The following is a 115,343-nucleotide window of genomic DNA, read 5'->3' on the forward strand; positions in this document are numbered from 1 at the left end:
ATATCATTGGGTCCGAGTGCATGCGAGAATGGTTGTTCGATGGATTGTTTACGGATCCTTCTTTTGGGAGGTTTGATAAGGTTGTTTTGTTTGAGAATACGACCTACAGTACTTGGATGTGGCCATTTTCTAATCATATGAAACCGAGCTGAGAGTGATGCTAGGAGTTTTCTTGCTCCCCACCTGGGATGGTCTTTTCTCTCTTGTAAAATTAGTTCAATGATTTTCTTTCGAGTTTGGTGTGGATGGTATTTCGGTCTTCGGCTTTTGTCTTTTAACCCATCGATCCCATATAGTTTGTATTGCTTTAAATATTTATACCCCGTCACTCTACTGATATTGAATTCATGACAAAGGTCAGTGAGAGACCACCCACCACGTTTCCAAGCGACAACAAATTTCATTCTTTCTTCAAACACGTTTGTCTCCTTCCAAGCCATGACACACTCCTGGTGTGTACATCGTGTTCTGAATCGAAGAATTAAATTCTTGTTTGTAAAGGATGTTGTGAGATCAATTTGTAAGGGATGAAACTAGTACAGACCCACCGTTGCTTTATGTTTGGTTCCATCCCAAAGCAAAACTAAGGTTAGAACTTCATAAACAATTTGAACTTCTAGTTTGGATCATATTAGTCTATATTTCGGGATCCATTGCATTTAGCGACGAGTGGCCCTTACTTTTTTTACCCATTCCCTTTGTGATTGTCACAAGCATTCGATTTCGACAATTTGGTGCCACTCTGGCCACAGTAGTCCTCGCCTTTACCGCTGTTACGCTGACCATTGAAGGAAAAGGTGTTTTTGCAAGACGTGATGCGAGTGGACTTTCTATCAATGATTCTCTTATCTTCTTAGATGCCTTTTTATTTTGTATCAGTGGAATTGCTTACTTTTTAGTGACTGCGACTAGAGAAAGAGAAAGAGCACAACTTGCCTCTTTAAAATCCTTACAGTTCTTAAATGAACTCAAAGAAAAAGCCAATGAAGAATTAGAACAAAAGGTTTTGGAAAGAACTGCAGTCATCGAAGAACAAAGAGCGGAAATCGAAAAACAATTGGATATGGCCAAACGAATCCAAGAGTCTCTTTTTCCTCAAAAGGAAGTTTCTCCCGAAGGTGTAGAAATTCTATTTAAAAACATACCTATGATGAAAGTAGGTGGTGATTTGTATGACATAGTTTGGAAACCCGAAAAACTCGAGTTAGGTGTCTTTATTTGTGATGTTTCAGGTCATGGAATTCCCGCGGCCCTTCTCAGTGCCCTGGTCAAAACCTCCCTTGACAAATGGAAAGAAGACCCTTCCGACTTAAAAGAAAATTTAGAATCCATTCGGAACCAAATCATTCCGAACCTTCGCGAACATTTTGTGACTGCCAGTTTACTCCTTCTGCATACTGATACGGGAGCACTTACTTTTGCAAGGGCTGGACATTTCCCACTCTTTATCATACGCAAGTCAGGTGCCCTTGTCAGTTTAAAACCTATGGGAAGGATCATCACACCGATTTTTCCCATCCTTGCAGAAGAAGAAAAATTCCAATTGGAAACAGGCGATTTGATTGTGATGTTAACCGATGGGTTAACCGAAGCGAGGGCTCCCGAATCTTTTCAAATGTTTGGAGAAGAACGGCTTTTGCATTTAATTCGGGACATGAGAAACCTTCCTTTAAAAGAAATTCGTGACCAAGTCTTTCAATCTGTCATCCAACTATCAGGAGGAATTGCTGCCATCCAGGATGATTTGACCTTTGGTCTCATTCGTTATACGGGTGTTTGACAAAAGAAACAAATTCAAAATCTCACTCTGTCTCCAAAGTTTGTTTGGGTAATTCCAAATAAATCTCATCAATTGCTTCTTGAAATCCATATAAATACATTGTAGTATATACGCTTGGTTCGTTGAATAAATTTCCATAATCTCGCATTTGGAATAAAAAAGGAAAGGGAAGATACCAGGGACTCAAATAACGAGTTCCGGAATGATGACTTACTTTTTCAGATACCAAACTATTTTTATGGTATAATTTCACCGTAACATCCAACGTTATGTTTTGTTTGCAAGGAATGATACAGAAAGTAATCATTTGCAATAATTGTGTGATATTACCTTGGTCCCAATTACTTCTGGGTCGTCCTGCCGAAACAAAGAATACAAAATCAGTTTTAATATTTGTCAGTTGGAATTCTTTATCATCGATATTGTGTATGGAAATTTCTTTCCATTGATAACGATTCTTACCAATCTCTTCTTGTTTTTTTGCAAAGTATTTTGCGGGAGAATCTCCTAATAGAGGGTGAGATTCCACTAAACCTAGGTTACTTGGTCGAAAATACATTCTATTTTGATTCAGAATAGTTACGGTATCGCTGATTTTCCCTTTCTTCGAATCTTTGGGAAATTTTTTAAGTCTACGATCTAAATTGGCAAAAGAACAGTGAGAATAAAAAATGATAAAACAAAAATAGATATACTTCACAGATGAATTTTACCTTGGGCTGGTTCTAAAAATTCTTCCATACAAGGAAGTAGTATCTCTTTCATTTCCTTTTCATTCATGGGACCTAAGTCCCCACCTCTTGGAATGATCGATTTTTCATAATCCGCATAGTTGACATTCGAAACCATTTCTATGATTTCTATTGCATTTTGGTTTATTTGGCGAAAGTAGGCACCACAAGAGATAAATGACCCGATGGGAGTATATACCTTTCGATAAAACAAAATCTTATATGCATTCGAATAGGGAGAATAACTTCGCAGTCGATTTGGGAATTGTTGCTTTTTAGTTTCCATCCACTTATGGATGTCCATCCCTTCAGGAAGAGTCACAGGATTTTTCGGATACACTCGCCGCTCCGGTGGCAAGAGGCTCGCACATCCTACCAAAAGAAAAGTGGAGAGAATCCATTGTCCAAGTTTATCCCCTCCCATTGCTCGGACGGCCTATGTTATGGTTTCGATCGGATGGACCATGTTGTGAATTATGACCGCCGCCTTGGTGGGGAGAGTGAAAACTGGGACCTCCTCCTGGATGAGAATTGCCATTCCTCGGGTGGTGGTAATTACCTCCTCCATTGTGGTTAGGAGAATGGTGAAAGTCCCTTCCTCGTCCTTCATGACCACCGCGAGCTAAATACTCACCGGAATCACTAGTTTCGACACAGCCACCTGCGAAAACGGCAAGACCACTCACCAAAAATAAAGAACAAACAAACCTAACAAGCCTTTGTCGGTTTAGCTTTTCAACGGATTCAAAATTGATTCTGTTCATCATGCCTCCATTATAGGAGCCAGGAACCCATTCTCCAATGGAGGGTTTCCGCATTTGCGGGTAACACCTATGCCGATGTTTTTTGTTCGAACCAAATATCTTTCCAAAGGAAAAAAATATTATGTCGCTATGCGCCCTTGATGCGGAGGAGGCGTTAGCCGTCCGAAGGACCGAAGCGAACGCGAAGTCCGGAGCAAGCAAGGAAAGGCGCCCTAATTCGTTCTTGTTTCCCTCCTTATAGTTAAAAATGATGGAAAAATAAGTTAAATTTTCCGCAGGAAGTGTGCCCATCCATGGCAAATATCTATTACGACGACAGTTGCGATCTAAATCTCCTTAAAGGTAAAACCATTGCAGTGATTGGCTACGGAAGCCAAGGTCACGCCCAAGCTCAAAACATGAAAGATTCTGGTTTGAAAGTCATCATTGGACTTCGCGACGGATCCAAATCAGTAAAAGAAGCAAAAGAAGCTGGTTTTGAAGTTTTCAGTGTTGCGGAAGCCGCAAAAAAAGCAGACATCATTCAGATCCTTGCACCTGATACTATCCAAGCTGACATGTATAAGGCGGACATTGAACCGAACCTTAGTGAAGGAAAGGCCCTTGTTTTCTCTCATGGATTTAACATCCATTATGATCTCATCACTCCTCCAAAAAACGTAGACGTATATATGGTAGCTCCCAAAGGTCCAGGACATTTGGTTCGCCGTGTTTATACGGAAGGTGGTGGAGTTCCTTGCCTTATCGCGATCTACCAAGATGCGACTGGCCAAGCAAAAGCTCGTGCCCTTGCTCACGCAAGTGGAGTGGGTGGAGGAAGAGCTGGAATTTTAGAAACATCTTTCCGTGAAGAAACAGAAACTGACCTCTTCGGAGAACAAGCGGTTCTTTGTGGTGGTGTTGCCAACCTCATTATGAGTGGATTTGAAACTTTAACAGAAGCTGGATACGATCCAGAGATTGCTTATTTTGAATGTTTGCATGAAGTAAAACTCATTACTGATTTGATTTACGAAGGTGGACTTGCTCGTATGCGTTATTCCATTTCTGATACTGCAGAGTATGGAGATTATATCAGCGGACCACGAATCATTGATGCAGGAGTAAAGGCTCGTATGAAGGATGTTCTCACTGATATCCAAAAAGATAAAGGGGCAGCGTTCGCTAAACGTTGGATGGCTGATACAAAAGCTGGATACCCTGAATACAAAAAACTCAAAGAAAAAAATGCAGCCCACCCCATCGAGGATGTAGGTAGAAAACTACGTTCTATGATGAAGTGGCTTGCGAAGTAATTTTAAAGGTAACTAAAAGTTTTAGTCTAAAGAAAGGAAGAAGGGATTTTATATGAAAGTAACACAAAAGATAGTACTCGCAGCACCTGCACGAACTCCTTTTGCTCAAATTGGCAAGGCGCTCTCACAGTACTCAGGCCACCACCTAGGAAAAATCGTAGGTGAAGAAGTAATGAAACGCAGTGGTTTGAAACCTACTGATATTGATGGTGTGATCGTTGGAGAAGGTTTTTCTAACGCACCGAACTCTGCACGTGTGATTGCAAACTTACTTGGACTTCCCATGGAAATTCCTTGTCTTACTGTTGCGAACAACTGTGTATCCGGTTTGGAAGCAGTTGCAGAAGCAACTCGCCGAATTATGTTAGGTGAAGGAAAAGTATTTCTCGTGATTGGGGAAGAATCGCAAACTTCTATGCCATTCGTAGTAAAAAACGCACGCCTTAACAAAAAAACAAACAGCTTAGATTCACTTGTAAAACTTCTTCCAAACGACCTTCCTGAAGGTGTGGAACTTCGTGATACATTGGAAGACGGACTTGGTGACGGCGAAACTTCTTTTGGTATGCAAGTAACAGCAGAAATCCTCGCACAAAACTATGCACTTCCACGCGAAACTCAAGACAAAGTAGCTTACGAATCTTTCAAACGTGCCTTTGATGCTACGCAAGAAGGTCGTTACAAACCATACATTATGGAAGTGAAAGACGATGAAGGAAACATGTTGCAAGCTGACGAAGCAGTTCTTCTTCGTGAAGGTCTTGTAAAAAACCCTACTCGTATGGGTCGCGCGATGTTACTCTTTGACAACCCTCAAATGAAATTTGACCAATTCAAAGATAAATACAGCAAATACTTAAAGAAATCACACGGACCTACTCTTTCTATCTTCAATGCAAGTCCACGTTCTGATGGAGCGGCTGGTATCATTGTAGCTTCTGAAGATGCAGCGAAAAAATTAGGTTTAGTAGCAAAAGCTTATGTAAACGGTTTTAACATGCGCGGTGTGGATCCAAACCTTATGGGTCTTGGCCAAGCAGAAGCAACAGTTGCACTTCTCGGAGAAACTGGTGATAAAATCGAAAACATCGACATCATCGAAATTCACGAAGCATTTGCTGCCACAGCTGTTGCAGCTCTTGAAGAAATCAAAACTAGAACTGGTCTTGACTGGGAAAAGAAATTTGATGAGAAAAAAATCAACCCGAATGGTGGATCTATTTCCATTGGACACCCGTTTGGTGCTACCGGTGTGAGACTCCTTCACAACGCAATCATGGACTTTGATGAAAACAAAGACGTGAAAAAAGTGCTCGTGACTGCATGTGCACACGGTGGGATCGCAGGATCAATGATCGTAGAAAGAGCGTAATCGAATTTAAAATTCGTTCGCGTTCGGTCGAAAGATTGAAGGAAAAAGCCAAGGGAAACCTTGGCTTTTTTTTTTGGGATCGGGACTTACGATTGAGAGAGAAAGAAAACCAAAAGATGAACTCTTTTGAAAAGAAAATCGGGTTTTGCGAAAGGGACTTGTAAAAAGAAAGAAGTAGTGGTAAAGAGAGCGTATTGGGTGGCGGGTCTAGTTCCCCACCCTATTCAGGGCGGGGATACAAGATTCACAATCCACAATACCTTTCCCAAACAGGTTTTAAACCATGAAAATTCAAGAAGAATGCAAAAGCAGGTTTGAATCCTTAATCGCCAACTTCATTGACACAAATTCTTACTTCGCAAATTCTCTCTGGGAAGAAATTGAAACCAGGTATTCAGAACCCCAACGCACTTACCACAACCTAAACCATCTTTATCAAATGTTAGGGGAATATGATTTGGTATCTAAGGAGCTAAAAGATCCTGAGATCACACTTTTTGCGTTATATTATCATGATTTAATATATGATGTCACCTCCAAAACGAACGAAGATGAAAGTGCAAATATTGCCAAAGAAAGATTATCCGTATTAAAAATCGAAAACGAACGGATCAAAACTTGTATGGAACATATTTTGGCGACCAAATCACATAGATTAGGTGACAGGTGCCATCCAGATACATCTTATTTTTTAGATATCGATATATCGATTCTTGGAAGTGAAGAAACAAAATACTACGAATATGCAAATAACATTCGCAAGGAGTATTCGATATTTTCGGATGCAGACTATCAAACTGGACGTGTCCAAGTCCTGCATCATTTTATAGAAAACATTCGACTCTTTCATACGGATATCTTCTTTGATCGATATGAAATGAGAAGCCGCCACAATGTGAAATTAGAGATCCATAGCTTTCTAAAAGGTGAACTTATTTAAAAAGAATTTTGAGTTTTGGTTAATAGGTTTGAAATCGGATGAGGTTGTGGTAAATGGTGTGCATTGGGTGGCGGGTCTAGTTCCCCACCCTATTCAGGGCGGGGATACAAGATTCACACCCCTACCTACCCCCCAAACCTCGCAAGCATCGGAACAAGGCCTTCTTTCGTCTGACCCGCCGTATCATATCCAGGAAAAATCTTAAACAACTTCAAATAAAAATGTTTTTCAATTCGTTTGTTCCCGTTAGCCGTTTTTTCAAATACATCTTTGGTAAACAAATGAAACTCAAAGTATCCTACTTTAAACTTCCCATCTGCATTCAGTCGACGTCCAATACGAAATCGTAATGGATGATTAGAATCTAAAGATTCAAAATGAGGGCCTTCATCAAAATGCGATGACTTTGAAATATGAATTTTTTCTTTCACACCCATTTCTCGAAAGTCCCTTACACCAGGAAGTTGTATTAAAACTTTTCCTTCTCTTCTAAATTCTAAGTCATAGGAGAGGATTTCTAAATTGGATGTATCCAACGCACTTATATCAATCGTTAGATGGTGATCTAATACCTCAGTGGATCTGGTGACAACACTTCCTTCTCTTTGCCCAATCGTAATGACTTTACCTACCGTGAGCGGAATCATGTATTTAAATACTAATCCTGGATCTGGAAGGTCCTTACCGTGAATGGTCATTGCCGAATGGATCGGAGTTTGTGTAATGGTATGGATGTCAGCTATAGGAACTTCGGCTAAACTTGATTGGTTTTGATTCGATGCAGATGTTGTCACTTTGGAAAACGATTTTGATTTGAATGCTTCTAACGATTTTAATTTAGCAATCGTCAGTCTTTGCATGACAGAAACTAGGATAAGTACGGCAACTAATAGGATGAGCACAAACACCCATGTTTCATAAGCATTCATTTTCTCTTCTAACGTTCGTATTTGTTCCATCGAATACGGTTTCATTACTTGTGCGAATATCATCCAACAACCTTTAAGAGGAAAAAGCCTACTCTACTATTGTCGACCTATCATTCAGAGAAAAATACCATTCCTTTGGAAAAGAGATCGACTCACGACAGTACGTTCCCTATTTTTTGCACTATGTCGGGTTACAAAACTTTACTCTACATTCTACTTTTCATCTTTGTTTTTCCCATCTTCGCAGAAAATCATTGGGACGATTATATTCATGAAAAAATAGTTGGCTCCACCTATCGCATCTTTGGTGACAATGTCAATTTACGAGAGACGGATAATATAAAATCTAAAGTCAAAAAGAAACTCTCAATAGGAACATCAGTCACCATTCTTACAAAAACGAACCAAATTTTGGAACAAGATTCAGTGAAAGAATATTGGTATCAGGTTCAATCAGAGAATGAATCCGGATACATCTGGGGAGGACTAATTGCTGACTATTCCTTCCCTTTGGAAGGATATGCGATCTTATGCAGAAATTTGGGTGTCAAACAAAGTAAAATTGAATTAAAACTGATCCAAGGTGACAAACTTCTCTCCCAATCAAAATGGGAAGTAGGTCCTGTTAGCAATGAAAGTTGGAATCATAAAATCTACCCTGCTTCACAATTTTCACCCAACCCCAAATTTCTTTTTGGATTAACTTATCTTGTTTTTTCAGAAATTGAGTATGGATATACAAACGAACAATTGATTACTATTTCACCTGATACAAAACTAGTTTCACATTTTTCATGGAACCCTGGATCTTGTGATCCTCCCTCTTGCGCTGAGTCTTGGTTAGTGTTTCCCAATGAAACCTTACCAGAAGATACAAAAACCAAAAGAAAAATTACCAAAGGAAAACCAAATACAATCCAGGAACTAACCCATAGTTTCGACATTGAAGACTCAAGTTCTCACGAATACTACAAATCTGAATACAAATGGAATGGAACCAAGTTCCAAAAAAAGGAAAACCAATTAAATCAATGAAACAGTTCATCACAACCATAGTCATTTTAACTTTTACACTTCCTCTATTTGCTTGGAACAACCATGCCGGTATTACCTATCTAATTTTAAAGGATCATTGGAAGAGCAAAGACTCTCCGAAAGTCAAAGTAGAATCTTTAAAAACCTTTTTGGCAAAAGAAAAATCATCCATCCAAGACAGTTTGACTATTTCTGAGGAATGGGCTCTGAAACGTCTCCCCCACCTAACACCAACTAGTGAAAGTTTGAAGTTTTCTAACACCACAAAAGAGGCAGACCTTGTAGTCAGTTTTTATAAAGCACTTCGGGTCAATCCAAACCATAAAGCAGCCTTGTACATCCAGTCAGTTCCCAAAAGAAATGGAACCAAACTTCCTTTGAACCAACTCACGACTCTCAATGAAAAAGGAAAATTGGTAAATGAAACCTTTTTATCCTTACAAGAAGGGCAAATGATCGGTGCAGATGAAGTTTTGATATCGGCAACAGATGAACCTGATTATGATTTAGATTTGTATTTATTTGAAGATAGTGGAAGTGAAGTGGGAAAAATTTATGGATTTGGAAACCAACCATTTGGAAATCCTGCAGTAGAATTTTCTTCACAAGCACCTTTCCACATGGGTTTTTATTATGAACCTGGTATCATCTTCGCCCTTGCAGGATTCTTAAAAAAAACCTACCCAGAATACCGAATCCACCAGTTTACAGAGCTTTCAAATTTAGCTTTCCGAACAGGCCATCCTTATTGGGGATATCGGTTTGCCGGTTGGGCCTTGCATTACATCCAAGACCTCACTCAACCGTACCACTCGTCTGTATTACCAAGAGTCAGTGCAGCAAAACAAATTGGCGTACAACTTGTATCCTTTGTAGGTTACCAATCGCCAAAAGAGAATATGATTCGGTTTGTGTCAGGAAGGCATACGTTAATCGAGGAATACCAATACTATTTGATTCGAAACTTAATTGAAACAAAAAATTGGAACCATCCCGTAGCAAGTTCCATCACTGGATTTTCACCAAATGATCGGATCGAATGGCAGGGGATGGATGTTTTGCGAGAAAATGTTTGTAAAGAAGCTTATAATGCCGGCGAACCTATGGATGAACAACTGGAACATTTAGAGATTCCCAAATATGAAACCTTATATGAACCAAACCATCCAATTCATAATATTCTTGGATCCCTACTACACAACACATCCAAACATACAAGAGCTTATTTGGATGCACTAAAAACTAACTAATCGAAATCGTCAGCCGCAAATCTTTCGAGTAACTCTAAAGGAATAATTTCTAACGCACGTTTGTGGGTAGATTCTAAAAAAACCTTTGGAGGAACTCCATTGCGGTAGGCTTCTAACCACCTAGAGGCACAAAGACACCAACGTTCTCCTGGTTTCACACCAGGAAAGGCGTATTGTGGCCAAGGTGTGATTAGGTCATTGCCACTTTGTTTTTGGGATTCTAAAAATTCCTCAGTAGCCAGAACACAGACCGTATGAGAACCAACGTCATCATCGGATGTATTACAACATCCATCCCGAAAAAAACCAGTCAGAGGATGAGTGGAGCAGGGTGCCAAAGGTCCGCCGAGTACATTCAGAGATTCATCCATTTCCATAGGAATCTCAAACTAGACAGGCAATCAAAATTGGGAAGATGTTTCTGTAATTAACTGCGAAAAAAGATGGGGGTTTGCACCCCCAGTAGAACGACCAAAAGGTCTTGGAAAGCCCATAGCCAATCTACTATACATACATTTACTTGTCAAACGATTATGCTTTTACATCAAAAAAAAGAATCTTTTTTTCCTCTCCATTGACCCGCACTCGGACCTTCCAACGACCAACAAATTTGGGATTGTTTGCAATCGAAAGGTATCTACCCTCAAAGGCCAAATTCTTTTGAGCAATCCAATCCAGTTTCATAGGCTCAAAACCCTTTCCATCAATGGATATATCCACCTCAATTCGTTGGTTTCCAGGCCGCGCAAATTCTAAAGAAACCAAAAAGTTTTCTCCCAATTGGAAAGAGTTTTCTCCGCATTGTACCTTTTCTCGTTTCGCAGTTAACTTACAAATTTGAATGTCTTCTACTAGTATATCTGTCTTTGAGTCGATTCCAGAACGCGGATGCCAATACAAATAATATTCATTTAGAGTGTCTCTCTCTGAATATTGAGTTCGAAAGACAGTAGGAATTGTTGTTACTTCTAATTGACGATTTGGTTTGTGTACTTCAAAATGCAAATGCGGACCTTGCGTATAACCAGTATTACCCGAGTATCCGATCAATTGACCGGCTTCTACCACATCCCCTAGTTTTACAACAACACCATTTTTCATTAGGTGAGCATAATTTCCCAAGGTTCCATCTTCATGTTGGATAATGATAAAATTTGCCTTTGATAATAGATCCCTTCGGAATCCACCTTCCGAATAACGAGCCTCAGTTGCCATTACATAACCTTTTCTTGCTGCATGTACGGGAGTGCCAACTGGAATTCCAAAATCAATAGAATAGGCAAAGTTACCAAAATGGGTCACAGATCCATTATAACCTTGTACAACCTTAGCTCGAATTTCTGGACCGAATGGTAAGAGGTAACTGACTGAATCATCATGAATGCTATCCCAATCTCCTGGCCGAACACGAAAGGAAAAAGAATGAAATGCATTTTTGGATTTGTCTTCCAAAAGAAATTTTGTAATAAAAACAGGAGCCGGTCCCTTCACAACCACAAAGTAAGGGAATACTAAATCAGTCTTAAAATTAACAAGAGTGGCATTGAGTAAAACTGAATTTGTAATTTTAGGATTTGGGTTGTGGTTACGGATAGATAACTCAATTCCATCCTCATCCTTAGTTTGGATGAGACAAATCCATTCTTGGTTGCATTCTTCAGTAACATTTGTTTCCGCAGACAATCCAAAGGAAAAACCAAAAAACAATATAATAAATAAAAACCTAATCACTTGGTACTCGTTAATTGAAATTGAAGTTCTTTTTGGACCACTCCATCAATAGAGACGGTTGCAGTCCAATCACCCTCGGGAGATTCCAAAGAATCCTCAAAAGGAACATCCAAATAAGTATCCCACCACTCTGGATTTGTCTCCCAATTATACAATTTCATAATAGAGGTTCCATTTTTACGAACTGAAATTTGTATCTTATATCGAGATGGTTTCAAAAGAGGAATATAAAAGTAAAGTGGGGAACTGCTTGGAAAAGAAGTCACATTACAACCCAATCTTTCCAAATTTTGAACCGATTCACAAATTTGGATTTCTTCTACGTCGGATACCAATTTCACCGCAGGTTCGTTTGCCTCCCGGCGCCAGTGCAGTTGTCCTTCGGCAATGATCTCCGCATCAGAGGATTCCGTCCGAAACATAGTAGGTATTGTTTTTTTTCGTAAGTAAGATGTGGGTTTGTACACTTCAAAATGCAAATGAGGACCATCACTAAATCCAGTGCTTCCGGCATAACCTACGGGAGTTCCAGCGGTTACCCTTTGGCCACGTTTGACAAGAACACCCATATAACGGAGGTGAGCATATTGTCCAATGGTTCCGTCATCATGAAGTATTTTTACATAATTTGCCGAGTGAATGTACTTCATTTCAAATCCACCCTCATTATTTTTTTGTTCTGTATCTATTACAATACCATCTCTAGAAGCTGTTACCAAATCCCCTTCTTTCAATCCAAAATCGATCGAATAACGATTGTCACCTTGATGGCTTTTGACTCCTTTATAACCTTGATAAATACGGACTTTTTTATCTTTTTCAAAGGGCAATTCATAAACAACTTTAGGATCATGTGATACAGAATGATTACCAAGGATCCATTTGTATTTGATTTGGTAGACCCATCGTTTTTTCGGTTTGATTACATTCAAACGAAACATTTTTTTACGTTTGGGGCCTTTTATCACAGTAACCAAAGGAAGTTTTACACTGCTTTTCATATTCTTGGAAGTTGCATTGACTGAGACTGTTGTGTAGGTTTCATCGATAGCAATTTTATTCTGAAAGTAAATATCGACTCCTGTTTTGTCCTGAACATAAATGACACAGAGTCTGTCCATGGAACAAAATTCGGAATGTTCTTTGGCAATTAAAAATCCAAAAGGACAAACTAAAAATAGGATGAAAAAACCAAATCTCATAAAACAGGAATCATCTTAACGATAAGAACACTTAAAAGACAATCCATTTTCCATCATAAAAACTTGATTGCCTAATGATTTCTGATCCATAAACTTCGACACATGAGTTCAACCTTATACACATTCCCCATCTCACATTTTTCTGAAAAAGCTAGATGGGCACTCGATCTTGCAAACTATCCCTACCAACTTAACCCAATGGTTCCCGGACAACATATCCAAATATTAAAACCACTAGTAAATGATTTATATGTACCAGTTTTAGAGACAGAGACAGAAGTCGTCCAAGGTTCAGGGCATATTCTAGATTTAGTCGAAGAAAAAGCATTTGGTCACAAAGCATCTCCGGAAGAAAAACAAATGGAAGAGAAAGTAGATAGCCAAATTGGAAAAAGTCTACAAACTCTTTTATATCACTTTATCCTAGATTATCCAGATATCGTAGGGAAATTGTTTTTATTAAAACCAATTTCCCTTAGTGATACGGTAGGACCTCCAGAACATTTTGATTTGATTGCCTTATCTCTCAAAAGAAGATACAAAATCACTCCCAAAAATCTAGAAGTCGTAAAACAATCATTAGATGAATGTTCCAAAGAATTAAAGGAAATTTACAATAGCCGTAAATTTTTTAATGGGAATTCCTTTGGACGAGTGGATTTGACTGTGGCAAGTCTTATGGGAATGCTTGCAGAACCAAAAGAATCGCCCGCCTATCCTTGGTTTTCCTCAGTACAAATGCCTGAATCCTTTCTTACCTGGCGTAAAGAGTTAGGATTGGAATTGTTATTCGATAGAATCGGAGAATTTTATAAAGAATTCCGAACCCAATCCAAATAATCAGAATTTCCTGAAACAATAGGCAATAAAACGATGCAGGGAATTTCATAAGAATGTAATTCTTTGATTCTCTGCATAAGAAGTTCCGACTTTCCTCTTGTTGTTTTGAATAAACAAACAACTTCCGTTGACTCTTCCAAAACATCTTTCCATAGGTAAAGGGAATCCATTCCTTTGACAATGTTGGCACAGGCAGCCAACTGTTCTGTAATTACAATTTTTGCGATTTTTTTGGCCTCATCGTCTGAGGTAAAAGTGACATAGACTGTGCCGATTTCCCATGGTTCTTTCATTTAATTTATTTCCTACTTGCTCAAAATTTTAGATACTTATGATTTTACTTATGCAGTTTTCTTTTTCCAAAACATCCCTATTCATCGCAGCACTCTGCCTACCGATCTTTGCAGAACCACTCAATCCTCCGAGTATCACTTCCTCCAGTCAATTGTTACCTAAGTCAAAAAAATACACGCCCATCCTTGCAATGGACGGAAAACTCAAAACTAGTTGGGTAGAAGGTGTGGAAGGCGAAGGGATTGGTGAGTCCTTACAAATCAAATACAAGTCACCTATCAACTTTCGTTCCCTTTCCATCTACAATGGATTTGGCGATCCGAAACTTTGGGCCGCAAACAATCGAATCAAAAAACTAAAAATTTCGACAGAAGAGGGAATTGAAGAAATCGTTTCGCTAAAAGATAGTTTGTCACTCCAAATGATAGAATTCAAATCCGAACTTAGGGCCAAAGAAATATCACTTACGATTCAAGAAGTATATAAAGGTACTAATACAGAAAATACAGCTATCGCAGAAGTGGTATTCAATTCAGAACAAGCAGGATCCGCACTCATTCCTCCTAAAAATACTTGGGCGATTGGAAAATGGAAAACAAAATCCAATATTGCAAGGATCCAACTTCATAATGACGGAACTTGTGAGATGGGTTACGAAACTGCTAAGATGTTATGTACTTGGACAGAAAAAGGAGACAGAGTCATCGTAAGTTTAGAAGCTACCCTTCCCCTTACCAATACCGATATTTTGGAAATCAAACGTAGAGGAAATCCATCCGATCCTACTCTTGAGATCAATGGAAAACATGAATTTATCTCCAATCGGGACGGAGTTTAAAGTTAGGTTTTAATCCAGACTTTAATCCATCCAGGATTGCCAAATGGATTCCACCACGGAAGGTTCTTTTTCTTCCGTGGTTTCAAAATACAATACTGTGTTTTGGTATGGTTTCCCACTCAGGTCTCTAACAGGCGTTAAGAGAATCATTGTGATTCCTAATTCCTTTTCTAGTCGCTTGAGAGTCGACCATTCCTCTAAAGAACCTTGTTTGGGATATGGCAAAATCAAAATCCCACTCACCACTTCTTTGATTGGATTTCTTTTTTTACGAACTTCCCAAAGTATACGACCAATCGAATAACGAAAGTTAAACTCAGATACCGGTTGGATTTGGACCTTTCCCTCTTCGCGAAACAAAAATCCGTCAATGGCACAAGGGCCTGAATATTCTTTGGGGACAAGGCCTTTGACATCACGAACCAAATCCATCACTGGAGGCAGAAAGGAAGCGGAATAAGGAAGTTCTGAGCCTCCAATCCGAATCCCTCGAAACACTCCTTCCTTATCAATGAGCATTGCAGTCGCTGTGAGATAATAAAATTCTCCATCCCTTACGTCCCAAAGAGTAGAAAAATCAAAGAACCGATCGTCTCCTACCCAAAACTCAGCAAGGATGGGAAAACCAAAAAGTCTTTTGTTAACTTGCGACATCTTCCAGGAATCAGAAGCCGATTTGAAGATTATATGATTTCTACCTGCTAAACCAAATTCACTTTTGAGTACAATCGGAAGTTTTGCCTCTTCTAGTTCAGCAAACAAATGTTCTTCGGAAGTGATTACCTTTGCTGGTAAAGGGGAATGGTTTTTACGAAAATCTAGTTGAGTGATTTTGGAATTGAGATAACGAGAGGTTTCTATGCGGATGGGATCTTCGACAAGTCTACCTTCATACCATTCGTTTCGATTTCCCCATTCCACGAAAGTTACATCTCCCAGTAGAGCTCCGTCTTGGACTGGTGTGCCAGGATTAAGGCCCACTTCTTTCCAATGGGAAAAGAGTTCCTCACTTGGCAATTCATCCACGAGCACAAAGTCTTCCGCGCGCGAAATAGGAAAGAACATCTTCTCTAAACAACGATTCCTCCGTTTGAGGGAGGTATCTAAGTTCAGCGGTGTCTGAGGTAATCTATACTCAAAAAGTGAGTCTAGATAATAGAGAATCTGTGCCAATCAATAGATGCGTCGGATGGCAGTGGCAATCCGCTGTACGTTATCTTTGGTTAGGTTAGGATAAATAGGAATACAATGTCCTCTTTGGTAGAGACGTTCTGCATTTGGAAATTCTAAAGGATTTACTTCTAGTACTCGATGAAGAGGTTCGTCTACAGTTCTTTGGGTTCCAATATGGATGGATTTAAAATAACGTTGGATCTCTTCATAGTTTTGTCCCGAAACAACAATTGGAAATCTTTGGAAAGTATCTTCTGTTGGATTTTGAAAGTAAGTTTCCAATCTTGAGTTTTGCACCGCTTGTAAATAAGCAGAAGCAATTTTTTTCTTTCGCTCTAAGATCACACCTAGTTTGGAAAGTTGTTCTATCCCAAGGGCTGCTTGGTAATCTACCAAATTGTAATCATACTTTGGTTCACCAAAGTTACGTTTTGCGGAAGGACCCGATTTGTATGATTTGACTGCCGTGGCAAGAGAACTTTCGGAAGTGATGATCATAGCACCATTCCCAGTGGTAATGATGTTTTCCGCACTGAGTCCACAAATGGCGATTTTGGATTGTTTTCCCACTGTGATGGTTTCGGAAGTAGCACCAATGGCTTCAGTAAAATCTTCTAAAACTTCCAATCCTTCGATAGAATAATCGCTCAAACGAATGAGTGATCCAAATCCATGATCAAAAAGTGCAAAACGAGCGCCCGATTCATTTTTTTTACGAAGGAATTCTTCTGGGCATGGATGAAAAGAGTTTCGTTTTAAATCCACAAGCACTGGTTTTGCTTGCAAAAGAAAAATGGCATCCAATGCAGAAATAGGAGCATAACTAGAAAGAAGAACGGAGTCCCCCGCTTTCACACCTAATGCAAGTAATGCCAAGTGATATGCGGAAGTAAGAGAATTGGAGGAGATGGCATGTTTGATTTTAAAAGTGTGACAGAACGTTTTTTCAAATCTTTCTACGATTTCGCCAGTAGAAAGGTGTTCGTCCACGAGGCATTCCAAAACACCTTTCAGGTCTTCCCTAGAAAGGGTTGGTTTAAAAAATTCGATGTCTTTTTCTTTTCGAATAGGTCTTTGTATTGTTTCGGTGCTCATCCAACAGCACTCCTCTATATTATGTCACTTAAATACCTTGTTTCCGAATTATGTCACTTCATTTTTCGAAATGCGAACATAATTTTAGAATTCCCTTGGAAAAAGGGTTCTGGATGAGGAAAGTTTGGTGAATATGACCCCCATGACGGATTCTTTTTCTTCTCTTTGGGCTACTCGCCTCCGCCAAAACCAGGGAATTCGATCCCTAATGGAAGACCTGGGCCAAGTCACTGGTCATCCGGATGAAATCTTACTCGGGGGAGGAAATCCTGCCCATATTGCAGAAGCCGAAGAAATTTTTGCGGAAACCTTTCTTACCCTAGCAAAAGACAAAAACCTCACGGCACTTCTTGGTGATTACCAAGCGCCAATTGGCAATGACAGGTTTCGGTCCCTTGCTGCCGAATATTTATCACCATATTTGGGTGCAAAACTCACAAAACACAATATCGCTTTTTTTAATGGCAGTCAAAATGCTTATTCTTACTTACTCAACGTTCATTCCGGTAAAATGACTGATGGAAGTTTTAAAAAAATCCTTCTTCCTATTGTCCCAGAATACATTGGTTATGCGGACCAGTCCATAGAAAAAGACGCATTTGTAGCAACCAAACCGGAAGTGATTCCCACAGGAAGTCATAGATTTCGCTATGGACTCAACCAAACGGAATTTGATCTGTCGAATGTAGGTTGTGTGGCTCTATCGCGTCCAACAAATCCCACGGGAAATATTTTGTCTCTAAAAGACATCCACTGGATAGAAGAAAGAACAGAAAAAAAAACAATTCCCCTTCTCATAGATTTAGCCTATGGAAATCCATTTCCCAATTTAATTGGAGAGGAAGAACCTGTCGCCTACAAGGAGGGAAGAACTCTTTCCTTAAGTTTTTCTAAAATTGGACTTCCTGGGGTTCGTTTGGGGATCATCATATCCAATCCAGACACTATCGAAACCCTTTCTTCTTATGCTGCCGTTGGTAATTTAGCTGTGGGAAACCTTGGTGTGTATATGATGGATCTACTCTTTCGTAAGGACATTCTTCCCGTTCTTGCAAAAAACATCTTACGTCCGTTTTATGATCAAAAAAGAGAAGTTGCCATTTCTATCTTGGAATCGGAATTTCAAAAACAGGGAGTGGAATATGAAATCCATGATCCTTTGGGTGGATTTTTTCTTTGGATTCGTTTTCCAAATCTATCTGTATCCAATCATAAACTTTACCACCTTTGTAAAGATAAACGGCTCTTTATCGTATCAGGACATTATTTCTTTCCGGGATTAAACTCAGATTTTTCCCACACCCAAGATTGCATACGTTTGACATATTGCCGTAAGGAAGAAGAATTAGCCAGGGGAGCCTATATCTTGGCAGAGATAGTGGCCTCTCACCAGGCGAAATCCAAATGAGTGAAGACAGCATTGATCTATCAGACACAGTCGTAGAGAACCCCTCATCCAAAGAGGAAAGTTCATCCGATAGACCATCTGCACAATCTTACATTTTTTTATCAGATTCCGTGGGAAGTCTTACCCCCACTGCCCGTTGTATTTTAGATGAACTGAAAGACTGGCACAAACGTGTAGAAAAACACGGCAGTAAAGAAAAACACGCATCCTACTTGATGACAGTGGATAAACTTCCTGAAGCACTGGGAAAATATACGAACCTCGGAGCCCAAGGCCGTTCCGAAAATTCCATCCACCATGCACTCCGTCAGATTTTAGACATTGACCATAGAGGCCAAAACAGAGCTGCATATGCCTACCCTTACCTAATTCGTACTGGCAGTAAAATCTCTTCTAAAATTGCCCTCATAGCACCGCAGAACGAAAATAAAACGGACACCCAACCTTACAGACAGGCGTGTTTTCGATTTTCACAAGATCTTATCAAAGTCCTTTTAGAGAACCGCGCCAAAAAAGGAAGGAACTGGGACGAAGACAATCCAGGATCACTCCTCTTGCAGAAAAACAAAGAAGGAAACACTTGGTTGTATCCTAAACTCGGTTCCTTGGAAGCAGAAATCTCTTCCCTAGTGCGAAAAGGATTTGGGAATTTACCATACATTCCAATGCCAGACTTTCTCCAAGACTTCACGGACTTTGCGAGAGAACAAAACTTAGCACTTTCAGTTCTCACTGATTATCACATCGTCATTGATGAATTAAACATTCTACCCGATGGAAGTTTCAAACGTTTGCCAGAAGTTGTGAACCAAATCCTTGCACATATGAATGGGTTGGAACATTTCACAAAAGAACAACTCACAAAACTTGCCAAAGATGCAAAATATGTATCTTTTCTTTCTTCTTTTAGTGATTATATTTCTACACCAAAGTTTCCTTCTTTAGAATCCAAAATGAATCCAGAAGAAGAAGTGAAAAAGTTTTTATCCATCATTGAAAATTTTCCTTACCCTGTGGAAAAAGGGAACAGAGCTTTATCTGTCAAAGAGACCATTGAACTCAGTGTAAAAATACTAAAAAGACTTTCAGAAGAAAAAGGATCTGTTTTAACACGGAAGGATGATAGTATTTATGGAACTGTTAAGAATGCGGTAATCAGTCGAATTCCTGAACATACAAAAAATCATAATACACTCCTCCGCATCGACTTTGAAGAAGAAGTGGCCAAAGCCGGTATCACATCGGAAGAAAAAGCAAACGAATACATCAAACGATTGAAAGATGATGTGTTTTCAGACCATTCTTATTACGAAGAAAAACAACCAGATGGAAAATCTATTTATTATGTAGTCGATCATGGTTATATGGCAGCGGTCATCCACAAACTTGCGTTTGAGGGGAGAACCAACCCTGAATATAAAAAACAATTAGGTTATGCTAAAATCATTAATCATAAACTTTCCAATCCCAAACATCCGGAACTTAACAACAAACTAAAACCAGAGCTAATTTCCAAACTCAATGCCGATGTAAAAAACATGGAAGTGGAAGAATTGGAAAAAGAACGTTCCAATGAAATTCGTTCCCGCTTCAATGCTGTTCCGGGTATTTTGACCTTTGTAGTAAGCACTCTCATATTTATCACTGCTGCATATTATCTCCGTTCTGCGATGCCGATATTTTTTGGAGTACCTTTTTCTGTGGTACTTGGATTTATGGCGGCCATCTACTTCCGCGAAAAATCCACAGAGGAAATCCGAGATGATATCAAAAACTCTGGAAAGTTTTCGGGAATCGGTGACTGGGGAAAACCAACTTACAATTCCAGTTCCTCCTCTTCTTCCTATGAAGATGACGCGGAAACGAGTAAAAAAGAAGAGAAACTTTCTCATATCTATAAAGCCGCAGATAACTTCGTATTTCCCAAACGATTCAACAAAATCACTGACAAAGTATTGGATCCTAAGTCGTTGCGGTCTCGTATCTACGAAAACTTGGACAATATCAAAAGAAACAATATGACTCTCGGCAAAGAAAAGGATGATGATAAAGTTGCTTCTACTGTCGAATATGCTGTCTTACAATCCGTTTCTACCATCCTCATTCCTGACGATGTCGCCATCAGAGACCTTCCGAACACCATTCTCATCAACCGCAACGATATGAAGTCTGCACTCTTTCGTGGCCAACTTGCGGACCACTACCGAGAGGAAATGAACAAAAAGAAGTTCGATAAAAAATTAGTAAAATACTACACTTACCTCATCAACACGGTAGAGATGGAGTATTATAAATACCTTCCGAAAAAACGAGTTTAGATACTAAAATCATTTGATTCTGAGGGGGTCGCACCTCCTATGGAGTTGATGTATCAAAACGGTATCGTACAATTTCCTATCATCATCATCGATGAAGATTTTCGTTCCGAAAATGCCAGTGGTCTTGGCATTCGAGCTATTGCAAAGGCCTTAGAAGGAGAAGGGATTGAAGTGCTGGGAGTCACCAGCTACGGAGATTTAACCAGTTTTGTACAACAACAAAGCCGGGCTTGTGGATTCATCCTTTCCATTGACGATGAAGAATTCACCCCGGAAACAGAAGGTGAAGTTCCCGATGCTTTACGCCAACTAAAAGATTTTGTTACCCAAGTTAGACATAGAAACGCCGACATACCACTGTTCCTCTATGGTGAGACAAGAACTAGTCGCCACATACCCAATAGTATTTTAAAAGAATTACACGGCTTCATCCATATGTTTGAAGACACACCTGAGTTTATGGCAAGGGCCATTCATAGGGAAGTAAAATCCTACTTAGATAGTTTACCACCTCCCTTCTTTCGTGCCTTAACTCAATACGCACATGACGGAAGTTATAGTTGGCATTGCCCAGGGCATTCGGGCGGAGTTGCCTTTTTGAAAAGTCCTGTAGGCCAAATGTTCCACCAATTTTTTGGTGAGAATATGCTTCGAGCTGACGTTTGTAATGCGGTGGATGAACTTGGCCAGCTCCTCGACCACACAGGTCCTATTTCTGCCAGCGAAAGAAACGCAGCGCGAATTTTTCAATGTGATAGTTTGTATTTTGTTACCAATGGAACTTCGACTTCCAACAAAATTGTTTGGCATAGTACAGTAGCACCGGGTGATGTTGTAATTGTAGATCGTAACTGTCACAAAAGTATTTTACATGCAATCACTATGACAGGTGCCATCCCAGTGTTCCTTATGCCTACAAGAAACCATTTTGGAATCATTGGGCCAATTCCTAAATCGGAATTTACTTGGGAAAATATTCAGAAAAAGATCGCAGAACATCCGTTTGCAAAACATGTCAAAGGAAATCCGAGAATCCTTACCATCACACAAAGTACTTATGATGGAATTCTCTATAATGTCGAAGACATCAAATCAGAGTTAGATGGTAAAATCTCAACCCTCCACTTTGATGAAGCATGGCTTCCTCACGCATCCTTTCACAGATTCTATACAGGAATGCATGCCATTGGATCGGACAGACCTCGACCTAAAGAAAGTATGATTTTTGCCACGCAGTCCACTCACAAACTTCTTGCCGGTCTTTCACAAGCAAGTCAGATCCTGGTGCAAAACAGTGAAAAAGAAACTTTAGATAGAAATCTTTTTAATGAAGCATTTTTGATGCACACAAGTACAAGTCCACAGTATGCCATCATTGCATCGTGCGATGTGGCTGCGGCCATGATGGAGTCTCCCGGTGGAAATGCCCTTGTGGAAGAGTCCATTGAGGAAGCACTCGATTTCCGTCGTGCTATGCGCAAAGTCGGATTGGAGTTAGAAGAAGATTGGTGGTTTAGTGTTTGGGGTCCAGAAGCTCTTGCCGATGAAGGGGCAGGAGAACGAGATGAATGGATCCTCAAAGCCAATGACCGTTGGCATGGGTTTGGGGACATTGCTGAAGGATTCAATATGTTGGATCCAATCAAAGCAACAGTCATCACTCCTGGAATGAGCGTGGAAGGTGAATTTGCTGATTGGGGAATCCCAGCCCTCATCCTCACCAAATACTTAGCAGAACACGGGATCATTGTAGAAAAGACCGGTCTCTATAGTTTCTTTATCATGTTTACCATTGGAATTACGAAAGGACGATGGAACACAATGGTGACCGAATTACAGCAGTTCAAAGATGATTATGATTCGAACCAACCACTCTGGCGTGTGATGCCAAAATTTGCAACTGCCCATCCAAAGTATGATCGGATTGGTCTACGAGACCTATGCCAGTCAATGCATGAAGTTTATAGAGCAAACAATATTTCCCACCTAACAACGGAGATGTATTTAAGCCCGATGATTCCTGCGATGAAACCTTCAGAAGCATTTGCAAAAATGGCTCACCGTGACATTGAACGAGTTCCCATTGATGAATTGGAAGGTAGGATTACTTCTGTGTTGTTGACACCATATCCTCCAGGAATTCCACTCCTCATCCCAGGAGAAAAATTCAACATGACGATCATTCGGTATTTACAGTTTGCTCGCGAGTTTAATGCAAAGTTTCCAGGTTTTGAAACGGACATCCATGGACTTGTAGAAGAAAAATCAGAATCGGGACATGTCACTTACTTCATAGACTGTGTATCTGAATAATCATCTAAGCTTATAATCATCCGATGATAAGCTTAGAGAATCGTATTGACTAAAAAAAGGGGATGAATCCCATCCCTTTGTTTTCTCATCCGTTCGAATGGAATCATTCCCACTCAATCATTTTTACAACATCTTTCAAACAATCCTCTCTCGTTCCTTGGTCCTGTTTTAGAACCGGAAGACCAGAATACCATTTCCCATCAGGATACTTTAAATCCACCCAATAGGAGAAAAGAGTCGTTTCGCCGTTGTTGTTTTTGATTTCAATGTTTAGAAGTTTTAGATCAGATACACCCGTCTCTTTATAAAACACTTCTCCATTACGAGTCCTAATCCGAATTTTTTTGGGAACTACCTCAAAGGTGATTCCTTTTTTTTCTTCTCGTTTTTGTTTGAGTTCCCAAGAATCGATACGGACTGAGTCCAGTTCACTGACTGTTAATTTTTTTTTGTAAAGGATTCCATCTTTTGTATGTTCGAAAGCCATCGACTGACTGCCGCTAGATGATTCACCGCGGACGGTCCGTCCATCGCAGAGAGTTAAGTTGATTACTTTAGGCTCAGAAGGATCTTTGTCTCCGCGAGCATTTCGTGGTTCCTTGGATTCTTCCATAGGAAGGGAGGGAAGGTTAGGTTCTTTAGGCAATCGTGGTTCTCCGAGTACCGGAGAAAAAAATCCGAGAGTTCCAACATAAAGAAAGAGTCGCAGTCGGATGAAGTTTTCCATATTCTGACCTTTATCCATGGATGCATTTCTTACTGCAACTTTTCAAACCCTTCCCTTGCCAGTTCTTTTACTCGTCATCATTGGCTCCATCCTTGTTTTAGGCAAAGCCGCTGACGTTCTTGTAGACGAAGCTGTCTCTCTTTCCACACGATGGGGAGTTCCCAAAATGATCATTGGGGCTACGATCGTGAGTTTGGGCACAACCCTTCCTGAAGTTTCCGTATCGGTGCTTTCCGCCCTCGAAGGGAATCCCGGGATTGCTCTTGGAAATGCGGTTGGTTCCATCATTTGTGATACCGGTCTTATTTTAGGAATCGCCATCTTAATCTCTCCACCAGATATCGACAAACGACTTGTGAATCGCCAAGGTTGGATCCAAGTCCTTTCTGGATTTTTGTTAGTGTTTGCGGCCCTTCCCTGGTCCAACCTAACTTCCGTTTTCTCTACGGGCGGACGGATTGACCAAGGAACTGGATTTGTATTTTTACTCCTACTTGCCGTTTACATTTATTTGAGTATCCGTTGGTCCAGATCCAAACCTGGTGAATTGGAAGCCGGAATTGACGATACAACGGAGTATGATTCCGCTCCCTTTTGGATTGTATTTTTAAAATTAGTGGCAGCCATTACCTTTGTGATCCTATCTTCAAAAGTGCTCATCCCGTCTGTACAAGAAACAGCAGTTAGGCTCTCAATTCCAGATTCCATCATTGGAGCAACACTAGTGGCTTTTGGAACTTCCCTACCAGAACTTGTCACAGCCATCCAAGCATCCAGAAGAGGACATTCGGAACTAGCTGTGGGTAACATCATCGGTGCCGATATTTTGAATGTTCTTTTTGTATCAGGTGCCGCCGCTGCTGTCACAAAAAATGGACTCGAAGCCCCAGTTAGTTTTTTTACATTCTACTTTCCATCTATGTTGATTGTCCTAATTCTATTTCGTTTAGGAATAGTTCTCTCCAAAGACAAAATCAAACGACCGTTTGGTGTATTTTTACTTTTCATTTACATCCTTGCCACTGCCGCAGGATTTGTATTTAAAGGGTAATCTTTAGATCCCATCCACCATCTCTTCCAAGTTCAAAAGGGATGGTTCGATTTTTTCTCCATTCATCATAACTCATCTCAAGAACATTCCCTTCTTCTTTTGTGGTCTCGATTTCACAAAACAATCGTTGTGCCCCTTGCCTTATCAATAACTTCCCTCCTTCATTATCAAACTGTTTGGGATGATCGAATACATAAATTTCTCGGTTCTGTTCCATCGCACTATAGGCTGTAGAGATGGTTCCCGACTTTCGTCCCGATTCCATAATGTATACTTTGTCCGCAAGTCCAGAGATGACACGGTTCCGTTTGGGAAATGTCCACTTGGCTGGTTCTGTTTTTAACAAAAATTCCGTTAGGAGGAGTTGGTTTGGATCTTCTTTGATCCTTTTGTATAGATCTCTGTTTCCGGGAGGATATTCCATTCCCAATGTGGTTCCAAGGACACCAACGACAGGAATTCCAAACTCCAAAGCCGAAAGAAAGGCTTGTCTATCAATTCCAAGTGCCATACCGGACACGACCACCAAACTTTTATTTGTTGATAGTAATCGAACAAGTTCTTTCGTCGCAGTAAGGGATACTGGAGAAGACTTTCTTGTTCCTACAATGGCAACCAGAGGAGATTGTAACAAGCCGAGATTTCCCATGTAAGCAAAAACCAATGGAGGGTCATAAATTTCTTTTAGATTTTTGGGGTATGTGGAGTCATAAAAACTCACAAGTTTCCAAAGTGGATTTTTATCCGTTTCCCACTGAAAACATTCTTTTAAACATTGGTTCCAAAAGTCCTCCTCAAAATAATTAGGAAGAACTTGGTAAAGATCTTCAAAGTTAGTGAATTTACACCAAAGTCTTGTTTTACGAAGAAAAGACGAGATCCGAGGATGTCCAAGAATCGAAAGAACCACAATTTAAGAGGTCAATTGGATTTGTTTTGGGCCCCTAATTGGTTTAAGTTTTTGATCACATTGCGATACGAAGTATTTTCTTCTAAAGATTCTCGAATTGTACCTTTTTCTTTCATCTCTTCCAAAATAGATTTGATACGAGTGTATTCATCATAGGCTAAGTTCGATTTTCCCACCTGGTATAAAAAATTGGCTTTGGCAAACCTTGTGGGAACATTATAAGGTTCTTTACGTAAAATTTGATCCAAAAGAGAAAATGCAGTTTCTACTTCATCATAGCCAATTCCAAGTTTTCCATTCCAAACCTCATCCTTCAATGAGGAGTCAAAATATATAAGAGCTAGCTGAAAAGGAAAACGAGAATCCTCTTTGTCTAATTTCGAAAGTTGTTTGAATAAATTAATGGCCCGACTTCGCCTTTTAGGTTCCCAACCCATATCTTTGGATGCATTGGCATAGGCAACTGCAGTCTCATATAACAATTGTTTATCTAACTTTCCTGATTGAATTGCTTTATCAAAATAAGGTAATGCAGATTCATAGGAATGGATTTCAAACCCACCTTGTTTTGCATTGGGGATGGATTCTGCCAAAGCCTCGTCATAATAACGAGCACCCAAATCCGCAGAACCAGCTCGCATATAGGCCCGAGCAATCTTCCAAGAAAGGGCAGCCGATTGGTTGGATTTTTGGACCATTTTTCGGATCCTCTTGTCCATCTCTTCGATTTCCGCTTCTTCTAAGGCCAACTTCTCTTTCCAATTGACGATGTCTTTTTCAGAAGCGGGTTCACCGCCAATGCGCTTGCGGTATCTAGATTCGGTAAGTGACTTTAGATAGTCACAACTTGTAAAACTAAAGCCAAAGAGGACAAGTAGGATGCCCATTGGCAATGAAACCAAAGAAAACCTGCTGTTTTTTGTGCCCATCAGTTCGATTTTAGTTTCTTTCTTTTGGATGAAAAGAAAAAAATGTGATTATGTCTCATAGTTTTCGAAGGTTGGGTGAATCAGATCTATCTCTCCTCCTCCAATGGGAATCGCTATGTTTTCCCAGTGAGGAATGGACAGAGAAAATGATCCAAACCCATCTAGAATTCCATGTAGCTTTTGGTTTGGGAAATCCAGAAACGAAGTGTTATGCTCTCGTTTGTGAAACTCCTTGGGAAATTGAAATCTTTCGGATTGCAACACTACCCAACTATCGAAAGTTAGGTTTGGCAAAAGAACTTTTAATGGCTCTCTTCAAAGAATTCCCAAAAAAAGAATTCTTTTTGGAAGTTAAGGAATCAAACGAACCAGCCATCAGACTTTACCAGTCCGTTGGTTTTATAGAATTAGAGAGACGTAAAAAATACTATCCAGACGGTTCTACTGCCGTTCTGATGAAAAGGAATCCCATCGAATGAAAAATGCATATGTTACTGGCGCATCCCAAGGAATTGGAAAAGAATTTGTTCGATCACTCAGTAAAGACTATAATGTCTTTTTGATTTCGCGCACGGAATCCGATTTAAAAAAAGTAATCTTAGAATTAGAACCTAAGTCCAGAGGGATCTTAAAATACTTTGCACTTGATCTTACCAAAAAGAAAGATGTGGAAGAACTATCTGAAATCATAGCAAAAGATAAAGATGCAGAACTAGTAGTGAACAATGCTGGTTTTGGAACTGTGGGTGAGTTTGCAGCATTACCTCTAGATAAAGAACTAGATGAAGTAAACTTAAATGTAAAAACATTAGTTCACTTAAGCCACACAGCTCTGAATCGATTCAAAAAAAATAAAAAAGGTTATTTGATTAATGTGGCGTCTATTGCTGGTTATTTGCCAGCACCAGGTAGTGCCATTTATGCCGCTACAAAAGCCTTTGTAAAATCCTTTACGGAATCCATCCATGAAGAAGCCAAACTTCACGACATATATGTACAAGCACTTTGTCCAGGACTTACTCATTCCGACTTTCACCAAAGAGCAGGAATCAGTAAATCAAAGTATCCTTCGTTTATGTGGCAAAATGCAGATGTAGTGGTAGAAGAATCACTCAGCGCCCTTCGTAATAATCAAGCAGTATGTATCACAGGTTCCTTTAATCAAGGTGCGATCACTATTTCCGAACTCATCCCACGAGGTTTTTTGCGAAGGTTGAGTGGGAAATACTTAAAACTAGAAGAGGAATAGAATCGGATGGATGTTGCAAAATTAGATGCCTGGTATCGTAGATTACTTGTAATCTTTTCTATTCTCGCCGGAGGATTTCAAGTATACTATGAAGGTAATATTTGGATCAATGCTGTCTTTGTAGTTCTCATGGCAGGGGTTGTGGGTTACTTCACTAATTTCCTTGCTATCAAAATGTTATTCCAACCTAAACATGGAAAGGTGCTTGGTTGGTCAGGGCTTGTTCCTAAAAACAAATCCAAAATTGCGAAGTCACTTGGCGAAAGTATCCAAAGTAACTTACTCCATCCAGATATTATTTTATCTTATATCTATGAACGTAATCTTGTAGAAACGGGAATCCAGAAAATAGTCAAAGAAATTGATGAAGCCATCCACAATGTCGAAATTCGAACGATGCTTGTGACAAAAATCATTTCTATGTTAAAAGAAAGAGGACCAGAGATATTAGAAGTTATCTTTGATTTTTCCGAAGAAACAATGAAAAAGATGGCGGAACGTCCAGAAGAAATTCAAAAACTTTGGGACTACGCTAAGGATCGCCTAACGTATTATCTAACAGAAGAAGCCAATCGGGAAGATTTAGGAAAACAACTCAGAGTGGTTCTTTTGGAAGAAATGCCAAAACTAGCAAACCTACTCAACGAAGGATTAGAAGAGTATCTAAAAACCAGAAGTACACTTGGAAAAATTGGGATTGGTGTAAAAAAGATTTTTTCCTTCAACGAAGAAGCCATCCGTGAACTATTGGAGCGATTTGTAAAAGACCCAGAAACATCTGACCAGTTCATGAAGATGATGGATGAAATGATGGCCGGTCTCCAAGAAAGATTGAACTCCAAAGAAACACAAGAATTCATTACAGGGAAAATTTCCAATTGGTTGGAAGCCAGTGGCGACTATGCAAGGCAAAACTTATTACCTTCTGGAATTGAAAGATTACAATCCTACTTAGATGATCCTAACAACTGGGAAGAAATCGAAAAAAACTTCTTCCGGGCCGTGGATTGGGTAAAAAAACGTCTTCTTGAATTTATGAATAGTGAAGAGGGAAAAGTTTATCTCAAAACCAATATTGAGAAATTTGTACATAATATCAACGTAACCGCACTGGTTGAAGAGCGAGTGATGGCACTTGACACTGACGATTTAGAAAAAATGATCTTGGACAATACTGGCGGGAACTTAGTCGTTATACAGTTCTTAGGTGGGATTTTAGGAATGATTGCAGGTCTTATCCAAGTCCATATCTATTTTGCAGTCCCAGTGGGTGCCCTTGTCCTCATTACCTACATTGCACATTATCGAAATCAAAAACGATTTCCCACGGAATCACAAAATTCAACATGAACTTCCTAATTAAAATTCCCTTTTTGATTTTCTTTATTATCCTGTTCGGTTTCACATTGCAATGTGCTGAAAAAAAAAGTTTTGTTAAATTGGTTTCAAAGGAAAACGATTCTGGGCTTTTGTATTTGGTTCGGCCGGATCATCCGGCACTTTCACTCTGGGACTACGAATGTTTATTATCGCGTTATCCAGATAAATTTTCATCTCGAATCCAACCGATTCCTATTTATAAATTAGAACTCGAAAATTCATCTCTCGGTTATTTAAGATTGCAAGAAGGAACTTACCGATTAGATGTCGTTGGTAAATCAGACGCCACCAAAGTATTTCAAATCAAAAAAGGTGAAGAAAAATATATAGAACTAAAAATCTTTAGTGAAACAAAACTTAGCAGAAGTGAATTAACATTTCGAGAAATTGATAGAGAGACTACTTTATCAGAAATCCTTTCTGTTCCTGTTTTTGCCGAACACCAGTTTCAATCAGTACAAATGCCTATTGAGTAAAACTAAAAACTCTTTTGCAAACTTGGACTGGCCTAGGTTCATCCAGTCCACATGCCCTCCACCTCGTATTTCCCAAAAAACCTTCGGTTCCCCTGCCAACCCAAAAATCTGTTTTCCATTTTCAAAAAATACAACTGTATCTTCGGTTCCATGAATGATGAGAAGTGGGATAGGAGAAAGTTTGGCAATCGAATCACGAGGACTTGTGCGATCATGAAAAAGCCAAGCAAACATGTTTCCGATTGGAGGAAACAGCACTTGGTTCATTGTCTGTTTGGCAACTTCTCTATAAGATGGAAACGATCCATCGATACAAAATAATACCACTTCATTTTTATCTTTCCAATCAGAGAGTGACTTCATCGCTATCGCACCGCCTAGACTCTGGCCGTAAACAATCAACTTTGTACTTTTGTCTCTAGCCTCTTGCAATGCGAAGTCTAAAATAAGATTACTATCTTCCAATATGTCGTCAGGGTCTGGTTCTCCTTCTGAATCTCCATAACCCCTGTAGTCAAAAACAATCAGTTCATAACCATGATTCACAAGCCAAACAAGAGATATAAAATGTGCACTCATGTTTTGACCGTTTCCATGAAATTGAAGGATGACTGCTTTCGGTGTTTCAAACTTTTTAGAGTAAATTCGCCAAACATTTAACTTCACACCATCTTTCGTGGTTAGTAAGGAAGGATCATAAGAAAAACCCATTTGTTTTGGAGTGAAATAAGTTTCCTTTGTCGGATGATAATACAATACCGAACAATTTATCAATACTAAACTAAAACAAATAATGATATGATATAAGTGCTTCTTCATAAAACCTCTCCCCATTCACTTCTACTCGTAATTCATGCGTATTTGAAAATGCATATCTAATTTTAAACGTAGCATAATAAGAATTCAAATTATGGCTTAGCTGGTAATTTTGAGCAGTGGCTCCAGTATAAATCTTCCAGGCACCCCATTCTTTTTGGTAAAGTAAACTTAAGTTTCCCCCATAACGGACTCCATTTTCAAACATCCTTCCATTTTGTACTTTAACACCAGCAAGAACACTGAGTACTCCCATACTCATTGGTGTTTTTCCAAATTCATTCGAAAATGAATATCCTAATCGTAAATCAAAGTTACCGACTTGTTTTCGCAACGTTTCATCATTATTTCGATAAACAGCTGTTTGGATACCAGTATCAAAAATATATGAAAAATCTTTTGAAATTGAATTATATGGATTTAAGGATGCTACCTTCACTGCACTCATCGCAGTTAGTTCCGGTTTTTTATTTTCGTATGTGCGCACTGTCGTATCAAAAAAAGCCAACTCTGAATTAGGTGCATGGCCCTTACTCACATTCATTAAATCATGATAAGCAATTCTATATTGAAACTCAGCAAAATTCCCCAAAGAAGAAGCACCAAAGGAAGTGGCAGCTCTGCTCACTGGATGGGAAGATTCAGGGGGTGTGGACAGCGGAATTTGTTCATTCGCTGTATATTCGTCATTTTGTTTACTTCGAAATATTAAAAGTTTATCATAATAATCTTTATGTTGTTTCGGAATTGTTTTTTTTTCTGAATAACGGTATCGAAAAGTATCCAAAACTGCATCAGTAACAAGTGACATTCGGAAATTATCTTTTGGTTCAGGAAGAAAGGCATTTTCAAAACGTATCATTTCAAAGTATGTTGTTCTTTCCTCTTCGGACATATCAAAAATTTTATATTTAATTTTGGAATAGAGGGATGGACGATATTTTTTGGAAATTACAAGTCCATCTTCAGCTAAGTAAAGTTTTATGGTGTCTCCCGGAGCAACAATCCAACCGGTTTTTTTGCTAATGTCTAACTCAGGCATCGCAACTTCCAGAATCTCCATCAAATGATACGAACAATTCTCATTGATAAAGAAGTAATCAAAGTCGGCCCTTCCCATTTCCCAAAGATGCCGCAAAAACCTTTCTCTTTCCTCTGGTTTTAGTTTTAGTTTGTACTCCCAAAGATCACGACTTTCCATGTCATTGTATTCGTTTACTTTTAAATAGTAAGGGAAAATGGCAAAACTGCCTGGATACCCTCCAGTCAAACCTCTGTAAGCGTAAGAAAATGGATCCATTTCTCCTGGAGTCGCTGCATAATTCACACCATAATCTAACAACTCTGCATTTTCATTTACTTTGTTATTCAGTTTGATTAGTGTATGTCCAAACATCGATGCAGGTGCTTGCATATAATAAGAGGAAAAAACTACAGAGAGAGATTCTGGATTTAGTGCCTCTTTCCATACTTCAAACCTTTCGCAGGGAACTTGTACTAACCGAGTAGGATCAAACCTTAACTTTTCTTTTAGCCAATGGTATCGTTCGGGATAACCACATTGTGGATGCTGTAATCCTTCCGGAATTGGTTCTTCAGTAAAAAAACTATGGAGTGTTGCAATTAATTCTTTTTCGGGATTATGTTTTCCATCTTCAGCAAGAAAATAACGTTTATTATCTACTTCACTTTCCCAATAACCCCATCTCGTTTTATTAAAACGCAAAAGTCGGTACCAATGGGTTTCTTCCGATAAATGTTTTTCCTTTGCTTCGTTTATCAGCTCTTGGAGATATTGCTGAGACTTAAGTGATTTGGGAATTTCTTTTCCCTGGTTTCTAGCCGTTAAAAAATCCAGTTCTAGTATATTGATGCTTCCGGGAGGTTCAATCGCCCCAAGCGAAGTAGTAAAGAGGATAAAAAGAAGAGTAAGTAAGTACAGAGGAAACACCAGAGTATCCAAATGATCGGATACTCTGATTTTTTACAAAGGTTTAGATTTTACAGTAATTTTTTACTGTTTGGTCTTTTTCCAAAGTTTCGTGAAGGTTTGACAACATCAAACTTGGGTTTGCTTTAGATTCTTCTGTGAAGATTCTAGAGTAGTTTTCTTTTACTACTTCATTGAAGCGAACACCAGACTTGCACTCAAAAAGAGTTGCTAGGTTGGAAAGTTTTTCCCCTTTCCCAGCAGCCATTTCTTGCTCTAAGCTGTCAAAATTCATATGCACATAAATTTCACGTGCATGTTCTTTTTGAGCAACGCCATCAGCTTTACAGTTTGACGTTCCAGTAGTGATTCCGAAAGTTTGGCTTCCTGAAGTTCCGTTTGTAGTGGCAACAAAGATTTGGTTGCCAGCAGGCATTACCAATGTTCCAAGACCACATCCCGCCATACCATATTTAGGTGCAGCAGACATTTGCGAAGCAAGGAGAACCATGGAGATTCCGATTGTGGAGATGAGTGTTAACTTTTTCATTTTATTTCATATCTCCTTAGATTTGTGAACAAGACTTAGCGAGGATTTTATCGCTTTTTACTTCTGATTTAACAGCTGAAAGTACACTTGCAGGTGTAGAATCCTCAGTGATGAGTTTAGCATAGTTTTCTTTCGTTACTTGGCCAAATCTGGATAAAGAATCACTAGAACAACCAAGAAGGTTTCCAAGAGACTCTAATTTTTCCCCTTTCCCTGATGCCATTTCTTGGCCTAGAGAATCATAGTTCATAGTGATGAACAATTCTTGTACTTTGTCTTGTTTTACAACACCGTCAGCTGTGCAATTGGAAGTTCCAGAGGTAATACCAAAAGTTTGGTTTCCGTAAATCCCATTTAATGTCGCAGCAAAAATTTGTGTAATATCATTAGATGTAATCGCTAATGATCCTAAACCGCAACCAGCCATACCATATTTTTTTGCTTCCACAGATGTAGATGTCATAGTGACAGCTACAAAGGCAGCAGACAAAAATAGGACTGAAGTAAATCTTTTTCCCATTTCGAATTCTCCTTTTGAAACTTTCGAATCAAATTCGGACGAACTCTAATCGATCTTTTTCAATAGTCAAAAACTTTTTTGAAAGGGCTTATAATTTCTTTCCTAGGGGCTTCGATAATGAAAAGGAATTAGAACCAAAATAAATCTGGGTTATGTAGCGTATAACACTTGCTTTTTCGGGGTTTCGGGGCCAAAAATTTATCTGAATGTGATTCAGAATTTGAAACCTTATTCTTATTTTTCCAAAAATTCAATCCCCGAATAAACCAACACTGGTTTGCCATTGACTGTTTTTAGTTCCATGGGCTCTCCTAGATTCCTACCAAACCCCAAAATCCGAAGGGTTGTTGGTGATTCCATTTTACAAGGCAAACTGATTTTATTTTCCATACCACCTAGCGAGTAGGTAACGATGGCAAAAAGAAAACCACGTTTGTCTTTTTTTAGTTCCACACTTGGGATTAAAGAATAGGGGTCATTTGTTTGATAGGCGGTAAAGTAAGACTTGTCCGGCAATGGTTGGTCCGGTTGAAAGTGAAGGGCAAAACCGATACTTCCTTTTGCAAGATCACGAGAATACAGAGTGAATATTTTTTCCCCTTCCCAAGTTTCAAATTCGATACGAAAACTTTCGATGGTTTTATCTTTCACTGGAATCAGACCGAAAAACAAACGCAAGTTGGTACCAAAACGGTTTTCTCGTTCGATTAAATCAAAGTCGAATCCCATAATTTCTAATTGGGGAGTATTGCCTTCCTTTAATTCATGAACCCCAAAAGGGGATACATAAAGTCCGAAAAAACCATCCAATTTGTTTTGGTCTTTTCTATCTGCTATTGGTGGGGATTCCAATGTTAATCCTGTTTTGTATTCATAAATTAAATGTAAAATTTCTTTGTTCGTTGGCTGGATGGAACCTGTGGCTAAGCCCAAAGTATTTCCTGCAAGAAAACTGGCTGTTTCTGTTTCAGGATCGTATACTAAATCGGCAAAATAAGGTGGCAATGAACCCGAATGTCCAAAGGTCAAAACTGTTTTTCCGCCACCCACCAATTCCTGAATTAAAACAGGGAGACCTAGTTTCATTTGAAAATTGGAGATAGGACCTTTTTGGATGCGGTGGAATTCTGCAAAACTTTCTTTGGAAAGCAGACCTTTGTCTTTTTTACTCAAGAAGAAAGATTTCATAAAGAAACCCATATCCTCACTAGTTGTAGAAATTGATCCCGCCGTTAGGTCACGAATGAGAGGTCGGCTTGTTTTTGTTTTCCAAAAGATTCCTTGGTATCCAGGAACTAATTCCGAACCTTCATGAAACTCGAGTAAGGTGGAATTTTTCATTCCTGCTTTCAAAAAAATTTCTTTTTGGAAGTAATCCTCAATTCCCAATCCTGAGGTGCGTTCGATCACTGTGCCCAAAAGACTAAAGCCAAAATTAGAATAGGAATGTGCTTTCTTTGGTTCTATTCTTTCAATTTTGGATAACCTTTTAGAAAGGCCACGAAACGAATCTAGAACTTCCATATCACTTGCGTCAGGTGAAAGAAAAAACCCAGAAGCTAAGTCAGAAGGAAGTCCCGATTGGTGTGTCAGGATATCCCGGATTGTGATCTCACTTAAGTTTGGTTTACTCTTTAGCATTTCCTTGATTTCAGGAAGGAACTTCGAAACAGGGTCATCTAACTTCAGTTTGCCTTTTTCTTGTAACTGCAAAAGAGCTATCCCTGTAAAAAGTTTTGTGATGCTCCCAATTTTAAACCTTTGGATCGAGTTTTTGTTATCCCCCCCTAGTTTTCCTGATTGGATCTTTCCATCACCTAACAAATACATATAAGATAAAGATTGGATTCCAGAGTTTTGTAATGCTTCAATTTTGGATTGAACTACTTTCTCTGTGGTTACTGTGTTATTATGGTAACCCTCTGTTGGTTTTTCTTGTAAACTTGTACATTGGAGGAGGAAGAGGAATATATTTAAAAATAGGAAAAAGGATTTTCGTTTGTGATTTGTAAAAGGTGGCTTAGGAAAAAATAAGGGCAATGGTTGGAAAGGAAGAATGGATTCTTCTTTGACCTTTGGTATGGACTGAGCGGAAGACTTAGGTTTTTTAGAGGACCGGGGTGTCATTCCCCTTAAAAAATAGAATCACTAATCTACCGCAAGCCCATAAAACAAAGAACTCCTCAAACCTATGGAATGAGGAGTGATCGCTATGCCAAAAGGAAAGAACTACAATTGGATCCTTGCCTTTGGGTTTTGTTTGTTAGTTTAGGTATTAGCCTACCAACCACAAAATCTTAGTCTTGGATCACACTCATTGAATATTCAGAAATTGCTTCACGGCGTTTCTCTGCATAGTCTTTATGGAACCAAAGGTCTTGGGTATTTTTGGCCGTCTTTTTGTTTCCGACAGTAATGGTAGTCATACAATGATCCACCGCATACTTCATGGCTTCTTTACCAGTTTCTCCAAGTCCCTTATTTCGTTTTTTACGAGTGATCTCAGCACCTTGTTTGTTGACCCTAACAACTAACTTATCGTAGTCAGAGTCATCAATACAGAAAACAGTTTCTTTTTTGGCATCCTTCCACTTGACATCCACTTCGTAGAGTGGTGCTGCTGAAATATTGATAAAACCTAAGTCAAAAAGTTCAGGCCAATACTCATAGAAAAAAGACAACATTAGAGAACGAATGGCATACCCATCAAAATCCGCATCCGTGATTATACTGATACGGTCATAATGCAATTCATCAATGGACTTCACTTTTTGATCTAGAGGAAGGCCCACAATGGCTACAATGTTTTTCATCTCTTCATTTTGTAAGGCCTTGGCCAGTGACATTCCCTTACAGTTGAGTGGTTTTCCTCTTAAAGGAAAAAGACCATGGAGTTTTGGATTTCTTGCTGGACGTAACCCCGCAATCGCTGAGTCCCCTTCCGCTACAAAGAGAATTCGGCCTGGATCGTTTGGTTTGCCCGTTGGAGGCATAAGCTTAGGGATGTTGTTCCGAGACGCCTTACGGAGGCCTTTCTGCGCGTCCTCAAGCTGTTTTAGCTGGGTTCTACGCTCCATCACCATCTTGATTTCTTCAATGAGACCCGTTTTCTTTAAAAGTTTGTCCAAATGTTTGTCGACTGACTTTCGGATGTCATCATTCAAATCATTGATGAGATAAGATTTATCTTGGGATTTAAAACGGGGATTGAGGATACGAAGGTTTACATACATGTGAAAACAACTTCTAACATCGTTTCTCGTACATTGTGTATTGAGTTTCTTTTCTAAACTCACAATTTGCGATTTTTTACGAATCTCATCACAAAGTCTGTTTTCCAAATACTCAATGGCCGAACCACCTTGTGGACAGAAAATCGAATTCACCCATGTGAGAGTTTTATTTTGGCCCACAACTACATATGTGTCCATATTGATTTGGGAAGAAGAAGCCTTATCAGTGTAATCTAACTTATAGTAAACCATCTCTGAGTTACTAAAAATCTCATCAAAACCTTTTTTGAATTTATACTTTTCCTTTCCTGTTTTATGGATGAAAACTACTTCCAAACCAGGGTTAGACATCGCAATGTCTTGTAAGTATTGTTTCACCAAATTGATGTTAAAAGAAGTGTCTAGGTTGTTAAAGTAAACAGAATTGAGCTCGAATTCAACTGTAGTTCCATGGTCTTCTTTTTTAGCGGCTTCTACAACGGCAGTCATTCCTGTTTTGTCACAAGGTGCTTTTAGTTGTTTGATTTGGTCTGCAGATAAAAGCGGACAATCAGCAAAAGATCCATGTTCGTCAAAATATAAAAACACACGTTCCGTATCTTCTTTGGAAAGTTTAAAGCTACGAACTACTTTTTTTACATCATCGTGGATGCTAAACATCTTCTTGTATGCTTTGCCACCGTTGATGGTTTTCACACGAAAGAAAGAAGAGACCATACGAACAAGCGAGATCCCCACACCATTTTGTCCTGCCACATGATCTTCTTTGGCTAAATCATCAAAGTTTTCACCATACATCAAATGAAGGTAAACACCTTCTGCATTGTCCGCAGGAATTCCGCGACCGTTGTCTTGGATGGTGACTCGTTTGCGATCTGTAGACAATTGAACAATGAGTTTGTTCATTTTGTCTTTTTCAGGGATGGCTTTATCGTTTAAGTTTTTTCTATACTCATCCACGCAGTTCATACATGCTTCATCCAAACATTTGAGTTTGGCGGGGATGTCAGAAAGTTCTTCGTGAAGAATGTCGTATGTACCGGCACTATCTTTTGTGAAAAAATGTTGTTCAAATGTGGACAAAGAGTTTTGGCCAAGCCACATTCCTGTCCGCATACGAACGTGTTCTACGTGAGATAATTTCTTAAAATTTCGCGAATTTCCTGAGGTTTTTTCAGTTTTTTGAGCCATAATTGATTATTTCGGATCCCATTTTTTCTTCAGTTCATCGAGTTCATCGGTCATAAAACCGGTGAGTTTTTTATCATCTTTTTGAAGCGCTGTGTATTCTGTGAATTTAGTTTTTGCTTCTACAATGGCATCTTCACATTTACGAACTTCTTCCAAAGTCATTCGATACACGGGGATTGAAGACAACCATTCAAAGTAAATGAACTTAGCTGCTTTCAATTTATCTTCAAATTCTTTTTTGGATTTAATCCCTGTTACTTTTTCGTTCCATTTTTCTTTAATGAATCGAATGAGTTCTGAGTTCCGATCAATCTTTTCTTTTTCTAAACCTGCCAACCGTTTGAAACGACGGATAAGATGGGTTTTTCTGAAATCACAGAATCGTTTGATAATTTCTTCGGGATTAAAGTTACGAAGTTTTCCTTCGTGAGTGATTACGTTAATTGTAAGGACTTCATTGTTTTCTTTCGTAAAAAGTTCTTTGATTTCTTTTTCGGAAGGTTCTTCGCCTTTTTTAGCGATAAGTTCAATTTTGAAAGTTTGGCTGGAATGGTCTACATAGTCTTTGAGCCAGTTATCTTTTCTCTCAATCAAATCATCTAAGTAGTTCACCACTTTTTCGCGGTTCCAGTTCATTGGAGAATCCACGAGGAATAACTTCCCATCTTCCTTTTTGAATCCAAAGGTAGTGGACATCACTGTGCTACCATTGTCATTTTTGGACAACTTCACTTCTCCGCCGTACCCTTTGTACCATGGAGTTACTTTTTTTGGTTTTCCTGTTTTGAGATAAGTAACTTGGGAATCGATTACATCACTTAGTTTGTGAGCAGGAATGAAACAACGAAACCCTGTGGCAATCCCTTGGATGTTGTTTAAGAGTACAACAGGAACTTTTCCCACAAAGTGAATGGGTTCGTCTTCTGTTTCATCATAGTTTTTGACATAATCAATGTCAGGTAGACTTTCAAAGAATCCTAAATCCTTCGCAAAGTCAGATAGTTTTACTTCTGTATAACGAGGAGAGGCAATTGCATTCGGATCCAAAACATCACCGAAGGTTCCTTCCCCATGCACTAACGGATAATTGTTAGCAAAGGCAAAGTCTTGTGCCATTTGGGAAAGGGCATCTTGGATAGAACGATCTCCATGCGGATGATATCCCATGGCAAGACCCGCCACTTTTACCGTTTTCGTGTGACGGTTACGAGCATCCGAGTTCCACATCGCCCAAAGGATCCTTCGTTGAACAGGCTTTAGACCATCAATTTCTTGCGGAATGGCTCTTGAATCGCATACATAGCGAGAGTATTTCCTTTGGTCATCATTCACTTGGTCTTCAAAGGGGCGTTTCGGATACTGTTCTTCGTTCTTCATGGTTCCAAATGACACAGGGATGGGGTGAATTGACTTGTCAAGCGGTTTTCCCTTTTTAGACTGGCGATACGCACTGATCTATGTCCCCAGAAACTCAAGAATACTCCCGATTCTATTGGCTTTTTTGTATCTTGATTTTTTTTTCTGGAACCAACTGCCAGAACCTGAAATCACTCATCACAAGAGATACCATTTCAGAAATTCCCGCTTCTGTTTTATACATTAAATCTCCCCGAAAAATGAATCTTTCCTTCTTCAAAGAAGGTTCTTCTCACTTCCGATTCATCGAATGGGAACCTGGGAAATCTACCGGATATGCAGAGAAAATTGAGCTTAGTTTCCTTGCTTACGACAGTAATTTTTTATCAAAAATTAAGTCTGAATATGGGAACGAACCATTTGAATCTTATAAAATCATTTGGAACAAAAAGGTTGGAAAATTTAAAAAGGAAGAGTCCGAAAAACGAATCCTTTTTGTTTATACAAACGCATATTTTTCAGAAACAAAAGGATCCACACTCACTTCACTACTAGAAAACAAATCAAACACTGTGGAAATCAAATCACAAATTGAAGAGTTCGATATATTTGAATTAGGTGGTGATTCTGGACTCCTTACAGAAGAAGGAATTCGATCTGAAATTGGCGGTGATAGTCGTTGGTCTCATAGTTTAGGAAGTATGGAATTTTTTTCCCCATCTAGTGTATTCACAAAACAAGAAAACGGTACTATTAAAACAGAACATGTTTCTAGTTATTACGACTATTTACAACTTCGTTATGAATGGAACGAAACCGAATCCGACAAACTATTTTTTAAACCGATCTATAAAGAAAATGATACACAGGTTTTCTTTGTCCCACCTTACACCAATGGGCTCACCACTAAAACAAAAGAACCTTTTGGTTATAAGCGTATCGGAGATTTTTTACTCAAAGAGGAAATGAAATGACAGAAGTTCGTACTCGCTTTGCCCCTTCCCCATCGGGATTTCTCCATGTAGGAGGAGCAAGAACTGCCCTATTCAATTATTTATACGCGAAAGCAAAAAAAGGAAAGTTTTTACTTCGTATCGAAGACACCGACCAAGACAGATCTACCGAAGCTTCTTTCAAAATCATCTTAGAATCTTTAAAGTGGTTGGGAATGGAATGGGATGAAGGTCCTGGTGTAGGTGGTCCGAACGGTCCGTACACTCAGTCCGAAAGAATTCATATCTATAATGAATACACAGACAAACTAATTTCTGAAAAGAAGGCCTATCGTTGTTTTTGTTCTGCAGAAGAATTGGAAGGCAAAAAAAAACAAGCCGATGCCATGGGAATTCCTTATATCTATGATGGGAAATGTTCTGGTTTAACAGAATCTGAAATTCAATCCCAAATTGAGAAAAAAATTCCTTATACCGTACGTTTCAAAACTCCTCATAAAATTGTGATCGTAGATGATATGATCCAAGGAAAAGTAAAGTTTGAATCCAAACTCATTGGTGACTTTATCATTGTGAAATCGGACGGATTCCCTTCGTATAACTATGCCGTGGTGATTGACGATGCCCTCATGAAAATCACTCACGTAATCCGGGGAGTGGGACATCTTTCCAACACACCACGTCAAATTTTGATCTTTGAAGCGTTTGGATTTCCATTGCCTCGATTTGCTCATGCCAGTGAAATCGTAGGAACCGATGGGAAAAAACTTTCCAAACGTGCCGGTGCCACCTCTGTACTTGCCTTTCGCGACTTAGGTTATTCTAGTGATACCATGCGAAATTACATGGCTTTACTTGGTTGGACTTCACCTGATGGGAAGGAATACATGAGTGACGATGAACTTTGTTCCGTCTTTGATGTGGAACGTTGCTCCAAATCTCCTGCTACCTTCGATGTTTTTAAAAAACTAAAAGAAGAAGAAAAGGAAACGGTTGATTTTAATAAACTATCACTCCTTGGACTTGCAGAATACCTGAACCCAAAATCAAAACTCAATTGGATGTCGAATAAGTACATTCGTGATGTGAAAATTGAAACTTTGGGAAAGGAACTCGAACCATTCTTGAAAGATTGTCAAATCCCGGATGCCTACAAACAAGGAACCAATCCACAACTCCTCTCCATTTTAGATTCCGTTCGTGTGTATTTGGACCGCCTCATCCAAGCACCACCCTACATTGAAGAATTCTTTTTAGAAAATCTCCAATTTGAAAATGAAGAGGCCAAACAACTGGTTTTGGAAGGAAACGGCAAAGCAGTAGTATCTGCATTTTACCAATATGTCAAGGCCCATGCCTTAGTGACTCCCGATGAATACAAAGAAGCTATGGCAAAGGCAGGGGAAAGTACAGGCGAAAAAGGAAGGACCCTTTTTATGCCGATCCGAGCCATTACCACGGGGAAATCCCACGGGTTAGAACTACCAATTCTCTTTAGCCTCCTCGGCCAAGAGAAGTTAGTCAAACGGATGGAACAGCTCGCAATGGCCTTGGGGATCACGGTTTAGGAAATTTTTTCCCCTACCGTTCCCATTTAAAGGATTTTTGACTTTTTTTCTGCCTATCTTTCGTGTAATATAAGTAGAAGCGGGGGACAAGGCGGCCATTGACAGCACCATCTGAAGTTTTACCTTATTTGTTATGCCCCTCCGTAGGATCGTATGCTATGTTCCTACCTCCGGATATGTCCTCTGTCAGACATTTCCGAACTGAGCTCAAACGAACCCTGGAAGACAATGGCTTTAGCCCCGACAATATCATGCATATTGAACTGGCTGCTGATGAAGCACTCACCAATGCGGTGGCAGCCAATGTTTCTTGCCATTGTGATGAAACCATCATTTGCCGTTGGCGGATTGATTCCTCAAAATTTACACTGTATATCTTGGATTATGGATCTGGACTTTCGGAAGAAGGTTCTCTTCCCGACACAGACAAAGAACTACTTCGATCTAACCAATCCCAATGTTTTAGTACCTTCCTTGACCATATCAAAAACCACCAAAGTAAAAAACCGGAGACCCTTCCTTATAATGGTTCCGGCCAAAAACATAAGAACATGGGAAAAGGATTGAAAATTATCAATGCCATGATGGACTCCGTTAAAGTAATGTTTCACGGAGAAGGAATGGTAGACGAAGCTCCGGCGGGGTTCAAAGTTATGGGCTCCATCATCGCTCTCGAATACGACCGTTCCAAACACTTATAATTTGATCCTTCATATCAATACTTCTCGCGAATGGCGCGGTGGAGAACAACAGCTTTATTATTTAGTCCAAGGACTGACCACTTTCAAAATCCCTCAAATCGTTGTAGGCCAACCCGGTTCTCCTTTAGAAACAAAATGCAAAGAGAACGGATACGAATTTGTTCCCATCGAAATGCGCGGAGAATGGGATAGGAGTGCTTATAAGAATATTCGATCTCTCTGTATCTCTAAAAAAATAAAACTAATTCATACACATACAGCTCATGCGCATACACTCGCCCTACTTGCAAAACGGAAACACTTAAATATTCCTTTGATAGTATCTCGAAGAGTAGACTTTAAACCTAAAACCAGTTTTTTTTCAAGATGGAAGTACCAACATCTAGCTAACGATTGTTATTTGCCGGTTTCTCAAAAAATCAAAGAAGTGATGATGGAAAGTAAAATTGCTCCAGAAAGAATCATTACTGTTTATTCAGGGATTGATTTAAAACGATTTTCGAAATCTGTCCCTCATGAATACTTAAGAGAAGAATTTCATATTCCTAAAAAATGTATAGTGATTGGAAATGTGGCAGCTCTTGTCGATCACAAAGACCAAGAAACTTTACTCAATGCCATAGCGAAGATGAGAACAAACACAGACTTTCGCCTTATGATTGTAGGTGATGGGAAACTGGAAAACAAACTCAAAACCCAAGCAGAACAATTAGGAATAACTGACAAAGTGATATTTACCGGTTATCGTAAAGATATCCCTGCTTTACTTTCTTTATTTAATATCTTTACACTCACATCCAAAGAAGAAGGACTTGGCACCTCTGTTTTAGATGCTATGGCCTCAGCACTTCCGATTGTTGCTACCAATGGTGGTGGAATTGGCGAAATGTTAGATCATAACGAAGGGGCTTATGTTTGTTCGGTGGGAGATGCAGAGAACATTGCAATAGGTTTAGACAAACTGGTTGGTTCCGAAGAATTGCGATCCAAGTTCGGATCTTTTAACAAAACTTCAGTCAAACGATTTTCTGTCACCAAAACAGTTGAAAAAACAAAACTAATCTATTATTCCTTTTTAGGAGATGCTTTGTACGGAGAAGGAACATGAGTGGAAGACTACTGATCATTGATGGCCATGCTTTGGCTTTCCGAGCTTATTTTGCTTTTGCTGCATCCAACCTCACCAACTCCAAAACAGGACTTCCTAGTGGTGCCATCTTTGGTTTTTGGAGGATGTTATTCAAACTCCTGCAAGATGAAAAAGTAACTCATATCGCGTTCACATTCGATCCAGGCACAAGACTCGAAAGAAATGATTTATATGAAGATTACAAAGCCCATAGAAAACCAATGCCTGAGGACCTCAAACCTCAGATTCATAAAATCTATGAAATGTTAAAGGCTTTGGAATTTCCCATGTACAAATTGGATGGAATTGAAGCTGATGATATCATTGGATCTTTATGTAAAAAATTTGCAAAAGATTTTGAAGAGATCGTCATTTTATCCAGTGATAAAGACTTATACCAAGTTTTAGATAAAAACATACATATGTTACGCGGGAAACGTGGAGTTTCCGAATTTGAAAAAATCGACCCTAAATGGGTGGAAGAAAATATAGGAATCACCAAAGAACAAGTGACCGATTACATGGCACTACTCGGTGATGCATCAGACAACATTCCTGGAGTCAAAGGTGTAGGGGAAAAGGGTGCAGCCAAACTCATTCAAGAATTTGGAAACCTAGAGACCATTTATAAAAAACTAGACCAAGTGAAAAACAAATCCCTTATCGATAAACTAGCAGCTGATAAAGAGAATGCATTTTTATCCAGGAAACTAGCTACCATTGTCACCAATCTCAAACTCGATATTAAAAAGAATGATTTAAAGATCCCAAATTATTACGACCCAGCCAAGGTGCAATATTTCAAAGACGAAGGATTCAATGTCCTCCACCGTGACCTTGCCAAACAAGCGGGAATCCCAATTATAAGCGACGGGGATACTAAAGAAGTAAACCCAGAACCAACTGGAAAAAAGGGAAAAAAATCACAAGAAGGATCAACAGAGAACACTGGGACCGACGGAAAACCAAACAAAGGTTCAGCGGTAACAAAAAAAAGTTACAAACGAATTCAAAACCTAGAGGATCTGAAAAAAATAGTCGCAAAACTAGATCCGAAAAAACCAATTGCGGTTGATACAGAAACCACTTCCCAAGACCCTATGCTTGCGGAACTATTGGGAGTTTCATTCTCCCAGGAACCAGGTGTTGGTTATTATATTGCTTTTTCACACCCTGAGTCCATCTATAGCCACCTCCTCCCTACCCCAGAAGAAGGTCTTGCAGTTTTAAAACCAATGTTAACTGACCCCAAGTGGAAAAAAATTGGGCAAAACATCAAATACGATTTATTAGTGCTTCGTAATTACGGTTTAGAACTTGTCGGTATTTATTTTGATACTATGCTTGCTTCCTATCTTTTGAATCCAGGGGAACGTCGTCATAATATGGACGATATGGCCGTTGACTATTTGGATTACAAAACTATCACATACGAAGAGTTAGTTGGTACAGGAAAGAAAAAACAAAACCTATACGACATAGATCCTGAAAAAGTTTCAGAATATGCCTGCGAAGATGCAGACATAACTTTACAACTTCACAATGTCCTTTCTCCCAAAATGGAAGAAGGAATCCATAAAAAACTATTTTTTGATATTGAAATGCCTGTGTTACTCACTTTGGCAGATATGGAATTTGAAGGGATCGCGGTTGAGCCAGGTTATTTTGAATCACTCTCAAAAGTTTTTGATGCCAAAATCAAAGAACAGGAAAAAAACATTCATTTTTTTGCTGGTAGACCATTTAACATCAACTCAACGAAAGAATTACAAACTGTTTTATTCGAAGACTTAAGGCTTCCCTCAGATAAAAAAACAAAAACAGGATATTCCACAGACCATTCAGTTTTGGAATCCCTTCAAGGCACCCACCCCATCATCGATCATTTGTTAGAGATTCGAAAATTTTCCAAACTCAAATCCACGTATACGGACACTTTGCCAACGCTCATTAATCCAAAAACGGGTCGGATCCATACAAGTTACAACCAAACCATCGCTGCCACAGGAAGATTGTCTTCCACAAACCCCAACTTACAAAACATTCCGATCAAAGATGAGGAAGGAAGGTTACTCAGAAAAGGGTTCATTGCAAAAAAAGGATTTGAAATCCTTTCTCTGGATTATAGCCAAATTGAACTCCGAATTATGGCCCACTTTGCCAATGACCCACAAATGATGGATGCCTACAAGTCAGGAGCCGATATCCATAAAAGAACGGCAGCAGGACTCTTCGGCATTCCAGAAGACCAAGTAACCTCCGATATGCGAAACAAAGCAAAAGTAGTAAACTTTTCAGTGATTTATGGAGTTACTTCTTTTGGGCTTTCCAACAACCTAAGGATCAGTCGCAAAGAAGCAAAAGAATTTATAGAAAAGTATTTTGCTACTTACACAGGTGTAGGCACTTATATGGAAGAAATCGTTGAGTTCTGCAAAGAACATGGCTATGTAGAAACCCTACTTGGTCGTAGGCGTTATCTTCCCGATATCAATTCCAAACATAAAATGGCCAGTGAAGCCGCAAAACGCGTAGCCATCAATTCTCCGATCCAGGGAACTTCTGCGGATATGATCAAACTAGCAATGATTCAAATCCAAAACAAAATTAAAAAAGAATCATTTCGATCCAAACTCATCTTGCAAGTCCATGACGAACTTGTTTTTGAAGTGGATCCCAAGGAAAAAAAAGAATTCTACCAAATGGCCAAAGAAGAAATGGAATCTGCGATGAAATTAAAAGTTCCCATTGTCGCCCAAGGGAAGTTTGGCGGTAACTGGGATGAAGCGCATTAGGCCATTTGCCTTACTTCTTTTCTTTTTTATATTTTATCTTTGGAATACTAAGGATTTATTTTTAAACGATCACCTTTATGGTCGGTTCGACTGGGACATGTATAGTTTCCATGTGGAATTCTTAAGAAAGTCTTTTTTAGAATTTGGAACCACCTTCCCATTATGGAATCCATATTATGGAGCTGGGTTTCCTGTTTGGGAAAATCCAACGAGTAAAGTCGGAAGTTTCACTCATTTATTCGCCGTATTATTCCCCACACTTACTGCTCTAAAGATTAGTTTTCTTTTTTACTTTATTCTCTCTGGAATTCTTAATTTTCTTTCCTTTCGGTTGTATACAAAATCAAATACTTTAGCTTCCTTATTATTCGTTTTTGTATTTCAATTTTCAGGATTTGTATTTCAAAAATTCTATGCAGGCCACTTAAACCAAATCCCTGGATTATTTTTACCTGCTCTTGTATTTTACATTTTGTATTTTGTTAAAAACGGAAATTGGGGAATTGCGATCACAGCCACCGCAATCACCTATATTTTGTTATCTGAAGGAAGCATCTACCCACTGTCTCAAACATTACTTTTAGTTTTCTTTTTAGGAATAAGGGAAGTGTATATATCCGATTCTCCGAAAGAATCCATCTATCGTTTTACGAAATTAAGCGTATTTGTTTTGTTTGTACTTTCTTTCAAATGGATTCCCCTATACCAATTCATCCACTCTGTGGGTCGGTATTTTGTTGGAGATCAATTCCCGTTACATGGGAAAGATTATTATTCAATTTTTTTTGGATCTTCCCAACACCCATTACTTGCTCAGTCCCTTTCGCAAATGCAATATCGGTATTGGGAATATGGGAACTACCTAGGTCAAATCCCTCTCTATATTTTCCCCCTTCTATTTTTCATAAAGAAGCGGATGGTTTTAGTTTTATTTCTACTAGCGCTTGTTTTGTGGGTTATGGCAGGAAATACTTCCGCCTACTCACCTGCGACCCTCCTAAAACACTTACCAATTTATTCCTGGGAGAGAGTGTATCCTAGATGGAGCCTTAGCGTTGTATTTTTATATGCTTGGTGTTTGGCAGTGGGATTCCAAAATCTCTGGGATCTTATTCCGGAAAAATACCAGAGTATCATGGGATCCTTCATCATCCTTTGTTTTCTCATTCACACCCAAGATACAAGAAAAATGAATACCAAGTTTCTTTCGGAAATCTTTGTACTTTCCTTACCTAAGGTATCCGTTCAAAATCCAAATCCATTTCCCATCACAGTTCTTTCAGTTCCCGACTATGGATCTGATTCACGAATGTTGCCTGCATTGAAAGCAGATTTATCGATCAATGATATTTACGAAAATTTAACTTTCTATTTTACTAACAAAACCATTACAGAGAAAGACTATAAGGGAGAATTCTATCTTTTTTCTACGAAGGAAGCAGTGAAACCTATTTCTTGGAAACCTGACCATTACTCATTTGGTTTTTTAAAGAAAGGTGAAACTTTGGTTTTCAATCAAAAGTACCACCCTTCCTTTACGACTTCGGTTCCCGGCATAGATCCATGTTCACTTAATGGATCTTTGGCGGTTAATTCTCCAAAAGATATTAAAGAATTTTCCATATACTACTCGCCCTTAAAGAGTTTCTCCTCAATGGCAAAACCACAACCAAGCTGTAATCTAAAAACCGGAAATTAAACAATAGAATGACAGTCGCAAGATTGGAAATAAATTGCATTTGACAAAAACCAAAACAAGTTCAATATTTTTTTAGTCATGTGTAACCTGCTTTCTTGGCGATTGATTTTAGAAGAGGAAAAAAAGGCAGACTGGTTTCTTAGGTTGCCTCGAGAAACAATCAATCAATTTCTAAAACAATCAACTCCACTCTATGAAATCAAACACCCAAAAAGTCAGATCCAATCATTCCAATTAATCGGTGAATCCATCACAACTGCGACTTGCACTTGGGGCACAAAACCATCTTGGTGTCCCGACTTGCTAACAAACACAAAATCAGAAAAATTATTCTCATCTCCCTTTTGGAGTTTATATGTTAACAATCGAGTTCTAGTTCCAGTGCATTCATTTTATGAATGGCAAACTCAGAATACCGGAAAAAAGCATAAATACGAAATCACATTCAAAAATCCTTATACTTATTTTGCGGGTCTTTGGGGAGAAGAAGATGGAATCCGTTGGATTACTATTCTCACTGGGGATGCGAATGAAAAAATGAAATCCATTCATAATAGTGGTGATAACAAACATCGCCAACCTATCATTATGCCAGAGCAAAACCAAAATCATTGGATGGATCATTCGGTGACAAACCCGAAAGATATAACAGACCTCTTATACCAATTCACTCCAGAGGAAACTACAGAACTTGATCTCAACAAAGAGGCCACTTTGTTTGATTGAATTACAATGGATCTTAAATTTTCGTTTCACAGCTTAGTGTCACAAAAATGTAACATAACAACTAATGGTCCATTCAACTGATTTTCACCTTATTGTCACATTGTCGTAACCGACCCATTTTACCTTATAGGCAAGATAAACCAAGAGGATAGAATCCAATGAAACCAAATACAATAAACAAAACAGAACGAATTTTAGAAGTTCGTTTAGCTGAAAACCAATTGGAAATTGAAAGAGCACTGGCACTACGTTATGAAGTGTTTAACTTAGAAATGGGAGAAGGTTTGCCACAATCTTCTGCTACTCGTAAAGATCGTGATGAATACGATTTGTATTGCCACCACCTCATTGTTATCGATAAATCCACCGATGACAAAAAAATTGTAGGAACCTACCGTATTTTAACTCGTCAAAATGCAAAAAACGGAATTGGTTTCTATAGCGAAAACGAATTTGATATCACATCTATTTATAACCTACCAGATGAAATTGCAGAAGTAGGACGTTCTTGTGTCCACCCTGAATACCGCGATGGTTCTGTGATTTCCCTTCTCTGGCAAGGCCTTGCTGAATTCATGAACAAACATAATGTTCGTTACCTTATGGGTTGCGGATCCATTCACTCAACGGATGCGGGAGTTGCTTCCCAATCATACGGGTTTTTAAAAGCGAAAGAAGCGATTGCCCCTGAGGAATTTCGAGTGTATCCAAATCCTGATTTTGTCCTTCCTGGGTTTGACGCCAATTTTCATGTCGAAGATCCGAAAACTATCTCCAAAAATATCCCTCCACTTTTGAAAGGATACCTCCGAGTGGGTGCTAAAATCTGTGGAATTCCTGCACTGGATTCTGTTTTTGGTACTACAGATGTGTTTATTCTTTTCGACCGCAAGGAAATTACGGAGAGATACGCGAAACACTATATGAATGCATGAGCCTTAACCAGGAAATAGACTACCAGCACCCGACAAAAAAGGACCAAGTTCGATTCTTTGCTTTTACCTTTTTTTTAGTCCTTACGATTTGTGCCGGTTATTTCCTGGGCATTCCTCGGTATTATCTTGGATGGTTTTCATTTGCGATTGCATCGTTCTCTGTGGCCGGAAACGATGCAGTCCAAACCATCGGAACCTTTATCGAGAGTAAAAAATCAGTTCACTGGCTCCAGAAGATTCTCGTTTTCGGTGGCCTTCTATTTTTAGTCCATTTGGCTGCATGGTTTTTGCATGGTGGAGAAATCCATTTTCATAGACTCGATTCTATCCCAGAAACCAAAGACTTCAACCTACTCCAACTCCTGGCACCTGTTCTTCTTGTTGTTATCACAAGGTTACGTGCCCCCGTATCCACAACTTTTCTCGTCTTAGGTCTGTTTGGTGGCAAAAGCATCGACCAAATGTTAACCAAATCCTTCTTTGGTTATGGTCTCGCTTTCCTTGTGGCGATTTTTGTTTGGGCCATCCTTGTCAAAGTTGACCCACATGAATACCATGAAGTCCATACTCCCGATCCTGTAACGGAACGAAGATGGTCACAGTTACAATGGCTTTCCACTATGTACTTATGGGTAGCATGGTTACTCCAAGACACAGCCAATATTGCTGTGTTTTTACCACGCCAATTGGGAATCATCGAATTTTTAACCGCAGTTTTTATATTAATTACAGCTCTACTGATTATCATCCGAACCAATGGAGGCACCATCCAAAGAGTGGTTTCTGAAAAGTCCGATATCCAATGGGCCAAAGCTGCTACCATTGTGGATTTGGTTTATGGGAGTTTGTTATTCTTTTTCCAATCCATAAGCAATGTTCCCATGTCGACTACATGGGCCTTTCTCGGACTCCTTGCAGGTCGGGAAATCATTTTGAACGTCATCACTTACAAGGACCTTCCTTACCTCGACACCTTTCGCAAAGTGGGAAAGGATGTAGTTCTTGCCACCATTGGAATTGTGGTTTCCATTCTTGTATTTTTTCTCTCTTACTTTCTCTACCCAGAACAAAGGGCAAACACCCCTCTAGAATTTTGGAATTCACCCACCCAGGAAGATTCTCTATAATTTTCTTTGACAGTACCCGCAATTGTCAGGGTAGTGTCATATATGAGATTGATTCTCACATAGAGAACAAGGAGCCATTATGTCCATAGCAATGATGTTACGAGAAGGAACTGCCGACAAACACCAGGAAACTGAAAAGGTTCCTTATATCCGGGCAATTTTTAGAGGGGGACTTGATACCCAAACTTATACTTACCAATTAGAAAGCCTACTTGCAGTTTATACTGTTATGGAAGAACTCTACCGCCAAAACAAAGACAACCCTATCCTATCCAAACTTTACTTCCCTGCTCTCTTTCGGGAAAACTCTTTGAAAGAAGACATCGCCACTTTCCAAAAAAAATTTGGAACAAAACTTCGTGGTTCTATATCCAAAGCTACGCAAAACTACATTGACCATATTCAAAACATTGCAAAAACAAAACCGGAACTACTCGTTGCACAAGCTTACGTCCGTTACTTGGGAGATCTTTCTGGTGGTCAGTCTATTAAAAAAGTAGTAGCAAAAACTTTCGAATTGGAAGGAAATGAAGGAACTGCTTTTTATGAATTTCCTGAAATCGAAGACCTTATGGCTTTCAAAGGCATCTACCGCCAAAATTTGGACACACTTCCTCTGAACGATACACAAAAAGCAGAACTATTAGCTGAGGCAAACGCCACTTTTGATTTGAACAAATTTTTGTTTATTGAACTCGATTCCGATCTAAAAGAAAATATCGGAATGGATCGTTACCAGACTCTTTTACCAGCAGGTTAATTTTTGGGATTCCCGTATACTTTAGTAACTTTAGTTTTTTTATCCATGTTGCCGGTGACAATGATTGTACCGGTAGTAAAGGATGTAGTTAAGGATCGGTTGCTTGGATCCAACTGGGAAGTAGCATACTTTACAAGTATCCCTATGCTCGGTTCCTTTCTCTTTGCACCGATTGCGGGAATCATATCCGATCGTTTTAAAAACAGAAAGTATTTCATTAGTTTTTTCTGTTTTTTAGACGCAGGACTTTTTTATCTACTCACCATAGTCACCGATATGGGGCTCTTTCTTTTTTTAAGATTCCTTGAGGGAGCTGCCCATATCTTTATCATAGGTCTCCTACTGAGTTCCGCAGCCGATCGTGAAAATGATCCGGAGAACAAACGTTACTATGGGAAAGGAATTCTTATGGGGATCACGGGAATGTTTTTATCCCTGGGTGGTGCGTTTGGAATGCCACTTGGAATTCTCGGAAGAAAAAATCCGTTATTACCCTTTTATGTAGGTTCTGGGATTCTTATCTTTGTTGGATTATTTAGTTTACTCATGTTAAAAGACAGAGGAATTCATAAAGTCAAAGATTTTAAGTTAAGCGATTTAAAAGTCGCCATATTCGAAAATCCATTTTTATTCGTACCATTTTTATTCAACTTCATCGATCGTTTTACTGTTGGATTTATCATCTCATCTTTCAATATCCATTTAAGAGAAACATTAGCATTTCATCCAGGAATGCTTGGAGTGTTTTTAGGACTGGTTCTTTTCCCAATGAGTTTGTTATCCTATCCATCCGCCCTCCTGTCTCGCAAAACAGGCGTTCTGCCCCTAGTTCTTGTTGGATCAACCATTTACGGAATCTTTCTTGGGCTTTCAGGCACTACCAATGAATTTTGGTATCTATTTACCTTTTTACTTATCTGTGGAATTGGGGCGGGTGTAATGTTTGTTCCTTCCATGATGCTTGCCAGTAAAATGTCAAAACCTGGTCTTACAGCGACTACCATGTCAGCTTTTACCGGTGTGGGTTCGCTTGGGTTTATGTTAGGGCCAGTGGTTTCTGTGCAAATGCAAACGGTCTTTGAATCCATTTTACCTCCGGCTTATAGTTTTTCTGCCTTATCTTTCTTTTTTGGATTTTTGGAGATTGGTCTCGTATTTTTAACCATTCCATTTTTCAAAAAGATTTTGGGAAAAATGGGCAGAATCGATGAGGAAAGAGAAAAGATATCACTTGCCAACCCTGATCCTATCCTGTAGAATCTTTGTTTAGTCCATCTCAAGGTAAGGGTTTATGATCAAAAAACTTTTGATACTCAGCACACTCGCTTCGGTTCTTTTCTTAGTTTCTTGTACTTCCGGAAACAAAGTTCAAGCAGGAAGCACTAAAGTTCATCCACACACAGCACTTCGTAAATTAGAAATCGATATGATTAAAGTGGGGGATGGTTTGGTAAAAACAGAAGCTGTTCTTGGCAAATCTACAGAAAAATCATCCGATCCTAGCGGAACTGTGATGGTATGGTATTTTGCAGAAGATCGTGATGTTCCAGAACAGTATTACACTCTAAAAGAAAAACCAGATGTAGTCGAAAAGTTTTTGAAACTCACTTTTGATCCTAAAAACAAAATCACGGCCAAAGACTTCAAACTATAAAATCATTCTGCCGATTCGGATTCTGTTTCCGCATCTGTAGGACCAGGAAAAGGAAAACCAGGGAAACTTGGTTTGACTTTTCCTTCCACATCATCATCTAACAAATCAACGGTGGCAAATCCTAATAAAAAGTCAAAGGCTTCTGCTACATTGAATCCAAGTCTTGCACCACCGTAGACTCCAGCTGCCAGTTCGAAGTTCCAAGAATAACCTGGTGGATAACCAAAAGGTTTTTGGTCTTCTTGCGGAAGATACACTAAAAATTCCTTCTGACCAGTGGCAGCTACCAAGTCCTTTGTAAGTTCCCGACGGAAATGTTCTTTTTTTCTTTTTTTCCGATCTTTCACAGGATCATACCAATAGGAATAATACCGCATCTTATAACTTTTTACATTGGCCCTTTCGTCAGTTGTGAGAGGGATTCCCTTTTTATCCACGAGCCAATTTCCTTTGGCATCCAATGTTGGTAGTCCGGAATGAAAACTCTCCCCACCTAATACACCAAAGACGAGCTGTTGGGAGTGATAAGTGCCGAACTGCCCACCCCGGAGTCCAACTCCTCGGCCCAAATCTTTTTTACCCATCTCCGATTCTCCTCCTTGGAAAAGAACACCAATGGGAAGTGGTCCTACTTTAACTGCTGCTCCATACATAGGAGTTTCTGCCCCAACAGTCACAATGTCTTGAAAATCATTTTTACGATTTTTCCAATAAGTGGCACATTGTAGAAAAAAAGAAAGGGTAAGGAGAAGTCCGATAGATCGCATTCTTTTCCAGTTTTTTTCATTTTCTACTTTTCGGAATCAAAAAAACACACAGTTTGGAGAGATATGACTTCTTTTGAAGACTTCCCCATGATTGAAGTGAAAAAAATGAATGAGACGGAAGTTCGTCTCTTTGCCCTTCTTTTCAATCTCCTTCGTGAACCGAAAGGGATTAGCTTCCAAAAATTTCGCAACATCATGCCTCGTTTCTATAAAAATGAAGATAGGGAATCAGATCGCAAAAAACTTTACCGCGACCTAAACCAACTCAAAAGCCTTGGATTCAATATCAAAGTGGCACAATTTGGTTACCAATCAGAAGATTATTTTCCTTATTATTTAGAAAAAGAATCCATAGACCGTACTCTTAAATTCACCAAAGAAGAGTTAGAATATCTTTCTCAAGTTTTGTTTGCCACAGATCCTACGATGGAAGGTTTTAGCCTTTCGCAAAAACTATTCTCTCATCATTTGGATCTCATTCCGAAATTTGCCAAACAACCCAAAGAAGAATCTGAAATGGAAGAAATCCCAGATACTTCTAACACAGAAAAAATCCTCCAAGCCATCAAAGACAAAAGAGCACTCACCATTCAATATGGATTTGATTCAAACGAAAGAATCATAGAACCATATCGACTCGTGCGTAAGAACACAACGGACTTCTATTTACTCGCTTATGACCGTGGGAAAAAATCCTTACGTAGGTTTATCCTTCCTAAAATCACTGTGAAAAAAGAATCCAAAGAAGAATTCCAATCCAATCTTAAAATTACAAACCAAGACCTCAACTTCCACCCTTTGTTACTTGCAAAACATCCTGAATTAGAAATTCCATTTCAAATCCATCCTGATTATGAAGACCGTTGGAAATTGTTTTTAGAAGGTGCGCAGTTTGAAAAGTTGGGAGACGAATACCGAGTAAAAACCACAAACCAAAATGCACTTTTCCAATTTTTTGTCTTATCTCCGGAAGCTCTTGTCTCCACTTCCGATCGTTGGAAAGAGACATTCCAATCCTATACAAAACATTGGGAAAATTTGTATCAATTTGTTTGATCCTCAAATCACACCTGTTACCAAGTCGCAGTATTTACAATACTTAAGATGTAAAAATGCCTTCCATTTGGTTAGAGAAGGGATCATCCCGAAACCTTTATCCTCATCTTACGGTGGTTATTTGGAATGGGGAGATTTTTTACAATTGTGCAGAAGCCAATTTAAAGACTCGGCCTCCATAGATAAAACATTAGAAAGAGAAGAAAGCATTCAAAAAACCCAGGAATGGATTTTGGAAAAAAAGTCTATCTTTCATGCCCACCTTCGCTCAAAACCATTTGTTTCCACTGTAGAATATTTGGAATACGATCCTGACCGTGAAGGATGGATCCTTTGGGACTTTCGCCCGATTGGTTCTGTCAAACAAGACATTCTCCGATCCTTTTACTTTCATAAAAAAGTGGCAGAAGGGATGTCACTGAATGTCATTGGATACAAACTCATTCGCATCCAAACGAAATACATTTTCCCTGGTGGGCCAATTTACCCCGAAGACTACTTACTCATAGAAGACATAACTCCGAGAATGGAATCGGAATGGGGAACTCGTGAGGAAGAATGGAAACCATTCCTGTCCGAAATTGAGAGAACAAACGAACAAACTGTACAGTTTTCTTTCCTTGATTCCAAACCCAGTTGCCGGTCTCTAAAATCCTGTTGGTCACCGAGCCACTGCGCGGAAGGGAAAGAAAATGCCAAAGAAATTTTTGACTTCCGAGATAGTTCTGAATTAGCAAAACAGTGGTTTGCCTTGGGGTACAATTCGTACGAATCTGTTCCTGATTCAGAGCTTACCCCCATCCAAAAGATACAAAAACAGGCGCATATCTCGGGTAAAACTTACTTTGACCGAAATGCTTTTGAAAGTTACCTAACAAATGTTACAAAAACTGTAGCATTTCTAGATTTTGAGTCTATCAATCCATACCTCCCCCTTTACCCGAGTACAAGACCTTTCCAACACGTACCTTACCTCTATTCTTTACATATTTGGGATACGGAAACCGATACACTAACGCACAAAACGTACTTACATGAAGATGTGGGCACAGATCCCCGACTTGCAGTCATTACCCAATTGCAAAAAGACCTTCCTGAAGGAATCACCATCTTCTCATTTAATGATTTCTTTGAAAAACTGATCATCCAAGAGACGGCCACAGCCTTTCCTGAGTTTTTAGAGTTTTGGGAAAGAATCAAATCGATGTTTATCGACCTGGCGATGCCGTTCAAAAAATTATGGATCTACCATCCTGGCCAAAATGGCAAAGCATCTTTAAAGGAAATACTGCCTTGTTTTAGTACAGAAAGCCATGGCGGTCTATCCATTCGCGAAGGACAAGATGCAAACTACCAATATTTAAGATTAATAAAAAAGCAGGTGACAGCCGAAGAAAAAAAACGTGTTCTGGAGGATTTGAAAGCTTACTGCAAACTTGATAGTTACGGTTTGTTTTTAATCTATAGAATGTTATTAGAACGATTATCGGTTATTTAATGTTAGGTATCAAAAAATCAGTCGCACAACTTGTCTTTTCGTTACCAGAACATTGGATTTCCACTTTGGTTCGAAAAAATAACCAACCGGAAACTAGCGCTTTGGATCCTCGCTGTGCACTTGCATGTAACATTGCGCGGTTCCTCCCCAAAATGGAACAAATGAGTCCAGAAAAGGCACGCCGGCACTACCGCGATCAAATGCGGATCTTCGATGAACCGGAATTTCCCATTCCTCACATCGAAGACAAACTCATTCCCACACCTAGCGCCTCTTTCATTCCCATCCGTGTCTACAACGCAAACCCACAAAAAAGAAACCTACCCACCATCCTATTCTTTCATGGTGGCGGACTCACGATAGGTAATTTAGACACTCATGATAATTTCTGCCGTAAAATGTCTCATTACACAAAAAGCATTGTGATTGCCGTGGATTATCGTTTGGCTCCAGAACATCCTTATCCTGCTGCCCATGATGATGTTTGGCTTGCTTACCAATATGTTCGTAACACCGCCTACCTCTTTGGTGGATCACCAAACGCAATTGCTGTTTGTGGAGATAGTGCAGGTGCTTTACTTGCCACTACCCTTTGTCTCAGAGCCAAAAAAGATAAGGTCCAAGTTCCTGTATTCCAAGCTCTACTCTACCCAATGCTTGATACGGCAAAAGAATCGGAAACCTACGAACTCTTTGGGGAGGGTTATGTCCTCACAAAGTCAATTATGCGGTGGTTCATCCAAAACTACCTTCCAAACAAAAAAGACAGACTCCTCCACAACAACTCGCCAGTTCTTGCTGACTCCAAGGAACTCAAAGGTATGCCTCCCACTTACATCGGAATCGCAGGTTATGATCCACTCCGCGAAGAAGGCGAAACCTATGCCAAACACTTACAATCGGCCGGCGTGAAGGTAGAAGAACGCCTTTTTCCTTCTCTCGTTCATGGTTACATCCAGCTCACAGGTCTCATTCCCAAAGCCAAAGAAGCAGAATTGGATCTATTCCAGTCCTTTGTGCGTTTTTTTTCTGGGCGAAAAATCTGAGTAAGTCCATTCAAGAATCGACAAGGAAGGATTCGATACTATAAAGGACAGAATTCCCTGAGGTACGTCATGATTCTAAGATTCTCCATCTCTCTCTTTTTCCTACTTGGGATTTCGGCACAGTACGCTGAAAAACCGGCTTCCGCTACCTTGAAGGAACGTGAGACCCAAAAACAAATCGACCTGCAAAGAAAAAATGGGTTTGGTGATAACGAAATTGATACCTTACATGCTAGTATCAGTGGAAACCTGAAGAAAATCAAAAAACTCCAAGATTTAGGAGTGGATAAAACTGCCGCACAATATCTTGCTCATACTCCCGAAGACCACAAAGAACTTTATAAAAAAGACAAAGATGGTAAACCTTACTTAGAAATCAAACTCCCACAAGGACAGTCTTACATTGATTATCCGACTGTTTTTTTGTATGATGGAATTGCTTATATCTACCCTAAGGAAGACTTTAGTGACCTAGATAAAATCATCCTTGCTTTCCGACGAGTGAACGCAGATGGAACTGTCCATGTAAAGGAAATGAGAAGACTTGTAAATCCTTCGCCAAAATCAGAAAGTCCAGACAAAGACGAAAAAGGGGATGCGAAGTTAGATACAAATTCTGATATTCGATTGGAATACTATAGATCCTTAACTTCAGATACTATTTGGCCCAATGATCCGGTACAACCAGCAGAACCGGATATTGCTATGGTGTTAAACGATGAAAAAGACCCACTACCTTATGATAAACAAAAACATATCATGAGGTCTTACAAAAAGATGTTACGTAAAATCTCAAAACAAACTGCATTCAAACTTAGAAGTATTGAATTAGATCAAAAACAAATGATCACAAAAATTTTGGACTATAACACAAACTAAATTAGAAAAACCTTTCTTTAAGTTTGTTGTTTTTCCCTCCGACTGATGAGGAGCTGCGAAATCGTTTGCTCCTCGGTCACATATTTCCTCTTTAAATACGAAAGTGCATTGTTGATAAAACGAGGCACTTTTTTTTCCGCATCAAGTAAATCCATCTTCGTTAACATTAATTCATCGATGGTTGCGAGAGCCAAATTTCTTTGGCTCTGGTGTAATTCAAAATCATCCTCATCTTCTACTATCATGTTTTTTCTTGGAAACGGTTTGCCGCCTCAACTCCCCTTTCTTCGTTCACAAACAAGTTTATGAGTAGTGATAGAAAATAAAAGAAGGCAACCACAAGGAATGCATTCCGAAGGGTTACGAGTGTTTGGATGTATCCAAAAAGAAAGAGACCGGCTGCCGCAGCAATTTTTCCTGAAAGTCCCCACATTCCAAAAAATTCTCCGGATTTGGATTCAGGACTAAAGATACCCACAAGAGCTCTAGAAGCAGACTGAGTAGATCCGAGTCCCATTCCCGCAAGTGATGAAATAAAAACAAATACCCACTGCACAGTCCAAGATTTACCGAGAGTGGCGTTGGCAAAGTTTGTAATGTCGTATACAAAGTAAATTAAGGCACAAGTGACCAACCAGAGAACAAGCGTAAGGTTAAAAGTTTTTTTCGCACCAATACTATCTTGGATGACTCCAAAAGCTAGAGCACCCACAGCAGCAAAAATTTGAATGAAGATAAACATGGCTTGTTTGTGTTCGGCTTCAATATGAATTTCTTGTGATCCATAAATGAAAGCAAAAGAAATCACAATGGCAAGAGCTGCCATAGTAAAAAACAATGAAACCAAATAAATCATTAAGTCTTTGAAGTGGCTTGCATCCTTTAAGGTTTGAATCACACGGTCCTTTCCAATCTTAAAATAATTTACATGATGGGAAACACCTAGCGGAAGATGAGGTTCTTTCAAAAAAAGAAATGTAGGGATTGCAGCGATTAAAAAGAAAATAGCAGTGTAAGGCCCCACTAACTTTAAGTTTTGAAAATTGTCTAAGGTATAATCCCCGAGGGTAGTAGCTAGGGCCACAGATCCAATCCCACCGAAGTAACCAATCCCCCAAGCATAACCTGAAATTTTACCTAGGTCCTCTTTAGAACCAAGAAAGGGCAAAAAGCTGGAAGCAAAGTTTTCTCCTGAAGCAAAGAAAAAATTGGAAAGGGCAACAAGAACCATCCCAAGCCAAACCATTCCTGGTTCTACGTAGTAGAGTAAAAAGGTAGCGATGACACAACCTACATAACTAAGAAAAAGAAAGAGTTTTTTCTTGGAGCTATAGTCCGTAATGGCACCAAATATAGGACCCGTGGCGACAACAAACAAATAGGAGGCAGCAAGAGCCCAAGCCCAAAGGGAATTTCCCATTCGGTACGGATTGTCCGAGGCCATATCTGCCGGGACAACAAGTCTTGTAAAAATCTCACAATAAACAACACTGATGATGACGGTGGTGTAGGAGGAGTTCGCAAAATCGAACATACACCATCCAAAAATTTCACGGTTTTTTTTCTTTTTGGCTTCCGGGGTTCTGTCTTGGGACATAGAGGGTGTTTGAATTTTCCTTGGTTGAAAGTAATTAAAGAGTTTCCCTCCCTTTCGTAAATCTGTCAAATGAATAGTTCAGGTATGGATCCTTTCGATTTAAATTCCCTCATGAGACCCAAGCGGGTCTGTTTATGTCGAATGGTGACTGAAGATGAATTAGTCCGTGCCATCCATGCGGGCGCCGTGACAATGGAACAAATCAGAGAAACCACAAGGGCCTCTACCGGCTGCGGCACCTGCTCCATGCAGGTGTACCACATCCTCCAGCGCGAATTGCAGAATCTCTCACGGAGGAAAATTTCATGAAATTATCGATCAATATGGCCATGACCTTGGACGGAAAGGTCGTTCGACCGGATGGTCGTTGGTATGGCCTTACTTCCAGCGAGGACAAAACCCAAATGGATGTCTACCGTTCGCAATCCGATGCGATCCTTGTAGGAAAAAACTCTATATTAAACGACAATCCTATCGTTAAAATCCGAGCCATACCCAATGCCCTAAACCCAAGGCCAGTCATTTTGGTTCGCAAAGGAACCCTGCCTCCAGACAAACATGTCTTTGAAGAATCCGACCATATCCCTCTCATCATTTGTACAAAATCGAATCTTAAAGAAATCAAAACCAGTCTCGAAAACAAAGCCGAAATTTTTGCATTGGATTCTGATGACATCGATCCCAAAAAAGTTACGGGGATTCTAAAACGAAAAGGATACAAAAATGTTCTTTTGGAAGGTGGGCCCAAACTCAATTTTTCCTTTTTAGAAGCAGACCTTGTGGATCGAATCTATGTCACGGTAGTTCCTTTTATCATCGGAAAAACCGGACTTGCGGGCATTGCCGATCGTAATTCTGAACTTCCAGGTTTTGATAAAAACAGTTGGACCCTCAAAGACCATTTTGCCAAAGGAAACGAAATTTTCCTCGTTTATGAAAAAGGCTAATTTTTTTTAAAATTAGGATTGACGGGTTCCATCAGCATCAAATAGTTTGATATTAAACTATTTAGCAATAAGAGGTTCTATGTTTTACAAATTACTCGCAACAAACAAAGACATTACACTCACCATCCTCCGTGTCACTCTCGGAGTTGTCATTCTTCCCCACGGAGCTCAAAAAGTTCTAGGTGCATTCGGTGGATACGGATTCGAAGGAACTATGGGTTTCTTTACAGGACAATTGGGCATTCCGTACATCTTAGCACTTCTTGCGATCATCGCTGAATTTTTTGGAGCTATTGGTCTAATCCTTGGACTATTGACTAGAGTTGCTGCTTTTGGAATTTTTGCAACGATGGTAGGAGCTACTCTACTCGTTCATTTGCCAAACGGATTCTTTGCTGACAAAGGTGGTTACGAATACCAACTTTTAACTTTTGGTTTGGCAATCCCACTGATCATTAAAGGTGCTGGTTCGTTTTCACTTGATGATATCATTGCCCATAAAATAGAAGGATAATCATCTATAAAATCTTGACTAAGACTATCTAATAGTGTTAGCCAAACTTTGACCTCTCTGATTCCTTGTCTTAAACCAACGATAAGGAATCGGAGATGCACTCAATCAACCTATCTACTCTCCAGTCACTACTACCAGAAGCAAAATTTCAAAATACAAATAGTATTGATTCTGTTTCTTTTACTGGACTCACCTCACTTTCATTAGCTTCTACAAACGAAATTTCTTTTGTAGCATCCAAAACATTTGTAAATGAAGCAAAAGCTTCTAAAGCACGCCTTCTCGTTGTTTCTGAAGATATGGTAGACTCTCTTTCTGAAAAAGCTTTAATCATTGTACCCAAAGTAGAACTGGCTACGGCAAAAATCATACGTCAGTTTTTTCCAGAAAAACAACCTACAGGAAAACATAGTACGCAAGTTGCAATTGATCCTACTGCAAAAATTGGATCCAATACAGACATCGGACATTTTGTAACTATTGGTAAGGATTCTGTCATTGGTAATGACTGTATCATTGAAGATGGAGTAAAAATTGGAGACCGTGTTCATATTGGCGATGGTTCTCGAATTGGAAAAAACTGTGTTTTCTTTGATGATACGATTGTAGGAAAACGTTTTATCGTATTTGGTAATTCTAGTTTCGGTGGCGATGGGTTTGGTTTTGTTTTTGCAGAAGGAAAACACAACAAAATTCCCCAAGTTGGTCGTGTTGTGATTGGTGACGATGTAGAAGTCGGAAGCAATTGTACCATTGACCGCGGTGCTCTTACGGATACAACAGTCGGGAACGGATGTAAATTTGATAATATGGTTCATATTGCTCACAACTGTAAGGTAGGAGATCATGTCATCATTGCAGGTCAATCTGGTTTGGCTGGAAGTGTCACACTAGGAAACTATGTAATCATTGGTGGTGCTTGTGCTATTAGTGACCATATAACACTCGTTGAAGGAACCATCATTGCAGGTGGGTCTAGCCTCCGAACTTCTCCAAAAACAAAAGATGTTTATGTGGGCTGGGACTTAGGTCTTACTTTCCCAGAGTTCCAAAAGTATCGAGTGAATATCAAAAACATTGTGAACTTAAACAAATGGCTCAAACGCATTGAAAACATTGAAAAAAAAGTGGGAATCGAAACGAAAGAATCTTAAATCAAATTTTGGATTCATTCATCCTTTTCATTTAAGAAACCGAATCAACATACAGTTGGATTCGGTTTTGGATTTCTTTTCGAATAGAAGGATCAGGAAAAAGAATTGGATTTCCTTCCGGATCGGTCCAAAAAAATTTCCCTTCATCCGTTTTCCTAAGACTCAAATAAAAAATGGGGGAAGGGTTTCTCCGGTTCCCTTCCAAACCACCTAACCTAAGTGTCACGGAACCCATATCTGATACTACCCATTCGAAAATTTTCCCCATTTGTTCCGTTTTCCATCGGATAGGAAATGTAGGAAGCTCTATTGTTTCCAATTGATCCTCGGATTGAGTTTCTAAGTTTTCTTTAGAATGTACATTGGAACTTTCTTCTTTGGAACTCTTTTGTACCCCTACCTTTGGATATTCTGCAAGTAACCAATGAAAGACACGAAGTGATTCCTCTTTTAAAAATGGTAAATCGTTTAAATCAAGTGAATTCATATTGGGACTAAGGTTGGGAACCTTGGTTCACTGAACCTGCATTTTTTTGAGATTTCGTATCTGTTGTGGATGTAATGGGAGACTTTGCCTTTAATTGCAACTTCGCTTGGTCCCAAAACAAATCTAGCTCTTCCAAAGAATGGTCTTTCAAAGTTTTTCCTGTTTGTGTTACCAAGTCTTCTACGATTCGAAATCTAGATTCAAACTTTTCATTGGCCCTACGTAAACAAGTTTCTGGATCAATTGAAAGTTTGCGGGATAAATTGACTAACAAGAAGAACAAATCACCTAACTCATCTTCTACTCTTTCGTTATAAGGTAGTTTTTTAGTATTTAAAGAACCTTGGGACTTTAGTTCTGTATCCAATTCTTTTATTTCTTCCTGAAACTTTTCGAATACTCCGGAAACGGTAGGCCAATCAAATCCTTGTTTGGTGACTTTGCTTTGTATTTTTTCGGAACGTTGAATTGCGGGGAGTGCTTTCGGAATTGCGGTAAGAATACTTTTATCGGAATCTATTTTCCCTTTGTTTTCTTTTTCCTTTTGTTTTAGTTCTTCCCACTGGGTAAGTACCTGTTCCCCAGAATCTATTCCCGATTGGTTTCCATAAACATGAGGATGGCGAAAAACTAATTTTTGGAATACATCATTGGCGACATCTTGGAAATCGAAGGCACCCCGTTCCTTGGCGAGTTGGCTATGAAATGTAATTTGGAAAAGTAAATCTCCTAGTTCTTCTTTTAGATGGTTGTCATCACCCCGCTCGATGGTATCTACCACTTCGTAGGTTTCTTCTAGTAAATGAGGAATGACAGAAAGATGGGTCTGTTCTTTGTCCCAAGGACAACCCTCAGGGCTACGTAGATCCGCTGTCAGTGCAAGTAAGTTTTCCAAGGGAGAATCAAAATTAGGAGGGTTCACTGATTGTATTTTTCCCGAACCTTGCGGGAAGCAAACGGAAATTTTATCTTGCGAAAGCCCCCCCCCTTTACGAGTCTATCCCTATGTTCCAATCCCGTGTCTCCGTTGCCATCCTCATGGTGATCGCTACTGTCATCAGCCGTATCTTACCACACCCACCGAATTTTACGCCCATTTTGGCTGTTTCTTTGTTTTCGGGTGCCTATTTGACAGACAGACGACTTGCTCTTTTCGTTCCTATTTTGGCGATGTTAGTTTCCGATTTTTTTATTGGATTTCATGACCTCATGCCAGTTGTGTATGGATTTATGATTTTGGCAGTTCTCTTTGGAAAACAAATTGGATCTTCACTTACCAAATCCTTTGGGTATACGGTAGTTGGATCGGTTGTCTTCTTTGTTCTCACTAACTTTGCCGTTTGGGCGACGAGCGGAATGTATCCATTGGATGGAACTGGCCTTGTGACTTGTTTTACACTAGCCATTCCATTTTTTCAAAATTCGATTGCTGGTGACTTAGTGTATTCTGGAATCCTTTTCGGATCTATGGCCCTACTCAATAGAACCGTGTTTGTTACCGCAAAACAAAGCGCCTAAACAAAGTTAATCATTATTTACAACTCTTGAAACATTCGGTGGACACGGGTCTTAGGACCATCTGCCGAATTCTTTATCTTCTCCACAATCCGCAAACGATCTAAAAGCCCCATTCGATTAGCAATTTGAATTCCAAGCCCTGGCCTTGCATTCATTTCCAAAAGAAGTGGCCCTCTTGTTTCATCGAGTACGATATCTACACCTAAATATCCGAGTCCAGACATATCGTAACACCGAGATGCCATTTCTAAAATAGTTTCCCAATGAGGTAATACACGCCCACTTAATGTCTGTTTTGTGTCTGGGTGGAAATGAACAATTTTATCATTACAAACTGAGTGAGTGAGTTCTCCTGATCGAAGGTCGACTCCCACACCGAGGGCTCCTTGGTGGAGGTTTGCCCTTCCTCCTGATTCCTTAGTCGGCAAACGTAACATTGCCATCACTGGATAACCTAAAAATACAATCACACGTATGTCTGGTATTCCACGAAACGATATCTCTTGAAAGAAAGAGTGGCATTCCAATCGTTCTTGTAATATACAAGTATCTGAGTTCCCATCTAAAGAATAGAGACCAGATAAAATCCCTGAGATATGATGGTTAAGTTCTTTTTCTGTAAGTGTTCGTTCATCTACTTTATGGTAACGGATTAAACCATTGGTTGCCTCTGATTCACTGGCTATCACAAGGATTCCATTTCCCATACCACCGTTTGCTGGTTTCACAACAAAACCAGGCCGGTCTTGGATCAGTTCCCTAGTTTTACGAATTCCCCCGAATGTATCTACAACTCCATAATGATAAGGCATAGGAACGTTGAACTGCCTTGCGAGTTCGGCAGTTTTCCATTTATCATCAACTAACGGATAGTATTCTCTTGGATTATAAGGTAAAATGTATTCGCCGATTCGGCGGTTGATTCCAAGAACACCCTCTTCTTCAAATTTTTTGAAAAGAGAGATCACTACTTAAATATTTCCTTAAATCGAAAAAGTTCTGAAACTCTGTATCCTTTGTATTGGCCAAGCAAAATCTGAATGGCTATCACAACAAACAACAATTCGGGATGAGTAAAAAAGAGGATTTGTAAGGATCCAAAAAAGAATATCATATAACTGATTAGTGCAATGAGTAGTGTTCCCGCTAAAGTCACAAAGGAATGCATTATCCCTTCTTCAATGATCATAATCGAAAATCGTTCAATAAAAATTGTGGTGATAACAATCGGAAATAAAGTCACACTCATCTGATTAAAAAAAGATATTTCTTCATTCAAAACAGAAAATAAAATCAGCGTAATGACAGTGATGGTGAGTAAAATAGAAAGCCTAGGAACTGCCAAAAGATAATATTTATCCAAAGCATACCTTTCAAAAAAACCAAGCCCAATCATCAAAAGAAAAAAACTAATCCCAAAGAGGAGATTCGTCTCATAAAAAAACATAGCAAGTAATATAGGGGTAAATATTCCAAAGGTTGGAATCCCAATCATATTCCTGGCCACAGACAAAACCAAAGCACCGATAGGAATGAGAATCACCAAACGAAACAAATTTTGTAAAGGTGTGGGAAGGCTATACAAAGAATAATAACGTAAAAAACTATTACTTGAGGCCACTTCTTCGCTATATTCTTTAAAATTATAACGATTTACATTTGATTTAGTAATATAAGCAGTATAACGAAAAGTAGCCGGTTCTTCACCAAGGGAACGCCTCTCTTCTACAGACTTCCATAGTGGTAGATATCCACTGACACTATGTGCAAAAATGTTTTTGTAAGTAGACACAAAATACCATTTCCCATGAATTCGGATTTCATTCCAAAAACTCAGTTTTGACTTATTGTCTTTTGTGTTTTGTTTGGATAAATCAAAGCCAGCCACTGTCCGTGTTTGGATTCCCTTCATACGACAAAGCAAAGAAAATAACATGGCTTGCGTATAAGCACTGCCATTATTCAGACGAATTGTATCTGCGAGTGTAATTTCCTTGGTGGTATTTAAAACTTCTTCAGAAATAAAATAGTATATTTGTTTGGCGGAGGCAACATTGTCTTTGTCGTAGGGATGAATTTGTTCAAATAATTTTTTAGCTAAACGAATTTCTTCTGGAGAAAAGTTTTTTAAAGAAAGGTAGTATGGCTCTTTACTTGGTTGTTTTTTATTTTCTGGAACAATTTCTGGTTCCGGATTGGAATGAGAGTATGGAAGAATTTTTATTTTCGCATAATATCCGATAGATGAATTCCAATCTTCTCCTTCCCAAATCCCCAAATGACCATACTGTTTTTTCTGTAGTCGAAAATCTAGATCTTCCACTTTGGTATTAGATTTAAGAACTCTAGATTGGATGAATTGTTTTGGAATAGGAAAGGTTACTTCCGATATCGCCACATTTTCTTTTGGGAGGATGACTACTTGTAAATTAACTGTATCATCGACTTCCACAGGCAAAAGTGATAATTCTGCAACATTTAGTTTATAAAGAATTGATACAATCGGAAGAATCATCAGGATAGATACAGTAATTAAAGTTTTACGATCCAAACTAGTCCCCTAAGGCATGTGATAAAGACACATCTACCAGAAACTTACCCATTAGGAAGTTTCTGCCAATAAGTATAGGATAAGTCAGATTTGTTCTGTCATTTAAATTAATAATCACTTCTTCCTTATACTTTCCCATCTTCATCAATTCACTGATAATGATTCTATTTTCAGAAATACCGGAAGTACTAGTCACCTTTGCTTCTTTGATAAATTTACTCTTTAAACGAACCGGTTTTTCGTCGACGAAGGTATCAAATAATACAAAAACTTCACCATTTTCTGTGACTCTCTCTATATTAATCGCATGAATGGAACAGGATTTAGCACCAGTGTCTACCCTGGCTCGAAGTTTCAATTTCCAATTGGGAAATTCAACCCACTCCACTCGCCCAACAATTGGCTTTAAATATTGAGGAGGGATGACAATCGGTTTGATATGTAAATCAGGTTTTTTTTCGATGATTTGTTTGGAACCAAAACAATTCGCCAAAACCAGAATTAGAAATAATATAAATGAGTATGTGAATTTACGAAAAAATATTCGCGAATGAAATGAGGGAAGGTTCATAAAATGTCTGGAAAATCTCATACTGACTTACGTTGTTTATTTTTCACTTCATTTTGATACGCATTGAATAAATCAATGTATCTCAAATATCCTAAACATTTACCATCTTCAACAATCGCAAGTTTGTCGACATCATATTCTAAAAGAATGCGAAGAGCCTTACCCAAAGTGTCCTTTGTGCAAACAGAGGGAACATCTTGTACAATTTCTCCGCAAGTAATCAGGTTTTTTAAATCTGCTTCAAATTCCGGAAGGATTCTATTTTTTCGAAGTGATACAATTCCCTTATACTCTTCCCCTGATCCCACAAGTATAAAATCACTCGCTTGGATCCCGGGTGCATTGGACTGTAACTCCGTCAACGAGAGATGTTCGGATACCATTGCATACTTACGAAATTCAGAAAAATGATCGGTGATACGAATCCGATCCATAATGTCTTGGTTCATATCCCAATGATGGGAAGGAGACAAAAATCTATTTTTGATTTGGTTTCGGTAAATGGAAGTTCTATGAGACAAAACGACGGCAACTACAGATACAATCATAAGAGGAGGTAACAATTCATAACTTCCAATCATGTCGCAAACCATAATCATTCCTGCAATCGGTGCACGAGCTACACCGGCAAAAAAAGATCCCATTCCTACTAAAAGAAACGGAAAGATGATGATATTTAATTCCGGAAACAACACTTGAGCCATAGAGCCAACAAATGCACCTAACATACCACCAATGGCAAAAGATGGACCGAGTAATCCTCCAGAACTTCCTGAGCCAACAGTGAGTGAGGTAGAAAACACTTTAAATAATGCAACAGCTAAAAGGAAAAAAGGACCAGAAAACCCAAAACTAGTCGATTGTAAAACTTCCCCATTGATCATTCTTTGGATGAGTCCAAATCCAGAACCTAATACTTCAGGAAACAACAAAGCAATACATCCGACAATGAGTCCACCAAACGCTGGTTTTAAGTAATTTGGCAAAGGAAGTTTGGAAAATACATCTTGAACTAGATGATATACTTTCACAAAAAAATATCCAACGATATAACAAAGAAGTCCAAGCAGAATGTATAATGGTATATGCCGATAATCATTCAGACTATATTCTTGTACTGAAAATATAGAGCCACTTCCCGCAATACTTGTATATGTAAGATAAGCGGTAACCGAGGAAAGAATACAAGGAACTAGAGAATCACTTTCGATATCTTCTTGGTATACCATTTCCACCGCAGTGATGGCACCACCTAAAGGAGCACGAAAAATGGCACCGAGGCCGCCCGCAGTTCCGGCTAACATCAATGTCCTACGAGCCCGAGCTCCTGCACCGAGAAAACCTGCCAAACTGGAACCAAACCCAGCTCCAATTTGTGCGGTGGGTCCTTCCTTTCCGCCCGAACCTCCGGAACCTAACGTAAGTATAGTGGCGAGCGCTTTATAAAAAGGAACTTTGGCCTGAATTTTTCCTTCATTGAAATGGAATGCATAGATGAGTGAATCTGTTCCACCTCCTTGGGCTTCCATACAAAAGAAACTAGTGATGATTCCAACAAGGAGACCACCGATGGCAGGTAAAAAAACAATCCAAAGAGGAGAAATTGGGCCAACAGTTCCAATGGAATGGAAGTGTAAATCCCCGGAAGGAATGCCCGGATCATAACCCATTAGGTTACCGAAGGTAAAGGATTCCGTCCATGTTAAGGCCCAGTTGAAACCATAAGCTCCAAAACCAGAAAGCAGACCAATGAATAGAGAATAGACATAAATCGATCGCGGTCCCTGGATAGAAAACACACCCTTTAGACCGAAATTTGACCCCATAGGGCAAGATTGGAATTTCCTCTAAATTTCCCAAGGAAATTCTGAATCCTCTTGACCAGGGAATGAATTCCTGTGACGATTGGATGGTATGGTTCGATCTATCGTAATCCTCTTGGTATTTTCCTCAGTTTTTACCGCTTGTGGTCTTAAAAACGAAAACAAAGCGGAATTGTCTATGCTTGCCGAAGGAGAACCCGGCCTCTACTTCTTAGGGGAAGTGGATAGCGATATCACCACTAGCTGTGGGCAAGCCACGCCAGCTACTACATCAACCACAGGAACTGGGACCACAACAGGAACTACTGGGTCCACATCAACATCAAATAACACACGTTTTACGGTTATTTCCCAACTTATCTTTAAAACAAAGGAAACTCTAAACCTTCGTTTTACTTATGATAGTACACAAATCCAAGGAAAGATCGATCCGCAACAAGGGTTTGTACTTGCTGGAGGAGCATTCGGTAAAACTGTCCAAGGAACGCAAGGGACCGTAGAATGGTTTAACCAAGGGATTAATATAGATACAGCACTTCAAAGTGCACAACAAATTTCTTTCTTTAACTTGGAAATCACTTTAAACGGAACTTATAGCTCTACTACTGCATCGACTACGATTTTAAACTCATGTAATACTTTAGATAGTGTGAACTGTACATCAGGAACTTCAACAACACAATGTTTTACATCTGATAACAAAACTTGTCTCGTACAAAATACAACTACAGATGCAAAGTCTGTTATCATTCGCGGAACATTAAAGTGTAACGCTCCAAATATCGTTCCACAATAAAATCCAGCTAACGATCTTAAAGATTGTATCGGATCCTCATTTGTCTTTTTTTCCTTCCACTTTCTCTTTCGGCAGAAGGTGGTCTTGGACTTTGGCATTTAGGAACCAAACCTAATACCAAACTAACAGACCTTAACCCCAAAGACCACAACTCCCTCTTCTATTTCGGATTTACCAAAGAAAGTCACTACTACCAAATCAGTTTAGAAGAAAGTCCTTCGAGATACTTTCACTTTGAAAACGGAATGATCTCTGAACTGGATTATGAGTTAATTCAAAACGGAGAAATTGTTTCAAAAGTCCAAACAGGATTGGTGAGAAAAAAACTTCCAGAAGTTTCATTTTCAGGAGGATTTGTTTTTCCAGCAAAGGAAAAGGGTACCTACCGATTTCGAATTCGCTCTGATGATACTCATAGAGTCAACTTTCGCATCCGAGATGAATTTAGTTTATTACAATATACCAAATCGATCTCTCTTTGGCAGGGTTTCTATTTTGGACTATGTATTCTAGTTTGCCTTCTTTCTGCAACTCAATACATAATCTTAAGAGAAAGAATATATCTACTCCTGACTTTTGCGACAGTTTCCATTTTATTCACAAACGTTCTTAGATCGGGTTTATTTTATGAATATGGATTTAGTAATTGGGAGTGGTTTTATAGATACGTGCCGGGTCTTGTTTCGCTAAGTCCATTCGGACTCATTCTTTTTTTAAGAGAGTTTCTTCATACCAAACAGAAATATCCCGATGCAGACAGATATTTAATTTTCTATGCTTATTTTTTATTAACCTCCATCCTTATCGTATTCATTGATCTTCAATTATATTTCCGATTTATTTATGCTAATAGCCTAATACTCTCTACTGCGAATTTCAGTTATGCCATTTATTGTATGATAAAAAAAACTGAGAGTGCAAATGTCTTATTTTACGCATTTTTAGTCAGACAAATCAGCACAACTTTACTCATCTTTGCTAACCTTGGATACTTACCTTCTTTTCCATTTTTAAGTTCAGCCAATGAAATTGGGGCTGCGGTCCAAATGACAATATTTACGATAGCAATTTCAAAATTCCAAATCCAAAACCGTATCATAAAAGAACAAACAGTAACCAAAGAAAATGCAGAACTAGAAACTATGGTTTTAGAACGAACCAAAGAACTTCAAACTCAAAAAGAAAAACTAGAAAGTGCCCTATTGCAAATTAGTCATACGGAAAGCCAACTTGTATTTTCCGAGAAGATGTCAGAATTAGGAAAACTAGTAGCCGGTGTTGCTCATGAAATCAACAACCCTCTCAGTGCGATCAAAGCATCAATTGAAACGCTGATTGAATCAAAAAACAATGAGATCAAGAATATAGGTAATAAAGAAAACATCTACTCATCACTTAACCCGTCTGAAATCAAGACCATCAAACAAATGTTTACCTATCAATCTGATTTTGGACTTGTAGCAAGTTATACGGAACGAAAAGACAAAAAAGCAAGTCTTAAAAAAACATGCAAAGATAATGGTTTAGATATCGATGAAGGTATGCTCGAAAGATTTTTGGATGTGGGAATTACCAAGTTGTTCGATGAAGAGATCGCCCTTCTCAAATCAGGACAGGAAAAACTTTCTAATTTAATTTTTGAGGAAAAAAACTTCAAACTCCATTTATCCATAATTCAGATCGCCGTAGACCGATCTTCAAAAATCATATTAGCTCTCAAAAACTTTTCTCGTATAACAAAAGCAGAAGAGAGAAGGATCTTCACTTTACTTGAAAACATTGAAACAGTATTAACAATTTATCAATATAGAATGCGAGGGAAAGTTTCATTAAAAAAAACTTTTCTGACAGATGCAACAATCCTTGGTTGGCCGGAAGACTTAATCCGAGTATGGACCAATTTGATTTTAAATGGATTGGAAGCCATGAATCAAAAAGGAAACCTTATGATCACTACAGAAAAAAAAGGTAATCTGGTAGAGGTCAAAGTTATAGACAATGGCCCAGGAATTCCTTTAGAAATTCAGAAAAAGATTTTTGATCCTTTTTTCACCACAAAGAATCACGGAGAAGGAACAGGAATGGGACTTGGAATTACAAAATCGATCATCGAAAAACACAAAGGTAATATCTATATAGAATCAGAACCTGGCAGGACTTGTTTTTCTATCCAACTTCCAGTGATTGAATTCATTGATCCCAACGAGCCATTTATTGAAGATTATTAAGTGAGTCTATCCAACTGTTCTACAAATAACTGCCGTTCGGAGCTATTTGGAAATTGATTTAAAAAACTAAGTAAATAGTTTTTTTCAGAACTCAGCTCTTTTTGTAACATCGAAGATATTTTTTTAGATTCCATCAAGTTCAAGATATACGATTCATCAGAAGAATTTCTTTCTTCTTTTTTGAATACAGATTCTAACTTTCTTTTTTCCAAGAGACCCAGTTGGTTACGAAGAACTAATACGGGGTAAGTAAATAATCCATTTTTAAAATCTTTTAAAAATTCCTTACCACTCACATTCGAATCAACAAAGTAATCCAAACAATCATCCTTCTTTTGGAAAAGTTTTCCTAACCTAACACCAAAATCACGAACTATAGCCCTTTCTTTTTTTGATTTACCAGCAAGGATGGCACTTGCTTCCGTACATACACCGAAAAGTGAAGCTGTTTTTCCATAAATGATTGAATCATATATTTTTAAGGAAATTTTTGGATTTTTTTCCCATTCCATCTGTAACAATTCACTTACAGAAAGATCCTTTAACACTTGAGAAAAAATTTCCATTAGATCTGCATTACCAAGTGAGTTAAGTCTACTAATTCCACAAGCTAACAGATAATCACCGGCAAGAATAGCAGTTTTGTCTCCAAACAAAGAACCAATGGTTGGTTTGCCTCGTCGAATGGGAGCATTGTCTACTACGTCATCATGAAGTAAACTTGCTGCATGGATAAGCTCTGCAACACTTCCTACATCAAGCCAGTTCTTATCTTTTACATTCAGAAATTGGCAAAATAAATAATGAGAAAAAGGCCGAATCCTTTTTCCACCAGATGTGATGACATGTTTTTTTATTTTTTTAAGAACAGGAATGTCTTCTTTGATGATTCCATCTAAATTTTTATCAAACTTCGCTAAGATGGATTGGATTCGAAGATTTGATTTCATTTTTTATTCCACATGAGTGGATTTACTGTCTAGAATCTGGAGGTGATCTTTAATTATATTTTCCATCTCTTTTGTTTGGTTGTCTCTGTAGATGTGAATAAGATTTCTACACATACGTTTGATCATGGAAAGTGTGGAGGCTTTAGTGAAATATTTTGGCGAGTTGGAATATCCATTTGCTTCCAAAAACTTCTCACAAGTAAACTTATCTAACAAAACACCGCCATGAAACGGATCAATGTAGGTAAAGTAACCTTCCGATTCATATTGTAATAGAAAATGGAGTGGTAAATTGGTTCCGTAAAGTGGCAAACCCAACCTTTGGCCAACTAACAAATACACGACGGACAATGAAATTGGAATCCCCAATCTACTTTTGATTACTTGAAATAAATAAGAATTACCAGGATCGTTATAATTTTGGATATTTCCAACAAAACCTTCTTCTTGAAATAAAACCTGACAGAGGATTTGCACTTTGAGTTCATCGGTTAAATAACCAGAGTGGTCATCATACAATTCAGACACTCGAAGAGCAATACGATCCAATTCGTGTTTGATTTCGGCATAGTTTTGGTCAGGAAAACCAATACTAGATAACTGCACTGCCATCTCTTCCAAATCTTTATAATGATTAGTATTCCCGCGTAACGTGAGTTTGAAGAAGGAATGACGAAGTCTGTGACGAGTAATCTCTGATTTTAAATTACGAGCTTGCACACGAAGATAAGGATCTTTCACTTCATCCAAAGCAGATTCCAATTGGATCTGCCATGGAATGCGAGAGGCAATCAGTTTTAATAGAAATCGTTTTTTTTCAGGAGGGGCAACTTCCCAATCATACAATAAACGAGTGATATCATCCGGATAAAAGTCAGGAAAGGAAGTTTGACCCATGCAAAAACTATCTTTATAAAAACAAAAATGTCAATCGAATCTAAAAGATTATGCTAATTCTGCAAGTGCTTGCGCTTCTTGTTCTTTGTTCGGAGGTGTTCCATGCCATTTAGGATTATTCTCCATGTAAGAGACACCTTTTCCTAAAATAGTTCTAAACACAATTAGTGTTGGTCCACCGGTATGTTGTTTTGCTTTCGCAAATGCAGCAAAAATATCTTCCATATTATGTCCGTCTGCATTGATTACGTTCCAACCGAACATCTCGAACTTTTTATCCAAAGGTTCTAACTTCATCACTTCTTCTGTGTTTCCGTCAATTTGGATATAGTTACGATCCATAAAGGCAATAAGATTATCTGTTTTGAAGTGGACTGCAGATTGTGCTGCTTCCCAAGTCATTCCTTCGCCACATTCTCCGTCAGAAATACATGTATAAATTTTATATGTCTCTTTTTTCAGTTTCGCACCAAGTGCCAAACCAACAGATACAGACAATCCCTGTCCAAGAGATCCGGAACTAGATTCAATACCCTTCATATAACGAGTGGAAGGGTGGCCTTGAAGATAAGAATTGATATTACGAAACGTAAGTAAATCTTCTACGGGGAAATAACCAGAAAGTCCCATAGAAGCATAACGAACCGCACAAACATGACCATTGGAAAGTATGAGGCGATCTCTTTCAGGCCATTCAGGATTTTTGGGATCATGATTTAAAATAGAAGTATAAAGTGCCGCGTAGATATCAGCAAGTCCAAGGGGTCCACCTGGGTGACCAGAGTTGGCTGCCGTAACCATTTTGATTACTTGGATTCGGATATCTTTTGCAAATTTTTTTGCGACTTCAATTTTTTCCATGAACATTCCTTAAAGCGGTTTTGATTGAAATAAAAACAGACCGGAGATATAAACAATCGTGTACAATGGCAAAAAGATGTAATGCAATTTTACATGTAAGTTTCGTTTTCTTTTCCACCCCAAATAACCCATACACAACATAAGTATTAGGGCTATAGCTGCAAAAAAACGATGAATGTGTATAATGATTTCCGGTGCTATTGGATAAATTTGGTGCTCCGCAATGCCACCTAACAAATATTTAATGCTAAGTAAATAGACAGCTGCAGAAAGATTTGCTAAAATCCCGATGGTATTGAAGAGCCTATGTCGTTTTTGGTCAGTCTTTCGAAAGAAATACCCCAAATAAAAACCGATTATGGAAATCGTCATGAGAGAATTGACCAAAAACAGTGCCATCTCCTGTCATTCTGAAAGAATCCACCTCCGCTCAAAGAATTTTTATTTGACCTTAACGGCTTTTCACAAAAATTGGAAATGCATGCCGCCTTAGCTCAGTGGTAGAGCAGCTGTTTTGTAAACAGCCGGTCGGAGGTTCAAATCCCTCAGGCGGCTCCATGCAACTTCTTCGGGTAGGTACTCAAGTGGCCAACGAGGGCAGACTGTAAATCTGCTGGTTTTACCTTCGAAGGTTCGAATCCTTCCCTGCCCAAACAAGTCTCTACTACCACAGAAAGAAATCCCCAACTAACAACCAATTGAAGGATTCGAATAAAGGAGCTCGACTTCGACCCATAGGGAGAAGTTTCCGCACGACGCGGAAAAGAGCGACGACGGGCCCGCGCGAACGTAGCCAGGATGGCGGAGTGAAGGGTGGGCGAATCCTTCCCTGCCCAAACAAGTCTCTACTACCACAGAAAGAAATCCCCAACTAACAACCAATTGAAGGATTCGAATAAAGGAGCTCGACTTCGACCCATAGGGAGAAGTTTCCGCACGACGCGGAAAAGAGCGACGACGGGCCCGCGCGAACGTAGCCAGGATGGCGGAGTGAAGGGTGGGCGAATCCTTCCCATTTATAGATTGTTCTCCCACCTAGTGAATGTTATCAAAGGTCCAAATGAACAAAAAAGAAAGAACCTTACAGTTTCTATTTTTCCTAGTGTTTCTGATTGGCCTATCTGGTGGAATTACCAATTTGATTCGAGGTGTTTCTATCATCTTTCCTGATGGAACGTCAGTGACTCCTTATGCGGACAATGTATATCGATATTTAGCAGGGATACTTCTTGGAGCAAGTTTCATTGCTTTATGGATTGCTCTTACCATTCGCAAACAAGGTGACCTAGTTTATATCATGGGTGCTGCTGTTTTTTTGTCTGGAATGGGACGTTTGATTTCTATGGTTACTGTCGGAATGCCAACAGAAGCCAGGCTCTATATATATGTTAGTTTAGAACTCAGTTTGCCTATCGTTATGTGGATACTACAATTCTTAAGACAAAAAGATATTGTTTCTCAGTAACATAAAATCTATAGCAACCAGTTCTGCATCTTCGTTCGATAGAAAAAATAGGCTCCCTCTTTTTTCCTTTGCAACTGCACGCCGAACTGGCCTCGTTTGGAACGCACAACAGATACCAAATACAATGCCTCTTGCCCTTCCCAAGTGACTGTAGGAAATATTTGTTTTCCTGACGCATCATAGAAGGCCCATTGTGTTTCTTCGGTTTCAGTCAGTTCTTCACTAAAGAACTGATCTAAACTTACTTCGGTTTCCGGTAAAAATTGACAGGTAACGGAAGGAGCAATGGAATTACGACCAAATACCAAAAGTGGTTTTTGTTTACAAAAACGGATTTGATCCCGAGAAGATCCAAGTTCCAATCGTAAGTATTGTTCCGGTGTGACTAAAAAATTTGCGTACACAGGATAGAGCGATAAAAGAAAAATGAAACTTAGAGTATAAAGAAAGAAATTACGATTCATTAGTTTGTCCCCGGAAATAACAAAGTTAAAAATTCATTTCCTTCTCTTTCTGCTAAGATACGAATGCTACTTTCATAAGGTCTCCATGAATTGTTGGAATTAGGAGAACAGTAATAATACAATAGAGTTTCAATTTCATCTGTAGAGGACGAAGTAAATTTAAATGTAGAACACATCTCTTTTGTATTTCCTTTGAGTACAAGAGATTTAGATGTTTCTAAATCAGCTCTAGGTTTGGATCCAAAACTTCCACTCATGCGAAAGTAACGTGCAGACAATTCATATTCGGCTGTTTGGCGATAGTAAACACCCATCAAATACAAAACGTCTGACTTTTCCTGCTCTGTGCGCTCAGTTTCTGTTTCACCGAGTATCGTTTTTAAAAATTCCTTACCGGAATCGGCTCCCATTTTAAATTCAGAAATCCCAATAAATAAAGGGGTTTTCGCCATCGAAGAATTTTCTGCATAAATCGATAAAATTACTTTATATTGTTTTCGTTTCAAAAGGAGTATAGATGCAAATTCATATAATTTTTGTGAGTTTGCATTTTTTAAATAATTCGAAAGTTCTGTGAAATGATCGGAAGAGGCCTTGGATGCCAATACATAAGTGGCCGAAAGTTCGGATACAGCTATTGGCTTATAAATTTCCGTTAGGTGAGACCAGATCCATCCCCTTTCTTTGGATGCAATGACGGAAGGAAACTTACTTCCCAAAAACAAAGCATCCAAAAGTTTCCCATGTTTTTTATACAAAAAGAAAAGTCTTGATACTACTGCCTTTTGTAATTTTCCCGATGGCTTTTGGCTTAGAGCTTTTTCATACAAAGGAATAGCAAATAGAGTATTCAATTGTTCCATCTCATACCCTTCTTCGTAGTATGAATTTGCAGACAGAGTAGAATTAAATACTATAAAGAGTAAAATAACACAGAATGAAATGAGTTGTATGCGGTTCGATTTCAATTAATACAATCCTTTCATCAAATCTTTGTTCTCTGATTGCACAGACTTATGATCCTCTGTACAAATTCCTTCTGGTGGATGATCGGAAAGGTAGAGTTCATTGGTTGCAGGACATGTGGGAGATGCAAGTTTACCTGTTAAAGAACAAATTTTATAAGACTTTGCATATACAGGTTGGCTAAATTGAATTTTTGGAATGATGTTTTTTTTATCGATAGAGGATACAATCTCTCCCCAAAGTGGTGCTGCCACCGCTCCCCCAAGTCCACTACCACCCATTCCAAATTTTGGATTGTCGTATCCAATCCATACAGCCAATGCTAAGTCTGGCCTTGCGCCCACAAACCAAGCGTCTTTATAATCATTTGTGGTTCCCGTTTTACCAATGAGGTCTCCCGCATAACCACCGCTCCGTACTCCACTCGCACGTCCACTATCTCTAAGTAAAGATACCATCACTTCGGCGGTATCAGGACGAATCACTTGGCGTTCTGGTGGAAGTTTTAATTTGAATTCGTCTGTGCCACCCGCTTCATACAAAACCACACCTTTTGCATTTTTAATTCTTTGGATGAGGTAAGGTCGTTTCACAGTTCCTTGGTTTACAAATCCTGTAAACGCAGATGCCATCTCCAAGGGAGAGATTTCTAATGTTCCCAAAGCCAAAGACAAATCACCCCGATAACGAGCTTTCTTTTCTGCATCGTTCGGGAAAAAATATTTCGTAAAATAACGTTCAATCCCAGCACTTCCCAATCGTTCTGCTACTTGTACGGCTGCTGTGTTTTTTGATTTCACAAGCGCAGTCCTTAGAGAAATTTCTCCATCAAAACTTCCACCCAAGTTTTCAGGAGCCCATTCCTTTCCACCTCCACCACGGTAGTACAAAGGTGCATCTAATATTCTTGTTCCTGCTTGGATCACACCGGCATCAATGGCCGAGGCGTATAACACTGCCTTGATGGAACTTCCTGTTTGTCTACGCATTTGAGTGGCTCGATTAAACTGGTTTTGTGAATTAAATTCCTCACCCCCATGAATAAATAACACCTGACCTGTATTTGGTTGAATTCCTACAATGGCTGCTTGGACAGCACTAGTATCTTTTTCAGAATCTAAACTATCAGTATTCCATACTATTTCGTTTAAGATGGCAACTTCTTCCATTTTCTGCCGAAAAGCTAAATCCATAGGAGACTCCGGTTTCAATCGGACTCGTTTTTTTTGGATTTTTCCGGACTTTCTGTTTTTTGTTAGATACTCACGTACCATGGGACCAATCAGTTCTTGTGCTCCGCGATCCAAAGTGGTTTCTACTGTATACCCACCACTTTCATAAATATTTTTATCTCCCTCTAAGGATGATAAAATTCCTCGAACATGTTCTGTTACATAAGGGGCAATGTCTTGTCTCGAACCAAAAACAGTTTCATTCGGAGAACGAGTAGATAGATTATGATAAAAACTAACAAACTTATCTCGATCTAAATTAGGATAAATTCCCCGATTCCGAAACATTTGTAATATGGCCCTAACACGAGTATAGGAATCTTCAGGATTTTTCAGTGGAGAGTATTTGTTAGGTGCAGAAGGAAGTGATGCTAATAGAACCATTTCTTCTTTACTGAGCTCCATTGGATTTTTTTGAAAATAAAATTTAATGCCTTCACCAAAACCAAAAGCACCGTGCCCCAAGTAAACATGGTTCATGTAGGTTTCCAAAATTTGTTCTTTGGTTAGCACTGATTCTAAAGCAAATGCCAGTTGTGCTTCTCTCCATTTACGGTTTAAACTTTTGCGACGATCATCTAAAATGATTCTTGCTAACTGTTGTGTAATGGTGGAAGCACCTTGTTTATAACTTAAGTTGATGATATTTTTAAAAAAGGCACGAAGGATAGCAGAATAATCAATCCCTCCATGAAAGAAAAACTTTTGATCTTCGATATTCAATAGAATAGAAATCATATCTTCTGGATAGTCTTGCAAATGTAAGGTGGAAGTTCGTTTTTGAAAAATTTCACTTACCATTTGTCCATTACGATCCAAAATTTTAGTGGGTATGTTTTTGGATAAAGTCTCCAAATACATAGGCACTTCTTTTTTTGTAGTGAGCACTCCAGCTACAAAGTATGAAAACCCAAGTATAAATAAAAACAAACAAAGGGAAGTAACCGTAAATGCCAGTTTGACATAAGAAAACTTTGGAGATTTTCCTCTCCCACTGATGAGTCTTTGTTTTAATGGTTTGGGTCTAGGTGTCCGAACTTCTGGTTCTCTTTCAAAGACAACCTTTCTTTCCCAAAATGGTTTTGATTTTGATTCCGTTCTTTCTTTAAAGGAATTTGATTTTGCGATTGGTGGTGTAGGAATTTTAAAAGGTTGGAAGGACTGAGCGCCCTCAGGAATCTGAGGTTCTTTGGTCACTACTTGCAAAATCTCGAAACGATAGTCTGTAAAGTTAAGAATTACCTTTTCTTTGCAATGAGCACATGTTAACTGATACTTACCGACTCTCGGAATTGGTTCTGGTAACCGAGAAGCCTTTTGGCAATGGGGACAAAGGTATTTAGGAGAAGGTTCCGACATAGGTTCTCCCTAATCTTATCGGCCGTTTGTTAAAATTACAAAATCAGCGATTTTCACAAATTCACTGCTCTCCTCCCGATCTTTGACAAATCCAGAGAGAACTAAGACGGAAAGCCCCATTTCTCGTAGTCTGTGCACGACACCACCCTTTCTGTCCGAATGAAAGCGACCGTTTAAGTGGACCACCTTCTTTTTTGTTTTGTAAAATTCACGGGAAATTGCTTCAGCCATTCCCTGGTCCCAAGTGGCTTGTCCCAAAATCAAGTATTGATTTTCAACTCCGTGGCCTGTCCCATGCCCTTCTGAAAAGAGAGCAGTTAACCTTTGTTTGTAATCTTCCGTAAGGTATTTTTCCAAACTATAGGCAGGAGGTAGATATTGGATTGCTATATCGGAAAACTCACGATAGGCAGACAAACCCTTTCTGGAAATTACATTTACATAACGCCGAGGAGGATTGGCCGCAACTACATTACATTTTTTTTCCTTAGCTATGGATACTAACGGTAGATAGTCGGTTTTAAAGTTTTTCCAATGAGTGATTGAAGATAGAAAATGTGATTCTGAAATAGTTCCTTTTATAAATTCATTGACAATGTTTTGTTGGTCCTGTTCCAACATTTCCAAAGACAAGGAAGTAGATTCTACTTCCGAGATACTTTTAAACAATGCTTCGTAGAAACGGTGGATGTCTTGGTTGTCATGTTCTTCTCCCAATACAATGACATCAAATTTGAAAGATTCTTTAACAACCTCGGCAATCGTAACCGTTTCTGCCGTCGATGTCCGAACGATTTGTACGGACTTGGAAACTTCCTCAGCAGAAATTCCCAAGACGAACAGGAGAATTAAAAAAAACGCAGGCCAAAACAGACTAAAGAAGGGTTTCAATCGCTTGTTTTAACTCCGCACTTTCTGGTTTGGTTCCCGAAGGAAACCGGTAAACTACTTTACCGTCTTTATCGATTAGGAATTTTTCGAAGTTCCATTTTACATCCCCTTTTTCTTTTGCATTCTCAGTGAGAAACTGATAAACGGGATCTTTATCATTTCCAAGGACTTTGGTTTTTTTCATAAGGTCGAAAGTGACTCCAAAGTTTAGTTTGCAAAACTCAGCAATTTGTGTTTCAGTGCCTGGCTCCTGACCTCCAAAATCATTGGAAGGAAAACCAACCACTTTCAATCCTTTGTCTTTATAGGACTGGTGAATTTTTTCAAGACCTTCATATTGCGGCGTATAACCACACTTAGATGCTACGTTGACTACAAGTACTGGGTGTCCCTTGTATTCGGAAAGGGAAACTTCTTTCCCTTGGATGGATACGGATTTGAAATCATGGAATGACATCTTTTTTCCTCCGGCATAGATAGAGAAACTGGTTAAGAGAAAAATGGCAAACAAAACTTTTCTTTGCATGGAACCCCCCTGTTCCATGTTTAGACTATGTCTGCATTGTTTTTCGCTGTTCTTTCCGAAGCCAAACCATGGTTGGAACTTTTGCAGGCAAAACCCTTAGCCAATTCTCGAAAATTTCGAATTTTCCAAAAAGATTCTCATTCGATCATTATTTCCGGTACAGGAAAACTTCCGATGGCATTGGCCGTTTCCGAATACGCTCATTCTCTTTCCAAAGAAGAAAGAAACCAAATGAAGGTTTGGAATTTGGGAATTGCAGGTTCGAACAATAACGAGCTATTGTTAGGCGATTTTTCTTGGATTCATAAAATTACAGAAGCTACCACTCACAAAGATTTTTATCCAGATCGAATCCTAACTTCTCATTTCACCAGGGAAACAAATCTCACTACTTTTGATAGACCCATAACCAAAGAACAAAACATAAACAGATTTTTATCTCTCACAAAAGAAGAGTTAGATGGGGTAAGTTTAGTGGATATGGAAGGTTCTGGTTTTTTTGAAGCGGCATCACTTTATTTTCCGCTAGAAAATATTGCAGTGGGAAAAGTTGTATCAGATCACCTTGAGGGGAAATTTTGCCAATTGGAAGATGTGGAAAAAATGATGGAAAAGGTTGCAAAAACTTTATTTGAAGAATGGATATCTCCGCTTCCTTGGGCTCGCACCGACCCAATTGAAACCATGGACTGGCCCCAGGTAGAAAATTTTGTCCAGAATCTCCGCCTAACAGAAACAATGAAACATGACCTCAAAAAATCCATTCGGTTTTTTCGATTACGAAATCCAAGTTCCCCCATTCCCTTTCCCGATGAATCCGCAAAAGCTAATTTAAAATCTAAAACTGATTTAAAAACTTATTTGGAAACTTGGAGAAATTCTCTGCATGTTTAAAACATTTTCTCATATTTATATTGAAGAAGGGATCAAAGACCACGTTCGAACCAAAGAAATATTAGCAAAATTCCCAAATGCCATTCCGGTTTTGATTCGGCATTATAAAGATAGTTTTAATCGAAACTCACAAAACTTTCGCATCCAAAAAGAAACTCCCAAGTTGATTTTAGCTGAAAAAAAGGATCAATTTTTATATCCAGGAAGTGATTTTTCACCTAACTTCTCTCATCAGCACTTCTATTACAATACAATGGCACTCAATTGTATTTATGACTGCGAATACTGCTATTTACAAGGAATGTTTCCTTCCGCCAATCTCGTGTTATTTGTGAATTGGGAAGATTTTTTTTCTGCTACAAATACCTTTTTAGAGGAAAACAAATCACTCTACCTTGCCTTGTCTTACGACACAGATCTTTTGGCATTGGAATCTTTTTTTCCTGCAACCAAATCTTGGCTAAAGTTTGCAGAATCTCAACCAAATTTAAGTTTAGAGATAAGAACTAAGTCAACTAACTATAGTCAAATTGCAAACTGTCCTCCTAACCCCAACGTGATTTTGGCCTGGACTTTAAGTCCACAAACCATTATTGAAACCATCGAACATGGAACTCCATCTTTACAAGCCAGACTAAAAGCCATAGGCCATGCCATCCGCGATGGATGGAAGGTTCGTATCTGCATTGATCCGATATTGCGAGTTCCGAATTGGCAAATCCATTACCAATCGTTAGCCGATACATTAGGGAAAGAACTAAAGGTTGAGGGCATTACAGACATTAGTTTTGGTGGTTTTAGAATGAATATTGATTTTCTGAAAAGGATGGTGGATGCCAGAAAGGACTCTTCCATTTTATTTCATGCTTTTGAAAAAAAAGATAAAATAGTTTCTTATTCAGAATTAGAAACAGAAGAAATTTTAGAACTAATGTCAACAGCCTTACACAAACATTTTTCTCCTTCTCAAATAAAAGTAAGTTATTCCTGAATTTTTCCTTTTCTTTTCTATCACTACTTCTTATCCTTAGTGCCTACCTATGAAGAAAAGAGCCATTTTACTATTTCTATCTTGCGTGTTCTTTGGATTGTCCGACTGCGCGGAAGTCAATCGCAACAAACCAATCGCGAAAGAAGGAATGATGGACTTATCTTCATGGGATTTTTCTAAAGATGGAAACATCACCCTTGATGGGGAATGGGAATTTTATTGGAAACAAACAAAGAGAGGAATCCAAATTGACACCGAACTCGGCAGGGAACCTAAGTACATCTACCAAACAATACCATCCAATTGGAAAGGTGTCGACTGGTTTGGGGAACCTCTTGGTGGATTTGGTTATGCGACATATAAGCTAAAAGTATTTTTTCCAGAAAACACTCCGATTTTAGCCTTTCACAACTTAGATCTCTCCTCTGCATACAGATTGTACATCAATGGCAAACTGGTTGTAGAACAAGGAAGTTTCGGCATTAATCCCAATTACTTTGAACCATCTTATAAATCTGTTCTTATGGATTTAGAACCTGTTTCTGGTGAAACAGAAATTGTATATGAAATTTCCAACTTCCACTATTCCAAAGGTGGGTTTTGGGAAAGTATGGAACTAGGCGAAAGACGAATGTTATACGACAAAGTCAATCGTAGTTACCAAATTACATCTTTTCTTGCCGGTAGTATTTTTCTTTGGGCCTTGTATCATTTGGGTTTGTTTGTGATGCGAAGACAAGACAAAGCCAGTCTTTTTATTTCCCTATTCAGCTTACTCATTGTTATGCGCCTTCTAACAATTGGTGAAAGAAATATACTTAATATCTTTCCCAATATGCCAATGGATTTTCTCATCCGCTTGGAATTTGCCACCATCTACACAGCAACTATTGTTTTTGCCTACTTTTACCGCTTAGTATTTCCCAATACCGTAGGCCAAAAAACCATGTGGGTACTTGGAATCCTAATTACACCGTTTCTTGCCTCTTTATTTTTACCAGTTGCCATCTTCAGTGCACAAATCCATTTTTTCCAAATCTTTTTAATCTTAGTCTGCGTAAGGATCACTATCGCCATCATCATGGCTTACAGGTCTGACACTGTGGGTGCAGGTCTTTCTCTAATTGGATTTAGTTTTGTATTCGGAACGGTTGTACATGATATCCTATACCAAAACAATGTAATCAACACAATGAACCTGACTCCTTTTGGATTTTTAGGATTTATTTTGTTCCAAGGATACATTCTCTCTTATGGATTCACAAGAGCTTACCTCTCCATTGAAAAACTAAAAGAAAGATTAGAAGTATCCAATAAAGAGCTAAACATCCTGAAAGAAGGACTAGAAGACATTGTTGTTGAAAGAACTCATGAATTAGAAAATTCCAAAGCAAACATAGAACGCCTAAACGAATTTGCTAAAACATTAAATACCTCTCTTGAGTTAGACAGCATTCTCGCCAAAGCATTTGATTATTTGAATGAAGAAGTTTTTTGCGACTCAATGATTCTACTTTTAGTAGATGCAGAAAATTCAAAAATCATTTATCACAAATCTGTAGTATCTCCTAACTCCGGATTGGCGTTAGAATCTAAATTACAAGGAGTGAGTTTTCCTTTAGATCCGAGTGCAGGATTATTTTATCATGTTTACAAAAGAAATCGTCCCTTCCGATTTGCAAAAGTTTGGGAATCACGTCTTAACGAATCAAACCAAAAATTTGTACAATTAATTGGAAAACATCCTGGGATGATCATTCCTCTGAGTTCACAAGGCAAAGTCATTGCTATGTTGGCACTTTTTAGTGAACAAAAAGGGACTAGTTTCTCTAGAATGCAACTGCAACTTGTAGAAAATACCGCGGAAAACATTGCAACAGCGGTCACCAACTCCATTCTCGTGGAAGAAATGAACCGTGAAAAATTCATTGCGGAAAACGCAAGAATGCAAATGGAAAATGCCAAAAACGAAGTTGTGAAACTAAACGAATTCACAAAAAAAATCAATTCGGAATCAAGCCTTTCGCAAATCATTGAAGAGATGTTTAATTACATCCTAAAAACATTTGAAATCGAAGCAACTCTCCTCCAACTCATCGACACAAAGAAAAAAGAATTATACACATATAATACAACCATCCCTACTTATGCAACAGACGAACAATTGTTATTTGCTAAGTCCTTCCGAGTTCCATTAAACGAAAAAGGGGGGATCATTTACAAAACTTATTTAAGAAAACGAGCCTTGTTTGTTCCCAAACCTCCCAAACGTTATGAATCCGAGTTAGACGAACAAATTTTTTCAAAGCTCAGTCTCACTTCCTTTGTTGCAGTCCCTCTAGTAGTGCAGAATGAAGTGATTGGTATGGCGTATTTCACATCCTACCAAAAACCTATGGAAGTCACAAGAGAAGTACTCCGAAGGATCGCAGGATTTTGTGACCAAATTGCTGGTGCAATTCAGAACTCACTTCTATTACAAATCACTGAAGAGGAACGTAAAAAATCCGAACGAGCCAAGGCAGAAATCCAAAAGATGAATGAGTTTGCAAAAAACGTAAACTCTCAAAATAATTTAGAAAACATCCTTGCAGAAATATTTGGATTCATTCGGAAAAACTACAAAATCGAACATTGTGTCCTATATTTTTTAGACAAAGAATACAACGAGTTCCGATACCTGAATCACTCAGGCTTTGATTTGTTAGTTGATGAAAACATAAATTATTTTAAATCCCTTCGTTTTCCCCTCCGGGAAGAAAGTGGGTTCATATATAAATGTTTTAAAAGAAAACGCCACTTCTATATGAAACACATTCCAAAAACGATGCCGTATGTTATAGACAAACAAATAACAGAAAAATCAGGTATGAAAGGTTTTCTAATCTCTCCTCTTGTTAACAATGATGAAGTTGTTGCTATGGCTGTATATGGTATCAGCGATGAAAACATTCAACTAACTACTGATGAGGTAAATTCCATCGTAGGTGTTTCCGAACACATTGCCAGTGCCATCAACAACCACTTTTTACTCAAAAAAATTGAGGAAGAAAAACAAAGATCCGATTCCCTTTTACTCAATATCCTTCCTAAAAACGTAGCTGAAGAATTACAGAAAAAAGGGAGAGTCAATCCTGTAGAATTTGAAAACGTAACTCTCTTAATGACTAGTTTTCCTGGATTTTCACAGATCACAGGACAACTCACTCCCGAAGAACTGATTGAAGGATTGGATTTATATTTTTCACGATTTGATGAAATCATCAAAGCCCAAGGTATGGAAAAACTTCGTATGACCGGAGATATGTATTTAGCAGCAGGAGGACTTCCTGTGGGAAATTTTACCCATGCAGTGGATGCTTGTCTTGCCGCCTTACAAATCAAAAACGAAGTAATACGAATGATGGAAGACTTTAGGGACATCCCATTCCGTCCCAATGGAATCACCATCGCTATCCATTCCGGGCCGGTAGTTGCAGGAGTCATCGGCAAATCAAAGTTTAATTATGATGTTTGGGGAAAAACTGTGACACAAACCCAAGCCATCCGCCGTGGAGGGGTGGGTGTTCCCATCAACATCTCTTTGGAGACAATGGAAAAAGTGAAACGCCTATTCCATATAGACAACCAACGCCAAATCAATACATACGAAGGTGACCAGTTCCCTATTTATGAATTATTATCCTTAAAACCTGACTTGTCTGATGATACAGGATTTTTACCTAACGAAAAATTTGGAAGATTGTATACGCAACAAAAACGCGGAGCCAAAATTCTAATCAAATGATCTACCTACTTTTTGGAATTGGCCTTCTTTTTGTAAGTATATTGTATTGGATATTTGCTCTGTACAAACAAAAGGAAGAAAGAGACAATACAATCACAGTATACCAGGCCGAATTGAATTTACTCAAAGAAGACCTTCTCAAAAAAGAAAAAGAACTGATAAATACAAAATCTATTTCAGAAGAGTTTTCTGACAAACTGGTAGATTCCTATTCCCAACTCTCTGATTTAGATGGCTTACTAAGGGAAATCAATTCCGCTTCAGACTTAAAAGATATTCTAAAAATTTTAGGTCGATATATTAGAGAAAAATTCAAAGTCCCCCACTACCTTTTGTATGTTTATAAAGAAGAGGAAGAAGCCTTAGAATTCTTTCATAGTAATTTTCCGGAAGAACTGACAGAAAAAGTAAAGGAAGAAATTATGGGACGGAAAATTCCTGTTTCCGATTCTTTTGTAACTATGTATGCACATGCCTACGTTCGCAAACGTAAAAGAAGTTTTTATATTCAAGATTTTGAATCGTACAAGACAGAAGGTGTCGAACTTGCAAACAAACAATCAGCTAATTTAAAATCTCTTTTGATTGTTCCCCTATACTTACGTAACAAATTTATCGGAACATTAGATTTATTGGATTATTCGGGAATTTTTGAACTCACCGAACAACAATTAAATCAGATTAAAATAATTGCCGATTACATAGCAGGAACCATTGAAACTGGATATCTACTCAACGAACTCAAACAGGGAAACATTACAATCCAAAGAGAAAAGGAAAATATCGAAATCAATCGATTGAAGTTAGAAAATTTACACCGATTCAATCGCAAAATAAACTCATTTTCACAAATTGAAGATATCACGAGAGAGGTATTTACTTATCTAAAAACCAACCATCGTGTGGAATTAGGATTCATCCTTCTAGTAGATCCTAAAACGAATGCTCTTGTTCCTCTTATGGAAGGTGCAGAAGTTTTTAACAAAGGACTTCTAGTAAGTAATTTCCTTAGAACCTTTCGGCCAGTTTTATCACCAAACATAGGTTCACTTTTCAGAACCTATGAAAAACAAAAACCTGTTTACTTAAAAAAATCGATCAAATGGAAACAATTGTCTGCGATTGACACATCCATTGTAGATAGTTTCAAACTAGAATTATTTGGACAAATCCCACTCGTTGTCCAAGGGCAAACGATTGGCATTATTTGTGTCACTCGACTTACAAGAGAACAAGACTGGACCAAAGACGAATTCTCAGAAATTACTTCATTTTGTGAACAAGTAGCAGGTGCAATTCACAATGCTAACCTTAGGCGAGATTTAGAAAATGAAAGAGAAAAAACTCTTCATTTCATTCGAAACATTTTGCCAGGAGATTTAGCTGACGAATTGATTGAAAGAGGAGAAGTGGCACCTATGGAATACGAATCGGTAAGTATCCTATTTACCGATTTCAAAAACTTCACAATGGCTGCGGAATCTCTTTCTCCTGAAGATCTTATCGAACAATTAGATGGATGTTTCTCTCAATTCGATGATATCGCGGTAAGGCACAATTTTGAAAAATTAAAAACCATTGGCGACTCTTATATGGCAGCCGGTGGAATCCCGCAAGGGAATTTCACGCACCCAGTGGATGCTTGCCTCTTTGCTATGGAAATCAAATCCTTTATGACACAAATCAGGTCCTTCAAACAAATGTTAGGTCAAGAATTCTGGGAAATCAGAATTGGTATTCATACGGGACCTGTAGTTGCAGGTGTTGTTGGTAAAACAAAATTTGCTTACGATGTTTGGGGAGATACAGTCAACACAGCAAGTCGAATGGAAAGTTCAGGTGATGCAGGCGAAATCAATTTATCAGAAACCACTTACGATAAGGTAAAACGTTTTTTTGAATGTGAATACCGCGGAAAGATAAAAGCCAAAAACAAGGGAGAACTTGGGATGTATTTTTTAAAGCGACTCCGTCCTGAATTTTCAAGAGATGTAGAAGGAATGGTACCCAACCAAATCTTTTTGGATTTATATAAAAATTTGCAAATCGGTGCTAAGATCATCTACCGACAAACAGGTTCTTAAATTAGTGACCACCTCCCGAGGAACTGGAACCACTACCGGAACCTGACCCTGAACTAGAACTAGAACTACTTCCACCTTTGTTGCCCGAACCAGAAGAGGAACTGCTGGATCTTGTGGTAGTTGTAGTTCTGCTTGTTGATGCCACTGGACATTTTTCATAACAGATTACATACAAACTAACACAAGTCACAGTCGCTGCCGTGGCATTGTCCAATTGAGGTGCTACTGCCAAAGCACATACATATTGTTCGCGAACACACCTATCCATACACTGAGATCTTGTCTCAAAGTTTTTTGAATTGGAACAACCTGTAAATGCCAATACAAATCCCAAGCTAAGAAAAACAAATCTTAACATCCATCGGTTCATGTAGTTAGGATCTCATATTTTAAGTAATCTTACCATGGAGGATACCCGCAAATGTGGGTACTACCTAAGAATCGGACTTGCTTATACAGGGACTAGTTGCAAAGATAAGATAGAAATATGGACACTCGCAAGGTAAGAATTCTTTTTTTAGGTTTTTACGTTTTATCTCTCATTGTTTGGATTGCTGAAGAAATTTTCACACTAACCAACCCACCTGAGTATTTTGATCGATTTCGAATCGTCATTGCCACTGTAGAGTCCTTCATTGCCCTTTCCTCTTTTCTTGTGGTCTTTATCCTTTACAAAGAATTAAAAGCAGAAGCTGTGGAAAACGTACAAGCCAAGTCTCAAATCCATGACCTAAAACGCACCAATCGGATCTTAAAAAATCCAGAACTGGGGTTTTGGGCCGAGGCAAAAGCCCAAATGGAAGAATGGAATTTGTCTGAAGCAGAGACGGAAATTGCGATCCTATTATTACGTGGATTTTCCCAAAAACAAATCGCGGCTGTCCGAAAAAAAAGCTTACGTACCATTGAAAATCAAACTGCTTCGATTTACGAAAAATCCTCAATGAGAGGAAAATTGGAATTTATTTCTTATTTTTTAACTCCTTTGTTACCTGAGGAAGATTAAACAAAAAACCTTGACCGTTCCTGTTTTCTTTGGTTATTTATAGCTTGTTTTATGAAAAATCAGAGAATCCTTTTAACGTGTATTTTTCTATTGTTTTGTACCTCGTCAATTTTCTCTCAAACCTCACTAGAGGAAAGGGACAAACAAAGACAGTCGGGCCTTGTTACTGCGAATCAAAAAAAACAGGAAGAAATTCTTCAGAAATACAATGACTTTGTGAATCGAGTACAATCCAAATACCCTGGACTCAAAATTTCTTCCTCTCCAATCGATCTAAAACAAGCCGAAGGAATTTCGGATCATAACAGCGCACCAGGTGCCAAAGATAAAAAATCAAAATCTATTTCAGCAGTTGCTTCTGAAAGTTTTTATCTCCAACTAGAACCGATCTTTCATCCTTCTTCTCGATCCTCAGTAAAGGTAAAAAAAGGCGATTCATTAGAAGTTGTTATGGTTTTAAAACAAGATGTAACCTCCAAAAAAGAAGGATCGCATTGGGTTCTTGTTCGAACCAAAACCAAACAAGAAGGATATATCACTCAAGACTTACTTTCTCCAAACAAACCCGCAGTTAAATCCAGAAACACAGAGGGTCTTTCTTTAGATTTATCTTCTCTTTCTGGTCGAATTGCTGAATCACCTAGCACTGGTTATTCTGATTCAAAAAAAGGAAAAGATATGTGGGTGGAGGCAAGTTCTCTCAATATGAGAGGAGAACCTGATGTAAATGCCTATGTAGTAGCAAGGTTACCCAAAGGACTCAAAGTAAAAATCGATACTTCCACGGCAACAGAAGAAACCATAGATGGGATTACTTCAAATTGGCACCAAGTCTCCTCGGCTTATGGCAACGGATGGGTGTTTGGTGGATATTTAAGTGCCTCTGAAGTTGTATCATATGAGGTCCAACCAGGCGAAATCTCTTATCCCCAAGAAAATCCTGATGAACTAAAAACTGGGGAGAAACGATATGTTCGCTCCACAAGTTTACGTATGCGAGATGAACCAAATGACTATGGTTCGGTGATCACAACCATTGCCGGTGATGAAAAAATTAAAATCATAGATACAAAAAAAGAAATAGAAACCATAGGTGGAGTTCGTTCCAAATGGATCTATGTTTCTTGGAATGATGAATGGGAAGGTTGGGTGTTTGGCGGATTTGTTTCCAAAGAACGTGGCCCTCTCGTTGACAATGATGATATTTCAAAATACTTTCAGATTCCAGTAGATAACGATCGTTATGTTTCTTCCAACTTTGGAACCCGAGTGGATCCGGTGACAGGAAAAGTTGGAGCTTTCCATTCAGGAATTGATTTGCCTGCATCCATTGGTACACCCATTAAAGCAGTGAGTGACGGAAAGGTTTGGAGAACCATAACAACTAGCGGTGGTTATGGGATGCTTACCATTTTAAGCCACAAAAACAATATTTTTACCTACTATGCACACCAAAACGAACGCCAAGTAAAAGAAGGTGACAGTGTCCGATCTGGGGATATCATTGGTCAGGTAGGAAACACCGGTAAATCCACCGGCCCACATTTACATTTTGAAGTTAGGAAAGGCCCTGATCAACAAGCGTTGGATCCAGATGCTTATTTACCCAAATGAAACATAATCTGATTACTTTTAGTATTATCCTTCTACTCATTTCTTCCAGTAGCATTTTTGCTCAAGAAAACGTAGCCGAAACAACATCGGTAACTGCTGTCATTCCCGACATGGTTCAGATTTTATCCAAAGGCAATGTAAAGGAATTTGAAACAGCCATAACAAATGGTGGTGACATCAATGCCAGTGACGAATCAGGAAAAACTCTCCTCGTCCTTGCGGTGGAAAAAAACAAACCAAAACATTTTGAAATTTTACTCAGCCAAGGGGCAGATCTCAACAAAAGAGATTTATCCGGCAAAACATTGTTACACTATGTTGTGACATCTCGTTTTACAAACCAAATCAAAACCTTAGTAGAAAAAGGTGCAGACCTCAATGCATACGATGCTGATGGTAATACAGCATTACACGTAGCCGTTCTGAAAGCAAATCTCGCCGTACAGAAGTTACTTGTAGAAAGCAAAGCAGATGTAAACTTAAGGAACAATCCAAGAAAATCACCACTTTACTTAGCATTCGAAAAATCAAAAATAGATTCCATCACCTATCTTCTTCAAAATGGGGCAGATATCAACCTTCCCGACTTAACTGGTCGGACACCTGTTTTTGTTTCTATTGATCAAAAGAATATTAAACTTTTAAACTTAAGTTTAGACTCTAATGCAAATCCAAACACGGAAGACACTAAGTCCATACGTCCAATAATATTTGCCATAGAAAAAGGATTTACACAAGGATTGGAAATTCTTTTGAACCGAGGGGCCGATGTTAATGCTAAAACTCCAGATGGTGAATCTTTACTTTTTTATGCAGTGGAAAAGAAAAACCTAACCGCAGTCAGCTTACTACTTAAAAAAGGACTGGTTGTCGATTCTAAAAATCTGGCAGGAAAAACTCTATTTGAACTTGCGTTACAAAAAAACGATTCAAATCTTTTAAAACTAGTTTTAGATGCAGGTGCCAATCCCAACCAAACTCTTTCTACAAATAAAAATCCTTTAGAAGAATCGATTGAAACATCTAAATGGTCCGTTGCTGAAATTCTTATACAGAAAAATGCAGATGTGATGACACCGAATATTACTGGATACCTTCCGATACATTTAGCTTCTAGAAAATCGGGACAAAAGATCGTAGAAGAGTTAGTGAAAAGAAATGTTCCGGTAGATGTTTTAAACCAAAAAACAAATGAAACACCACTTTCATTAGCTTTAGAAAACAAACAAGTATCCATTGCGAAGTTTCTTTTATCAAAAAAAGCGAATCCCAACCACAAACAAAAAGATGGCTCTAGTTTGATTTTTTCAACGATTGAAAGAAAAGATGCTGAGGCATTTAAACTATTAGCCACCGCAGGTGCGGATCTCCAATCCTTAAACGAAGAGGGAGAAAATTTAATCACCACTGTATGTAAGTTAGAGATAGATAAAAAAGAACAAAAATTTGCAGACGAAACAATCAGACTTTTGATCACGAAAGGTGTGAACCCGAATACAAAAAACAAACGTGGGTTAAGTGCTCTTCATATTGCACTCAATCGAAATCGTATGGATACCATGTCTCAACTCATTACCTTAGGTGCTGACCCTAACCTAACAGACAACAATGGTCTTACTGTTTTACATAAAGCGATTCAAAAGTTTTTAACCTCTAGAGAGAATATCCAAACAGAAAGTTATAAGAAATTAGTACTATTCCTAGTAGAAAGAAGAGCGAACATTAACCAACAGGATAAATTAGGGAAAACTATACTTTCCGAACTAGCAATCCAGTTTGATCCTGGTAAAAGTGATTCCATTTTGGAATTAGCTAGAGTTTTCGTTTTAAATGGCGGAGATTCTAAAATTGAAGATAAAACAGGAAAATCTCCTCTGGAATATGCGGAGGATAAGAAAATACCTGAACTGATTGAGATTTACCGCGGCCTTTAATGTCCATTCCTAAAAAAGATAATCGAATCAACATCTTTGACTTCGTTAATACTGTCCCTACAAAGACATTCAAACGAGGAGAAATCATAGTAAGAGAAGGTGAACCATCTAACGAAAAAATGTATTTCATTCTGAGTGGAACACTTTCGGTAGGAATGGGAGCACCCGATCAAGGAAATTTCCATGAAGTGCGTAAACTTTCTACTGGAGAATTTTTTGGCGAGATAGCTCTCATTTCAAGTCACCCAAGAGCTATGACAGTATTTATAGAATCTGACCGAGCACAACTTGGTATCTTAGACAAACAAAATTTAACACGTATCGCAAATTCAAATCCAATGTTTGTTTATGCATTATTACAAACTTATGTAGAACGTTTAATTGAAGCAGAACAAAAATTAAAAGATCTTACGGAGTCAAGTGATGGGACTTAAAGAATCTCTTGCAAAACTAAGTATGATTAACATCAAAAGAGGAGAGGTTCTCTTTAAAGAAGGAGTTCCGTCTAACGGTGCTATGTTTTTTTTGTTTGAAGGACAATTGGATATTTACAAACAAATTGAAGGCAAACATGCCAAACTTAGAAGTATCCTTCCTGGTGAGTTTTTTGGAGAGATGGCTATTATCAATAATAGTCCAAGGGCAGCATCCATTGTAGTTGTTTCGGAAACTGCAAAACTGGGAATCATCAATCGAACCACATTTGTTCAGATGAGCCAAGAAAGTCCCGAGTTTTTATTTCTTTTATTAAAAAAGGTAATCGAAAGACTTTATGAGACCGATGGAAAAATTCGTGCCATCAAACGCAAAGAAGACGAAGATACAATGATAGCTAAAGTGGTGCCAAGTTCAAATTCAAGTGAAATCCCAGAAGGTAGTGGATCTGCAACATCCGTAGACCCATTTTCAGATAACGCAACTCCTGTAGGAGAGTGAAATAGTTAGTTTTGTTTTTTACGTTTTAGCTTAAAGAGTTCTGGAGAAATCTGAATTTCAGGAATCACCCAACCACGATCTCCCACTACTAATTCCTCAACTACCTCCGCAATTTGATTTGGTAACAAATAAGACTTAGGATCCTCGTCAGGTTCAAAATTCAAGTGATTATAAAAATCGGTTTTTGTAATATCAAGGATGAGTAAATGAACTTTAACACCAAACTTTCGCAACTCAGAAAATAACTCTCTAGCATAATGATGGATTCCTGCTTTTAGAGATGCATAAACATTCCCCCAAGGAGAAATTTCATTACCTGCAACTGAACCTATAAATACAATACGTCCTTTATTTTCCTTTAGAATACGAGTCAACTGACTAGTTAGTAACATTGGTGCAGTTATGTGGAGACTTATCATCTCACGAATTTTTTCTGAAGACAACTCCTCTACAGGAGCAAAATAAGCAAGCCCAGCATTATGTATAAGTATACTAATTTCTTTTCTATCAGGTATACGATCCAATAACTGATCCAATTGTTTGGTATTGGTTAGATCACAAGATATTAAATGAAATAATTCATTGGTATAAACGCAGGTTTCAGGATTTCTTGATACTCCATAAACCTTATACCCTAAAGAAACCAACTTTTGCGAAATAGAAAGTCCTATCCCGCGTGAAGCTCCCGTCACTAATGCTACCTTTGTAACTGTCACAAACTTTCCATAAAGTCCCAAACAAGTTTAGAACCATCAATAACTTTTGTTGTTTTGCCTTGGTCTATAAAAGGAATCATAGGTGTTTCTCCAGGCCAACTGTGACCAAGTCCATTCAATTGAATCATACCAACTTTTGTATTTTCAGCACAAACCTCATACCGATAAAAATCAATTTTTATCTCAGAAAGTCCTTCTTGGAAAGTTTGAACTTTTGTAGTTAATATGTCATTACAAAGGTTCCACTCTTTCCAACGTAAAATAGAATCATTGACAGATAAAATTTCACCACCATCTCTCACATAACCACCACTAAATGGAACTAACGGATCATCTGTTCCAGCGATAATTCCTATTGAAACTGGATTTGTTTTTAAATTTGATTTCCTTTTGAGAGTAAAAACTGAAACTTGTGCGGCAACACTCACTACACCTTTCCATAATTCAGGTTTCTCGGCAGCAATTCGTTGAGCCATAAATCCACCGTTAGAATGGCCGACCAAAAATACTTTCTTTGGGTTAACTGAACCTTCTGCAATCAATCGTTTCACCATTGATTCAATGAATGCAATGTCGTTGATTTGGTTTTCATCCGCTGGAGTATTTCCTCGCCCATCAGCCCAACTTCTTTTAAAACCATCAGGAAACACAACAATGAAACCTTTTGTATCTGCTAAGAGATCCAATTTAGTTTGTTTGATCATTGAAGAACCAGATCCGAATCTACCATGTAAGGCAACTAACAAAGGTATCGGCGACCCATCCCATTGTTTTGGGTAATGGACAATATAAGTTCTTTTGTTGTTTTGAATTTCAATAAAGTCTAACTTTTCATTTTGCAACAATTTTCGATTCAATCCCATACAAGACAAAACCAATAAGAAAAGAACAATTGAATAGAGGTTTCTCATATTTCTTTTATCTCCAATTCCGTAGCATCAATCAATTGTTCTTTATAAATTCGATTGGGCCATTGAGTGATCATAAAAATAACAACAGGAATTCCCCTCCACTGGTCCATCCCAATTTGGTATGTGGATTCACCCTCAACAACACCTAGTTTAGAATAGCGAAAGGTAAGAGTTTGTTCCGTTCTGATATGTGAGGGAACCATTCCACCTGATAAAAAAGTTAACAAAAAATTCAATCGATGCAAAAATAGATATTTATACACTGGTTCTTTTTTTTGAAGGATTACTTCCACCTCGGAACTAGAGTTAGGATCTTCAGTGATTCCTGCAGTGGACAATCTTTCCAGAATCATTTTTTTTTCTTGTTCATACCGATAGAAACCTATAAAAACGATCCTGACTTTTTCTTTTCCGAAGGAATGAGTTTTACGTTCTTTGGAAGTGACTGGATCCGGAAATGCAGCGCAGTTCAGAAAAAAAATAACTAATACAACCTGAAACAAATTTAGTATCTTTCCATTACAGTTCATCCTGAGTATCTCCTAAAAACTTTGATACTTTTTCTGTTAGGATAGGTTTCCATTCCTTCCTATCATCACCCCACATCAAAAGAAGTGAAATCCAACCAAACACTCGATAGGATTCCATTGGATATCGGTATTCTTTTTCGAATTTTCCTTTTTTACTCAATCGAAAGACTAAATAGTCATCATCTCGATCAATATCTGGAATGACAAAAAATGTACTAATCGCTAAAAAGCGATTGAGTAAATAAACTCCAAATCTTTCCGGATTTCTTTCCGGTAAATATGATAATGGCTCAGTTGCTTCCCCTAAAAATATTTTAAACCTAGGACTTGATTCTAGTATAATTTGTACATGTGCATCAGTCTTAACCTGATTTTGGTATTGGACTGAAGTAAATTTTCCAGAGGACTGGAGAGCAGCAAGTATGTAAGAAATTCTCCTGCGATCTGCTTCATCATCCCAACCAATCAATTCATAACTTAGTGATTTATCTTTGATATGTTTAGAAAAGTCCACTTTAGGTCTTTCCGAAGAATAAAAAACAGAACATGACCAAACAGAAAACATTAGAATAAACACCAAACTGCTATTAATTGTATTTTTCAAAGTTTATCCCTATCCTTTTTTTAACTCAAACTTTTGTAGTTTATATTCATTGCCGTTCAGTAAAATAGAAACTGTATGTGTCCCCGGATAATAAACCCGTGTAGTTATGGGAGCAAAAGAGTGTTTTTTTGTGATTTTTATATTTTCGTTTGGCAATAACATTCGCTCACCTAATTGAAAAACTTTATAACCATATTTACCTTTTGATAATAAAAAACCAATTTTATACTCTAACCTTACCTTCGTTTTATCTTTAGAAGTTTGATTGACTGAAATTTCGAACTCGAGTGAATTCCCGATTTTTACTACTTTGTTTAATAATGAAAATTTGATTTTTTCAGGTTTCCACTTTGTATTGTAAGAAAAGAAACCTAAGGCTTTAGTATTTCCTTTTTTTAGAAGTGTACGTAGGGAATGTTTTAAGTTTTTATCCAATACTTCAGATTTCCCAAATTTACTCTTACAAAAATCCAAAACTAATTCGGGATTCAACTTGGATATATCATTCAAATGGTTTGCTGCACTCCGACGAACAATCTCATCTTTATCATCCCAAAGAGTTTCTAGTATCGATATATGGATTTCTGGATTTTTTTTTATTTCCGGAATTCCTATCCCCCAAGGCAACATCGGACGACTTCCTTCACTTGCTAATCTTCGGACCAATGGTTCTTTATGTTTTGACCAAAGGTGCATTTGTTTTAAAGTTTTATGAAAATGCTGTTTATAAAAAAACCGAATCGCAAACTCGGCACTTGAAAATACGGTTACTTTTTCCAATGCCTTCATAGATGCTTCGAAGTCATCTAACCCTGACTTTGTGACAATATCATTTAAAAAAATATATGGGAAATTAAAATCAGAAACGCCGTGGTTTCGAAGAGAATTTATCAATGCAAGTAGATTGGGATAAATCTCTGAGATTGGTCCGTGCCAATATTGGATCAATACATCTGAGAGCCGATTGATTCTTTCCTTTAACTCCATTTCTTTCCAGGGAGATAAAAACACCTGCTTTTGAAATTCCAAAGGATTGATTTGGGAATCCACTTGGTTTATGTGATTTCCCAAACCTAAAACCCATTCTCGGGAGTACATTTCTTTCAAAGGTTCCATACGAACTAGAACGAATCTATAGTAGGCTATCGTAATTGAAATCGAAAAAGAAAACTTTAAACAATTTACGAATTACAAATAATCATCATTTGGGTCGGTTTCCTGAGGCAATTTATAATAATTCAACTAAAATCACTTGTTAATCGAATATCACATAATCAAACCCACCCACCACAAAAGGGTGAGAGGTGGTCCATACGCATGATAAAGGTATTTCGTTTATCATAAATTAGAATTAGCTATTTATTTTTTCTGAACTACCGACCAAGGATGGATTTGGATATCCTTTCTTGATTTTCTTCGTAATGGATTTAGATCATGACCGGGGACGATAAGGACATCTGGATTTTTTGATTGAAATGCCAATAATTGCCCAAGCGAAATCCTTGCCGCTTCTCCATCTGAAGAGATAAACGGAAGCCCAATGGAAGCAGAACGGATGTTATATTCTGTCCAAGCCATATCACCAGTTAACAATACCGGCCCTGATCCTAAATTTACTAAAACAGAAATATGTCCTGGAGTATGCCCTGGTGTGGAAAGAATCAAAATAGATCCATCTCCCACCAAATCATAAGAACCTTCAAAAGATCCAAATTGTTTTTTTAAGGAAAAATCGATTTGGTGCCAATTTGAAACACCATCATACTCAGTTTTCACATAATTATAATTTGGTGATTCATTCCCATGTTTTACTTCACGACGATCTGCTACAATCCGGGCATTGGGAAATTCTTCCACAGCCCCAACATGTTCCGGATGGAAATGTGAAACTAAAATATCTCGTAGGGAATCTGGATTCCTTCCGGAAGCTTTCAACTGATTACGAAAGTCCTGCCCCGAGTCTTGTTCCATTGGCATAAGCCCTACTCGATGAATCCAACCTAAATGTTCTGAGGGATTAGTGGCAATCTCAGAATGGTGACCTGCTTCGAAAGCAATCAATCCATAGTGTGGATGTGAGATCAAATAAGCTGGTTGGTCCATACTGATTTTTCCCTCTCCACCAGTATAAGCTGCCCAACCATCAATGACCATTCGGCCCGTTTGGAAAACTTCGAGTTTAAGACCAGGAATAGGTTTCTCCAGTTGGACAGGAAAAACCTCTTTTGTATAAGGAACGGCGGCTCTGCCAAAACAGCCAAAAACTGAAAAAAGGATAACCAAAACCAGGATCGGGGTTACGGACTTCATAATTATCTCTCCACAAAGATTCTTTACGTAAAGATAATTTTGTTTTTACTTTGACGTCAAGATAAATTCTTAGAGATTCCGATTATGGATCCAATGGAAGAAATCATAAAACAATGGCGTAAAGAGATACCTTCGCTTTCCGTCCGCGGTATGGAAGTATTTGGACGATTGGGACAAGCAGCTCTTCTGGCAAGCGATGTAGTGGAATCAAATTTAGCCAAATTGGGATTAAAACTGGGAGAATTTGACGTGTTGGCTTCACTTCGTAGATCGGGACCACCCTTCCGATTGAATCCAACACAACTCTGGCAAGGAATGTTACTTTCTTCCGGTGCCATGACCAACCGCTTGGACCGCTTGGAAACAGCAGGCTACATAGAAAGATCGCCTGACCCAAATGATAGGCGAGCAACCCTAGTTTCCCTGACAGAAAAAGGTTTAAAACTCATTGACGAGGCAGTTGTGTCACACACTAAAAATGAAGAGGAATGCATTCAGGATTTCTCAGTAGAGGAATTAGCTTCATTAAATTCGCTCTTATCAAAACTAAAACAATCGATAGAAAAAACAATGAAATAACAACGATTTGGTTGTAAAATCAACTAGTTCCTAATAAAAGCAAAATATACAAGATGAGAGTTTAAAAAATTATGTTTTCGCGGAAGGCAACCAAACAGAGAAACAAGTTCCCTTCTCAACATTTTCCAATTCAATTTTCCCACCTGTTTGTGAGATAATTTTTTTACAAATATCGAGGCCTAAGCCCATACCTTCCCCATTCGGTTTTGTTGTAAAAAATGGATCAAAAATTTTTTCTTTAATCGAATCTGCTATACCAATGCCAGTATCAATAATCGATACTTTGACCCATGGTTCAACCCATTGGATTTTGATTTCTAAAGTTCCGTTATAAGACATTGCTTGTAAGGCGTTGTTCAACAAGTTAATCCAAACTTGATTGAGTTTGTCTCGATTTCCTAAACACTTTTTTTCGGTTAAGTATGACTTTTTTATGATCACTTTATTTAAGTTATAATGATAAAGAGAAAGGATTGTATCCATTTCAAAGGTAAGGTCAACCATCGTCTCTCCGTTTGAGATATCCTTATCAGAAACGAGATAACTTTTTAGAGCTTTAATTACATGAGTAGCCTTTTCTGAAGCAACAAAGATTATTTGATTCGAACGGTAGGCAGTAGTTATGCTTGCAACTGTTTCTAAAATTTTAAGAGAATTTTCACTTTCTAAAATCTGTGTAAGGCCATCACCTATTCGATAAGCACCAGTCTCAACAACTAATTGCATATGTTTTCCATATAGGTCCATCTTTTCTATATTTGAAAACTTCGAAGCAAGATCTTTCTTAATAGACCTCTCTGTTTTCCCTTCTAAAAAAGTTTGATTTTTAAGTCCTTCTTCCAAGACAATATGGAAACGCAATGAATCTTCTTTGTCAAAATTAACAATAGTATCCATAATATTGATTATCTTATTGTTTAGAAAATCACCCAAAGAATGGTTGGAAGATACAATTGCCCCAAGCGGAGTATTTAATTCATGAGCCATACCTGCCGCCAATTGCCCAAGTACAGCCAATTTTTCCGAAGCTAAAAGTCTATCTTGAGCTTCTGTAAGTTCTTTTAATGTATTTAGTAAACTTTGATTTAAAACTTGGAGGTATTCGTTGGAATGTTTTAATTCTTCAGTCCTTATCTCTACTTGTTTCTTCAAATTTTCAGAATATTGTTTATTCAATCGTTTCCATTGAACTAGCCAAACAGCTGCTAAAGAAAATACAATGATTCCAAAGGAATAGTAAATCCATTCATAGTTAGCAGGAGGATTTGGATCGTAAACAAATCCTTTTAAATTTATATTCCTTGGAAGCATTCCAAGTTCCGCATACACCTCGTTGATATGTTTCCACCGACCAGGATTCATATATCCCATCTCAACGAGAATAGGTTGGATTAAGGGTGTCATTTGTTCAGCTTCAAAGAGTAAGCGTTCTTTCGGATTTCTCTTTGAATATTTTTCATAAATTAAATCCACGATTTCTTCTTGATGACTCATCGCATATTGCCAACCCCGAAGGCTCGCTTCACGAAAGGCTTTTACTCTTTCCGGATGTTTACGAACTTCTTCTTCGCTGGTAAAAAAATTATCACCATAAAAGTCAATACCAGCAACTCTTGGGGAATATGCAACATATGGAAATCCTGCTTTTTTAAAGTCGTAAGCTTGCGTTGTTGAATAACCTGAATAAGCATCTACCTTACCTTGAATCAAATCATTCGGATTAAATCGATGTTCTAAAATCTGTAAATCGCTTAAATCAATTCTTTCTTTCTTCAGATAAGCAACAATTTCATCCATATGTGGAGTCAACATAACTCGCTTTCCCACAAGATCATGAATACTTTGTATATTGGATGATTTTTTAAAAAAAAGAACTGATGGAGAATGTTGGAAAATAACAGCAAGTACTACAATCGGTTTACCGGCATATCTTTCCTTAATGAGTTCATTACTTCCAATACCGTATTGTCCCGTAGACTGAATTACTTTTTCATGGATCCCTTTGATCCCAATTGTACTTTCTAAAATTTCTACATCAAGTCCAGCTTCCTTATAATAACCTTTTTCAAAGGCAGCGTAATAACCTGCGAATTGGAATTGGTGAAACCATTTAAGGTGAAGGGTAACTTTTTCTGTTCCTAAAACGGGAGAATTAAATACAAATAAGAGGCACCAAAAGCAAATATAACAAAATTTTTTTATAACAAAGTGCCGACCCATACATTGTTTTTTATATAGATTGGTTTACCAAATCAATGAAATAAAACAAAGCTGAAGTATTTTATTTCTGAGATTCCGATTCATACAGCTTTATAATAGTATAGGGAATCTCTCATAAAAATTAAATTAGAGACTCAGACCTTGACTTTGCTCTTAACTTTTTCAATCCAATCTAGATTCAATTTTGTTTGTTTTTCTGCAAATTCGAGCGTCAAAGACCAATATTCTTGATCTGGGTGTTTGTCCCAATCTGTCTCAAGTTCTTTTTGAAAAACCTTTAATGATTTTAAATCTTCCTTTTGTTTACGAATCTCCTCTTCCAATTGTTGAGTCAATAATTTTGGATTCATATGTCTGCCAAAGAAAACCTTAAATAATAATTCGTTTCTTTTATTGGATTGGATCGGTGATTCATCCATCCAACGACGAAATTCTTCTAAACCAGGCCGAGTGATTTTATAAACTTTTTTCTTTTTCCCACTAACATCTGTTTTCTCCCATTCACGAATCAAACCTTCTTCTTCTAACTTGGTTAGTGTTGGATAGATTTGTCCAAAACTTTCACTCCAGAAAAAACTAATCGTAGATTCAATGTACTTTCGGATTTCATACCCATTCATCTCACATTGGGAAAGAATGCCTAACAACGCATATTGTGTTTTACTTTCTCTTTTCATTGGTATGTTTTAGATCTTTTTTAAATTGATAATATGCAGCCGATACTTCTTCTGGCGACTCAATTTGTGGCCAATGCCCAATCTGTTCTGACAAAAAATATACCTGTTTTGTAGGAAAACTTTTTAAAAAACGATTTGCCATATGAGTCCCAGAGTTTGGATCCGCTGGTCCACAAATATAACAGAAAGGGACTTCCGTTTTTGACATGGCATCGATCCAACGTATTTGATAGTGAACCTTTTCAAATACCATTCTACCAATCAAATAAGCAATGGATTTGCCATCCTTATAATTCAAAACTTCCCAAAAGATTCCAAGCCAATTAGAGTTTGGTTGTGTCTTTGGTCCAAACACTCGAAAGAGAGAAGATTCTACGGACTTGCGACTCATAACTTTACTTAAAAATTTTCCAATTAGATTGGGAGTTTGGGATAACAGTCTTTGGATCAGTCTTGGTTTATAAACATCAGTGAACAAACCTCCATTCATAAATGCAACAGAACGGATTTTGAATACATTTTTATCAGACGATGCTAACATTTCCTGAACTACACTCACAGCTAAATCATGAGCTAAAATATCTGCTTCTGTAATATTCAGATGTTTTGCGACTGCATTCACAATACCTGCATACTCTTCAAATGAATATTTATGATTTTTGGGTTTATCAGAAAAACCCATTCCCAAAAAATCCAAAAGAATGATTTTTTTATTTTCTGATAATTTTGGGATGACCAAACTCCAATCGAAACAATTGAAAGGGTATCCATGTAGAAGAAATAAATTCTCACCTTCTCCTATCGTCCGATAAAAAATAGAATGACCCAAATAATTGAGATACTGACCACTGTGTTCAAATTCATTTAATACTGGATTAGTAAAATTCATTTCATTTTCCTTGAATCGCTAATGACTCCACAATGTTGGTCCACTTGAGAAAATCTTTTTGTTTTCGAGTTCTTACTTGTCCAAAAATAGTTACCTTCACAGGCGACACTCCACAAAATTCTAAAGTTCCAAACTTTAACAATTGTACACCGGGAGATTTGTTAAACCATTTATAATACCAACTAGGAGCATCCATTGTAACAAAGATGCGGGCAGATTTACCTAACAGTAGTTTTTCGGGTAGAGGAGAGTTTTTTCTATATTTGAATGAAAAACCAGGTAAAAATACGCGATCAATCCAAGCCTTTAGAACTGCAGGCATACTCGCCCACCAACTAGGAAATACAAAAACTAAATGATCTGCTTCTGCTATTAATTTGTGACTTTGAAGTAAATCAGGTTCAAGAGTTTGGATAGAATCTTTTTTGTGACCCGAATATAAATTATAATCAAACTTTAACTCGGAAAGTTTCAGAAAACTAACGCTATGTCCTGACTTTTTTGCCGAATTCACATAACTCTCAGCCAAATGAGCACAGAGGGAATTGGGGTTCGGGTGACCAAGGACTACTAGAATATTCCGCTGGTTTGTTTTCATAGGTCTCCATATCTATTAGATATATTTCCCAGCTATATCTGATAGATATATTCTGTCAATGGCAAAAATACAATTTTTGCAAATAAACAATGTCCAAAGAAAGTGATTCAATTTTATTGTTCTGCACAATAAAAAGGTAAGTTACTTGTGCATGGAAAACTATTAAATCCGATTGCAGTAGTTCCCGTACCTGCTGTATCACCTGCGTTCCCATTTCCTGAACTCAAACCCCAAGAGTCACAATGATTGACATTACTTGTCCAATCAGCGCTAAGTCCAGTCCAAGCAGTTGAGGATGTAGGTCGAATTCCAATGATGGGGAAGGTAAATAGGGATGAAGCATTTGTTGTGCCAATTACAGTAGGCGTGTCATTTCGTAAGTAAGAGGAAAATGGTTTTAAGACCCAATCAATTTGCCCATCTCCTAGATTTGCTGTAGCCGATGCAACTCGAGCATCTGATCCAGCATCAGCTAATATCGCTTTACATATTTTACCAATAGGACATTTTACATCTGCCTGACAAATCCCATCTGCACCGAAAATCCCTCCGAGTATTCCCGTATAACTACCAGTAGTTGTAAAAATAATCTTATCATTGTCTAAAACTACCATTGAAATGATTTGGTCTTGTAAACGCATAGAGGAATCATTCGAAATAGGAACCAAACGAATCAAAAGATTACGTGTCCCATTAATGATTGTATCGTTTACAGCTGTTACGGTGATGGACTTTAATACACTCCAGTCAGAACTTGTCCAAACCAAAGAGGTGGGAAAAACTGTCGCATAACTTGGATTACTAACTATGACTTGAACCGATACAGGATCTTTAGGTGCCATTCCTAAATATAATCCGAATGAAAGAGATGATCCTTGGGCGGCATTGCCACCAAACTCTGAAATAGTGCCATTGTTTGCGCTCAGATTAAGCCCAGGATTGTTTACAATGAGAGTACCTGGATAACAGGGGTGTTTTTTCTCACCTAAAAAACCGAGCAAAACAGAAGTTTCAGCGTAGGCACTTGATTCTGAATCACAAACATTATTGGGAATATTTTTTTCACAAGAAAGAAGGGATAAACTAAATAAAAATATGAATGAAAAAGAAAAAATGAAATGAGGTTTTTCTAATTTTTGAAATTTCAAAAGAACTACCATGTAAAGTCCAAAAATATAATTGACCAATTCTCGTTAAGCAATATTCGAAAAAGTTAAGCAAAATCTAGTTTTCAGTGCATAATAAATAATAGGGAACATTGCAGGAAAAATTCCCTCCGAAAAAAGTAATATCTGTATTTAGAGTTCGGAAGGAATTGCCAGTATAAAAATTTGTATTGTCAGACCAATTTTGACAATGATTGGGCCCGTACACCCATCCGCTAGCGCTACCAATCCAGGAACCAGTCACATTAGAATCGATCACATTAGAAAATGGAATTTGCAATAAAGCCGTAGAATTTGTATTGGAAATGAGTGTGACTCCATCGGTCCTATAATAATGAGTATTTGGATTTAAAACCCAATCGACTTGTCCATCGCCTAAATTTGCAGTTACAGATGCAATTCGAGAAGTTCCATTGATAATCACCGCTTTACAAAGAGAGCCCAGAGGACAATTCGGATTCGTAGCACAAATTACATCAGCACCCGATACTCCTCCAAATGCACCTCCTTGATAAGAGTTTGATGAGAAAAACATTTTCTTCTCATTATCCAAAATTTGCATTTGAATTTCGGCAGGATTTAAGTCCAACTTTGTATCCGCTGAGGTAGGAATCAAAATCACGCGAAATTCACGAGTTCCGTTGAGCAAGGAATCATTAACTCCTGTTATTTGAATATCTTGTGATACAGACCAATTATTTGCGTTAAAACTTAGCGTAGTTGGGCTAACCTGCGCATAAGTAGGATTTGAAACTACCAATTGAATCTCAACTTGGGATTCAGGTTTCTCCTTAAGGCTAACCGAAAATGGTGTCGTACTTCCAAGAAGTAAACTCCCTCCTCCCTCAGAAACTACTCCCTTTTTAGAACTCAAAGCAACCACCGTTGGAAAAAACTCTATCATTCCTGTTGTACAATTATTTTTTCCTTCTCCTAAGAGATTAAAAAGAATTACCGAATTCATATAAGATTCAGATTTGATATCACAGGCATTGTTAAACGATTTATCGCTACAATAAAGAACCAATACTAAAAACGGAATGAAAGAATAACGAATCATAAACAAATGAGAGCTCTAAGTATCTAGAGCCAAACTTGATAGATTTTTTATCCTCGCAATCATTAATCATTTATTTATAATTTATTAATGAGACCTATCGTATTCCCTTAAACTAACGAACATAAGATTAGAAAAATGTCGGCAAATTCATTACGTTTCGATCTGAGCCTAGAGAATACTTCTACCTGTTATTTAAATTATCCAAAAATAGATTCATCAATTTTTGAATGGATTGTTTGGTCTGTGCATCACTAATTTTGCCATCCATTGTAACTTTACCTTTCACACCAGAAATCAAAAGGTTTGTTTCATCAGATAATTTGGCACCAATTGTTTTCAAAACCAATAGTAATGATTCATGGGCTTTTTCTCCAACGGATGCAGCGGTGATTAACGTTACGGGTTTGTCAGTAAATACTACTGAAGAAACAGCCCATTCCAATGCATTTTTCAATACTCCGGGAATACTAAAAACATATTCAGGGGAACATATAAGAATCCCATCTGCATTATTTATTTCGTTTAAAAAATCTTTTATTATTTTTGGCGTTTCTTCATCGGAAATTCCAGAAATAAAAAAAGGAAACTTAACAATCTCATCATAAATCTTAAATTCACATTCTTCGGAAAAAGAATCTTGTAAATGGTTCAAAATTTTTTTGTTATACGATGTAGGGCTAATTCCGCCTGAAATTGCGAGAACTTTTGGTTTTGGATTTTTCATGTTCTATATAGACATCCCCATAATTTTTTTGGTTCCATCTGTTTCTTTTGTGTAAGAAAATAATTTCAATATAGAAAATTTTTCATACCCGTTGTCTTCTGTTTGGTATTCCCATAACCAACCCCAAAGACTTCCTCTTTTGACATATCCTCTCTCAATTTCAGTCTTTTCTTGATATAATGCACCTAACAGTATATATGTAGAATATTGGTTGTCTGATTTAGTTTTATTATGATAGTAACCAAGGCCAGCAATCATTAGTTCCGTGTTTTCTTCTTCAGAATCAAAAAGATAATAAAGAAAAGGACCGTATAATCTAGATTTTTCTTTCTCAGCATCAGCAGTTCTTACTATCGGAAAAAAATTATAAATTGTTTTATATGGCCTATCGTCATAACCTAACCACAATAAAGTCATACGGTTGATTCGAGATGGTTCTCTTTTGAAACTCCAAAGAAGATCACCCAAACTTCTAAACCTATATTCTGATTCGGTATTTTCCGATTCGACTAGATATAGAAAATTGTAGTAATGGCCTGTCTTTTCCCATTTTAAATAATTAAAAAGGGTAAAGGTTGAAAATCCGTCACTATGCCAATAATTAAAAGACAATGGAATCAAAGAGAAACTATTACTTGTTTTATAGAATGGGAAAATCAAAAGATGAGATAATTTTTTTTCCTTTGAATAAGATTCTAATTTTGTTTTTGAATATTTAGTGTAATCTGCCTCTTTATACCACTCCCAATCAACAAACCATAGGAAATTAGTTCTAGTTCTATCGGGCATCATGTTTCGATAGAAAAAAGGAGTAATCCAAAAAGTTTTTTCCCATACAGACTGAGAAGACATTTGATCATCATAAGAAATCCAAATTGGCCAAAATAGAAACTCAGTACTAACTGAGGAAACCCCAGTCCTTTTTTTAAAAGCAGAAAATAAAGTAAACGTATGGCTATCCGAATATTCTGCTTTTTTAAATTTTCGATGAACATAAAATGGAAGAACACGGTGACCAGAGTCAACATCTGATTCATAGACATTCACTAAAGGCCAAAGGTATGAACGTTCTTTTCTATTATTTTCATTGAGATCTTCGGTCAAATATACATTTAAAAGATAAGAGCGAAATTCAGAATTTTTATCTTTTTGTTTTCCATACAATGGAAACAATATTTTATATTCTAAATCATCCGATTGATAACTAAACCAAATCGGAAAAAACGGTGGTAACAAAACAACATTATCTTCAGAAGCCTCATCCCAAGTAAACCAGGCAAGGGGTAATAACCGAATATGTCTTTTTGAATCGGCCCGTTCATAAGAGAAAATTCCAAACAGGAAATTATAACCAATGAAACTATTGCTATTTTCACGATTAAATTCTCGTTTTTTTACTAACTTAGGATTATCTATTTCGATTGATTTTAGTTTTTTAGGATCTACAATTCCATTTAAAACTTTAGTTCGTTGTGAATAACCAACTAAATTGTATAAAATACCAAAATCAAAGTCTACATAGATATTTCCATCGTTAGTCGCCAAGTTTACATTAGCAGAGTTTGTTTTGGTATACCACAACAAATTAATATGATAATCTTCTTCCGAATCTGAATAGTTAAGATACAATGGAAAAATAAGATCGAATTCCTTTCCGGGAGATCGGTAGTACGCTAAAAAAGGAAAAGCGACGAACAATCTTTCCTCTTTGGCTTTATCATTCGAGTTATAAATTGGTCCAAGCCAATATTCATTATTATTAGAATGTTGATTTTGATAATACAATAGTAATGGAAGGAATAAATAATTTTCCTTAGAATAATAAACCAGTGGAAAAAACGAAAACTCATGAAAACCTTTTCTTTCATTGACCTCCAAGTGCATTAATGTCAAAAGACGTGTATAATAATTTTTATTTTCGCCACTTGTGTTTCGATTGTGATAGTATAACAGCGGAATTACGGGAAATCCAATTTTACTATTGGTATCGTTTGAGTTAGAAAAGAAAAAAGGAATGGTTGTAAGATAAGAACTATTTGTATCCTTACCCCAGAAAATGAATGGGTAAAAGGATTGGTCGACGGAATCTTTTTCTTTTGTCAAATTTACATTAACGATTCGTTTGTATTGGCGATTATCCGACTTACTTTGGATATCATAATAAAAAGGAAATACAGATTTGGTTTTTGCTTTTGGATAGTCATAATAGCGATAAAAACCCAAAGCTTTCACCGAATAATGATCTGTCCAATTTTCTATGTCATAAAAAATGTTACTGGCTGTAAACTTAGCGCTTCGCTCACTTCCATAAACTTTTACTTCTTTTTCCGATTCTAGATCCGGCCAAGTTTTTGCAATGATTCCATATGGTATCAATGAGATAGTGAAAACTAGAATGTTTTTATAAATAAATTTCATTTCCGAGGATTTACCCTTTGCTAAGGAATTAAAATAGTCATAGTAATTTAATGCAAGAAATTACTTTCGTATTTTGGTTGATTCATTCATAGGAAGAATCATCAGTTGTTTTGTTTTTTTTGGTCGATGTTCAATAACAGCCGCTGATTTAGGAAGTGGCAGAGAAATATTGAAATAGAAATAAATTTACAAAATACAACTAACACCAAAACTAATATTTATAAGTTTCCACGACTGTTTGTAAATGTTCCCCAGTGACCTCAATGTCTTTTGCTGTTTCCAGTAGGACTAATGAATTATCAGCGATAACTTGTGTTCCCGTTGCTATTGTTTCGATAGATTTGGAAATTTCTTCGACTGCGATTTTTTCCTGTGATGCAGCATTTAAAATATGAAGCGAGTTTTCGTTGATTTTATGAACTGATTCTACAATACGATTGGTATCTTCAGTTTGTTTGTCCTGAGCAGAACTCACAAGTTTTGCAGTCTCTTGGATTTTTGAAATATTACTCAATAACTCGCGAAAACTTTCTTCTGTGTTCATCATTAGACCAACACTGGTCTTAATTGCATTTTTAGTGTCCGTTGTTAACGATTGAATGTTTCGAGTGTTGTGAGCGGTTTGTTCCGCAAGTTTTCCTATCTCCTGGGCTACCACAGCAAATCCACGTCCAAGATCACCTGCCCTTGCAGCTTCTATGGCAGCGTTAAGCGCAAGTAAGTTGGTCCTATCTGATATTTCATTGATAATATCAACAACTTCATCAATCAATTCAGCCTTTTGATTTACTAAGTGTATGGAATCGGCAGTATTTTTTGTAGTTAACATTCCATCATTTGCTTGTTTGTAAAATTCTTCTGTAAGATTTGTCATCCCTAACATTGCATTGGCAACTTCTGCCATTGCAATTTTGAAGTCTGAAGTAACTTTTTCAATTTCTTTTAAATGATCTGCTTGTGTAGAAATACTTAGAAAAACATTATCAACGGAAGCAGCCAACTCTTCTGTTGCTGCGGATGTTTGTTCTGTAGAGGCAGCTTGGTCTTGTGTAGTTGCAGAATAGTTACGGACTAAATTGGCAGCTTCTTTTGATTTATCAGATAATTCTCCAGAAACTTGTCTTAAAATAAATACGATTTCAGTAATATTTAAGATAAAAACTCCCATCCATTTTAAAAGTCCCCCGATTTCATCATGAATTCCGTAATCTAAATTTTCTTTTAATTCGCCTGAACCACGGACGATCTGACTAATGATGTTTGTACTATTTCTGATGACTGACATGATACTTTGGATGATTAAGTATTGAAGTACAATAAAAAAGATTAAGATGGCAAGAGTAACTACTGTGATTGTTATGGCATAATATTTTGCAAAATTTGCTCTTTTTAAAAACTTCTCCGAAAGTTGTTTAGAAATAATTTCGTTAACGTTAAATATTTGATCGATCAAATTTGTTGTAGCATTGTAATACTCAAGCGGTTGTACTGTTGGTATTTTTTCTTTGATGATTCTATTTTGAATGAGTTCATGTAAGGATGGAAAATCTGCCTCCGCAAGTTTGTAAGTATCTACAATGATTTTACTATCGGGATTAAACTTTGTAATGAATGCAATACTTACAGAAATAGATTCAAAATGTCCTAAAGTTGCCCCCATAATTTCTTGAATCAAAAGTTTTTCTGAATCTTCTGCTTTAGCTCCTTTTCCTAAATACCCCAATCCTGTTGCCCGAAGTTGACCAAGTTTTTCAGCTAAATACGGTAATTTAGAAAGCGAAACATCAATCATAAAGTAAGTATCTTTATCGGGATCTAAAAACAATCCAGAAGATTCCCCTACTTCATTATTCACATTCAACATTTTTTTAATTAAATTCACATGGGCGATATAACTTTCTTTAGGTGTTAAGGTTGAATTTATTTCTTTAAGGTTTTTCCAATCTTTATACGTTTCTTTCGATAATTCAAAGACATGAAAATGTTTTCCTTCTTCCTCATTTAACTCTAAGAATTTTTGAAAAGAAGATTCCAGTTCTTCTTCTATTTTTAAGGAAGGTTCTTTTGCCGTCAGATCTGCGCTTAAAACTCGAGCCATTAGGCCCCTATGTTTTGCAGTTAGTCGCATAAGCTTTGCAAGACTTAAATTGTATTCTGCTCCTTTGAGACGATTGAATGCATCCTCGTATTCTACTTTTTTGATCAAAATTAGATTGATACCCAAAACCATCATCATGATAGCCATGAGACCAAATACAAACAAGAGTTTGGTTTTAATTTTAAATTTAAATAGTATTTTTTTAGGATTTAAAGTAAAACCCGATTCTTGTATCTTTGGATTCAGATAGAACCGCTCGCCTGTTTTGATTTGAGTTTCTGAAGATGCACGCCCTACATACATGTGGCCTACAATTTTTCCCTCGGTATCGTAATAAGGAGTTATGGTCGTATTAGCCCAAAAATAATTGCCAGACTTAGTTTGGTTTTTCAACATCCCATTCCAAGGTTCATTCGAATGTAGGGTTTTAAAGATATTGGCATAAATCAATTCAGATGTTTCGGGATGTTGGAGTTTTTTAAAGGATTGGCCGAGTAACTCTGTTCGTCCGAATTCACTCAATTTAACCAAATCATCGTTAACAAAGACAATATTACCCTTCAAATCTGTTTTGATAGATAGTGTTGTGTTTTGTGGGATTTTAACCTGGATAGTCATGCCAATACTCCAAAATAAAGAAAAGATAAAATAGAGAAGGAAACAAAGTCTTAAGATTTTGAAAAACGTGGAAAAGCAATCAATGATTGATTCATTTATTTCGAACGTTGGAAATTCTTTTTTAGAGCCATTGGGAAAAAAATACCTCCCCCATCATAGTCTAGCTAGAACCAATTTTAGCCCCTAAAATCATGATTTTCCTTGGGACAAAAATTTTCGCCGTACATTCGAAAATTCAGTTAATGTATCTTGATTTGATAACAATCACTTACCATCCTCTCTCTTTCACATCATAATGGATCTAAACAAGAGAAGTAGATTCTTTTAGGAAAAATCAAAAACCATTTATAACTTTTTAAACTCAGTTTTATAAAAATTCAATTTTATAAAAATCAAAACTCTATGATTAAAAACCAATACACTTTCAAACGATATTTCCCCATGAAAAACCATTGGCATAAACACAAAATATAACCTAATGGTTGTTAAATAAATTACCAATGCCTTCATTTTCTAGAACTATTCTTGTTATAATTATAATTTTTTTTCACCTCACGTTTGTTATTAAATTAATTCTAATATTTGAATTTAGCAACTTTCAAAAAAACGAGTCGCAATAGTTTCAATTATACTATTATCGTGTACATTCTGGCATAAAATACACCACTACCAACAAAGTTCAGTGGTCCATTTTAAACAAATAGGCAATAAGCACTTTTTGATTCAGAAGATGTGAGCGGAGGGTTTCCGAGTGGCAATAAAGAAATACGATGTCATTATCATTGGAGCAGGTATCGCTGGTTTGGTGGCTGCATACGAATGCATTAACAAAGGCAAATCTGTTTTGATCCTTGAAAGGAATACAAAGGAACATCTTGGCGGACTCGCCAAATTGTCATTTGGTGGAATGGCATTGGTTGGTACTCCACTCCAAAGGCGACTGGGAATTAAAGACAATTCTGCAATTGCCTTGGATGATTGGCATTCTTTCGCCGATTTTGGAACGTCAGATGTTTATCCAAAACAGTGGGCAGAACAATATGTCCATGAAAGTGCAGAACAAGTTTACCATTGGTTACTTGGTCTCGATTTGAAATTTTTTCCTGTCGTCAACTGGGTAGAACGAGGACAATACAAAAGAGGAAACTCGGTTCCCCGTTATCATGTACTTTGGGGAACTGGCCATCGTTTGGTGGAACGATTTGAAGAACTATTAAAAAATCATCCCAACCGCGACCGTTTAAGTTATCTCTTTGAACATAA

At 38.1% G+C, this 115,343-nt stretch carries 106 protein-coding genes and 2 tRNA genes (1 of these 108 running past the window's edge); 53 read left to right on the forward strand and 55 right to left on the reverse strand.

Annotated elements, in window-relative coordinates; genetic code table 11:
• Window positions 1–440, reverse strand: a 440-nt coding sequence (locus tag LEP1GSC203_RS00135; protein ID WP_002971808.1) for a helix-turn-helix domain-containing protein, incomplete at its 3' end; no start/stop codon positions are given.
• 110 nt (window positions 441–550) lie between these two features.
• Here LEP1GSC203_RS00135 and LEP1GSC203_RS00140 point away from each other — a divergent pair.
• On the forward strand, window positions 551–1,780 hold the full coding sequence (locus LEP1GSC203_RS00140; RefSeq protein ID WP_002971693.1) for a PP2C family protein-serine/threonine phosphatase: 1,230 nt from the start codon (window positions 551–553) through the stop codon (window positions 1,778–1,780).
• A gap of 22 nt (window positions 1,781–1,802) precedes the next feature.
• Here the strand turns inward: LEP1GSC203_RS00140 and LEP1GSC203_RS00145 are convergent, their stop codons facing one another.
• The 3 genes from LEP1GSC203_RS00145 to LEP1GSC203_RS00155 all read right to left on the reverse strand — a co-directional run bounded on the left by LEP1GSC203_RS00145 (window position 1,803) and on the right by LEP1GSC203_RS00155 (window position 3,329).
• On the reverse strand, window positions 1,803–2,339 hold the full coding sequence (locus tag LEP1GSC203_RS00145; protein ID WP_232225674.1) for a hypothetical protein: 537 nt from the start codon (window positions 2,337–2,339) through the stop codon (window positions 1,803–1,805).
• Window positions 2,340–2,476: 137 nt separating this feature from the next.
• Window positions 2,477–2,935, reverse strand: coding sequence for a hypothetical protein (locus LEP1GSC203_RS00150; protein WP_039936763.1), 459 nt, complete (start codon window positions 2,933–2,935; stop codon window positions 2,477–2,479).
• The gene (locus LEP1GSC203_RS00155) at window positions 2,922–3,329 is read right to left on the reverse strand and encodes a hypothetical protein (protein ID WP_039936852.1); all 408 of its coding nucleotides are present in this window, start codon (window positions 3,327–3,329) and stop codon (window positions 2,922–2,924) included. Before LEP1GSC203_RS00155 ends, LEP1GSC203_RS00150 begins: the two co-directional genes overlap by 14 nt.
• Before the next feature lie 239 nt (window positions 3,330–3,568).
• Here LEP1GSC203_RS00155 and ilvC point away from each other — a divergent pair, with 239 nt between their 5' ends.
• From ilvC to LEP1GSC203_RS00170, 3 genes are all read left to right on the forward strand, one after another.
• Complete coding sequence (gene ilvC, locus LEP1GSC203_RS00160; protein ID WP_002971576.1) at window positions 3,569–4,570, forward strand: ketol-acid reductoisomerase; 1,002 nt, start codon at window positions 3,569–3,571, stop codon at window positions 4,568–4,570.
• Window positions 4,571–4,622: 52 nt separating this feature from the next.
• Window positions 4,623–5,942: a thiolase family protein gene (locus tag LEP1GSC203_RS00165; protein ID WP_002971805.1), complete on the forward strand. Its 1,320-nt coding sequence runs from the start codon at window positions 4,623–4,625 to the stop codon at window positions 5,940–5,942.
• Between the two features lie 283 nt (window positions 5,943–6,225).
• Window positions 6,226–6,882 (forward strand): HD domain-containing protein, encoded by a 657-nt coding sequence (locus tag LEP1GSC203_RS00170; RefSeq protein WP_002971687.1) that lies wholly within the window; start codon window positions 6,226–6,228, stop codon window positions 6,880–6,882.
• 125 nt (window positions 6,883–7,007) lie between these two features.
• On the opposite strand, the gene LEP1GSC203_RS00175 is transcribed toward LEP1GSC203_RS00170, so the two are convergent.
• Entirely contained in the window at window positions 7,008–7,874 is an 867-nt protein-coding gene (locus tag LEP1GSC203_RS00175; RefSeq protein ID WP_039936765.1) for a hypothetical protein, read from the reverse strand.
• 120 nt (window positions 7,875–7,994) lie between these two features.
• On the opposite strand from LEP1GSC203_RS00175, the gene LEP1GSC203_RS00180 reads away from it, so the two are divergent.
• Window positions 7,995–8,846: an SH3 domain-containing protein gene (locus LEP1GSC203_RS00180; protein ID WP_002971818.1), complete on the forward strand. Its 852-nt coding sequence runs from the start codon at window positions 7,995–7,997 to the stop codon at window positions 8,844–8,846.
• The gene (locus LEP1GSC203_RS00185) at window positions 8,843–10,096 is read left to right on the forward strand and encodes a phospholipase C/P1 nuclease family protein (protein WP_002971736.1); all 1,254 of its coding nucleotides are present in this window, start codon (window positions 8,843–8,845) and stop codon (window positions 10,094–10,096) included. The genes LEP1GSC203_RS00180 and LEP1GSC203_RS00185 overlap by 4 nt, the downstream gene beginning before the upstream one ends.
• Here LEP1GSC203_RS00185 and LEP1GSC203_RS00190 read toward each other — a convergent pair.
• The 3 genes from LEP1GSC203_RS00190 to LEP1GSC203_RS00200 form a co-directional block, all read right to left on the reverse strand.
• Window positions 10,093–10,473 (reverse strand): DUF2237 family protein, encoded by a 381-nt coding sequence (locus LEP1GSC203_RS00190; protein WP_002971716.1) that lies wholly within the window; start codon window positions 10,471–10,473, stop codon window positions 10,093–10,095. The two genes, LEP1GSC203_RS00185 and LEP1GSC203_RS00190, sit on opposite strands and share 4 nt — an antisense overlap.
• A 154-nt stretch (window positions 10,474–10,627) precedes the next feature.
• Entirely contained in the window at window positions 10,628–11,827 is a 1,200-nt protein-coding gene (locus LEP1GSC203_RS00195) for a M23 family metallopeptidase (RefSeq protein WP_039936767.1), read from the reverse strand.
• Window positions 11,824–13,029, reverse strand: coding sequence for a M23 family metallopeptidase (locus LEP1GSC203_RS00200; protein ID WP_002971607.1), 1,206 nt, complete (start codon window positions 13,027–13,029; stop codon window positions 11,824–11,826). The genes LEP1GSC203_RS00195 and LEP1GSC203_RS00200 overlap by 4 nt, the downstream gene beginning before the upstream one ends.
• A 102-nt stretch (window positions 13,030–13,131) precedes the next feature.
• Between LEP1GSC203_RS00200 and LEP1GSC203_RS00205 the strand changes: the two genes are divergently transcribed.
• A complete protein-coding gene (locus LEP1GSC203_RS00205) occupies window positions 13,132–13,869 on the forward strand; it encodes a glutathione S-transferase N-terminal domain-containing protein (protein WP_002971665.1) in 738 nt (245 codons plus the stop codon).
• Here the strand turns inward: LEP1GSC203_RS00205 and cutA are convergent.
• Complete coding sequence (gene cutA, locus LEP1GSC203_RS00210) at window positions 13,839–14,162, reverse strand: divalent-cation tolerance protein CutA (RefSeq protein ID WP_002971908.1); 324 nt, start codon at window positions 14,160–14,162, stop codon at window positions 13,839–13,841. The two genes, LEP1GSC203_RS00205 and cutA, sit on opposite strands and share 31 nt — an antisense overlap.
• A gap of 50 nt (window positions 14,163–14,212) precedes the next feature.
• Between cutA and LEP1GSC203_RS00215 the strand changes: the two genes are divergently transcribed.
• Window positions 14,213–15,001, forward strand: a complete 789-nt coding sequence (locus LEP1GSC203_RS00215) for an NADase-type glycan-binding domain-containing protein (protein WP_039936854.1) — start codon at window positions 14,213–14,215, stop codon at window positions 14,999–15,001.
• A 21-nt stretch (window positions 15,002–15,022) separates the two neighbouring features.
• Here the strand turns inward: LEP1GSC203_RS00215 and LEP1GSC203_RS00220 are convergent, their stop codons facing one another.
• Complete coding sequence (locus tag LEP1GSC203_RS00220; RefSeq protein WP_002971722.1) at window positions 15,023–16,066, reverse strand: hypothetical protein; 1,044 nt, start codon at window positions 16,064–16,066, stop codon at window positions 15,023–15,025.
• Between the two features lie 108 nt (window positions 16,067–16,174).
• Window positions 16,175–17,269, reverse strand: coding sequence for a DegT/DnrJ/EryC1/StrS family aminotransferase (locus tag LEP1GSC203_RS00225; RefSeq protein ID WP_002971616.1), 1,095 nt, complete (start codon window positions 17,267–17,269; stop codon window positions 16,175–16,177).
• Window positions 17,270–17,402: 133 nt separating this feature from the next.
• On the opposite strand from LEP1GSC203_RS00225, the gene LEP1GSC203_RS00230 reads away from it, so the two are divergent.
• The 3 genes from LEP1GSC203_RS00230 to LEP1GSC203_RS00240 are packed head-to-tail and all read left to right on the forward strand — an operon-like array spanning window position 17,403 to window position 23,308.
• Window positions 17,403–18,677, forward strand: a complete 1,275-nt coding sequence (locus LEP1GSC203_RS00230; protein ID WP_002971827.1) for a valine--pyruvate transaminase — start codon at window positions 17,403–17,405, stop codon at window positions 18,675–18,677.
• Window positions 18,674–20,995, forward strand: coding sequence for a hypothetical protein (locus tag LEP1GSC203_RS00235; protein ID WP_002971916.1), 2,322 nt, complete (start codon window positions 18,674–18,676; stop codon window positions 20,993–20,995). Before LEP1GSC203_RS00230 ends, LEP1GSC203_RS00235 begins: the two co-directional genes overlap by 4 nt.
• 48 nt (window positions 20,996–21,043) lie before the next feature.
• Entirely contained in the window at window positions 21,044–23,308 is a 2,265-nt protein-coding gene (locus LEP1GSC203_RS00240; protein ID WP_039936856.1) for an Orn/Lys/Arg family decarboxylase, read from the forward strand.
• Between the two features lie 103 nt (window positions 23,309–23,411).
• Here LEP1GSC203_RS00240 and LEP1GSC203_RS00245 read toward each other — a convergent pair whose 3' ends face one another.
• Window positions 23,412–24,053, reverse strand: coding sequence for a hypothetical protein (locus LEP1GSC203_RS00245; protein WP_002971911.1), 642 nt, complete (start codon window positions 24,051–24,053; stop codon window positions 23,412–23,414).
• Here LEP1GSC203_RS00245 and LEP1GSC203_RS00250 point away from each other — a divergent pair.
• Window positions 24,052–25,086 carry a sodium:calcium antiporter gene (locus LEP1GSC203_RS00250; protein ID WP_002971881.1) on the forward strand — a complete coding sequence of 345 codons (1,035 nt, stop codon included), beginning with the start codon at window positions 24,052–24,054 and terminating at the stop codon, window positions 25,084–25,086. The two genes, LEP1GSC203_RS00245 and LEP1GSC203_RS00250, sit on opposite strands and share 2 nt — an antisense overlap.
• On the opposite strand, the gene LEP1GSC203_RS00255 is transcribed toward LEP1GSC203_RS00250, so the two are convergent.
• Window positions 25,076–25,996: a DNA-processing protein DprA gene (locus LEP1GSC203_RS00255; protein ID WP_002971710.1), complete on the reverse strand. Its 921-nt coding sequence runs from the start codon at window positions 25,994–25,996 to the stop codon at window positions 25,076–25,078. The genes LEP1GSC203_RS00250 and LEP1GSC203_RS00255 overlap by 11 nt on opposite strands.
• 11 nt (window positions 25,997–26,007) lie before the next feature.
• Window positions 26,008–26,925, reverse strand: a complete 918-nt coding sequence (locus LEP1GSC203_RS00260; RefSeq protein ID WP_002971748.1) for a tetratricopeptide repeat protein — start codon at window positions 26,923–26,925, stop codon at window positions 26,008–26,010.
• A gap of 50 nt (window positions 26,926–26,975) precedes the next feature.
• Between LEP1GSC203_RS00260 and LEP1GSC203_RS00265 the strand changes: the two genes are divergently transcribed.
• The 4 genes from LEP1GSC203_RS00265 to LEP1GSC203_RS00280 are packed head-to-tail and all read left to right on the forward strand — an operon-like array spanning window position 26,976 to window position 30,030.
• The gene (locus LEP1GSC203_RS00265) at window positions 26,976–27,404 is read left to right on the forward strand and encodes a GNAT family N-acetyltransferase (RefSeq protein ID WP_002971855.1); all 429 of its coding nucleotides are present in this window, start codon (window positions 26,976–26,978) and stop codon (window positions 27,402–27,404) included.
• Window positions 27,401–28,174 (forward strand): SDR family NAD(P)-dependent oxidoreductase, encoded by a 774-nt coding sequence (locus LEP1GSC203_RS00270; protein WP_002971724.1) that lies wholly within the window; start codon window positions 27,401–27,403, stop codon window positions 28,172–28,174. The genes LEP1GSC203_RS00265 and LEP1GSC203_RS00270 overlap by 4 nt, the downstream gene beginning before the upstream one ends.
• Window positions 28,175–28,180: 6 nt before the next feature.
• Complete coding sequence (locus tag LEP1GSC203_RS00275; RefSeq protein ID WP_002971778.1) at window positions 28,181–29,524, forward strand: DUF445 family protein; 1,344 nt, start codon at window positions 28,181–28,183, stop codon at window positions 29,522–29,524.
• The gene (locus LEP1GSC203_RS00280) at window positions 29,521–30,030 is read left to right on the forward strand and encodes a hypothetical protein (protein WP_002971670.1); all 510 of its coding nucleotides are present in this window, start codon (window positions 29,521–29,523) and stop codon (window positions 30,028–30,030) included. Before LEP1GSC203_RS00275 ends, LEP1GSC203_RS00280 begins: the two co-directional genes overlap by 4 nt.
• Here LEP1GSC203_RS00280 and LEP1GSC203_RS00285 read toward each other — a convergent pair.
• The 7 genes from LEP1GSC203_RS00285 to LEP1GSC203_RS00315 all read right to left on the reverse strand — a co-directional run bounded on the left by LEP1GSC203_RS00285 (window position 30,007) and on the right by LEP1GSC203_RS00315 (window position 39,647).
• A complete protein-coding gene (locus LEP1GSC203_RS00285; protein ID WP_039936771.1) occupies window positions 30,007–30,849 on the reverse strand; it encodes an alpha/beta hydrolase in 843 nt (280 codons plus the stop codon). The genes LEP1GSC203_RS00280 and LEP1GSC203_RS00285 overlap by 24 nt on opposite strands.
• The gene (locus tag LEP1GSC203_RS00290; RefSeq protein ID WP_002971599.1) at window positions 30,812–32,797 is read right to left on the reverse strand and encodes an Lnb N-terminal periplasmic domain-containing protein; all 1,986 of its coding nucleotides are present in this window, start codon (window positions 32,795–32,797) and stop codon (window positions 30,812–30,814) included. The genes LEP1GSC203_RS00285 and LEP1GSC203_RS00290 overlap by 38 nt, the downstream gene beginning before the upstream one ends.
• A 43-nt stretch (window positions 32,798–32,840) precedes the next feature.
• Window positions 32,841–33,326 (reverse strand): DUF3015 family protein, encoded by a 486-nt coding sequence (locus tag LEP1GSC203_RS00295; protein ID WP_002971915.1) that lies wholly within the window; start codon window positions 33,324–33,326, stop codon window positions 32,841–32,843.
• Window positions 33,327–33,342: 16 nt separating this feature from the next.
• Window positions 33,343–33,846: a DUF3015 domain-containing protein gene (locus tag LEP1GSC203_RS00300; RefSeq protein ID WP_002971780.1), complete on the reverse strand. Its 504-nt coding sequence runs from the start codon at window positions 33,844–33,846 to the stop codon at window positions 33,343–33,345.
• A gap of 234 nt (window positions 33,847–34,080) precedes the next feature.
• Entirely contained in the window at window positions 34,081–35,973 is a 1,893-nt protein-coding gene (locus LEP1GSC203_RS00305) for a serine hydrolase domain-containing protein (RefSeq protein WP_002971901.1), read from the reverse strand.
• A gap of 170 nt (window positions 35,974–36,143) precedes the next feature.
• Window positions 36,144–38,270 carry a toprim domain-containing protein gene (locus LEP1GSC203_RS00310; RefSeq protein ID WP_002971880.1) on the reverse strand — a complete coding sequence of 709 codons (2,127 nt, stop codon included), beginning with the start codon at window positions 38,268–38,270 and terminating at the stop codon, window positions 36,144–36,146.
• A gap of 6 nt (window positions 38,271–38,276) precedes the next feature.
• Window positions 38,277–39,647 (reverse strand): DNA gyrase subunit A, encoded by a 1,371-nt coding sequence (locus tag LEP1GSC203_RS00315; RefSeq protein WP_002971667.1) that lies wholly within the window; start codon window positions 39,645–39,647, stop codon window positions 38,277–38,279.
• Between the two features lie 80 nt (window positions 39,648–39,727).
• On the opposite strand from LEP1GSC203_RS00315, the gene LEP1GSC203_RS00320 reads away from it, so the two are divergent.
• From LEP1GSC203_RS00320 to LEP1GSC203_RS00375, 12 genes are all read left to right on the forward strand, one after another.
• Window positions 39,728–40,600, forward strand: coding sequence for a hypothetical protein (locus LEP1GSC203_RS00320; protein WP_002971560.1), 873 nt, complete (start codon window positions 39,728–39,730; stop codon window positions 40,598–40,600).
• A complete protein-coding gene (gene gltX / locus LEP1GSC203_RS00325; protein WP_002971914.1) occupies window positions 40,597–42,147 on the forward strand; it encodes a glutamate--tRNA ligase in 1,551 nt (516 codons plus the stop codon). Before LEP1GSC203_RS00320 ends, gltX begins: the two co-directional genes overlap by 4 nt.
• Before the next feature lie 98 nt (window positions 42,148–42,245).
• Window positions 42,246–42,848, forward strand: a complete 603-nt coding sequence (locus LEP1GSC203_RS00330) for an ATP-binding protein (protein WP_232225677.1) — start codon at window positions 42,246–42,248, stop codon at window positions 42,846–42,848.
• A gap of 1 nt (window position 42,849) precedes the next feature.
• Window positions 42,850–43,956 carry a glycosyltransferase gene (locus LEP1GSC203_RS00335; protein WP_002971689.1) on the forward strand — a complete coding sequence of 369 codons (1,107 nt, stop codon included), beginning with the start codon at window positions 42,850–42,852 and terminating at the stop codon, window positions 43,954–43,956.
• Window positions 43,953–46,772, forward strand: a complete 2,820-nt coding sequence (polA, locus tag LEP1GSC203_RS00340) for a DNA polymerase I (protein WP_002971615.1) — start codon at window positions 43,953–43,955, stop codon at window positions 46,770–46,772. The genes LEP1GSC203_RS00335 and polA overlap by 4 nt, the downstream gene beginning before the upstream one ends.
• On the forward strand, window positions 46,759–48,471 hold the full coding sequence (locus LEP1GSC203_RS00345; RefSeq protein WP_002971904.1) for a hypothetical protein: 1,713 nt from the start codon (window positions 46,759–46,761) through the stop codon (window positions 48,469–48,471). Before polA ends, LEP1GSC203_RS00345 begins: the two co-directional genes overlap by 14 nt.
• 144 nt (window positions 48,472–48,615) lie before the next feature.
• The gene (locus LEP1GSC203_RS00350) at window positions 48,616–49,197 is read left to right on the forward strand and encodes an SOS response-associated peptidase family protein (RefSeq protein ID WP_232225683.1); all 582 of its coding nucleotides are present in this window, start codon (window positions 48,616–48,618) and stop codon (window positions 49,195–49,197) included.
• 158 nt (window positions 49,198–49,355) lie between these two features.
• Window positions 49,356–50,132 carry a GNAT family N-acetyltransferase gene (locus LEP1GSC203_RS00355; protein ID WP_002971868.1) on the forward strand — a complete coding sequence of 259 codons (777 nt, stop codon included), beginning with the start codon at window positions 49,356–49,358 and terminating at the stop codon, window positions 50,130–50,132.
• Complete coding sequence (locus LEP1GSC203_RS00360) at window positions 50,129–51,259, forward strand: hypothetical protein (RefSeq protein WP_039936775.1); 1,131 nt, start codon at window positions 50,129–50,131, stop codon at window positions 51,257–51,259. Before LEP1GSC203_RS00355 ends, LEP1GSC203_RS00360 begins: the two co-directional genes overlap by 4 nt.
• 79 nt (window positions 51,260–51,338) lie before the next feature.
• Window positions 51,339–52,019 (forward strand): biliverdin-producing heme oxygenase, encoded by a 681-nt coding sequence (locus LEP1GSC203_RS00365; protein WP_002971731.1) that lies wholly within the window; start codon window positions 51,339–51,341, stop codon window positions 52,017–52,019.
• Between the two features lie 3 nt (window positions 52,020–52,022).
• The gene (locus LEP1GSC203_RS00370; protein WP_002971823.1) at window positions 52,023–53,276 is read left to right on the forward strand and encodes an MFS transporter; all 1,254 of its coding nucleotides are present in this window, start codon (window positions 52,023–52,025) and stop codon (window positions 53,274–53,276) included.
• Window positions 53,277–53,310: 34 nt separating this feature from the next.
• A complete protein-coding gene (locus tag LEP1GSC203_RS00375) occupies window positions 53,311–53,673 on the forward strand; it encodes an LIC13410 family lipoprotein (protein ID WP_002971574.1) in 363 nt (120 codons plus the stop codon).
• Window positions 53,674–53,675: 2 nt separating this feature from the next.
• Here the strand turns inward: LEP1GSC203_RS00375 and LEP1GSC203_RS00380 are convergent, their stop codons facing one another.
• Window positions 53,676–54,440, reverse strand: coding sequence for an LIC13411 family adhesin (locus LEP1GSC203_RS00380; RefSeq protein ID WP_002971789.1), 765 nt, complete (start codon window positions 54,438–54,440; stop codon window positions 53,676–53,678).
• Window positions 54,441–54,503: 63 nt separating this feature from the next.
• On the opposite strand from LEP1GSC203_RS00380, the gene LEP1GSC203_RS00385 reads away from it, so the two are divergent.
• The 4 genes from LEP1GSC203_RS00385 (at window position 54,504) to LEP1GSC203_RS00400 (ending at window position 58,919) form a co-directional block, all read left to right on the forward strand.
• The gene (locus LEP1GSC203_RS00385; RefSeq protein ID WP_002971862.1) at window positions 54,504–55,496 is read left to right on the forward strand and encodes a helix-turn-helix transcriptional regulator; all 993 of its coding nucleotides are present in this window, start codon (window positions 54,504–54,506) and stop codon (window positions 55,494–55,496) included.
• On the forward strand, window positions 55,489–56,994 hold the full coding sequence (locus tag LEP1GSC203_RS00390) for a DUF2779 domain-containing protein (RefSeq protein WP_002971752.1): 1,506 nt from the start codon (window positions 55,489–55,491) through the stop codon (window positions 56,992–56,994). The genes LEP1GSC203_RS00385 and LEP1GSC203_RS00390 overlap by 8 nt, the downstream gene beginning before the upstream one ends.
• Window positions 56,994–58,040 carry an alpha/beta hydrolase gene (locus LEP1GSC203_RS00395; protein ID WP_002971878.1) on the forward strand — a complete coding sequence of 349 codons (1,047 nt, stop codon included), beginning with the start codon at window positions 56,994–56,996 and terminating at the stop codon, window positions 58,038–58,040. Before LEP1GSC203_RS00390 ends, LEP1GSC203_RS00395 begins: the two co-directional genes overlap by 1 nt.
• A gap of 69 nt (window positions 58,041–58,109) precedes the next feature.
• Window positions 58,110–58,919: an LIC13212 family protein gene (locus tag LEP1GSC203_RS00400; protein ID WP_002971671.1), complete on the forward strand. Its 810-nt coding sequence runs from the start codon at window positions 58,110–58,112 to the stop codon at window positions 58,917–58,919.
• A gap of 17 nt (window positions 58,920–58,936) precedes the next feature.
• On the opposite strand, the gene LEP1GSC203_RS00405 is transcribed toward LEP1GSC203_RS00400, so the two are convergent.
• Together LEP1GSC203_RS00405 and LEP1GSC203_RS00410 are read right to left on the reverse strand one after the other, a co-directional pair.
• On the reverse strand, window positions 58,937–59,164 hold the full coding sequence (locus LEP1GSC203_RS00405; RefSeq protein WP_002971906.1) for a hypothetical protein: 228 nt from the start codon (window positions 59,162–59,164) through the stop codon (window positions 58,937–58,939).
• Window positions 59,161–60,516: an MFS transporter gene (locus LEP1GSC203_RS00410; RefSeq protein WP_051064128.1), complete on the reverse strand. Its 1,356-nt coding sequence runs from the start codon at window positions 60,514–60,516 to the stop codon at window positions 59,161–59,163. The genes LEP1GSC203_RS00405 and LEP1GSC203_RS00410 overlap by 4 nt, the downstream gene beginning before the upstream one ends.
• A 111-nt stretch (window positions 60,517–60,627) precedes the next feature.
• On the opposite strand from LEP1GSC203_RS00410, the gene LEP1GSC203_RS19500 reads away from it, so the two are divergent.
• The 4 genes from LEP1GSC203_RS19500 (at window position 60,628) to lpxD (ending at window position 63,131) form a co-directional block, all read left to right on the forward strand.
• A complete protein-coding gene (locus tag LEP1GSC203_RS19500; RefSeq protein WP_265370187.1) occupies window positions 60,628–60,825 on the forward strand; it encodes a (2Fe-2S)-binding protein in 198 nt (65 codons plus the stop codon).
• Complete coding sequence (locus LEP1GSC203_RS00415; RefSeq protein WP_002971636.1) at window positions 60,822–61,463, forward strand: RibD family protein; 642 nt, start codon at window positions 60,822–60,824, stop codon at window positions 61,461–61,463. The genes LEP1GSC203_RS19500 and LEP1GSC203_RS00415 overlap by 4 nt, the downstream gene beginning before the upstream one ends.
• A gap of 79 nt (window positions 61,464–61,542) precedes the next feature.
• On the forward strand, window positions 61,543–61,977 hold the full coding sequence (locus LEP1GSC203_RS00420) for a DoxX family protein (RefSeq protein WP_002971922.1): 435 nt from the start codon (window positions 61,543–61,545) through the stop codon (window positions 61,975–61,977).
• Between the two features lie 95 nt (window positions 61,978–62,072).
• Entirely contained in the window at window positions 62,073–63,131 is a 1,059-nt protein-coding gene (gene lpxD, locus LEP1GSC203_RS00425) for a UDP-3-O-(3-hydroxymyristoyl)glucosamine N-acyltransferase (protein WP_002971606.1), read from the forward strand.
• 31 nt (window positions 63,132–63,162) lie between these two features.
• Here lpxD and LEP1GSC203_RS00430 read toward each other — a convergent pair whose 3' ends face one another.
• The gene (locus LEP1GSC203_RS00430; RefSeq protein WP_002971720.1) at window positions 63,163–63,618 is read right to left on the reverse strand and encodes an LIC_13241 domain-containing protein; all 456 of its coding nucleotides are present in this window, start codon (window positions 63,616–63,618) and stop codon (window positions 63,163–63,165) included.
• Between the two features lie 7 nt (window positions 63,619–63,625).
• Window positions 63,626–64,540, reverse strand: coding sequence for a nucleoside triphosphate pyrophosphohydrolase (gene mazG, locus LEP1GSC203_RS00435; RefSeq protein ID WP_002971796.1), 915 nt, complete (start codon window positions 64,538–64,540; stop codon window positions 63,626–63,628).
• 83 nt (window positions 64,541–64,623) lie between these two features.
• On the opposite strand from mazG, the gene LEP1GSC203_RS00440 reads away from it, so the two are divergent.
• Entirely contained in the window at window positions 64,624–65,136 is a 513-nt protein-coding gene (locus tag LEP1GSC203_RS00440) for a DUF6580 family putative transport protein (RefSeq protein WP_002971845.1), read from the forward strand.
• 17 nt (window positions 65,137–65,153) lie between these two features.
• On the opposite strand, the gene LEP1GSC203_RS00445 is transcribed toward LEP1GSC203_RS00440, so the two are convergent.
• The 4 genes from LEP1GSC203_RS00445 to LEP1GSC203_RS00460 are packed head-to-tail and all read right to left on the reverse strand — an operon-like array spanning window position 65,154 to window position 70,084.
• Window positions 65,154–66,104 (reverse strand): alpha-L-glutamate ligase-like protein, encoded by a 951-nt coding sequence (locus LEP1GSC203_RS00445; protein ID WP_002971732.1) that lies wholly within the window; start codon window positions 66,102–66,104, stop codon window positions 65,154–65,156.
• Window positions 66,104–67,687, reverse strand: a complete 1,584-nt coding sequence (locus tag LEP1GSC203_RS00450) for a 7TM domain-containing protein (protein ID WP_002971771.1) — start codon at window positions 67,685–67,687, stop codon at window positions 66,104–66,106. The genes LEP1GSC203_RS00445 and LEP1GSC203_RS00450 overlap by 1 nt, the downstream gene beginning before the upstream one ends.
• 1 nt (window position 67,688) lies before the next feature.
• Window positions 67,689–68,258: an ATP-dependent zinc protease family protein gene (locus LEP1GSC203_RS00455; protein WP_002971873.1), complete on the reverse strand. Its 570-nt coding sequence runs from the start codon at window positions 68,256–68,258 to the stop codon at window positions 67,689–67,691.
• A 17-nt stretch (window positions 68,259–68,275) separates the two neighbouring features.
• The gene (locus tag LEP1GSC203_RS00460; RefSeq protein WP_039936781.1) at window positions 68,276–70,084 is read right to left on the reverse strand and encodes a chloride channel protein; all 1,809 of its coding nucleotides are present in this window, start codon (window positions 70,082–70,084) and stop codon (window positions 68,276–68,278) included.
• Window positions 70,085–70,172: 88 nt separating this feature from the next.
• Here LEP1GSC203_RS00460 and LEP1GSC203_RS00465 point away from each other — a divergent pair, with 88 nt between their 5' ends.
• Both LEP1GSC203_RS00465 and LEP1GSC203_RS00470 read left to right on the forward strand, forming a co-directional pair.
• Window positions 70,173–70,877: an LIC10920 family plasminogen-binding lipoprotein gene (locus tag LEP1GSC203_RS00465; RefSeq protein WP_039936783.1), complete on the forward strand. Its 705-nt coding sequence runs from the start codon at window positions 70,173–70,175 to the stop codon at window positions 70,875–70,877.
• Between the two features lie 23 nt (window positions 70,878–70,900).
• Window positions 70,901–73,105, forward strand: a complete 2,205-nt coding sequence (locus tag LEP1GSC203_RS00470; protein ID WP_002971816.1) for an ATP-binding protein — start codon at window positions 70,901–70,903, stop codon at window positions 73,103–73,105.
• On the opposite strand, the gene LEP1GSC203_RS00475 is transcribed toward LEP1GSC203_RS00470, so the two are convergent.
• The 4 genes from LEP1GSC203_RS00475 to LEP1GSC203_RS00490 are packed head-to-tail and all read right to left on the reverse strand — an operon-like array spanning window position 73,102 to window position 76,212.
• Window positions 73,102–74,055, reverse strand: coding sequence for a polyprenyl synthetase family protein (locus tag LEP1GSC203_RS00475; RefSeq protein ID WP_002971694.1), 954 nt, complete (start codon window positions 74,053–74,055; stop codon window positions 73,102–73,104). The two genes, LEP1GSC203_RS00470 and LEP1GSC203_RS00475, sit on opposite strands and share 4 nt — an antisense overlap.
• A 3-nt stretch (window positions 74,056–74,058) precedes the next feature.
• Window positions 74,059–74,952 (reverse strand): transglutaminase-like domain-containing protein, encoded by an 894-nt coding sequence (locus tag LEP1GSC203_RS00480; protein WP_002971803.1) that lies wholly within the window; start codon window positions 74,950–74,952, stop codon window positions 74,059–74,061.
• 48 nt (window positions 74,953–75,000) lie between these two features.
• Entirely contained in the window at window positions 75,001–75,813 is an 813-nt protein-coding gene (locus LEP1GSC203_RS00485) for a transketolase (RefSeq protein WP_002971611.1), read from the reverse strand.
• Window positions 75,814–75,822: 9 nt separating this feature from the next.
• Entirely contained in the window at window positions 75,823–76,212 is a 390-nt protein-coding gene (locus tag LEP1GSC203_RS00490; RefSeq protein ID WP_002971737.1) for a hypothetical protein, read from the reverse strand.
• Window positions 76,213–76,296: 84 nt separating this feature from the next.
• On the opposite strand from LEP1GSC203_RS00490, the gene LEP1GSC203_RS00495 reads away from it, so the two are divergent.
• The 3 genes from LEP1GSC203_RS00495 (at window position 76,297) to LEP1GSC203_RS00505 (ending at window position 77,278) form a co-directional block, all read left to right on the forward strand.
• Window positions 76,297–76,371, forward strand: a tRNA-Thr gene (locus LEP1GSC203_RS00495).
• Window positions 76,372–76,383: 12 nt separating this feature from the next.
• Window positions 76,384–76,465: transfer RNA gene (locus LEP1GSC203_RS00500), tRNA-Tyr, on the forward strand.
• A gap of 408 nt (window positions 76,466–76,873) precedes the next feature.
• A complete protein-coding gene (locus LEP1GSC203_RS00505) occupies window positions 76,874–77,278 on the forward strand; it encodes a DUF4345 domain-containing protein (RefSeq protein WP_002971567.1) in 405 nt (134 codons plus the stop codon).
• 8 nt (window positions 77,279–77,286) lie between these two features.
• Here the strand turns inward: LEP1GSC203_RS00505 and LEP1GSC203_RS00510 are convergent, their stop codons facing one another.
• The 5 genes from LEP1GSC203_RS00510 to LEP1GSC203_RS00530 are packed head-to-tail and all read right to left on the reverse strand — an operon-like array spanning window position 77,287 to window position 82,716.
• On the reverse strand, window positions 77,287–77,742 hold the full coding sequence (locus tag LEP1GSC203_RS00510) for a hypothetical protein (protein WP_002971783.1): 456 nt from the start codon (window positions 77,740–77,742) through the stop codon (window positions 77,287–77,289).
• Entirely contained in the window at window positions 77,742–78,710 is a 969-nt protein-coding gene (locus LEP1GSC203_RS00515) for a hypothetical protein (RefSeq protein WP_039936785.1), read from the reverse strand. The genes LEP1GSC203_RS00510 and LEP1GSC203_RS00515 overlap by 1 nt, the downstream gene beginning before the upstream one ends.
• Window positions 78,711–81,299 (reverse strand): transglycosylase domain-containing protein, encoded by a 2,589-nt coding sequence (locus LEP1GSC203_RS00520; RefSeq protein ID WP_002971680.1) that lies wholly within the window; start codon window positions 81,297–81,299, stop codon window positions 78,711–78,713.
• Between the two features lie 15 nt (window positions 81,300–81,314).
• Entirely contained in the window at window positions 81,315–82,190 is an 876-nt protein-coding gene (locus tag LEP1GSC203_RS00525; protein WP_039936789.1) for a ChaN family lipoprotein, read from the reverse strand.
• Window positions 82,174–82,716, reverse strand: a complete 543-nt coding sequence (locus LEP1GSC203_RS00530) for a glutathione peroxidase (RefSeq protein WP_002971863.1) — start codon at window positions 82,714–82,716, stop codon at window positions 82,174–82,176. Before LEP1GSC203_RS00530 ends, LEP1GSC203_RS00525 begins: the two co-directional genes overlap by 17 nt.
• A 27-nt stretch (window positions 82,717–82,743) precedes the next feature.
• Between LEP1GSC203_RS00530 and LEP1GSC203_RS00535 the strand changes: the two genes are divergently transcribed.
• The 4 genes from LEP1GSC203_RS00535 to LEP1GSC203_RS00550 are packed head-to-tail and all read left to right on the forward strand — an operon-like array spanning window position 82,744 to window position 90,472.
• Complete coding sequence (locus LEP1GSC203_RS00535; RefSeq protein WP_002971646.1) at window positions 82,744–83,610, forward strand: hypothetical protein; 867 nt, start codon at window positions 82,744–82,746, stop codon at window positions 83,608–83,610.
• A complete protein-coding gene (locus tag LEP1GSC203_RS00540) occupies window positions 83,603–84,601 on the forward strand; it encodes an SPL family radical SAM protein (protein WP_002971652.1) in 999 nt (332 codons plus the stop codon). Before LEP1GSC203_RS00535 ends, LEP1GSC203_RS00540 begins: the two co-directional genes overlap by 8 nt.
• A 49-nt stretch (window positions 84,602–84,650) precedes the next feature.
• Window positions 84,651–88,388, forward strand: a complete 3,738-nt coding sequence (locus LEP1GSC203_RS00545; RefSeq protein WP_002971639.1) for an adenylate/guanylate cyclase domain-containing protein — start codon at window positions 84,651–84,653, stop codon at window positions 88,386–88,388.
• Window positions 88,385–90,472, forward strand: coding sequence for an adenylate/guanylate cyclase domain-containing protein (locus LEP1GSC203_RS00550; RefSeq protein ID WP_002971745.1), 2,088 nt, complete (start codon window positions 88,385–88,387; stop codon window positions 90,470–90,472). The genes LEP1GSC203_RS00545 and LEP1GSC203_RS00550 overlap by 4 nt, the downstream gene beginning before the upstream one ends.
• A gap of 1 nt (window position 90,473) precedes the next feature.
• On the opposite strand, the gene LEP1GSC203_RS19415 is transcribed toward LEP1GSC203_RS00550, so the two are convergent.
• The gene (locus tag LEP1GSC203_RS19415; RefSeq protein WP_232225687.1) at window positions 90,474–90,740 is read right to left on the reverse strand and encodes a hypothetical protein; all 267 of its coding nucleotides are present in this window, start codon (window positions 90,738–90,740) and stop codon (window positions 90,474–90,476) included.
• Between the two features lie 219 nt (window positions 90,741–90,959).
• Between LEP1GSC203_RS19415 and LEP1GSC203_RS00560 the strand changes: the two genes are divergently transcribed.
• Genes LEP1GSC203_RS00560 through LEP1GSC203_RS00580 form a run of 5 tightly spaced genes read left to right on the forward strand, consistent with a single transcriptional unit; the run spans window position 90,960 to window position 95,962 of the window.
• A complete protein-coding gene (locus LEP1GSC203_RS00560) occupies window positions 90,960–91,478 on the forward strand; it encodes a helix-turn-helix transcriptional regulator (protein ID WP_002971604.1) in 519 nt (172 codons plus the stop codon).
• Window positions 91,479–91,529: 51 nt separating this feature from the next.
• Window positions 91,530–93,092 carry a peptidoglycan DD-metalloendopeptidase family protein gene (locus LEP1GSC203_RS00565; RefSeq protein ID WP_002971833.1) on the forward strand — a complete coding sequence of 521 codons (1,563 nt, stop codon included), beginning with the start codon at window positions 91,530–91,532 and terminating at the stop codon, window positions 93,090–93,092.
• A complete protein-coding gene (locus LEP1GSC203_RS00570; protein WP_002971839.1) occupies window positions 93,089–95,026 on the forward strand; it encodes an ankyrin repeat domain-containing protein in 1,938 nt (645 codons plus the stop codon). The genes LEP1GSC203_RS00565 and LEP1GSC203_RS00570 overlap by 4 nt, the downstream gene beginning before the upstream one ends.
• A complete protein-coding gene (locus tag LEP1GSC203_RS00575; protein ID WP_002971686.1) occupies window positions 95,026–95,460 on the forward strand; it encodes a Crp/Fnr family transcriptional regulator in 435 nt (144 codons plus the stop codon). Before LEP1GSC203_RS00570 ends, LEP1GSC203_RS00575 begins: the two co-directional genes overlap by 1 nt.
• The gene (locus LEP1GSC203_RS00580; protein WP_002971857.1) at window positions 95,450–95,962 is read left to right on the forward strand and encodes a Crp/Fnr family transcriptional regulator; all 513 of its coding nucleotides are present in this window, start codon (window positions 95,450–95,452) and stop codon (window positions 95,960–95,962) included. Before LEP1GSC203_RS00575 ends, LEP1GSC203_RS00580 begins: the two co-directional genes overlap by 11 nt.
• 5 nt (window positions 95,963–95,967) lie before the next feature.
• Here LEP1GSC203_RS00580 and LEP1GSC203_RS00585 read toward each other — a convergent pair whose 3' ends face one another.
• The 6 genes from LEP1GSC203_RS00585 to LEP1GSC203_RS00610 form a co-directional block, all read right to left on the reverse strand.
• Entirely contained in the window at window positions 95,968–96,678 is a 711-nt protein-coding gene (locus LEP1GSC203_RS00585; protein ID WP_039936862.1) for an SDR family oxidoreductase, read from the reverse strand.
• On the reverse strand, window positions 96,675–97,589 hold the full coding sequence (locus LEP1GSC203_RS00590) for an alpha/beta hydrolase family esterase (protein WP_002971642.1): 915 nt from the start codon (window positions 97,587–97,589) through the stop codon (window positions 96,675–96,677). The genes LEP1GSC203_RS00585 and LEP1GSC203_RS00590 overlap by 4 nt, the downstream gene beginning before the upstream one ends.
• Window positions 97,586–98,119: a hypothetical protein gene (locus LEP1GSC203_RS00595; RefSeq protein WP_002971715.1), complete on the reverse strand. Its 534-nt coding sequence runs from the start codon at window positions 98,117–98,119 to the stop codon at window positions 97,586–97,588. Before LEP1GSC203_RS00595 ends, LEP1GSC203_RS00590 begins: the two co-directional genes overlap by 4 nt.
• Window positions 98,109–98,684, reverse strand: coding sequence for a hypothetical protein (locus tag LEP1GSC203_RS00600; protein ID WP_051064126.1), 576 nt, complete (start codon window positions 98,682–98,684; stop codon window positions 98,109–98,111). Before LEP1GSC203_RS00600 ends, LEP1GSC203_RS00595 begins: the two co-directional genes overlap by 11 nt.
• 48 nt (window positions 98,685–98,732) lie before the next feature.
• Complete coding sequence (locus LEP1GSC203_RS00605; RefSeq protein ID WP_002971585.1) at window positions 98,733–99,839, reverse strand: DNA alkylation repair protein; 1,107 nt, start codon at window positions 99,837–99,839, stop codon at window positions 98,733–98,735.
• Window positions 99,840–100,082: 243 nt separating this feature from the next.
• The gene (locus tag LEP1GSC203_RS00610; RefSeq protein ID WP_002971707.1) at window positions 100,083–101,033 is read right to left on the reverse strand and encodes an N-acyl homoserine lactonase family protein; all 951 of its coding nucleotides are present in this window, start codon (window positions 101,031–101,033) and stop codon (window positions 100,083–100,085) included.
• 93 nt (window positions 101,034–101,126) lie between these two features.
• Between LEP1GSC203_RS00610 and LEP1GSC203_RS00615 the strand changes: the two genes are divergently transcribed.
• Window positions 101,127–101,612 (forward strand): MarR family winged helix-turn-helix transcriptional regulator, encoded by a 486-nt coding sequence (locus LEP1GSC203_RS00615; RefSeq protein ID WP_232225691.1) that lies wholly within the window; start codon window positions 101,127–101,129, stop codon window positions 101,610–101,612.
• Window positions 101,613–101,681: 69 nt separating this feature from the next.
• Here the strand turns inward: LEP1GSC203_RS00615 and LEP1GSC203_RS00620 are convergent, their stop codons facing one another.
• From LEP1GSC203_RS00620 to LEP1GSC203_RS00660, 9 genes are all read right to left on the reverse strand, one after another.
• A complete protein-coding gene (locus LEP1GSC203_RS00620; protein WP_002971632.1) occupies window positions 101,682–103,832 on the reverse strand; it encodes an ABC transporter substrate-binding protein in 2,151 nt (716 codons plus the stop codon).
• A 134-nt stretch (window positions 103,833–103,966) separates the two neighbouring features.
• Window positions 103,967–104,509 carry a PadR family transcriptional regulator gene (locus LEP1GSC203_RS00625; protein ID WP_039936793.1) on the reverse strand — a complete coding sequence of 181 codons (543 nt, stop codon included), beginning with the start codon at window positions 104,507–104,509 and terminating at the stop codon, window positions 103,967–103,969.
• Window positions 104,493–105,398, reverse strand: a complete 906-nt coding sequence (locus tag LEP1GSC203_RS00630; RefSeq protein WP_002971573.1) for an alpha/beta fold hydrolase — start codon at window positions 105,396–105,398, stop codon at window positions 104,493–104,495. Before LEP1GSC203_RS00630 ends, LEP1GSC203_RS00625 begins: the two co-directional genes overlap by 17 nt.
• Window position 105,399: 1 nt before the next feature.
• Window positions 105,400–105,996, reverse strand: a complete 597-nt coding sequence (locus LEP1GSC203_RS00635) for an NAD(P)H-dependent oxidoreductase (RefSeq protein ID WP_002971729.1) — start codon at window positions 105,994–105,996, stop codon at window positions 105,400–105,402.
• 113 nt (window positions 105,997–106,109) lie between these two features.
• Window positions 106,110–107,144, reverse strand: coding sequence for a DUF1554 domain-containing protein (locus LEP1GSC203_RS00640; RefSeq protein ID WP_232225692.1), 1,035 nt, complete (start codon window positions 107,142–107,144; stop codon window positions 106,110–106,112).
• A 76-nt stretch (window positions 107,145–107,220) separates the two neighbouring features.
• The gene (locus tag LEP1GSC203_RS00645) at window positions 107,221–108,222 is read right to left on the reverse strand and encodes a DUF1554 domain-containing protein (protein ID WP_002971794.1); all 1,002 of its coding nucleotides are present in this window, start codon (window positions 108,220–108,222) and stop codon (window positions 107,221–107,223) included.
• Between the two features lie 181 nt (window positions 108,223–108,403).
• Complete coding sequence (locus LEP1GSC203_RS00650) at window positions 108,404–108,946, reverse strand: NADPH-dependent FMN reductase (RefSeq protein ID WP_002971912.1); 543 nt, start codon at window positions 108,944–108,946, stop codon at window positions 108,404–108,406.
• Between the two features lie 3 nt (window positions 108,947–108,949).
• On the reverse strand, window positions 108,950–111,364 hold the full coding sequence (locus LEP1GSC203_RS00655; RefSeq protein WP_002971650.1) for an LA_1737 family protein: 2,415 nt from the start codon (window positions 111,362–111,364) through the stop codon (window positions 108,950–108,952).
• 211 nt (window positions 111,365–111,575) lie between these two features.
• The gene (locus LEP1GSC203_RS00660) at window positions 111,576–114,080 is read right to left on the reverse strand and encodes a methyl-accepting chemotaxis protein (protein WP_002971712.1); all 2,505 of its coding nucleotides are present in this window, start codon (window positions 114,078–114,080) and stop codon (window positions 111,576–111,578) included.
• A 751-nt stretch (window positions 114,081–114,831) separates the two neighbouring features.
• Between LEP1GSC203_RS00660 and LEP1GSC203_RS00665 the strand changes: the two genes are divergently transcribed.
• A protein-coding gene (locus LEP1GSC203_RS00665) for an FAD-binding dehydrogenase (protein ID WP_002971709.1) crosses the window boundary here: on the forward strand, window positions 114,832–115,343 show its 5' end (the start). It continues 1,102 nt past the right edge of the window; only the first 512 of its 1,614 coding nucleotides appear in the window; its start codon is at window positions 114,832–114,834; its stop codon lies beyond the right edge, outside the window.

The organism is Leptospira terpstrae serovar Hualin str. LT 11-33 = ATCC 700639 (genome assembly GCF_000332495.1).
Lineage (GTDB): Bacteria > Spirochaetota > Leptospiria > Leptospirales > Leptospiraceae > Leptospira_A > Leptospira_A terpstrae.

Bases quoted from the DNA above. Each gene is read 5' to 3' on its own strand.
- LEP1GSC203_RS00385 (WP_002971862.1), top strand. From the start codon at position 54,504: ATGACTTCTTTTGAAGACTTCCCCATGATTGAAGTGAAAAAAATGAAT.
- LEP1GSC203_RS00510 (WP_002971783.1), bottom strand. From the start codon at position 77,742: ATGAATCGTAATTTCTTTCTTTATACTCTAAGTTTCATTTTTCTTTTA.
- gltX (WP_002971914.1), top strand. From the start codon at position 40,597: ATGACAGAAGTTCGTACTCGCTTTGCCCCTTCCCCATCGGGATTTCTC.
- LEP1GSC203_RS19415 (WP_232225687.1), bottom strand. From the start codon at position 90,740: ATGGATAGGTGTGTTCGCGAACAATATGTATGTGCTTTGGCAGTAGCA.
- LEP1GSC203_RS00405 (WP_002971906.1), bottom strand. From the start codon at position 59,164: ATGATAGTAGAAGATGAGGATGATTTTGAATTACACCAGAGCCAAAGA.
- LEP1GSC203_RS00635 (WP_002971729.1), bottom strand. From the start codon at position 105,996: ATGAAAACAAACCAGCGGAATATTCTAGTAGTCCTTGGTCACCCGAAC.
- LEP1GSC203_RS00580 (WP_002971857.1), top strand. From the start codon at position 95,450: ATGGGACTTAAAGAATCTCTTGCAAAACTAAGTATGATTAACATCAAA.
- LEP1GSC203_RS00365 (WP_002971731.1), top strand. From the start codon at position 51,339: ATGTCCATAGCAATGATGTTACGAGAAGGAACTGCCGACAAACACCAG.
- LEP1GSC203_RS00355 (WP_002971868.1), top strand. From the start codon at position 49,356: ATGAAACCAAATACAATAAACAAAACAGAACGAATTTTAGAAGTTCGT.
- LEP1GSC203_RS00540 (WP_002971652.1), top strand. From the start codon at position 83,603: ATGTTTAAAACATTTTCTCATATTTATATTGAAGAAGGGATCAAAGAC.
- polA (WP_002971615.1), top strand. From the start codon at position 43,953: ATGAGTGGAAGACTACTGATCATTGATGGCCATGCTTTGGCTTTCCGA.
- LEP1GSC203_RS00265 (WP_002971855.1), top strand. From the start codon at position 26,976: ATGTCTCATAGTTTTCGAAGGTTGGGTGAATCAGATCTATCTCTCCTC.
- LEP1GSC203_RS00240 (WP_039936856.1), top strand. From the start codon at position 21,044: ATGTATCAAAACGGTATCGTACAATTTCCTATCATCATCATCGATGAA.
- LEP1GSC203_RS00560 (WP_002971604.1), top strand. From the start codon at position 90,960: ATGGACACTCGCAAGGTAAGAATTCTTTTTTTAGGTTTTTACGTTTTA.
- LEP1GSC203_RS00310 (WP_002971880.1), bottom strand. From the start codon at position 38,270: ATGGCTCAAAAAACTGAAAAAACCTCAGGAAATTCGCGAAATTTTAAG.
- LEP1GSC203_RS00260 (WP_002971748.1), bottom strand. From the start codon at position 26,925: ATGGGCACAAAAAACAGCAGGTTTTCTTTGGTTTCATTGCCAATGGGC.
- LEP1GSC203_RS00610 (WP_002971707.1), bottom strand. From the start codon at position 101,033: ATGAAGTCCGTAACCCCGATCCTGGTTTTGGTTATCCTTTTTTCAGTT.
- LEP1GSC203_RS00415 (WP_002971636.1), top strand. From the start codon at position 60,822: ATGAAATTATCGATCAATATGGCCATGACCTTGGACGGAAAGGTCGTT.
- LEP1GSC203_RS00520 (WP_002971680.1), bottom strand. From the start codon at position 81,299: ATGTCGGAACCTTCTCCTAAATACCTTTGTCCCCATTGCCAAAAGGCT.
- LEP1GSC203_RS00175 (WP_039936765.1), bottom strand. From the start codon at position 7,874: ATGATATTCGCACAAGTAATGAAACCGTATTCGATGGAACAAATACGA.
- LEP1GSC203_RS00485 (WP_002971611.1), bottom strand. From the start codon at position 75,813: ATGGAAAAAATTGAAGTCGCAAAAAAATTTGCAAAAGATATCCGAATC.
- LEP1GSC203_RS00150 (WP_039936763.1), bottom strand. From the start codon at position 2,935: ATGGGAGGGGATAAACTTGGACAATGGATTCTCTCCACTTTTCTTTTG.
- LEP1GSC203_RS00230 (WP_002971827.1), top strand. From the start codon at position 17,403: ATGACCCCCATGACGGATTCTTTTTCTTCTCTTTGGGCTACTCGCCTC.
- LEP1GSC203_RS00375 (WP_002971574.1), top strand. From the start codon at position 53,311: ATGATCAAAAAACTTTTGATACTCAGCACACTCGCTTCGGTTCTTTTC.
- LEP1GSC203_RS00180 (WP_002971818.1), top strand. From the start codon at position 7,995: ATGTCGGGTTACAAAACTTTACTCTACATTCTACTTTTCATCTTTGTT.
- LEP1GSC203_RS00605 (WP_002971585.1), bottom strand. From the start codon at position 99,839: ATGGAACCTTTGAAAGAAATGTACTCCCGAGAATGGGTTTTAGGTTTG.
- LEP1GSC203_RS00455 (WP_002971873.1), bottom strand. From the start codon at position 68,258: ATGAACCTTCCCTCATTTCATTCGCGAATATTTTTTCGTAAATTCACA.
- LEP1GSC203_RS00400 (WP_002971671.1), top strand. From the start codon at position 58,110: ATGATTCTAAGATTCTCCATCTCTCTCTTTTTCCTACTTGGGATTTCG.
- LEP1GSC203_RS00320 (WP_002971560.1), top strand. From the start codon at position 39,728: ATGTCCCCAGAAACTCAAGAATACTCCCGATTCTATTGGCTTTTTTGT.
- LEP1GSC203_RS00550 (WP_002971745.1), top strand. From the start codon at position 88,385: ATGATCTACCTACTTTTTGGAATTGGCCTTCTTTTTGTAAGTATATTG.
- LEP1GSC203_RS00575 (WP_002971686.1), top strand. From the start codon at position 95,026: ATGTCCATTCCTAAAAAAGATAATCGAATCAACATCTTTGACTTCGTT.
- LEP1GSC203_RS00620 (WP_002971632.1), bottom strand. From the start codon at position 103,832: ATGGGTCGGCACTTTGTTATAAAAAAATTTTGTTATATTTGCTTTTGG.
- LEP1GSC203_RS00315 (WP_002971667.1), bottom strand. From the start codon at position 39,647: ATGAAGAACGAAGAACAGTATCCGAAACGCCCCTTTGAAGACCAAGTG.
- LEP1GSC203_RS00615 (WP_232225691.1), top strand. From the start codon at position 101,127: ATGGAAGAAATCATAAAACAATGGCGTAAAGAGATACCTTCGCTTTCC.
- LEP1GSC203_RS00345 (WP_002971904.1), top strand. From the start codon at position 46,759: ATGAAGCGCATTAGGCCATTTGCCTTACTTCTTTTCTTTTTTATATTT.
- LEP1GSC203_RS00410 (WP_051064128.1), bottom strand. From the start codon at position 60,516: ATGTCCCAAGACAGAACCCCGGAAGCCAAAAAGAAAAAAAACCGTGAA.
- LEP1GSC203_RS00545 (WP_002971639.1), top strand. From the start codon at position 84,651: ATGAAGAAAAGAGCCATTTTACTATTTCTATCTTGCGTGTTCTTTGGA.
- LEP1GSC203_RS00465 (WP_039936783.1), top strand. From the start codon at position 70,173: ATGGTTCGATCTATCGTAATCCTCTTGGTATTTTCCTCAGTTTTTACC.
- LEP1GSC203_RS00165 (WP_002971805.1), top strand. From the start codon at position 4,623: ATGAAAGTAACACAAAAGATAGTACTCGCAGCACCTGCACGAACTCCT.
- LEP1GSC203_RS00360 (WP_039936775.1), top strand. From the start codon at position 50,129: ATGAGCCTTAACCAGGAAATAGACTACCAGCACCCGACAAAAAAGGAC.
- LEP1GSC203_RS00190 (WP_002971716.1), bottom strand. From the start codon at position 10,473: ATGGAAATGGATGAATCTCTGAATGTACTCGGCGGACCTTTGGCACCC.
- LEP1GSC203_RS00430 (WP_002971720.1), bottom strand. From the start codon at position 63,618: ATGAATTCACTTGATTTAAACGATTTACCATTTTTAAAAGAGGAATCA.
- LEP1GSC203_RS00245 (WP_002971911.1), bottom strand. From the start codon at position 24,053: ATGGATAAAGGTCAGAATATGGAAAACTTCATCCGACTGCGACTCTTT.
- LEP1GSC203_RS00395 (WP_002971878.1), top strand. From the start codon at position 56,994: ATGTTAGGTATCAAAAAATCAGTCGCACAACTTGTCTTTTCGTTACCA.
- LEP1GSC203_RS00185 (WP_002971736.1), top strand. From the start codon at position 8,843: ATGAAACAGTTCATCACAACCATAGTCATTTTAACTTTTACACTTCCT.
- LEP1GSC203_RS00200 (WP_002971607.1), bottom strand. From the start codon at position 13,029: ATGAGATTTGGTTTTTTCATCCTATTTTTAGTTTGTCCTTTTGGATTT.
- LEP1GSC203_RS00590 (WP_002971642.1), bottom strand. From the start codon at position 97,589: ATGAGAAACCTCTATTCAATTGTTCTTTTCTTATTGGTTTTGTCTTGT.
- LEP1GSC203_RS00215 (WP_039936854.1), top strand. From the start codon at position 14,213: ATGCAGTTTTCTTTTTCCAAAACATCCCTATTCATCGCAGCACTCTGC.
- LEP1GSC203_RS19500 (WP_265370187.1), top strand. From the start codon at position 60,628: ATGAGACCCAAGCGGGTCTGTTTATGTCGAATGGTGACTGAAGATGAA.
- LEP1GSC203_RS00565 (WP_002971833.1), top strand. From the start codon at position 91,530: ATGAAAAATCAGAGAATCCTTTTAACGTGTATTTTTCTATTGTTTTGT.
- LEP1GSC203_RS00595 (WP_002971715.1), bottom strand. From the start codon at position 98,119: ATGAACTGTAATGGAAAGATACTAAATTTGTTTCAGGTTGTATTAGTT.
- LEP1GSC203_RS00300 (WP_002971780.1), bottom strand. From the start codon at position 33,846: ATGGGAAAAAGATTTACTTCAGTCCTATTTTTGTCTGCTGCCTTTGTA.
- LEP1GSC203_RS00145 (WP_232225674.1), bottom strand. From the start codon at position 2,339: ATGTATTTTCGACCAAGTAACCTAGGTTTAGTGGAATCTCACCCTCTA.
- LEP1GSC203_RS00650 (WP_002971912.1), bottom strand. From the start codon at position 108,946: ATGAAAAATCCAAAACCAAAAGTTCTCGCAATTTCAGGCGGAATTAGC.
- LEP1GSC203_RS00220 (WP_002971722.1), bottom strand. From the start codon at position 16,066: ATGTTCTTTCCTATTTCGCGCGCGGAAGACTTTGTGCTCGTGGATGAA.
- LEP1GSC203_RS00655 (WP_002971650.1), bottom strand. From the start codon at position 111,364: ATGAAATTTATTTATAAAAACATTCTAGTTTTCACTATCTCATTGATA.
- LEP1GSC203_RS00235 (WP_002971916.1), top strand. From the start codon at position 18,674: ATGAGTGAAGACAGCATTGATCTATCAGACACAGTCGTAGAGAACCCC.
- LEP1GSC203_RS00630 (WP_002971573.1), bottom strand. From the start codon at position 105,398: ATGAATTTTACTAATCCAGTATTAAATGAATTTGAACACAGTGGTCAG.
- LEP1GSC203_RS00505 (WP_002971567.1), top strand. From the start codon at position 76,874: ATGAACAAAAAAGAAAGAACCTTACAGTTTCTATTTTTCCTAGTGTTT.
- LEP1GSC203_RS00460 (WP_039936781.1), bottom strand. From the start codon at position 70,084: ATGGGGTCAAATTTCGGTCTAAAGGGTGTGTTTTCTATCCAGGGACCG.
- LEP1GSC203_RS00155 (WP_039936852.1), bottom strand. From the start codon at position 3,329: ATGCGGAAACCCTCCATTGGAGAATGGGTTCCTGGCTCCTATAATGGA.
- ilvC (WP_002971576.1), top strand. From the start codon at position 3,569: ATGGCAAATATCTATTACGACGACAGTTGCGATCTAAATCTCCTTAAA.
- LEP1GSC203_RS00600 (WP_051064126.1), bottom strand. From the start codon at position 98,684: ATGTTTTCTGTTTGGTCATGTTCTGTTTTTTATTCTTCGGAAAGACCT.
- LEP1GSC203_RS00275 (WP_002971778.1), top strand. From the start codon at position 28,181: ATGGATGTTGCAAAATTAGATGCCTGGTATCGTAGATTACTTGTAATC.
- LEP1GSC203_RS00250 (WP_002971881.1), top strand. From the start codon at position 24,052: ATGGATGCATTTCTTACTGCAACTTTTCAAACCCTTCCCTTGCCAGTT.
- LEP1GSC203_RS00660 (WP_002971712.1), bottom strand. From the start codon at position 114,080: ATGACTATCCAGGTTAAAATCCCACAAAACACAACACTATCTATCAAA.
- LEP1GSC203_RS00270 (WP_002971724.1), top strand. From the start codon at position 27,401: ATGAAAAATGCATATGTTACTGGCGCATCCCAAGGAATTGGAAAAGAA.
- LEP1GSC203_RS00295 (WP_002971915.1), bottom strand. From the start codon at position 33,326: ATGAAAAAGTTAACACTCATCTCCACAATCGGAATCTCCATGGTTCTC.
- LEP1GSC203_RS00285 (WP_039936771.1), bottom strand. From the start codon at position 30,849: ATGAAGAAGCACTTATATCATATCATTATTTGTTTTAGTTTAGTATTG.
- LEP1GSC203_RS00645 (WP_002971794.1), bottom strand. From the start codon at position 108,222: ATGATTCGTTATTCTTTCATTCCGTTTTTAGTATTGGTTCTTTATTGT.
- LEP1GSC203_RS00280 (WP_002971670.1), top strand. From the start codon at position 29,521: ATGAACTTCCTAATTAAAATTCCCTTTTTGATTTTCTTTATTATCCTG.
- LEP1GSC203_RS00420 (WP_002971922.1), top strand. From the start codon at position 61,543: ATGTTTTACAAATTACTCGCAACAAACAAAGACATTACACTCACCATC.
- LEP1GSC203_RS00570 (WP_002971839.1), top strand. From the start codon at position 93,089: ATGAAACATAATCTGATTACTTTTAGTATTATCCTTCTACTCATTTCT.
- LEP1GSC203_RS00225 (WP_002971616.1), bottom strand. From the start codon at position 17,269: ATGAGCACCGAAACAATACAAAGACCTATTCGAAAAGAAAAAGACATC.
- LEP1GSC203_RS00480 (WP_002971803.1), bottom strand. From the start codon at position 74,952: ATGGGTCAAACTTCCTTTCCTGACTTTTATCCGGATGATATCACTCGT.
- LEP1GSC203_RS00490 (WP_002971737.1), bottom strand. From the start codon at position 76,212: ATGGCACTGTTTTTGGTCAATTCTCTCATGACGATTTCCATAATCGGT.
- LEP1GSC203_RS00530 (WP_002971863.1), bottom strand. From the start codon at position 82,716: ATGCAAAGAAAAGTTTTGTTTGCCATTTTTCTCTTAACCAGTTTCTCT.
- LEP1GSC203_RS00440 (WP_002971845.1), top strand. From the start codon at position 64,624: ATGTTCCAATCCCGTGTCTCCGTTGCCATCCTCATGGTGATCGCTACT.
- LEP1GSC203_RS00475 (WP_002971694.1), bottom strand. From the start codon at position 74,055: ATGAAATCAAATCTTCGAATCCAATCCATCTTAGCGAAGTTTGATAAA.
- cutA (WP_002971908.1), bottom strand. From the start codon at position 14,162: ATGAAAGAACCATGGGAAATCGGCACAGTCTATGTCACTTTTACCTCA.
- LEP1GSC203_RS00305 (WP_002971901.1), bottom strand. From the start codon at position 35,973: ATGACACCCCGGTCCTCTAAAAAACCTAAGTCTTCCGCTCAGTCCATA.
- LEP1GSC203_RS00625 (WP_039936793.1), bottom strand. From the start codon at position 104,509: ATGAAAAGAGAAAGTAAAACACAATATGCGTTGTTAGGCATTCTTTCC.
- LEP1GSC203_RS00535 (WP_002971646.1), top strand. From the start codon at position 82,744: ATGTCTGCATTGTTTTTCGCTGTTCTTTCCGAAGCCAAACCATGGTTG.
- LEP1GSC203_RS00170 (WP_002971687.1), top strand. From the start codon at position 6,226: ATGAAAATTCAAGAAGAATGCAAAAGCAGGTTTGAATCCTTAATCGCC.
- LEP1GSC203_RS00205 (WP_002971665.1), top strand. From the start codon at position 13,132: ATGAGTTCAACCTTATACACATTCCCCATCTCACATTTTTCTGAAAAA.
- lpxD (WP_002971606.1), top strand. From the start codon at position 62,073: ATGCACTCAATCAACCTATCTACTCTCCAGTCACTACTACCAGAAGCA.
- LEP1GSC203_RS00380 (WP_002971789.1), bottom strand. From the start codon at position 54,440: ATGCGATCTATCGGACTTCTCCTTACCCTTTCTTTTTTTCTACAATGT.